The organism is Saccharothrix sp. 6-C (genome assembly GCF_016695385.1).
GTDB classification, from domain to species: Bacteria; Actinomycetota; Actinomycetes; order Mycobacteriales; family Pseudonocardiaceae; genus Actinosynnema; species Actinosynnema texasense.
Map to the genome: position 1 here is coordinate 4,009,596 of NZ_CP064192.1, position 115,343 is coordinate 4,124,938.

Consider the following 115,343-nt stretch of genomic DNA (forward strand, 5'->3'; position numbering starts at 1 on the left):
CGCGGTTGGCCGGCCCGGCGGTCGGCGAGGCGCTGCGGTTGTCGTTGGTGTGCGCGAGCCTGGCGACGGTGGTGTGCCTGGTGCTGGGCGTGCCGCTGGCGTGGCTGCTGGCGCGCGGCGACGTGCCGGGGCGGGGTGTGCTGCGGGCGTTGGTGACGGTGCCGCTGGTGCTGCCGCCGGTGGTGGGCGGGGTGGCGTTGCTGCTCGTGCTCGGCAGGCGCGGGCTCGTCGGGCAGTACCTCGACGCGTGGTTCGGCCTCTCGCTGCCGTTCACCACCGCCGGGGTGGTGCTGGCGGAGGCGTTCGTGGCGATGCCGTTCCTGGTCATCTCGGTGGAGGGGGCGTTGCGCGCGGCCGACCCGCGCTACGAGGAGGCCGCCGCGACGCTGGGCGCGTCGCGCTGGACGGCGTTCCGGCGGGTGACGTTGCCGTCGATCCTGCCGGGGGTGGTCGCGGGCACGGTGCTGTGCTGGGCGCGGGCGTTGGGCGAGTTCGGGGCCACCATCACGTTCGCGGGCAACTTCCCGGGCGAGACGACCACCATGCCGCTGGCCGTGTACCTGGCCCTGGAGACCGATCCGGACGCGGCGATCGTGCTGAGCGTGGTGCTGCTGCTGGTGTCCGTCGGTGTGCTGGCCGCCCTGCGCGACCGGTGGGTCAGCGGGCCGTCATGACGTTGCACGCCGACCTGAGGGTCGCTCGTGGCGCGTTCCGGCTGGACGCGCGGCTGGTGGTGGAGCCGGGCGAGGTGGTCGCGCTGCTCGGCCCGAACGGCGCGGGCAAGAGCACCGCGCTGCGCGCCCTGGCCGGGCTGCTGCCGTTGAGCGGCGGGCACATCCGGCTCGGCGGGCAGGCGTGGGACGTGCCGCCGGAGGTGTTCCGGCCCGCCGAGCGGCGTCCGATCGGCGTGGTGTTCCAGGACTACCTGCTCTTCGCGCACCTGTCCGCGGTGGAGAACGTCGCGTTCGGGCTGCGCGCCCGGGGCGTACGACGCGCGGCGGCGCGGGCGGAGGCGGCGCGGTGGCTGGACCGCGTCGGGCTGGCCGCGCACGCGAAGGCCAAGCCGCGCACGCTGTCCGGCGGGCAGGCGCAGCGCGTCGCGCTGGCCCGCGCCCTGGCCACCGGCCCGGACCTGCTGCTGCTGGACGAGCCGCTGGCCGCGCTGGACGCCGCCACGCGGCTGCACGTGCGCGCGGAGCTGGGCAGGCACCTGCGCGACTTCCCCGGTCACACGCTGCTCGTCACGCACGACCCGCTGGACGCGATGGTGCTGGCCGACCGGTTGGTGGTGCTGGAGCACGGCGAGGTCGTGCAGGAGGGCGCACCGGCCGAGGTGGCCCGCCGGCCGCGCACGGACTACGTCGCCGACCTGGTCGGCCTCAACCTGTACCGCGGCACGGCGCACGGCACGACCGTGTCGTTGGACGCCGGCGGCACGCTCACCGTGGCGGAGCCGGCGACCGGGCCGGTGCACGTGGTGTTCCCCCCGACCGCGGTCGGCCTGCACCCGGCGCGGCCGGCCGGCAGCCCGCGCAACGCGTGGCGCGTCACCGTGGCCGGGATCGAGCGGCACGCCCACACCACGCGCGTGCGGCTGGACGGCGAGCCGCCCGTGCTGGCCGACGTGACCACCGCGACCGTCGCCGACCTGCGCCTGCGGCCCGGTGACGAGCTGTGGGCCGCCGTGAAGGCCACCGAGACGCGCGTCTACCCCTCGTGACGAGTGTGAGTGACCAACCACTCTTCTATCGATTCCGCTTGACACAGGAGGCCACGACCGCGTTGACTCATTTGTGAGTGACTGACCACTAATACATTGGAGGAGCGATGAGCCAGCAGTCCGCCGAGCAGGTCCTGGAAGTCGTGCTGCCGGGCGCGGTCGAGCCCGACGGCCTGGAGCTGCGCCGCCGCGAGCGCCCGGTCCCCGGTCCGGGCCAGGCGTTGGTGCGGGTCGAGGCGTCCGGGGTCTCCTTCGCCGAGAAGCAGATGCGCAAGGGCAAGTACTTCGACCAGCCCCCGTTCCCGTTCGTGCCCGGCTACGACCTGGTCGGCACGGTCGCCGAGGTCGGCCCCGGGGTGGCCGTGACGCTGGTCGGCGGCCGGGTCGCGGCGCTGACCAAGACCGGCGGCTGGGCCAGCCACGCGCTGGTGGACGCGGCCGACCTGGTGCCGGTCCCGGCGGGCGTCGACGCGGCCGAGGCGGAGGCGCTGGTCGTCAACGGGATCACCGCGTGGCAGATGCTGCACGGCTTCGCCGAGGTCCGCGCCGGCCAGACGGTGCTCGTGCTGGGCGCCAACGGCGGTGTCGGGTCGCTGCTCGTGCAGCTGGCCGTGCTCGCCGGCGCACGGGTGATCGGCACCGCCTCGGCGCGGCACCACGACGCGGTGCGGGCGCTGGGCGCCGTCCCGGTCGACTACCGCGACGCCGACGTGCCGGGGAAGGTCCGGGACTTGGCGCCCGACGGCGTGGACGCGGTGTTCGACCACGTCGGCGGGCCCGGCCTGGTCGACTCCTACCGCCTGCTCGCCCGGCGCGGCCGGCTCGTCGCCTACGGCAGCGCGTCCACGAAGGACGAGCCCGGCTCGTCGCGGCTGCCGGTGCTGAAGCTGGTCGTGCGGCTGCTGTGGTGGAACGCCCTGCCCGACGGGCGCCGCGCCACGTTCTTCAACGTCTGGGCGGGCAAGCGCGACCCGGCCCGGTTCCGCGCCCGCCTGGCCCGTGACCTCGGCGCGGTGTTCGCCCTGCTCGCCGAGGGCTCCCTGACGCCCGCGATCGCCGCCCGCGTGCCGCTGGAGCGGGTGGCCGACGCGGTGCGCCTGGCGGAGTCCGGCACGGTCACCGGCAAGGTCGTCCTCCTCCCCTGACCTGGACGGAGCAACGGCTCCCGACAACGCCCACCACGGGTATCGCGCCCGTCACCGGTGCGGGTGAAGAATGTGGCGACGAGTGGAGGATTCCGCTCGACCCGATCGCCTTTCCGATAACCCTCCCGTCGCCACTCAAACGGGTGACTGAGGTTTTTTCAAGGGAAGTCAGTGCCCGGCGTTGTCGGGGACGAGGGCGGTTTTGGTGATCGTGCCGATGCGGCTGAGGCCGGTGGTGGTGTGCTGGAGTGCGTGCCACGGTTGCTTCGGGCTCAGCAGCAGCGTGTTCGCCCGGGACTCGGAGGTTGCGCAGCGGTGTGTTGTGGGCTCGGTTGTCCACGTGGACAGCGCCGGGACCGCGTGGGCGCGGGCCACGCGCAGGTTGTGAAACAGGTCAACCCCGACTTCCTCAGGATCCGGCCGATGTCGTGGGGGCAGGAGCGGGAGCGATGCAATGGGCGGGTGGCGGTGTTCCTGCCGAGGTCGGTGTTCTTGCGTGGTCGAGGGCGTCGAGCTGCCGCAGTACCTCTTCGGCGTCCGACTCGCGGCCTTGCTGCCGGCACATGACCAGGGCTTCGCGCCAGGCCGCGCGGGCATGGTCGTGCTCGCCGAGCGCGGCGTGCGGAGAGCCGAGGTGCCCGAGGGTGCTGGCGGCGTCGTAGTCGTTGCCGAGGCTGCGGCGCAGGGCGAGGGCTTGCCTGTAGTAGCGCACGGCTTGGTGGTGGTCGCCGGTGTTGTGTTCGACGTAGCCGAGGCCGTCGAGGGTGTTGGCTTCACCGGTGGGGTTGTGGTGTCGCCGGTGAAGGGTGAGGGCGGCGTGGAAGTGGCCGCGTGCGGTGTCGTGGTCGCCGAGTCGGGCGGTGTACCAGCCCACGGCGTTGTGTCCGTGGGCTTCGCACAATGGCCGGTCGAGTCCGCGGGACAGGTGCAGTGCCTGTTTGGCGTGATCAAGGGCTTTGTGATCGTCGTGCCTGCCCCACACCCGTGCGAGTGTCAGGAGGGCGTGCGCCTGTTCGTAGAGGGCTTCGTGGTCCTCGGCGAGACCGAGGACGTGGTGCAGGTGGCCGATCGCTTCCTCGTGCAACCCCACGGCGGCGCAGGCGCGCCCGAGGTGCCGGTGGGCTACGAGGCGGGTCACCTGGTCGGGCAGGTGCTCCGCGGCCTGCGCCGCGGCACGCCACGCGGCGAGGCGGTCGTGACGATGGCCTCGCCGGTGGTGGAACGTGTCCAGGGACATCGCCAACCACCACACGGTGTGGTGGCTGTGCCGGAGGGCCGCGACGTGCTGGGCGGCGAGCAGGGTGGCGCGCTCGGAGTCGAACCAGGCCAACGCCTCGGTCGCATCGGCCGGTGAATGGATGTGCGTGCCGGGTGAGGGTGCCGCGAGTCCGAGGGGTCCGCGGTGTACGTCCAGCATCAGATCGGCGTGGTGGGCGGTGTGGGTGTAGAAGTCGAGCACGCGTCCCAGTGCCGCTTGCCGTGCCTGTTCGGTCAGATCGCGGTGGGCGGTGGTGGCGGCGTAAGCGCGGACGAGGTCGTGCATCGCGTAGCGGCCGCCAGGCGCCTGGGTGATCAGGGATGCGTCCGTCAGTGCGCGGAGCACGGAGTGCGTCTCGCGTGCGGACAGTCCGGTGAGGTTGATGGCGGCGGGCAGACCGGAGTCGGATCCCGGGGCGATCGCGAGCAGCGCGAACGCTGCGCGGTGCCGTTCGGCGAGGTGGCGCAGGGACCAGGACAGCACGACGGCCAGGCAAGAGTCGGGGTCGCCTGAGCTCAGGGCGTCCAAGCCGAATTCACGCAGGTCGGCGACGATGTCATCGAGGAGGTGGGGGTGGGTGCGGATGCGTGCGGTGATCAGGCCGAGAGCGAGGGGCAATCCGCCGCACAGCGTGATCAGCTCGGTGACCGCTTGCTGGGAGGTGACAGGGGTCTGGGCGTCGGTGAGCGCGGTGGCGAGCAGGGTGCGAGCCTCGGCGTCGGTGAGCACGTCGACGCGGACAGGTCGGGCACTGTGGCGGGTGATCAGGGTGGGGAGCCGGTTGCGGCTGGTGATCAGGACGGTGCACGCGTCGCCGCCGGGTAGCAGAGGTACGACTTGGTCGGCGGTGGCTGCGTTGTCGAGCAGGATCAGCATCCGTTTGCCGGTGGTGTGGGTGCGGTAGAGCGCGGCACGGGCGTCGACGTCCTGAGGAAGGAGCCCGCGGTCGACGCCCAGGGCTGCGAGGAAATCGGCCAGCACGTCGGTTGCCTGCCGGGGATGGTCCGGGCTGAAGCCGCGGAGGTCGACCCACAGGTGTCCGTCGGGGAACCGGTCGGTGTGCTGGTGGGCCCAGTGCAGTGCCAGTGAGGTTTTTCCCATGCCTCCGGTGCCGATGATGGAGGCGATGGCGACTGGGCCGGTTGTGCCCGTCGCGTCCAGGTGGTTGTCCAGTTGTCGCAGTGCGTCCTCGCGGCCGACGAATGACGAGAGAGCGGCGGGCAGCTGACGAGGCACCACCGGTTGGGGCGCTGCGGCTGTGTGGGCTGTGCTCGTGGGTGCTGCGACGAGGCGGGGATCGGCGGCGAGGATCTGCCGATGCAGCTCCTGCAGGGCGGCGCCGGGGTCGGTGCCCAACTCTTCTACGAGTTGCGTGCGGACGTGTCTGTAGTGCTCCAAGGCGTCAGTGGTGCGCCCAGCACGATGCAGAGCCGTTAGGTACTGAGCTGCTACCCGCTCGTTCAACGGGTGCCGCGTGGCACGGGCGGACAGCTCTGCCAGCAGCTCGCCGCCGTCTCCGGCGCGCAGCCGGGCGTCGACCAGTTCGTGCTCGGCCGTCAGCCGTTCTTGTTCCAGGCGGTCGCGCTCGGCTCGCACCCACTCCCCGTCCACGCCGGTCAGTGGTTCCCCGCGCCACAATCCCAGTGCGTCGGTCAGCATTCGCACCGCCGGCTCGTCGTCGGCTTCCGCGTCGACAGCGGCGCACAGCTCGCGGAACCGGTGCAGGTCCGTCAGCGGCCCGGTCATGTCGGTGACCAGGGCGTAGCCGCCCGACCGGCGCACGATGGCCAGACCGCCCGCGCCGGCCAGCGCTCGTCGCAGCCGGGAGATGTAGTTGTGCAGTGTCGACCGAGCCCGCGGTGCGCCATCGGCACCCCAGACCCGCTCGATCAGCAGATCCACCGACACCACCCGCCCGGCGTCGACGGCCAAGGCGGCCAGCACGCACCGCTGCCTGGGTGTGCCCAGGTCTACCGGCCGGCCGCCGACCTCCGCGGCCACTTCCCCCAACAGACGCAACAGCACCGCCACGCCGGCCACCCCCGTTCCGGATATCCCCGGCCACCAGGCATAGCGGCTGGAGCAGCGCCGTACAGAAAACCTGTGAGAAGTTCACACGATCGGCCGTGCATCCTGACCCGGTCCACAGCCCGCACTGACTGATGCCGACTGATGTGGGGCGTTGCGAAGAAACTGCAGGAGCGGTCGTCATGGTGAAACTGAAGGACGGCTCGACGGCGAAGAGCCGTACGAGGAAGGTCGCCGCGGTTGCAGCCGCGGTTGCGGTGGTCGCCGGGGTGGTCACCGCGGCGGCACCGGCCACCGCCGCCGATTACCCCACCAGTTCGTTCGCGATCTCGTATGGAGCGAGTTACTACAACGGCACAGTCACCTGGTACGACCGGTCGGTCGGCGTGACCGGGACGTTGAAGGCCGTCGGTTGCCTCCGGGCGAACGCGGCCGTGTGGGCGGGCGGCACCAGGCTGGACCCCGAGAGGACCAGTCTCTGGTGCGACAGAACCGGGACGACGGGTCTTTCCCTTGAAGCCAACGTTGCCGGTGGGGCCGACAGGGTCGACATCTGGCTCGCCGACTCGTCCGGAGATCCCCTCGCCGGAGTCACCTGCTACCCCACCTCGAGCTTCTGCCTCTGACGCCCGTGGAAATTCCAGTGGTACGTGTAGCGGAATCCCGCTACACGCACAGAACACACCTTGGCAATGACCCGAAGATACAATCCAGGAGCCTGATGATGAAGAAGAAGACAACCAAGGCGAAAACGTCCTTCGCCACTGCCTTGATCGCCGCGATGCTTGCCGTGCTGGGAATGCTCACAACCCCTGCGGTTGGTTCAGCGAGTACGTCGGAAGCGGCTTATCCGGTCAGTTCGTTCCGCCTGCCCTATGGCGCAAGCCTTCTCGCCGGCGAGATCACCTGGTACGACCGCAGCGTTCACATCACGGGCTCCGTCAAAGCGGTCTCCACCGGAAAGACGGCCTGGTTCCGGGGCGAGTCCCCTAACTGCCTGGTGGGTCCGGAAACACGGACGGCGTCAGTCGGCGAGACTCGGGGATTCCTTGTCGACATTCCCTGCAACTATCCTGGCGGGATCACCATCGTCTACGTCAAGATGTATGACGTTCAGGGCAACTACTTGCGCGGCGACATCTGCACCAGGAACGGTTGCGTGCATCAAGATTAGCCTGGCCTGAGGGACGAGGCCCCTGGACGTCAAGGGAACGGTTGCGCGAAGCCGCGAAGCACGCGGATCCGGTCGGCCGGACCGCACTGGCGGTCCAACGAGGTCTCTCGCGATCTTGTCTGCTCAGTAACGCGTACGTGAACCTCGTGCCTCACGAGGTTCACGTACGCGTTACCGCCGGGCGGGCCGTCGATGCCGGGAGGTTGGCCGCGAACCGGCGGTGGCCGGGCTCTGGCCTGCGGGCGGACGTGAGGCCCTGGTGGGGACAGATCTGCCGGGATCATGTTCCGTCGACCAGAGGCTCACGATGGTCGCCTATTCCGCCACGCTCGACGTCCCCCGTCACCTGGTGGAGTTCCCGGCTCGACTGTCGACCGCCCACCGTCGGGTGATCGGCACTCCGTCCGGCAGTCGCGCGCCGGGGCCGTTCCGTCAGGCCGTGCCGGTCCTGCGCTGGTTCCGCGACTTCGAGGCGGGCCACCGGGAGCTGGAGGCGCTGCCGTCGCCGCCGGAGCTGCGGCGGTTCCTGCGCGGTGTCCGGGCGTGGCCGGGTGGCGGGTTCGAGTGGCACAGCACCAACCCGCGTTATCGGACCTGACGTCCCGGCGGAGGCGGGGGAACAGTCCGGTGCGGGCGCCGCCGCCCCTGGGCGGGTGGCGCGGGTGGAGCTGGAACAATCGCCTCCCTACCAAGGAGGCTGTGTCAGGTGAGTGTCCACCACCAGGAGGTGCCGTCGTTGCTGGAGCGGGTCGCCGCGACGATGTCGGGGGCGATCGGCCGGGTCCGCGAGGACCTGGCGGGCGCGGACCCGGTGGTGCGACGATCGGAGCGAGCCGACTTCCAGTGCAACGCGCCCCTGGCGTTGGCCAGGCGCGTCGGCGTCAGGCCGGCCGACCTCGCGGCGGACGTCGTGGCCCGGCTGGACGTCGAGGGCGACGCGGTGATCGCGTCCGTGGAGCCGTCCGGGCCGGGTTTCCTGAACGTGACCGTGACCGGTGGGGCGATCTGGGACCAGGTCGCCGCCCGCCTGGCGGACGCGCGTCTCGGTGTCGGCGCGACCGAGGAGGGCCGCCGGGTGGTGGTCGACTACTCCGCGCCCAACATCGCCAAGGAGATGCACGTCGGGCACCTGCGCACGACGATCATCGGGGACAGCCTGGCGCGGGTGGCCGGGTTCCTGGGCGCGGACGTGCTGCGGCAGAACCACCTGGGCGACTTCGGGACGCAGTTCGGGATGCTGATCCAGTACCTCGACGAGCACCCGGACGCCGCGTGGCACCAGGACGAGCTGGCCGGGGGCGCCTCGGCGGTGTCCGCTTTGGACGGCCTGTACCGGTCGGCGCGGGCGGAGTTCGACGCCGACCCGGGGTTCGCCGACCGGTCCCGTGCGCGGGTGGTCGCCCTTCAGTCCGGCGACCCGCGCACGGTCGCGGTCTGGCAGGACATCGTCGCCGAGTCCGAGCGGTCGTTCAGCGCGATCTACGACCGGTTGACCGTGCTGCTCACGCCCGAGGACTCGGTCGGCGAGTCGTTCTACAACCCGATGCTGGCCGACACCGTCGAGGAGCTGGTGGACGCGGGGCTGGCGGTGGAGAGCGACGGTGCGCTCGTCTTCTACTCGCGGGAGGTGACCGGGCCGGAGGGCAAACCGGTCACCCTGATGGTCCGCAAGCGCGACGGCGGGTACGGCTACGACACCACCGACCTGGCCACGATCCGCTACCGGCTGCGCGAGCTCAAGGCCAACCGGTTGATCTACGTGACCGACTCGCGGCAGGCGCTGCACTTCCAGCTGGTGTTCGAGGCGGCCCGGCGCGCCGGGTGGCTGACCGACGGCGTCACCGCCGAGCACGCCGCCTACGGCACGATCCTGGGTCCGGACGGGACGCCGTTCAAGACGCGGGCGGGTGGCACGGTGCGCCTGATGGACCTGCTCGACGACGCGGTGTCGCGGGCGCGGGCGGCCGTCACGGAGAAGAACCCCGGCCTCGATCCGGTCGAGCTCGACCGGATCGCGGAGTCGGCGGGCATCGCCGCGGTCAAGTACGCCGACCTGTCGACGTCGCGGGTGAAGGACTACTCCTTCGACGTCGACCGGATGGTGTCGTTGACCGGCAACACCGGGGTCTACCTGCAGTACGCCCACGCCCGGATCAGTTCGATCCTGCGCCACGCGGGCGATCCGGGGACGGCGGTCGACCGCACCGTCGCGCCGGAGCCCGCCGAACGGAAGCTGGGCCTGGCGCTGGACGCCTACGGCGCGGTGGTGACGGAGGTGGGCGCCACCCTCGAACCGCACCGGCTCTGCGGCTACCTCTACGACCTGGCCCGCGCGTTCACCTCCTTCTACGAGAACTGCCCGGTCCTCAAGGCGGAGGAGCCCGTGCGCGGCAACCGGCTGGCCCTGTGCCGCCTGACCGCCCGCACCCTGGGCCACGGCCTGGGCCTGCTGGGCATCACCGCGCCCGAACGGATGTAGTCCGCCCCGGGTGGTCCTCCGCCGGTGACCGCGGGGTCCTCGCGGTCACCGGCGGAGGTCCGGGTGCAGGTCGGTCCGGAGGCGGTCGAGCCACCGCGCGGCGAGGCGGTGGCCGTCGGGGAACTGGTCGTCGCGGTCCCAGCGCCACGCGGTGATCATCGCGAGCACGAGGGTCCGGCACTGGCGCAGCAGGTCGCGGTCGATGCCCGGGTAGTGGTCGGCGACCGCGTCGGGCGCGTGGGCGAGGTCGAACTCGACCGGTCCGCGGCAGCAGGTCTCCAGGTCCACGAACAGCGGGCCGTGCCCGGTGGCGACGAGGTTGCCGGGGTGCGGTTCGCCGTGCAGCACCTGGTCGGGCGCGGCGCGCTCGCCGATCGACCGGCGCAGGCCGGCCAAGGCGTCGGCGAGGAGTCGGCGGTCCTCCTCGACGAGCGCCGGGGTGCGCTCGCGGCTCGCTACGAGCCGTCGGGCCTGCTCGACCCGGTCGGTGAAGTGGGGTGTGGCGAGGTCGACGTCGCGCATGCCGGCGTGCAGCCGTGCGAGCGCGTCGGCGTAGTCGGCGGGTGGGACGGCGTCGCTCGTGGCGGGTTCGTAGTAGGTCCACAGGGTGATCGCGAAACCGTCGCGCTCGTGGACCCGCGGCGGCACCCTGGGGTCGAGGGCGGCGACCGGGCTGCCGGAGGCGGCGAGTCGTCGGGCGAGGTCGATCTCGAACCGGGCGACGTGCGGCTCCCCCGGCGCGACCCGGGCCAGCGCGTCGCACGGCAGCAGGCGCAGGGTGAGCTTGTTCGAGTCGTGCAGCACGGCCACGTCGTCGACCGCCAGGTCCAGCGCGGTGGCCGTGGCGACGGCCGCGGCCACCGCGCGCTGGGCGTCGGGTGCTCTCATCGTCCCTCTTCGCGGGTCAGGTCGTGCGGGTGAGGACCAGCGCCTCCCACGGCCGCAGGTCGACCCGGCCGGGCGAGAGCAGCGCCTGGTCGGGGTCGTTGGTCAGGACGATGTCGGCGGCGGTCCACTCGCGGTCCAGTTCGGCGGTCTGCGGTGTGCCGCCCAGGTTGGCCACGACGAGCAGGCGGGTGCCGTCCAGGGTGCGTTCGTAGGCGTAGACGTGCGGGTGGTCGGGCAGGAGCATGCGGAAGTCGCCGAGGGCGACGACGGGCAGGTCGTGGCGCAGCCCGATGAGCGCGCGGTAGTGGTTGAAGACGGAGTGCGGGTCGTCGTACTGGGCCTCGGCGTTGAGCCAGGTGTGGTTGGGGTTCACCGCGAGCCACGGTTCGCCGGTGGTGAAACCGGCGTGGGGGGTGGCGTCCCACTGCACGGGGGTGCGGGCGTTGTCGCGGCCCATGGCGCGCAGGCCGCGCAGCACCGACTCGGGGTCGGCGCCGGCGGCGACGGCCTGGCGGTAGTGGTTGAGCGATTCGACGTCGCGCATCTCGTGCACGCCGGCGAACGGCGCGTTGGTCATCCCCAGCTCTTCGCCCTGGTAGACGTACGGCGTGCCCCGGTGCAGGTGCAGCACGGTCGCCAGGGCCGTCGCCGAGGCGCGCCAGTGCTCGCCGTCGTCGCCGAAGCGCGACACCACGCGGGGTTGGTCGTGGTTGTTCCAGTAGAGGCTGTTCCAGCCCACCTCGGCCAGCGCGGTCTGCCAGCGGCCCAGCGACGCCTTCAGGTCGCGCAGGTCCAGCGGTTTCGGGTCGAACTTGCCGCCCGGTCCGTGGTCGAGCGAGACGTGCTCGAACTGGAACACCATGTCCAGCTCGCCGCGCGCCGGGTCGGTGAACAGCCGGGCCTGCTCCCACGTCACACCGGGCATCTCCCCCACGGTCAGGAACTCGCCGACCCGGCCCCCGAACACCTCGCGGTTCATCTCGCGCAGGAAGTCGTGCACGCCGGGGCGGGTCGCGACGTGCGGGAACCCGTCGCCGAGCCCGCCGACGCCGGTGGTGGAGCCGTCGGGCAGGTCGGGGTCCTTGGAGATGAGGTTGATCACGTCCATCCGGAAGCCGTCCACGCCCCGGTCCAGCCACCAGCGCATCATCGCGTGCACCGCCTGCCGCACCTGCGGGTTCTCCCAGTTCAGGTCGGGCTGCTTGCGGTCGAACAGGTGCAGGTAGTACTCCCCCGTCGTCTCGTCCAGGGTCCAGCTGGGGCCGGAGAAGAACGATCCCCAGTTGGTCGGCTCCGCGCCCGGCCGGCCCGCTTCGAAGCCGGCGCGCGGCGGACGCCACCAGTACCAGTCCCGCTTCGGGTTGTCGGTGGACGAGCGGGACTCCACGAACCACGGGTGCTCGTCGGAGGTGTGGTTGACCACCAGGTCCATCACCAGCTTCATCCCGCGCGCGTGGACCTGGGCCAGCAGCGCGTCGAAGTCCTCCAGGGTGCCGAAGGAGGGGTCGATCGCCTGGTAGTCGGAGATGTCGTAGCCGTTGTCGGCCTGCGGGGAGGCGTAGACCGGCGACAACCAGATCACGTCCACGCCGAGCCGTTGCAGGTGCTCCAGCCGGGAGGCGAGCCCCGCCAGGTCGCCGACGCCGTCACCGTCGGAGTCCGCGAAGCTGCGCGGGTACACCTGGTACACCACCGCCGAGGTCCACCACGGAGCCGCGGTCGGGGTCGTCGCCGCGGGCCGGTCCAGAGCCATTGTTCATCCTCACCTGGTTCGTCGGACGTGGTCCCAGTCCATCATCACCCGCGTCGCGCCGCACCCGACACCGCGGACGCCCTTCGGGTGCGCACGCGCCGGCCGCCGACCGGTCGGTCCTGCGTGGACGGTCCACGCGGGTGTCGGACCGCCGTCCTCCGGCGAGCCGGCGGATCCTGCTGGTGGAGGGCAACGCCGACCTGCGCGACTACCTGACCCGGCTGCTGACGGGGCAGCAGTAGCCGGGGTCGGCGACGCGGAGACGGCGCCGGCGCACGCCCGCGCGGTGCGGCCCGACCTGGTGCTCAGCGACGTGATGCCGCCCGGCCGCGACGGTCTGGCGCTGCTCGGCGACCTGCGCTCCGACCCGGTGCCGGACGACTACGTGGTCAAGCCGTTCCGCCCGGCCGAGCTGATCGCCCGCACCCGGGTCCACCTGGAGCTGTCGAGCTTCCGCGAGGCGCTGCCGGCCGCAGCACCACCGGCCAGGCCGTCGGCCTGCTGATCGCCGGTCAGGCGGGCAGGCCCGCGGAGCGGTGCGCGGGCACGCGGAGCAGCGTGATGACGGTGTGGGTGCGCACCCGGAACCCCAACGACTCGTACAGGCCGATCGCGGCGGTGTTGGTGGCGGCGGCGTGCATCAGCGCCTGCTCACCGCGGGCCCGGATCCCCGCCGCGACGGCGAGCACCAGCCGGGTCGCCAGGCCCTGGCCGCGGTGCGCGGGATCGGTGCACACGGCGCTGATCTCCGTCCAACCCGGCGGGCGCATGCGTTCGCCGGCCATCGCGACCAGCGCCCCGTCCCGCCGGATGCCCAGGTAGGCGCCCAGTTCCACGGTCCGCCGCCGGAAAGGCCCCGGCTGGGTGCGCTCCACCAGGTCCAGCATCTCCGGCACGTCCGACGGGCCGAGCCGGACCGCCTCGGCGTCCTCGGCGACCCGCACCCCGTCCTCGACCAGCTGCGCCACGTCGAACCGCTCGACCCGCACCCAGCCGGCGGGCGGCGCGAGCGGCGACATGACGGGCACGACGGCGTCCGGTCCGGCGAGCGCGGCCAGGTCGGCCCACACCCGCTCGTCCGGCCGGTCGGGCAGCGCCACGAACGGCGCCACGTCCTGCGGGTAGCGCAGCACCCGCCCGTGCCGTTCGGCGAAGCGGGCGTGCGGCCCGGTCAACGACGCCCAGGCCGGGTTGTCCAACGGCGAGGTCATGCGCGGTACCCCCGGTAGTTCGCGACCGGTCGGATCATCCGTTCCGACGGCCCCGCCTGTCCACCTCGTCGCCGCCCCGCCCGAGTGCGCCGGTCGTGCGTCACCAGCCGGGCCGGCTCGACGCGCCGCCGCTGCCCGCAGGACCGCTCCCCGACCGGCCTGCGCGGGTCACGCCGATCGGACAGGGCCAAGGCCGGCAACTCGTCCGGGTGACCGGGCAGCCCCTCGGCGAACGCCCGCAGCAACGCGATCACCGGACCGGTGATCACAGGAAGCACGACATCGCCGGCATCCTAGCCATTCGGACCAGCGAAGAGCAGGTGACCGTCGACACAGCGGCATTCCACTTCGCCCAGCGGTTTGAGTCGTATAGACTCAAACTATGTTCACCAGGGACGAAGCGCTCGAACGAGTCGAACGAGCCGGCTCCCCCGCCGACCTGTTCGGCCCCGCCGACCCCGACCCGACCCGCCGCAAAGAAGCACAACGCCTCCACCACGCCCTCGCCGCCGTCCTGCACCCCGACCGCGTCGGCCCGCACGACACCAGAGCACACGCCGCCACCACCGAACTCAACCGACTGCACCACCAATGGCTGCACGGAACACCGGTCGAACTCCACACCGACCACACCACCTACCGGCTCACCGCACGCCACGCCGTCGGCAGCGTCACCAACCTCTACCGCACCGACGGACCCCACGTGGTCAAAGTCGTCCGCAACCCCGCGCTCAACCCACTCCTCAACGCCGAATGGGACGCACTGCGCCGACTCGCCCGCTTCACCGACCACCACCACTGGCTCCGGCCCTACTACCCCCACCTCCTCGACACCTCCGGCCACGTGACCCGCGGATCACGCGCCTTCACCGTCCTCGCACCCCTGATCGACGGCTTCGTCACCCTCGCCGACATCCGCCGCGCCTTCCCCCACGGCCTCGACGGCCGCGACTACGCCTGGATGCACCGCCGACTCCTGCGAGCCATCGCCGGCGCCCACCGCACCGGCCTCGTCCACGGCGCCATCGTCGCCGAGAACGTCCTCATCCACCCCGAACAACACGGCCTCGTCCTCGCCGGCTGGACCTTCGCCGTCACCACCGGCGAACGACCCCTCGCCACCGACAAGACCATCCCCTACCCACCCGAAGTCCACAACGGACAACCCGTCACCACCGCCACCGACGTCCACCAAGCCCACACGCTGATGCTGGACCTCCTGGCACCCGACGAAACCGCCCAACGCCGCTTCGCCCGCGGCTGCACCCAGCACGACCCCACCCGACGACCGGACGCCACCGACCTCCTCACCGAGTACGACGACCTCCTCCAAGACCTCTACGGCGAACGGACCTTCCGCCCGTTCGCACTACCCCCGACAGGAGCCTGACATGGGACACGGCAAGTGGGACGACAACGCCTACGCGGCAGCCAAGACCTTCCGCGCCGCCAAGGGCATCGACGACTTCGGCTACACCGCCACCATGCGGTCACGCCCCGCCAAGGAGTGGAAGGCCGACCCGACCCTCGACCCCAAGAACGTCGACGCGCGCGAATGCCGCGACTCACCCGACCACGCCGACTCCACCCCCATCGCCGTCCTCTTCGACGTCACCGGCTCGATGGGCCGCGTGCCCCAGATCATGCAGCGCAAGCTCGGCAAGCTGCACGGCCTGCTGCAGCGCAAGGGCTACCTCACCGACCCCCAACTGATGTTCGGCGGCATCGGCGACGCCGACAGCGACCGCGTGCCACTGCAGATCGGCCAGTTCGAATCCGACAACCGGATGGACGAACAACTGCGCACCATTCTCCTCGAAGGCAACGGCGGCGGCCAGAAGAGCGAGTCCTACGAACTCGCCGCCTACTTCGTCGCCCGCCACGTCACCACCGACGCGTGGCAGAAGCGCGGCCGCAAGGGCTACCTCTTCCTCATCGGCGACGAGCTCAACAAGCCCCGCCTCGAAGCACGCCACATCCGCCGCATCATCGGCGACGACATCAAGGAGGACATCGACCCCGCCTCGGTCTACCGCGAACTCAGCCGCAAGTGGCACGTCTACTTCGTGCTCCCCAACCAGTCCTCCTACTACCACGACCAGGACATCGCCGACCACTGGCGCGACCTCCTCGGCCAGCGCTTCCTCAAGCTCGACGACCCCGGCGCCGTCTGCGAGCTCATCGCCGCCACCATCGGCATGGAAGAACGCGTCGTCGACCTCGACCAAGCCATGGTCGACCTCGCCGAGATCGGCTCGGTCGCCGAGAGCCAGGCCGTCGGCAAGGCCCTCGTCCACGTCGGCGGGCACACCGTCGCCACCACCGCCGCTCCCCCGCAACTGGACGGCCCCGACGACGTCACCCTCACCTGATGGACGGGCACGTCATCGTCGTCGGCCTCGGCTTCGGCGACGAGGGCAAGGGCGCCGTCGTCGACGCCCTCTGCCACCACACCCCGACCACCGCGGTCGTCCGCTTCAACGGCGGCGCGCAAGCCGCCCACAACGTCGTCCGCGGAAACCGGCACCACACCTTCAGCCAGTTCGGGTCCGGCACGCTCGCGGGCGTGCCGACCCACCTCTCCCGACACGTCCTCGTCGAACCCATCGCCCTCGCCGGCGAATCACGCGACCTGACCGCACTCGGCGTCACCGACCCGCTGAGACTGCTGTCCATCGACGCCGACGCCCTCCTCACCACCCCCTTCCACATCGCCGCCAACCGTGCCCGCGAGGACGCTCGCGGGCACGCCCGGCACGGCTCCTGCGGCAAGGGGATCGGCGAAACCACCTGGTACAGCCTGCTCACCGGCGCCACACCAGGCGACGTGGTCGAGAACCACCAGGTCATCGGCACCCCCGGCCCACCACCCACCGTCGGCGACTGCGCCCACCCCACCGTGCTGCGGACCAAGCTCGACACCCTGGCCCGCTTCTACGAACCGCTCATCGGCGACGGACCACCGGTGGACGACCTCGTCTCCCTCTACCGCGACTTCGCCGACGCGGTCCGCATCACCACCGGCGACGAAGTCGGCCGCCTCGCCGACCGCGGCCGCCTCGTGTTCGAAGGCGCCCAGGGCGTGCTCCTCGACCAGTGGCGCGGCTTCCACCCCCACACCACCTGGTCCACCGTCACCCCCGACAACGCGCGGACCCTGCTGGGACACCGCCACGCCACCGTCCTCGGCGTCACCCGCACCTACCAGACCCGGCACGGCGCCGGACCGCTCCCCACCGAGGACGACCACGTGCTCACCCGGTTCCCCGAACGCCACAACGGCACCGGCCACTACCAGGGCTCGTGGCGCGCCGGACACCTCGACGCCGTGCTGCTGCGCTACGCGGTGGACGCGTGCGGCGGCGTCGACGCCCTGGCCGTCACCCACCTCGACGCACGTGACCTCCACGTCGCCACCGCCTACGACGCCCCCCTGCCGACCAGCGACCTGACCACGTTCCTGCACCACCGCACACCCACGCTCACCCCCATGCCCGACCCCGTGACGTGGCTCGCCGACCACCTCGACGTGCCGGTGCTCGTCACCGGCGCCGGACCCGACCTGGCGGACTACACCGTGCGGGCGCCGGCGCTCCGCTGATGCGCGAGAATCACACCATGATCGAGTCGACCCCGGTGTCGGTGGACGTGCTGGCCCTGCGCTTCGACCCCACCGCCCGCACCGTGCTCCTCGGCATCGCGCCACGCGCGCTCGAACCGTTCGCCGGCGTCCTCGCCCTGCCCGGAGTGCTGCTGGGCAAGGGCGAACGGCTGCGCGACGCGGCGCGACGCGCGGTCACCGGCAAGCTCGGCGTGCCGGAGGCGGCCATCTCCGCCTCCGGCCAGCTGACCACCTTCGACGAACCGTCCCGCGACCCGCGCGGCCCGACGCTGTCCATCGCCCTGTGGGCCACCGTCGACCCCGCCGGGCTCACCGGCGACGGCCCGACCTGGACACCGCTGGCCGACGTGCCGCCGCTCGCGTTCGACCACGACCGCATCGTCCACGACTGCCGCCCGATCCTCGCCGGGCACCTCTGGCGGGACGCCGCCTTCACCGCCGGCCTCCTGGGCCGCGAGTTCACCACCGCCCAGGCGCTCGACGTCACCGAGTCCCTGACCGGCGACCGGCCCTACCCCGCCAACCTGGGCCGGATCATGGAACGCGTGCCCGGCCTGGAACGCACCACGCACCACGCCGCCGCGTTGCCCAAGGGCGGTCGACCTCCTTCCGTCTGGCGTTGGGTTTCGTAGCCGCACGGGTCGGGTTGCAACTTGTTTTGGTCAGCACTGAAGCTATCGTGATGAAAGAAGAGGTCTCGGCGGTCACCCGAACGGGTACTCCCCGGCCGTCCCATCCGATCAAGGAGGCCGAGATGCACCCGCTCCCCATCCCGTTCATGCCGTGGGCCTGGCGCAACGTCGGCGAACTGCTCCACGGGCGCGACACCTACTCCCCCGAGGCCGACGAGGCGACCGGGTCCGCCGACCGCCAGGACCGCCCGGACATCGGTCTGCTCGGGTACGAGGTGGAGGCGCTCGACGGCGGGATCGGCGAGGTCGACCAGTCCAACGCCCGCGTGCCCGCCGACTGCCTGCTGGTCGACGCGGGCACGTGGTCGTCCCACCTGAAGGTCGTGCTGCCGGTCGGCGCGGTGGCGAGGGTCGACCACGACGCCAAGAAGGTCTTCGTGGACCGCACCAAGGACCAGGTGCGGCAGGCGCCGGAGTACGACGCGGACACGTTCGACGCGGACGACTACCGGCAACGCCTCGACGACTACTACACCGAGAGCTACCGGACCACGCCCGCCTAGCGCGCTCCCCCACCCGATGACGTTGTGCCCGGCGGATCACCGCCGGGCACAACGCGTTCTACCGGTCGTCGCCGGAAGAGGTCAGGTGCCGCTCCCTCGTGGCCTCCTGCGAGCGCCTGATCCGCTCGCGCTGCCGTTGGCCCAACGGGAGGACCACGAACACCATCAACAGCGAGATCACCACCAGAGGCGACCCGCCGAGCAGCCCCGCCGCGCCCTCGTCGGCGAACCCGAGCACCATCACCACCAAGCCCAGCAAGCAGAGCAGCGCGAACACCACGCGCATCGTCTTCACCGGGAACGGCGTGGCCAGCACCGCGTCGACCTGGTCCACCAGCGGTCGGGCGAGCCGCGGGTCCTCGACCGGCTCGCCCCGGCGCATGGCGCGGGACACCGCGCGCCGCCGGCCGCGGTCCAAGCCGCGTAACGCCGTGGACCCCAGGCTCCGCCGCAACCCCGCGGCCAGCACGGTCCCGCCCAGCACACCCATGACCAGGCCGACCCACACGTTGTCGTGCAGCAAGCCCTGCGAGACACCGAGCACCGCGCCGGCCAACAACCCGCCCAAGACCACCTTGCCGTACGACATCCGCTGCGCCACCGCATCCTCCCCCGAGATCGACTGCCGTCCGCGTACCCGTTCGGGCCGGGCCTCGAACGTCCCGGAGGAGGACCGGCGGCGAGGCGCTAGGCGCCCAGCTCCATGATCCGGGCCGCCACCTCGGCCGGGGCTTCCAGCGGCAGCATGTGGCCCGCGTTCTCGACCACCACCGACTCCCCTCCGACCGCCGCGGCCAGTGCCTTGGCGTTCGACTCGGGCACCAGGCGGTCCTCGTCGCCGACGACCGCGATCACCGGGCGCTCACCCGCGACGGACAACGCGGCCTCCCGGTCGTAGCGGTCGACGGCCGGCCGGAACAAGGCGATGGTCTCCGGCCAGTGCGCCCACACCATGTCCGCGGTGAGGTCCACGTCCTCGTCGCGCGGTTCGTCGCCGAACAGCCACCACCGCAACCCGGCCGTCTTCGCGGGCTCGATCTTCTCCCGCACCGCCCGCACCAGCGGTCCGAACGCACGCTCCAGCTCACGCACCAGCTTGCCCAACGCCTTGGGCCAGGCCAGCGACGTCTCCGCCAACCCGGTGGCGGCGGTCGAGACGAACACCACGCCCGCCACCCGCTGCCGGTAGAGGCGGGGACGGCGCTCGGCCATCGCCATCGCCGCCATGCCGCCCATCGAGTGCCCCACCAGGACGACCCGCCCTTCGGGGACCAGCCGTTCGACCAGCTCGCCCAGGTCGTCGCCGAGCTGCTCGATCGTCGCGGTCTCCTTGTCGGCGGGCGAGGACGCGCCGTGGCCGCGGTGGTCGTAGGCGATCACCCCCGCGGACGCCGGCAGCGCCGCCACCACCCGGTGCCAGCTGCGGTGGTCCAACGCGTAGCCGTGGGCGAGCACCACGGTCAACTCGGCGTCGGGCGGGCCGCTGCGTGCCACGTTCAGCTCCGTGCCGTCCTCCAGCCGCAACCGTTCGGTCGCCATGGCCGCTGCCCCTTCCGTCGTCGGACGTCGACTTGACCAACGAGTAACAACGGCGGACGTCACGCGCGACGGACGTCACGACCAGCCGGGCTGCCGCAGCAGCGCCAACCGCCGGTCCAGCAGGGCGGCGAAGTCGTGCGGGCGGCCGACGACCAGTTCGACGGCGGGCCCGGCGGCGGCGCCGACCACGACCACCTCGCCGCCCGGGGCGTCCCGCGTGTCGGCCACCCGGACGTCGGTGATCTCGCGCAGCGGCAGCTCGCCACCGGACACGTCCGGGGTGGACGGTCCGGTGCCCACGTGCCAGCGCAACGAGTCGCCGTCGAAGTTCGCGTGGGCGGGCACGAGGTGCCCCGTGGCGTTGCGCACCTGCCGGGACGCGCTGCGCACGCCGAGCGTGGTGCCGGCGATCGCGCCGCCCGCCGAGTCCAGCAGCACCGCCTTCGCCCTGGTCACCAGCACGGCCGCGACCGCCGTCGCCGCCACCGCGGGCAGGGCGGGCAGCGCGTTCCGGGTGAGCGCCCCGATCCCGATCGCCTGCGCCGCGCCCGCGTACAGGACCAGCCCGGCCCACCACCCCGGCCGGTGCACGTAGACCCGGCGCGCCAGGAACAGCACCGGCGTCACGACGCCGATCACCAGCAGGGCGCAGCCCGGCACGACCAGCCCCGACCAGCGGGTCGCCAGTGCGACGACCAGGCTCACCGCCGGCGGGGCGAGGAAGCCGAGCAGCAACGACGGCCGGGCGCGCGACCACCGCCGCTCGAACTCCGCGCGCACCGAGTCGTGCACGCCGAACGGCACCCGCACCCCGCACCACCTCCCGAGATCAGCGTGGCGTCACCGATTCCCACGCTTTCCGGCACGCACGGTAACGATCGGCGGCCGGGCGCGCGAGATCAGCTCGACGTCTCGGGAGGCCCCGCCGACCCGCGCCGGGGTGAACCGGCGGTTATCGCCGGGTCGCGGCGGGCCGCAGGGAGTGCCGCAGCAGTGCCACCGCCGCCGGGATCTCGGTGTCGCCGATGTTGCCGTACCCGAGCACGAGGGCGCGGCCCGGCGACTCCCCCGCGCGGTAGTCGTCCAGGTCCGCCAGGCGCAGGCCGGCGGACGCCGCGGCCTGGACGGTGCGGCGCGTGTCGGTGTCCTCCGGCAGGTGCAGCAGGACGTGCAGGCCGGCCGCGGTGCCGGCGGGGCGGCCCTGCGGCACTTCGGCGGCCAAGGTGTCGAGCAGCAGGTCGCGGCGGGTGCGGAAGCGGCGGCGGGCGGCGCGGAGGTGGGCGTCGTACCAGCCGCGGTCGATGAAGGTGGACAGCGCGAGCTGGTCCAGGACCGGTGGGGCGACGGCGACCGGGTTCGCGGTGCGCAGCGCCGTGAGCGTCGCGGCGGGCGCGACGAGCCAGCCCAGGCCGAGGGCCGGTGAGAGGGTCTTGCTGACCGTGCCGAGGAGGAAGACCCGGCCGGGGTCCATGCCCTGCATGACGGCGACCGGGTGGTGGTCGTAGCGGAACTCGGCGTCGTAGTCGTCCTCGATGACGAAGCCGTCGACCTCGCGGGCCCAGCGCACCAGCTGTGCCCGGCGCGCCGGTGACAGCACCGTGCCGGTCGGGAACTGGTGCGCCGCGCCGACCACGACCGCCCGTGCCGGTGTGCGGGCCAGGTCGTCCACCTGGAGGCCGTCGTGGTCCACCGGCACGGGGTGCACGCGCAGGCCGGCGCTCGCCGCGGCGGCACGCAGCCGCGGCCAGCCCGGGTGTTCGACGGCCACGTCCCCGATGCCCTGGGCGTGCAGCGCGCGGCACGTGCGGACCAGGCCGTCGGTGACGCCGGCGCACACGAAGACGGACGTGGCGTCGGCGTCCGCGCCGCGTGAGCGCCGCAGGTACTCCCCGAGCGTGGTGCGCAGCGCCGGGTGCCCGGCCGGGTCGGGGATGTCGAGGTCGTAGTGGACGGCCGAGCCGATGACGGCCCGGACCGCGTCCGCCCACCGACGGCGCGGGAACGCGCGCAGGTCCGGCAGACCGGGCGCCAGGTCGTACCGGATCGGCGGCCGGGACGGGGCGCCCTGCGCGCTAGGGCGCGGGGGTTCCGTCACGGGCGACCACGAGACGCGCGTGGCCGAACCCACCCGCGCGGTCAGGTAGCCCTCCGCGACGAGCTGCCCGTACGCCTCCGTGACGACCCAGCGGGAGCAGCCGAGGTCTTCGGCCAGGGCCCGGCTCGGCGGCACGGCGGCGCCTTCCGCCAGCCGGCCGTCCCGGATCGCGGCGCGCAGCGCCTGCGCCAGGCGATCGTGCAGGCGTCCGCGCCCACCGACCTCCAGGAGCGTGGCCCACGCGAAATTGGTCTGGGAAACCGTCACGGGATTGGAGGGTAGTGCCGTGCCGCATCCGCCTACCGTGGCGGTCATGGTTGAGAAGTTGGCCCTTGGGGCCATGTTGTTCGGCACGGCCACCGACGAGCGGCGGTCGTTCGAGATCCTGGACCGCTTCGTGGACGCCGGCGGCGTCTGGATCGACACCGCGAACTGCTACGCGTTCTGGGAGGACGCGAGCGGGTTCGGCGGGCAGAGCGAGATGGTGCTCGGGCGGTGGCTGGCGAGCCGCCCCGGTGTCCGCGACCGCGTCCGGATCAGCACCAAGGTGGGGTGCGAGCCGACCGAGGCCGGCCGGTTCCCGGAGACGGCCGAGGGGCTGTCGGCCGCTGTCGTCAAGAGCGGGATCGAGGGCAGCCTGCGCCGGCTGGGCACGGACCACGTGGAGCTGTACTGGGCGCACAAGCCCGACCCGGTGACACCGCTGGAGGAGACGGTCGCGGCCTTCGACGAGCTGGTGTCCGCCGGCGTGGTCGGCCGTCTCGGCTGCTCGAACTACCCCGTCTGGCAGGTGGAACGGGCGCGGCGGATCGCGCGGGCCGACGGCCGGGTCGGCTACACGGCGGTGCAGCAGCACCACACGTACCTGCAACCGCGTCCCGGGACGCGGCCCACCGTGGTGCACCGGTTCGGCGCGGTGAGCGACGAGGTGATCCACTACCTGGAGCACCACCCGGACATGGCGTTGTGGTCCTACACGCCGCTGCTCAGCGGCCGGTACAGCCGTGCCGACAAACCGCTGCCCGCCGAGTACGACCACCCCGGCACCACCAACCGCCTGGCCGTGCTGGACGAGGTCGCCGCCGAGACCGGCACGAACCGCAACCAGGTCGTCCTCGCATGGCTGACCGGCGGCAGCACGGACGTCACGCCGATCGTCGGCGTCAGCCGGGTCGAACAGCTCGACGACGCGTTCGCCGGGGTGTCGCTCGACCTGACCGCCGACCAGCGCCGACGCCTGGACGAAGCGGCGTGAGGGCCGGGTTCGCCGGAGGGGGTCCGGCGAACCCGACCTTTCACCCGCCACCTGGACCGCGCTGCTGCGCGTGGTCGACGCCGGCCGGGTGCGGGGAAAAGCAGTTCACCGATCCGGCCCGGTGCTGCTAGCTTCGGGGTGAACCGCTGACTGTGGAGGAAGCCATGGCTGCCCGGGACCTCACACCGGGCGACCGCGCCGAGGTCGTGTGACGACCTGGGGCCGCCCGGTGACATCGCTCTCACCAGCCGATGCACCGCAAGGAGCTTTCGCATGTCCGCATCACCTCCGTCCACCTGGTACGTGGACTTCTTCACCGAACTGCCCAACGAGTTCTGGCGGCGTGCCGTGCCACCGGAGGTCACCGTCGACGAGATCGACTTCGTCGAGCGGCGCCTCGGGCTCGCGCCGGGCTCGCTGATCCTGGACGTGCCGTGCGGCAGCGGCCGGCACAGCGTGGAGCTCGCCCGGCGCGGGCACCGCGTGACCGGTGTCGACCTGTCCGCCGAAGCGATCGGGCACGCCAGGCGCGCCACCGCCGGCCTCGAGGTCGAACTCGTCCGCGCCGACATGCGGGACATCCCGCGGGACAACGGGTTCGACGCCGTGGTGTGCCTCGGCAACAGCTTCGGCTACCTCGAGCTCGACGGCCTGCGGGAGCTCGCCGCCGCGCTGGGCGGCGCCGTCCGACCCGGCGGCGGCCTGGTCGTCGACTTCGCCTCGGCGGCCGAGTCGATCCTGCCCGGCTACCGGGCCGAGCCGCGAACCATGCGGACCGGCGACATCACCGTCCTCGCGACCGGCGAGTACGACGTCGCCGGGAGCCGGCTGCTCAGCCACTACCGGTTCACCCGCGGCGAGGAGGAGCTCGACGTGACCGCGATCCACCACGTGTACACCGTGGCGCAGATCGTCGACCTGCTGTCCGGCAACGGTTTCACCGACGTCGAGCTGTTCGGCGGTCCGGACGGCGGGCCCTACGGGGTCGGGAGCGGTCGACTCCTGCTCACCGCCCGCCGAACGTCCTGAGCGGGCGCTCCGGCCGGGGCGCCGCCCCGGCCGGAGCACACCCGCTTCACCGCGCGCAGGCGGCCACCTCCGCGCGTCCACCCGTCACAGTCCTCTTCGGACAGCACGTCTGCTCGTCGCGCTGCGCGCGGCAGGGCAACAGTTCCCGGGCCGGGCGCGGGGTCAGCCGTCCAGGTCGGTCAGCCGTCCAGGTCGGTCAGTCCCGCGCGCGGCGCGCCGACCAGGGCGGCGAGGTTGCCCGACTCCTGGACGCCGTCCCGCATGTCCTGGTGCGCCGAGCCGATCTCCTCGAAGCCGTAGGTGTGCCCGAGGGCCGGGTCGACCAGGCCCGCGGCCACCAGGTCGACGACCGCGCGGCAGTCGCGGGGGTTGGCGAAGTGGCTGCCCTGGAAGCGCTTCTGCCTCATCCAGAGGATCCGCAGGTCGACGTCGCCCATGTAGCCGCTCGTGGCCCCGCACAGCACCACCATCCCGCCAGGGGCGCAGACGTAGAGCGACGTGGGCAGGGTGTCCCGGCCCGGGTGCTCGAAGACGATCCGGGGTGACGCCTTCTCCCCCAGCAGGTCCCAGATGCGACGGCCGAACGCGCGCACGCCGCGCTGCCACCGCTCCAGCTCGGGCCCGCCCTCGGGCGTCGGCCCCCAGTGGTCGAACTCGGTGCGGTTGATGACGCCGACCGCGCCCATGCGCATGCAGTGCTTCTCCCGCTCCGCCGAGGACACCACGGCGATGGCCCGGCCGCCGAACTGGCGCACCAGCTGGCAGGCCATCGACCCGAGGCCGCCGGAGCCACCCCAGACGAGCACGGGGTCGCCGGGCTGGACGGTGTGCGGCGGCCAGCCCGCCAGCTGCCGGTAGGCGGTCGCGCCCGACAGCATGAAGCACGACGCCTCCTCCCACGTCAGCCGCGCGGGCTTGGGGTGGCACTGGAACTCGGCGACCAGGGTGAACTGGGCGAAGGAACCCCAGTTCAGCTCGTAGCCCCAGACCCGCTGGGTCGCGGAGAGCATGGGGTCGCGGCCGAGCCGGATCTCGGGGTCGTCCTCGTCCCAGCGGCAGCTGGACAGCGTGACCCGCTCGCCGACGCGCACGTGCCGCACGCCGTCACCCACCGCCCAGACCACACCCGCGCCCTCGGAGCCGCCGATGTGGTGGCCGGTGTCGTCGCCCTTGGCCTCCCGCATCCCGATGACGTCGACGGGGGTGCCGAGGGCGGCCCACACGTTGTTGTAGTTGATCCCCGCCGCCATGACGGCGACGAGCACGAAACCGGGCGGCACCTCCGGGACGTCGACGACCTCGGTCCGGAACGCCTCGCTCGGCGGGCCGTAGCGCTCGGGCCGGATGACCGAGGCGTACATGCGCCTGGGCACCACTCCCAGCGGGGGCAGGCTCCCCGGCTCGTACAGCGTGTCCGTCCGGGTCAAGGTCGCCGGCTGCGTGGCCATGGTCCCCCTCCAGGTCGTCGGGGAAGTCGCCCTCGACCGATTTCCCCCGACCCGATGCTAGTGACGGGTCAAGGCGCCGGACCGCATTGACCGGCGGGGGTTCGGGTAGCCGAACAGCGCGGTCCGGGCCGGTCCGCGGACCGGCCGGTCGAGTTCCGGGTTTTCCACGATTAAAAGAGTGAACGATCACTCGGCGCGCCCCTCGGGCCGGTGCGGAAAATATTCCCCACTGCCTGGAATAGTTCTCCGGGTCGACCCGGCCGTGGTGTTGACAGCGTTCGTCGGACGCTTTTAGCATCGGGTGACATCGGGGAGCTATGCGACTCGCTGGGGGACTTTTCGCAATGGCGCGGAGAATGGATTTCTGGGGTAGGGCGCGCTGTTGTCCGAAGAGACGGCCGGACACCGGACGGGTGTCGTCCCACCGCCTCGCGAGGCGCCGCGCGGCGCTCGTCGTGAACGAGCGGCGCCTCCCCTAGCCGGCACACACCCGGTGGTGCCACCCGCCGGTGACCACCTCCGGGCCTCGACGTGCCCGAGCGGCAGCAGCAGCCCACCAAGACCCGGAGGCGGCATGTCACTGGACGAGTACGCGCTGTCGGTCCTCGGACCCACGACGAACAAGGCGGGGTTCACCACGGACAGCTTCATCGCGCTCGGAGGCGACTCCCTGCGGGCGATGAGGCTGGCCGCCCTGGCCCAGGAAGGACTCGGCCTGCGGCTGTCGGTGGCGGACCTGCTGTCGTCGACGCCGCTGGGCAAGGTCCTCGCGAACACGGTCGCCGCGGCACCCGCCCAGGCGTCCGCCGCCGTCGTCGAGCCCGCGACCCGGGCGTCCGCGCTGACGCCGACGCAGCGCGGCATGTGGCTGATCGAGAACGTGCTGGGCGGCTCGACCTACAACCTGGTCTTCACCTTCACCGTGGACACCGGGACGCTGGACCGGGAGGTCTTCGGGCGGGCGGTCGCGGCGGCCACCGCCCGGCACGCCTCCCTGCGCACGCTGCTGCGCGAGCGGGACGGCGAGGTCGTGCCGGTCGTGCTGGACGAGGTCGCGCCCGACGTCGTCGACATCGCGCACGACGGCCCGGACTTCGAGGAGTTCGTCCGCGCCACGGCCGCCGAGCACGGGCGCGTCCCCTTCGACCTCACCGCCGCGCCGCCGCTGCGCTACCTGTTCGTCGCCGGCGCGGCCGGGCGGCAGGCGGTCGTGCTGGTCGCGCACCACGTCCTGCTCGACGGGTGGGCCGTCGGCCTGCTGGCCGAGGAGGTCTTCGCCTCCTACCGGGCGCTGAAGGCGGGCGAGCCGCTGCCGTTCACCGAGGCCGCGCCGACCACGGAGTCGCTGCTGCGCCGCCACGAGCGCGACCGCGACAGCGGCGAGTGGGACCGCCTGGCCGACTTCTGGCTCGACCGGCTCGACGGCGCGCCCACCGTGCTGGAGGTGCCCACCGACCGGCCTCGCCCCGCCGTCCAGGACCCGGCGGGCGAACGCCTGCCGCTCGACCTGGGCGGCGAGCTGACGGCCCTGGTCGAGGACCGCGCCCGGGAGCTGGGCGTCACCCCGTTCGCCCTGCTGCTCGCCTCCTACGGCCTGGCGTTGAGCCGCTGGACGGGTGTCGGGCGGCTGCTGGTCGGCGTCTCCCTGTACGGGCGGGACACGGCCGAGCTGACGCGGCTCGTCGCCGTGGCGGGCAACCTGGTGCCGGTCCTGCTGGAGGTCGACGACGACGCGTCCGCGGTGGACTACCTGCGCTCGGTGCAGGAGTCCCTGGCGCTCAGCATCGAGGCGGGCGCGCTGCCGTTCGACGAGCTGGTCACCCGGCTCGGCCTGGAACGCGGGCTCGGCGCGCACCCGCTGGTGCAGGTCTCGTTCGGCATGCACGACCAGCTGGTGCCGCAGCGCATCGACGTCGGCGACGTCGGCCTCCGGGTGGAGGAGGGCCACGGCGGCGGCGCCCAGTTCGACCTGTCGCTGCTGTTCGGCCGGTCCCGGCCCGCGCTCGGCGCGCAGTTGGAGTTCGCGACGGCGCTGTGGGACGAAGCCGACGCGCGGGCGTTCCTCGCCGACTTCACCACCGCGGTGCGGGAGCTGGCCACGGCGGACGGCCGGTTGGAGGACCTGCGCTGCCTGTCCACCGAGCGGCGGGCCGCGCTCGACTCGCTCAACGGTCCCCGCCACGAGTTGCCCCTGGTCACCGCGGACGAGCTGGTCCGCCGGGCGGCCCGGCGCTCGCCGGACGCCGTGGCGGTGCGCGAGGACGACCTGGCGCTGACCTACGCGCAGCTCGTGGGAGCCGCGGCGGAGCAGGCGCGCCGGCTGCGCGAGCTGGGCGTCGGCCGCGGCGACCGGGTCCTGGTGGCGCTGGACCGGTCGATCGCGGAGGTCGTCGCCGTGCTCGGCGCGGCGTGGGCGGGCGCCGCGTACGTGGGTGTCGACCTGGCCCAACCCGAGTCGCAGGTCCGCCACATCGTGGCCAAGGCCGCGCCGAAAGCCGCCCTGGTCTCCTCCCCGGAGGCCGTCGCCCACCTCGGCGTGCCGACCTGCGCCACGTGGGAGCCGTCCTGGCGGCCCGCCACCGAGGAGCCCGCCGCGACCGGCCCCGACGACCTGGCCTACATCGCCTTCACGTCCGGGTCCACGGGTCTGCCCAAGGGCGTCGCGGTGCCGCACCGGGCGATCGTGCGGTTGGTGCACGAGCCCGACTTCGTCCGCTTCACCCCGGACGACCGGGTGCTGCGCCTGTCGCCCCTGGCGTTCGACGCCTCCACCCTGGAGCTGTGGGGTCCGCTGGCGGGCGGCGCGGCGCTGGAGGTCAACCCGCCGGGCCTGTCGTCCCCGACCGAGCTGGCCCAGTTCCTCCTCGACCGCGGCGTCACGGTGGCGTGGCTGACCGCCGGGTTGTTCCGGCTGGTCGAGGAGTTCGCGCCGGCCGGGTTCGGCGGCCTGCGGCAGCTGATCACCGGTGGTGACGTCGTGCCGCACGCCCACGTGGCGCGGGTGCTGGAGCGCCACCCGGGGATCGTCGTCACCAACGGCTACGGACCCACCGAGAACACCACGTTCACCGCCACCCACACGGTCACCTCGGCCGCGGAGGTGGACGGCCCCCTGCCCATCGGCACCCCGTTGCGGGGCACGCGCGTGCACGTGCTGGACCGGCGGCACCGGGTCGTGCCACCGGGCGCGGTCGGCGAGCTGTACGCGGCGGGCGACGGCCTGGCCGACGGCTACGTCGACGACGAGGCCGAGTCGGCGCGGGGCTTCGGCCACTTCTCCCCCGACGTCCCGGAGCGGCTCTACCGCACCGGCGACCTGGTCCGGATCGACCGCGCCGGGCGGCTGCGCTTCCTCGGGCGGCGTGACGACCAGGTCAAGCTGCGCGGGTACCGCATCGAGCTGTCGGCCATCGCCGACGTGCTGGCCGCCGACCCCCGGGTCCGCGACGCGGCCGTCGTGGTCACCGACGGCGACAGCGCGGACAAGCGGCTCGTCGCCGCGATCGTCCCGGCGGACCGCGCGGTCGGCACCGACGAGCTGCGCGACCTGGTCGCCGACCGGCTGCCCGCGTACATGGTGCCGAGCCTGTGGGCGGTGGTGGACCAGCTTCCGGTGACCAGGAACGGCAAGGTGGACCGCCGGGCGCTCACCGCCGTCGCGGCGCCCGCCGGGCAGCGGGTCGCGGCGCCCGAGCCGGACCCGCTCGGCGTGGCGCCCGACCTGTTCGCCCGCGTCCTCGACCGGCCCGTGGAGCTGACCGGGGACACCGACTTCTTCACCATCGGCGGCAACTCGATGGGCGCCGTGCGGCTGCTGCGGCTGGTCCGCGACGAGCTGGGGGTGTCCGTGCGGTTGCGGGACTTCCTCCTCGCGCCCACACCGGCGGGCCTGAACAGGCTCATCGCCGAGGCGGCGGGCTCGTGACCGGGTCGGTGCGCGACGACGTGCGCGGCCTGGCGTGGGACGACGGGCTGGAGTGCTGGGTGGTGTCGGACCCCGCGCTGGCCCGCGTGGTGCTCAACCACCAGGGGTTCTCCTCCCAGACCTCCCAGCGGCTCGGCGAGCTGTACATGACGGAGGAGTCCCGGCGGGAGCACCGCGACCTGACCGAGTTCCTGCGGCTGTGGTTCGTGCACACCGACGGCGCGGAGCACGCCGCCCTGCGCAAGCCGGTGCAGCGCCTGTTCTCCGCCTCGCACACGCGGTCCATCGGCCCGCTCGTCGAGGCCGTCGTGGACGCCTGCCTGGACGACCTGGCCGCCGACCCCCGGCACGACGCCGCCCCGACCCTGGCCGAAGGCGTGTCGGGGCGGGTGATGGGGCGCATCGCGGGCGTCCCGCAGGAACCCCCCGTGCTGCACACGTGGTCCAAGACCTTGTCGGGTTTCATCGCCGCGATGTACCGGCGCGACCACGCCGAGGCCGCGCACCGCGTGATGCTGGAGATGACCGAGGCGCTGGCGGGCTCCCCCGCCCTGGCGGACTTCCCCCGCGACACCGCCGAGGACCGCGCCCGCACCACCGCGACGTGGGCGATGGTCCTGTTCGGCGGGCTGGAGACCACGGCGTCGCTGATCGGGTCGTGCCTGCTGGCCGTGCTGGAGGACCCGGCGCTGCGGGCGAGGGTCGCCGCGGACCGGCCGGGCGAGGTCGAGGCGCTGGTCGAGTCGGTGCTGGAGAAGCGCCCGCCGCTGCGCAACGTGGGCCGCGTGGTCGCGGCGGACTTCGAGTTCGAGGGCGAACGCCTGCGCGAGGGCGACCTGGTGCTGGTGTCGCTGGCCGGCGGCGGCCTGTTCGACGCCGACCTGGCCGACCTCGCGCCGGTGGCCGAGCGCGGTGACCGGCACCTGGTGTTCGGCCACGGGGTCCACTACTGCGTCGGCGCGCCGCTGGCCCGGCTGGAGGCGGCGACCGTGCTGCGGCGCTTCACCCGGCGGTTCCCCGGCGCCGCGCTCGCCGAGAACGCGGTCGAGTGGGGCCCGAACCTCGCCTACGTGGGCCTGGACCACCTGTTCCTCGACATCGGACCGGACCGGGCACCATGATCGACCTCTGACCGACGACCAGCACCACGAGGGAGCAACACCCGGATGAAGTACCGCGAGATCGGCACCGACCCGCAGCACCGCCGGAAGGTGAGCGTGCTCTCGTTAGGGGCCATGCTGTTCGGCACCGTCGTCGAGGAGGAGCGGGCGTTCGCCGTCCTGGACCGCTTCGTGGCGGCCGGCGGCACGTTCATCGACACCGCGAACAACTACGCGTTCTGGATCAACGGCACGCAGGGCGGCGAGAGCGAGGCCCTGCTCGCGCGGTGGCGGCGCAGCCGGGGCATCACCGACGAGGTGGTGATCGCCACCAAGCTCGCCGGCCGGCCGAAGACGCCGGGCCGCGACTTCTACAACCTCGAAGGCCTGGCGCCCGAGGTGATCCGGGCGTCGTCGGCGCGCAGCCGCGAGACGCTCGGCGTGGAGCGGTTGGACTTGCTGTACGCGCACGGCGACGACATGACCGTGCCCCAACCGGACGTCGTGGAGGCGTTCGCCGGGCTGGTCCAGGACGGCACGGTCGGCATGATCGGCGTCAGCAACCACTGGTCGTGGCGGCTGGAGCGGTGGCGGGCCACCGCCGAGGCCCGCGGCCTGCCGAGCTTCGGGGTCATCCAGTACCACCACACCTACCTGCGGCCCCGCAACGACGTGCCGGGCCGGCGGTCGGCGGACGGCGACCAGGGGCTGTTCAGCGCCGAGCTGATCACCTACCTGCGCGACCACCCCGACCTCACGCTGGTGGCGTACACGCCGCTGCTGTCCGGCGCCTACGTGCGCGAGGACCGGCCGCTGGGCGAGCTGCACGACCACGCGGGCACCAAGGCCCGCCTTCAGGCGCTGCGCGAGGTCATCCGGGAGACCGGGGCGACCGCGAACCAGGTGGTGCTGTCCTGGATGATCGGCGGCGACCTGCCGGTGATCCCGCTGGTCGGCGCGTCCTCGGTGGCGCAGATCGACGAGAGCCTGGAAGCGGTCGACCTCGAGCTCACCGCCGATCAGCGCGCGCTGCTCGACGCCGCGCACTGACCCCGGCGCTCACCTCGGCCCGGCCAGGGTGGCGGCGATGACGTCGAGGACGCGCGCCACCCCGGCCTGGTCGAAGAAGTGGCCGCCGGGCACCACCTCCAGCTCGAAGGACCCGGTGGTCTCCTCGCGCCACGCCGCCATCCGCTCCCCCGAAGCCTCGCCGTCGTCGGCGCCCGCGAACGCGCGCAGCGGCACGTCCAGCGGGGGCCGCGCCGGGGCCCCGGACGTGGCCACCGCGGTCAGGTCGGCGCGCAGCGCGGGCAGGAACAGCTCCAGCAGGTCCGGCCGCTCGAACACGATCGGCGGCGTGCCGCCCAGGTCGCGCAGGTAGGCGATCAGGCCCTCGTCCGGCTCGTCCCACCCGCGCACTTCGGAGCGCAGCGCGGGCGCCGCGCTGGAGGCCACGAACAACGCGCGCGGACCGGGGCGGGCGCGGGCGCGCAACGCGTGCGCCAGCGCCAGCGCGACCCGCGCGCCCATGCTGTGGCCGTAGCAGGCGAACGGCTCGTCCAGCAGCGGGTCGAGCACGTCCAGCAGCTCCTCGACCAGCGGACCCATGCGGACGTGCGGCGGCTCGTCCAGACGGGTGTCGCGGCCGGGCAGCTGCACGGCCACCGTCGCCACGTCCGCCGGCAGCCGGTCCGGCCAGTCCCGGAACATCGCGGCGTTGCCGCCCGCGTAGTGGAAGCACAGCAGCCGCACGCGGGTGGTGGCCGGGGTCCCGTAGTGGCGCAGCGCCCGCTGCCGGCGGACCGCCAGGTCAGCCACGGCGCTTCGCGGTGATCGGGACGTGCTTGTAGCCGGACACGAAGTTGGACACCAGGCGCTCGGGCGTGCCGGCGGCCTCGAAGTCCTGGTAGCGGCCCAGCAGCTCATCGAACAGGATGCGCAGCGTGACGCGCGCCACGCTGTGCCCGACGCAGTAGTGGGGGCCGATGCCGAACGCGAGGTGCTTGTTCGGCTTGCGGCGGAGGTCGAACGTCTCGGAGTCCGGGAACTCGCTCTCGTCCCGGTTGGCCGCGCCCAGCCACACCACGACGGCGTCACCGGCCGCGATGCGCGTGTTGCGCACCTCGACGTCCTGGGTGGCGTAGCGCAGCATGTGGTTCACCGGCGAGGCCCAGCGCAGCGCCTCCTCGACGGCGGTGGCGCCCACCTCCGGGTCGGCGGCCCACTGCGGCAGCACGTCGGAGTCGATGAACTCGGCCATCACGAAGTTCGGCGCGTGCGGCGTGGTGACGTTCGCGCCGAGCAGCAGGCTGTAGCAGTTGGACACGATCTCGCTCGACGACATGTGCCTGCCCTCGAACCGGGTGTTGATCAGCACGCTGATCAGGTCGTCGCCCGTGCGGTCGCGGCGGAACCGCACCAGGTCCTGGAAGTAGGCGAACAGCTCGCGGTGCGCCATGTGCAGGGTCGCGGCCCGGCTGCCCTCGTCCTGGTACTCGGGGTCGTCGGCGGCGATGCAGATCGTGGTGAGCCTGCTCAGCCACGACCAGTCCTCGGGCGGCAGGCCCATCATGGTGCCGGTGACGGACATCGGCATCGCCAGCATCGCCTGTCCGAAGTCGAACACGCCCCCGTCGCCGATCGGCGAGATCAGGTCGCCGACCAGCGAGCGGATCATGTCGCGCTGCCGGTCCACGGCCTGCACGGCCAGCGCCTTCTTCAGCCGGGCCTGCATGATCGTGTGACGTGGCGGGTCGGTGACCGCGAGCTGCTGGCCGCCCGCCGGGTCGTCCATGCCGAGCAGTTCGAGCATGGTGCCGCGCTCGGAGGTGAACAACGACGTGTTGCGCAGGACGTGGTCGGTCTCGGTGAAGTGGACCACGGACCAGAACCCGCGCTCGTCGTCGACCTGCGACCAGCCCAGCGTGTCCTGGGCGCGCAGCTCGCGCCAGATCGCGTGCGCGTCGCCATCGCTGTACAGGTGGGGGTCGACCAGATCGGTGTCACCCACGTGCACCGGGCATCCGGGAACGGGTGCGTCATGGACGGTCATGGCCGGTGTCCTCATCGGGTCGGGGAGCGAGCCGTCCGGCAGACTCCTGGTCGGTGGGCAGACGGCACGCGGTGGTCGCGGACACGCCGCCGGCCGGGTTCCCGGCCGGCTGAGCCGCCGGTTCGGAATCCCGCTGGAATTAACTGTTGACGTCGGCGTGAATTACTCGGTCGAACTGCCGCACATCGGCCCGGCGCGGTCGACGAACGACCGACCGGACATTGCGGCAGGTACCGCACACCCGCGCTGGGCAGGCATCGGTCACATTGTCGGAGCCTTCGAGTGCTCCGGAACTCCCCAGTCCCCGTGCCGGGGTCCGACATGTGTCGAACCCATCGGTAAGGCAGTCAAGCACCATGTTCGCGAAATCGTCAACCACCTCCCGGCCGGTCCCACGATGCGAATGTCCAAATAGGACGAAAAATGTCGAAGACGACGTCTTGACGGAACCGGGGACCGGTCCTACGGTGCGAATAAGCCCACGAAAGCAAAGTGGCCGGCCGTCGAGCCCGAAGTCATTCGTCATCAGGTGGAATTAACAGGGGGAAGTCATGCGATCGGTGTCGAATGCGCGCGCCCCGTTCCGCACCGCGCGGACGTGGGCCGAGCGCGTCGATGCGTAGGCCCCGTCCCGGGCACGACGCCTGGCACCCGGCTACGCCCACCCAGCAGGGCATCTGGATCCTGGACCGGATCGAGCGCCTGCGTCCCACCTACCTGTTGCCCAGCGTCCTGGAGTTCACCGGGCCGGTGGACCACGCGGTCCTGACGACCGCGGTCCACCGGGCGTTGGGCCGCCATCCCGCGTTGCGCTCCCGGTTCCGGCTGGACGCCGCCGCGCGTCGCGTCGACTACCGCACGGACGGGTCCGCGCCCGAGGTCGGGTTCACCGACGCGGTCGCCGACGACTGGTCGCCCGAGGAGGTCGAGCGGCTGGTCGAGGCGCTCTGCTATACCCCGTTCGAGCTGGCCGAGGAGGCGCCGGCCCGGGCCGAGGTGATCCGCCTCGACGACGACCGCACCCTGCTCGTGCTGACCGTGCACCACATCGTGTTCGACGGGGTCTCCCGGCAGCTCCTGGTGGACGAGATCGGCGTCACCTACTCGGCGTTGGCCCGCGGCGTCGAGCCGGAGCTGCCCACCCCGCCGCACCCGGCCGAGTTCCTGGACCGCCCGGACGACGACGCCGGGTTCGCCGAACGGGTGGCGGGCGTGGTGGAGCGGCTGCGCGGCGCCCCGACCACGGTGGACCTGCCCTACGACGGCGACCCGGACGACCCCGAGCTGTCGATGGTCGGCGCCACCGCGTCGACCGTCCTGGACGCGGACGTGACCGAGTCCGTGCTGGCGGTCGCCGCGCAGGAGGGCTGCACCGCGTTCATGACCGGGGTGGCGCTGCTGGCCGGCACGTTCGCCCGCACCACCGGGCAGACCGACTTCCTGTTCTCGGTCGTCTGGCCCGGCCGCGACGACCCGGCCGCCGCCGACGTGATCGGCATGTTCATGACCACGTTGGTGCTGCGGGTCCGGCTCGACGGTGGCACCACGTGGCGCGAGCTGCTGCGCGCCGCGCGGATCGGCGGCATGGAGGCGTTCATCGACTCGGACGTGCCGCTGGACGCGATCGCCGCCGCGCTCGACGGCGACCGCGACATGGCCCGGCCGCCGCTGAGCCCGGTGCTGGTCAACCTGGCCGAGGCGCCGGCGCCGCTGGTGCTCGCCCCCGGCGTGGTGGGCCGCTTCCAGCCGCTGAGCCCGGAGTACAGCAAGTGGGACCTGGCGCTGTTCGTCCGCCTGGACGACGCCACCGGGCGCGACCGCCTCGAGCTGTCCCTCAACCACCCGGCCGCGCTGTTCACCGCGGCCACCACCACCGAACTCCTGGCCGCCCTGCGCAGCAGCGCGGCCGACCTCGCTCGCGACCCGGAGGACATCGTGCAGAACCAGCCGCCCGCGGACAAGATCGACCTCGACGACCCCGCCGCGCGCCTGGACCTGGTGCGGTCCATCTGGCGCGAGGTCCTCGACACCCCCGAGGTCGCCGACGACGTCAGCTTCTTCGACGCCGGCGGCGACTCGCTGCGGCTGGTGATCCTGGTCGAGCGGCTCAGCCAGGCGTCCGGACGGATGCTGCGGACCGTCGACCTGTTCCGCGCCGGGACCGTGCGCGGGCAGGCGGACCTGCTGGCCGGCCCCTCCGACACCACCACCGCGGCCCGCGGCACCAGCCGTGAGCGCCTGCTGGGCGCGGTCCGCGAACGCCGCACCGGCGACCAACGGCGCTGATCGCGCCGGACGGGAGGGGACGAGGTGACCGACAACCAGGTGATCGACAACCAGGTGACCGACACCGAGAACGCGGTCGCGGTCGTCGGGATGGCGTGCCGCTACCCCGGCGCCGGGAACGTCGAGGAGTTCTGGGAGCTGCTGCGCGACGGCGTCGAGGGCATCACGCGGTTCGACGTCGAGGACCTCGTGCGGAACAAGGGCGCCGACCCGGTCGAGGTGCGACAGCCGAACTTCGTGCCCGCCAAGGGCGTCATGGCCGACTCCGCGAAGTTCGACTGGTCCTTCTTCGGGTACAGCCGCTCCGAGGCCTCGGGCATCGACCCGCAGCAACGGGTGTTCCTGGAGACCGCGACGACCGCGCTGGACGACGCCGGCCTCGACCCGACCCGGTTCGACGGCTGGATCGGCGTGTACGCGGGCGCGGACCGCACCCACACCGACAGCGGCCGCGACCTCAGCCCGCTGGAGCGGTTGATCGGGCTGGAGAAGGACCACGTGGCCACCCGCGTCGCGTACAAGCTCGGGCTGCGCGGACCGGCGGTGACCGTGCAGACCTCGTGCTCCACGTCGCTGGTCGCCATCCACATGGCCGTGCAGAGCCTGCTGAACCGGGAGTGCGACGCGGCGCTGGCGGGCGGTGTCGCCGTGGCGCCCGAGGGCGAGTGGGGCTACTGGCACGAGCCGGGCGGCCCGCTGTCCTCCGACGGGCGCACCCGGCCGTTCGACGCGCACGCCACCGGCACCGTGCCCAGCGAGGGCGTCGGGGTGGTCGTGCTCAAGCGGCTGGCCGACGCGCTGCAGGACGGCGACCGGATCGCGGCGGTGGTGCTCGGCTCGGCGCTGAACAACGACGGCGCGGACAAGATGGGCTACACCACGCCGTCCATCCCCGGGCAGCGCGACGTCATCCTGTACGCGCAGAAGCTCGCCGGGGTCGACGCGGCCGACATCGACTACGTCGAGGCGCACGGCACGGCCACCCCCATCGGCGACCCGGTCGAGGTGCAAGCCCTGACCGAGGCCTTCCGGGCCTCCACCGACGAGAACGGCTACTGCCTGCTGGGCGGGGTGAAGGGCAACATCGGGCACACCAGCGCCGCGGCCGGCGTGGCCGCGTTCATCAAGACCACGTTGATGCTGGAGCACGGCGAGCTGGTGCCCAGCCTGCACTTCGACGCGCCGAACCCGTTGCTGGAGCTGGAGAGCACGCCGTTCCGGGTGTGCACCGAGCACGCGCCGTGGCCCGACCGCGGCACGCGGCTGGCGGCGGTCAGCTCGTTCGGCGTGGGCGGCACGAACGCTCACGTGGTGCTCCAAGGCCCGCCGGCGCGACAGCCCGAGGAGCCGAAGCCGGGCGGAACGGTGCTGGCGCTGTCCGCGGCCTCCCCGGAAGCCCTGGGGAAGCTGCGCGCCGACCTGGCCGGCGTGCTGCGCCGCGATCCCGCGCCGGACCTGGCGGCGGTGGCGCGCACCCTCGCCGAACGCCGGGTGCACCGGCACCGGCAGGCGTTCGCGGTGTCCGATCCCACGCACGCCGCCGAGCAGCTGGCCGCCGCGGGCGACCCGACCGGGTCGCGCCCCCTGGGCAAGGTGGCGTTCCTGTTCCCGGGTCACGGCACGCTGCGGTACAACGCGGGCGCGGGCGCCTACCGGTTGCTGCCCGGTTTCCGCGACCGGTTCGACGAGCTCCGCGAAGCGGTGCTGGAGCGGTGCGGCGTCGACCTGTCGCCGGTGGTGGCGCGAACCCACGGCGGTCCGGAGTGGTTCGACGACGGCGTGAACCAGCAACTCGGCCTGTTCGCCCTCGGCTACGCGCTGGGCAGGCAGCTGATGGACTGGGGCATCACCCCGGTCGGCATGTTCGGCAACAGCATCGGCGAGTTCGCCCCCGCCGCACTGGCCGGGGTGTGGTCGCCCGCCGACGCGGCCGTCCTGGTCCACGAGCGGGCGCGGGCGACGTGGGCGGTGGGGCCGCCCGGTCGCATGGTCGCGGTGAGCGGCACCGCGGAGGAGGTGCTCGGCAGGCTCGGCCCGGACAGCGCGGTCGAGGTGTCGATGATCAGCCGGGGCGGCGTGGTGCTGTCCGGGCCGCAGTCCGATGTGGACGCGGTGCTGGCCGGGGACGCGTTGGTGGGCTTGGACCTCCGGGTGCTGGCGGTGGACCGGCCGGGTCACTGCTCCGCGCTCGCGCCGGTCGCGGAGATCCTGCGCGGCGTCGTCGCGAACACCCCGGCGAAACCCGCGGCGCTGCCGCTGGTGTCCGACACCACCGGCACCTGGGCCGACCCCGCGGCGGTGACCGAACCGGAGTACTGGGCCGCGCAGCTGACCCGGCCCGTGCTGCTCGACGCCGGGGTGGCGACCCTGCTGGACGCGGGGGTCGACACGTTCCTGGAGCTGGGGCCCGGCTCCTCCATGCTGGGCACGGTGCGCTGGAACGGGCGCTGGGACGGCACCGGCACCGCGTTGCCGCTGCTCGGCCGAGCCGAGGACGGCGAGCTGGGTGTGCTGCGGGCGCTGGGCGCGCTGTGGGAGCGCGGGTTCGACGTGCTGGGCGGGACCGCCCTCGCGCCGCCCCCGGGCGCCGAGCCGCCGCTGCGCCTGTCGTTGCCTCCGCACCCGTTCCTGGGTGAGAACCCCGTGGGCGACCGGACCGCGCGGGTCGCGCACCGCAAGCGCGAGCACCGGGCGACGCCCGGCGACACCGGGTCCCTGCGGGCGGCGCTGGAACGGCTGTGGGCGACGGCGCTGGACCGCCCGCCCGCCTCGGACGCGGACCACTTCTACGCGCAGGGCGGCGAGTCGCTGATGGCGTTGTCCATGATGAGCCGACTGCGCGAGCAGACCGGGGTCGTGGTGTCGCTGGCGGAGTTCTCCCGCGAGCCCACGTTCGGCCGCCTGCTGGAGCTGGCCGAGCGCGACCGGCCGGCGGCGGCGGCGCCCCGGCTGCCGGTGAGCGCCGCGAGGTTGCGCGAAGGCTCGGGCCGTCCCCTGTTCCTGGCCGCCGACGCGGCCGGCACCGCGGTCAGCTACCAGGCCCTGGCCGACCGGCTCGACGTGGACCGCCCCGTGTACGGCCTGGAGGTCGACCCGGAGGACCGCACGCACCGGTCCCTGGCCCGGATCGCCGCGCAGCACGTCGACGCGGTGCTCGCCGTCCAGCCCGAGGGGCCGTACACCCTCGGCGGTTGGTCGTTCGGCGCGGTGGTCGCGCACGAGATGGCCCGCCTGCTCATCGCGCGCGGGGCGGAGGTGGACGTGCTGCTGTGCATCGACGCGTTCATCCCCGGCCGGCGCGGCCTGCCCGTCGGGCTCGACCCGGAGTTCCTGTACAGCCACGCGTTCTTCCAGGTGGCCGGGGCGTTCAACCTGGGCGAGGTCGGCAGGCGGATGCGCCACAACCCCGCGCTGCGCAGGATCTTCCTGGACAAGGCGCGGGTGCTGGCGCCCTACCGACCGCGTGCGGTGCACTGCCCGGCCGTCGTGTTCAAAGTGGACGTGGACGCGCGGGCCGCGGACCGGCTCACCGCCCGGCTGGCCCCGCTGTACGGCGGCGGGGTGCGCGTGCGGCCGGTGCCGGGCAACCACTGGTCGGTGTTGACCGAGCCGCACGTGCGGCGGCTCGCCGAGGAACTGATCACCACGTTGGCCGGCGTCGAGCCGGTGCGGAATGAGGTCGTCGATGTCCGCTGAACCGCGCGAGCGCGACACAGCCACGCAGGACCTGGTGCTCGACGCGGACCCGCCCGCGGTGTCGTCCGGTCCGGACCCGGGCTCGCCCGCCGCGGCGGGGTCCGCGGACGCCGCGGGCTCCGCGTCCGAGGAGCAGGCCCCGGAGCGGCCGCTGATCAAGAACCGGGACTTCCAGGCGCTGTGGAGCAGCGAGGCGTTCGCCGCGGTGGCCAAGGAGACCGCGGAGATCGCCTACCCGCTGCTGATCCTGGCCACCACCGGGTCCGCGCTGTACGCGGGCGTGGTCGGCTCGGCGCAGCTGATCACGGCGAGCGTGATGTCCATCCCGGGCGGCACGCTCGCGGACCGGGTCGACCGCCGGTTGCTGCTGGCCGGCTGCAACCTGGTCCGGGTCCTGCTGCTGGCGCTGTTCAGCGTGCTGATCTTCACCGAGAACACCAACATGCCGATCATCTTCGCCATCGCGGTGACGTCGGCGGTCTGCTTCGGGCTGTCGCAGCCCGCGGGGATGGCCGCGATCAAGGCGCTGGTGCCGCCGTCCCAGCTGACCCAGGCCACGGCGCAGAACCAGATCCGGTACTTCGGCGCGACCGTGGCCGGACCACCGATCGGCGGCGCGCTGTTCGCGGTGGCGCGGGCCTTCCCGTACCTGGCGGCGGCGCTGTCGTTCCTGATCTCCACCGCGCTCCTGCTGCTGGTGCGCAAGCCGATGCAGAGCGAGGAGAGCCGGGCCGCCAAGGAGAAGGGCGGCACGGCCGAGGGCTTCCGGTTCCTGTTCAAGCAGCCGATCCTGCGCCCGCTGATCATCTGGATCATGGGCTCGAACATGGCGTTCACCCACTCCGGCGTGTTCCTCGCGCTGATCGCGACCGCGCAGGGCCGCGGCGCGTCGGAGTCGTTCATCGGCGCCACCCTCGCCGTGGCGGGTCTCGGCGGGCTGTTCGGCTCGCTGATCGCCGGGTGGGTGTTCAGGAAGTTCAAGCCGTCGACGATCGTGCTCTACGGCGCGTGGATCGGCCCGGTGGTGGCGATCCTGCTGGCGATCACCCCCGGGGTGGTCCCGCTGGGGATCATCGTGACCCTCGTGTTCATCCGCGGCCCGATCATCAGCACCCTGTTCCTGTCCTACCTCGCCGCCGTCGCCCCGGACAAGGTCCAGGGACGCGTGCTGGGGGCGGTGTTCTTCATGTCCATGAGCGCGGCGCCGATCGGTGTCTTCCTGGTCGGCCTGGTGTTCGACCTGGCCGGCTCGACGTGGGTGTTCATCACGATGTGCGTGATCTCGGGCGTGGCCGCGCTGCCCACCCTGACCAAGCGCATCCGCACCCTGCCCGCACCGGAAACCGTCGCCGTCTGACCGTCGGAGGAGAAGCAATGAGCACCGAAGCGCAGCCGGGCGTGGACTACGAATCGCTCCCTCCGGAGTTCTTCACCGAGCCGACCTACCCCAACGACCACGCCGACAACGCGCGGCTGCGGTCGAAGTGCCCGGTGCACCGGGTCGACCACCCGATCGGCGCCGAGGCGTACGTCGTCATGGACTACGAGACGGTGGCCGCCTCGTTCAGCGACCCGCGGCTGTCCAAGAGCGTGGACAACGCGCCGGCGTGGTGGCAGGAGCTGCTGAAGGACTCCAGCCCGACCCTCATCCGCAACATGCTCACCGCGGACGCCCCTAGGCACACCCGGCTGCGCAAGCTCGTGGCGCAGGCGTTCACGCCCCGCAAGATGAGGGCGCTGCGGCCGAAGATCCAGGAGACCGCCGACGACCTGATCGACGCCTTCGCCGACGGCCGGGCCGACCTGTTCGACGAGTTCGCGATCGCCCTGCCGCTCAAGGTGATCTGCGAGTTCCTCGGCGTCCCGTTCGAGGACCGGGACAAGCTGCACGAGTGGGGTCTGCTGCTCAGCGGCGCGCCGTACGCGACCGAGGAGGAGAACCGCAGGCTGAAGTGGGCCAGCGACAGCATCGAGGAGTACCTGAAGGACCTGCTGGCCGCGCGGCGCGCCGAGGAGCTGGGCGACGACCTGGTCAGCACGCTCATCCGGGCCGCCGACGAGGACGACCGGTTCACCAACGACGAGCTGGTGTCCACGCTCATCCTGCTGATCAACGCCGGGCACAAGACGACCGCCTACACCATCAGCAACGGCATGGAGGCGCTGTTCGCCAACCCCGACCAGCTCGAGCTGCTGCGCGGGGACCCGGGCCTCGCGCCCGGCGCGGTCGAGGAGTTCCTGCGCTACCAGCCGCCCGTCTACCGCGGCACGCTGCGCGTGGCGCTCGAGGACATGGAGCTGGCCGGCGTGCCGATCGGCAAGGAGTCGTTCGTGCACCTGATGATCAGCTCCGCGAACCGCGACCCGGAGGTGTTCGAGGACCCGGACCGGCTGGACATCACCCGCACCGGCAGCCGGCACTTCGCCTTCGGCCACGGCGCGCACTTCTGCCCGGGCTCGCCGCTGTCCCGCCTGGAGGGCGAGATCGCGTTCAACACCCTGCTGCGCCGGCTGCCGGACATCACGCTCGCGGTGCCGCGCGAGGAGCTGCCCTGGCTCTACGACAACTCGGTCGGGCGCGGCGTCACCAGCCTCCCGATCACCTACACCACTAAGCTGCCCCGCTAGTCCAGCAGCGCACAACCCTTGGAGCACCACATGACCCACACCCCCGTCACCCTGATCACCGGCGGCGGCAGCGGCATCGGCGCGGCGACCGCGCGGCAGCTGCTCGGCAAGGGGCAGCGGGTGGCCGTCCTCGGACGCGGTCGCGACCGGCTCGACCGGTTCGCGAAGGAGCTCGGCGAGCCCGCCGAGCTGCTGACGATCCAGGGCGACACCGGGGACTGGGACGCCGTCCAGTCGGCGGTGGCCACCACGCTGGAGCGGTTCGGCCGGCTGGACGCGGCGGTCGCCAACGCGGGCTGGGCCACCCACGACGACATCGCGGAGGGCGACCCGGCCGGCTGGCGGGAGATGGTCCTGACCAACGTGCTGGGCCCCGCCCTGCTCATCCGCGCCGCGCTGGCGGCGTTGAAGGAGAGCAAGGGGCGGATCGTGCTGGTCGGCAGCGTCGCCGGGCACGTGCACTCGGCGGGCAACATCTACGGCATCACGAAGTGGGCGGTGACCGGTCTCGCGGAGAACACCCGCCGGCAGGTCACCGCCGACGGCGTCGGCGTCACGCTGGTGTCGCCCGGCCGCACCGAGACGCCGTTCTGGGACGAGTTCGGCTCGCTGCCCGACGGCAACCTCCTGTCCGCGGACCAGGTGGCCGACTCGATCGTGTTCGCGCTGACCCAGCCCGCGACCGTGGACGTCAACACCATCATCGTCAGGCCCATCGGCCAACCCGTCTGATCAAGGGAGCCAGCAGTGAAGACCGGACTGGTGTGCCTGCCGTTCGCCGGGGCGGGAGCCTCGTTCTTCCACCCGTGGTCCGCCCACGCGGGCGACCGGCTGGTCGTCGTGCCGCTGCAGCTGCCCGGTCGGGAGCGGCGCATCGACGCCGAGCCCTACCGGGACGCCCTGGTCGCCGCGGACGAGCTGCTGCCCGACCTGGAGCGGCAGCTCGACGGCCTGACCGACGTGGTCCTGTTCGGGCACAGCCTGGGCGCGGTCCTCGCCTACGAGCTGGCGCACCGGGTGCTCGCGCACCCGGAGCTGGTGCTGCGCCACCTGTTCGTCAGCGGGTCGCCCGAGCCGCACACGCAGCGGCCCCGGCGCGCCACCGGTCTGCCGGACGACGAGTTCCTGGGCCGGGTGTCGGAGTTCGCCGGGTTCGAGCACGAGGCGCTGCAGGACCCGGAGATGCGCGAGCTGATCCTGCCGACGCTGCGCGCCGACGTGGAGATGCACGAGAACTACCGGCCGAGCACGAACGACCGGCTGGCGGCCCCGATCACGTCGCTGCGCGGGTCGGACGACGCGCTGGTCACCGCGGCCGAGGCGGCCCGCTGGTCGGAGGTCGCCGGGGCCGGGTTCGAGTACGTGGAGGTGCCCGGCGGCCACATGTACCTGACCGGGTCGGCGCCCGAGCTGCTCAAGCTGATCGACGCCGCGGTCTAGGGGGCCACGATGCGGTTGACCGGGAAGGTCGTCATGATCACCGGGGCGGCCCGCGGCATCGGCCGGGCGGCCTCGGTCGCCTGCGCCGCCGAGGGCGCGGACCTGGTGCTGCTGGACGTGTGCGCGGACCTGCCGGGCGTGCCGTACCCACTGGGGTCGGCCAGCCAGCTCGAGCACACCGCGGCGCTGTGCCGGGACCGGGGCGCGTCGGCGCTCACCGTGAAGGCGGACGTGCGCGACCGCACCTCGGTGCGGGACGCCGTGGCCCTGGCCGGCGACCGCTACGGGCGGATCGACGTGGTGGTGAACAACGCGGGCATCGCCGCGCCCTCGGGCAAGGCGGTGCACGAGATCACCGAGGACGAGTGGTCGCTGATGCTGGACGTCGACCTGTCCGGGGCTTGGCGGGTGATCCGCGAGGTCGGCCGGGCCATGAGCGACCAGCGCTCGGGCAGCATCGTGAACATCGCCTCCACCGCCGGGCTGGTCGGCTACCGGCACTTCGCCGGGTACGTGGCCGCGAAGCACGGGCTGATCGGGCTGACCAAGGCCGCCGCGCTGGACCTCGCGCCGATGAAGGTGCGGGTGAACGCGGTGTGCCCGGGCAACGTGCGGGACGACCCCGAGGCCGAGGGCCGGATGCTGCGGGAGATCGCCCGCGCGCTGGACGTCCCGGCGGAGGAGCACGTGGCGGCCTTCACCGAGTCCCAGCCGATGAACCGGCTGGTCGAACCGGCCGACGTGGCGGGCGCCGTGGTGTTCCTCGCGTCGGACGACTCGGCGCAGGTGACCGGCTCGGTGCTCACCGTCGACGGCGGCTTCACCGCGCACTGACCACCACCGACCAGGAGGACACGTGTTGCCAGGCGCCCGATGCCACTCGCTGCGGGTCCGGCTCACCGCCGGGGTGTCGACGTCACCCGCGCAGCCCCGGCTGTGGGTGGAGGACGTGCCGGCCCGGTCGACCGAGCCGATCGCGCGACGGCGGCTCACGACCGAGCTGAACCGGGCGGTGACCGACCTGCGGTGCACCCTGCTGCGCTACCGGGACGGGCTCGCCGACCTGGTCCTGGTGGCGGACCGGGGGTTCCTGGACGCGGCCGGGCTGCGTGCCGCGGCGGCCGGGTTCACCGGGGCGGACCCGGTCGAGCCCGCCTGGGCCGAGGTGGCGGCGGCCGAGGTGGCAGCGGCCGGGGTGCCGGACTGGGCCGCGGCGCCCGACGTGGCGGGGCCCGGCTCGGCCGAGCTCGTCCTGCCGCTCGGCGAAGGAGGGGACGAGGACAGCTGGCGCACCGCGCTGGCGACCGCGCTGGTGCGCTACGCCTCGGTCGACTCCCCCGGCTGGGCGGTCGTCGGCACCGGGCGGGGCGCGGTGCGGGTGACCCCGGGCGGCGCCGCGGAACCGGTCGCCGACCCGGCCGCGGCCGGGTTGTTCGTGTCGCGCGAGGACTTCGGCGCGGACGAGTACCTGCCGTTCCTGGCCGCGCCGCTGCCGTTGACGTTCTCGGTGTGGCGGCAGGGCGGCGCGACGCGGCTGCGCTGCGACCACCAGGGCGGACGGATCTCGCCGGCGCAGGTCGAGCAGTTCACCCGTCACCTGGCGCACGTGCACCGCCAGGTGACGGCGGGCGTCGCCCCGGGCGCGGTGGAGCTGCTGGACGCCGGGGAACGCGACCGGGTGGCCGCGCTCGGCCTCCCGGAGCTCGCGCTCGACACCACGCCGACGACGATCGACGCGGCGTTCCGCGCGGTGGCGGCCCGCACGCCCGACCGGGTGGCGCTGACCGACGGCGACGTGCGGCTGACCTACCGCGAGCTGGACGAGCGCTCCCGGGCCGTGGCCGGCGGGCTGCGCGCGCTGGGCGTGGCCGACGGCGACCGGGTCGGGGTGTGCCTGGAGCGCACCGCCGAGCTGGTGGTCGTCCTCCTGGGCGTGCTCAAGGCGGGCGCCACCTACGTGCCCACCGACCCGGCCTACCCCGCCGAACGACTGGCCTACACGGCGCGGGACGCCGACCTCCGGCTGGTCGTCACCCGGCTGCCCGGGTTCACCGGCGCGGCGGGCACCGTGCCCGTGACGCCGGACGAGGTGGTCGCGGCCGGGTCCGGGCCCTTCGCCACGACCGCGACGCCCGACGACGCCGCGTACGTCATCTACACCTCCGGGTCGACCGGCCGGCCCAAGGGCGTGGTGGTGCCGCACCGCAACGTGATCGCGCTCGTGGACGCGACCCGTCCGGAGTTCCGGCTCGGCACCTCGGACGTGTGGACGCTGTTCCACTCCAGCGCGTTCGACTTCTCGGTGTGGGAGATCTGGGGCTGCCTGCTCACCGGCGGCCGGCTCGTGGTGGTGCCCTACTCCGTCTCCCGCGACCCGGTCGCGTTCCGCGACCTGCTCGCCGCCGAGCAGGTCACCGTGCTCAGCCAGACGCCGTCGGCGCTCGCGCAGCTGCTGGACGTGCGGCACCACGACCTGGTCGTGCGGTTGGTCGTGCTCGGCGGCGAGCCGCTGGACGCGGGGGTGCTGCTGCCGTGGTTCGACGCGCACCCCGAGTCGGCGTGCCGGGTGGTGAACATGTTCGGCATCACCGAGACCACCGTGCACGTCACGCACCGGACGGTCACCCGGCGGGACGCCCTGACCGGGTCGCGGTCCGTGGGGCCTCCCCTGCCCGGCTGGCACCTGTACGTGGTGGACCCGGACGGTCGGCTGCTGCCGCCGGGCGTGGCCGGGGAGATCCTGGTCGGCGGGGTCGGGGTGGCGGCCGGCTACCTCGCCCAGGACGACCTGACCGCGCAGCGGTTCACCCCCGACCCCGTGCGGCCGGGCGGCCCGGTCTACCACTCCGGGGACCTGGGCCGGCTGCGGCCCGACGGCGCGCTGGAGCACCTGGGGCGCATCGACAGCCAGGTGAAGGTGCGCGGGTTCCGGATCGAGCTGGACGAGATCCGCGCCGTGCTGGTGGAGGACCCGACCGTGCGGGCGGCGGCCGTGGTGGTCCGCCGGGACGACCCGAACGACGCGGCCACCGCCCGGATCGACGCGTACGTGGTGCTGACCGAGGACGCGGGCGGGACCTCGGGCGTGCGCAAGCGGGCCGCCGGGATCCTGCCCGACTACATGGTGCCGAGCACCGTGACCGCCCTCGGGTCGCTGCCGCTGACCACCAACGGCAAGTTGGACGCGGCGAAGCTGCCGCCACCGGTGGCCGCGGTGGCGAAGCCGGTCGAGGCGCCCACCGGGAACGACGACCTCGCCACCAGGCTGCGCGAGCTGTGGGGCGCGGTGCTGGGCGTGCCGGTGGGGCTGGACGACGACTTCTTCGAGCTGGGCGGCAACTCGCTGTTCGCGGTGCGCATCGGGGCGCGGATGAGGGAAGGCGGTCTGCCGCCGCTGCAACTGCGCGAGCTGTACCGCCACCCGACGATCCGCTCGGTGGTCACCGCCCTCGGCGACCAGGGCCGCTGAGCCGCCGCCACCGCACGAGGCTCACCACCGGCGCACATCCCGTCGATCGCGACGACCGGCCGGAAAGGCGTTCACCACTGCCGTCGGGGTGCGCGTCGACGCCCCGGCAGGTAAGCGCTTTCCTTGGTTGACACTCGATCGATTCACCCATCTGTTAACGCTAACTCCGCCCTGGGTCACCTGCCGACCGGACGGGGTCCGTTCCTCCCGGATGGCAACCCTAGCAGAGAAGCGTGACCTACGTCACTTTCTGTTAGCGCTCTCAACCAGGGCGCTACGAACGCCGTCCACAGTGGACCAGACAACCGCTCCGCCGGCGCGCCGACGTATTATGATCCACCGATGGTCACCATCGCCGACGTCGCCCGAGCGGCGGGAGTCTCGCCCAGCACCGTCTCGTACGTGCTGTCCGGCAAGCGCTCGATCTCGGAGACGACCCGGCGCCGCGTGCACCACAGCATCCGCGCGCTCGGCTACCGGCCGAACGCGGGGGCGCGGGCCCTGGCGAGCAGCCGCACGAACGTGCTCGCCCTGGTCGTGCCGCTGCGCGCCGACCTGAACGTCCCCGTGGTCATGCAGTTCGTCGCGGCCACGGTCGCCGCGGCCCGCTCCCACGACCACGACGTGCTGCTGCTGACCGCGGACGAGGGCGCGGAGGGGCTGCACCGGGTGGTGGCCTCCTCCCTCGCCGACGCGATCATCGTGATGGACGTCGAGGCGGCCGAACCCCGCGTGCCGGTGCTGCGCGAGCTGAGCCGGCCCGCGGTGCTGATCGGCGTGCCGGACGACCCCCACGCGCTCACCTGCGTCGACCTCGACTTCACCGCCGCCGGGTCGGACTGCGTGCACCACCTCGCCGACCTCGGTCACCGCGACGTCGCCCTCATCGGCCCCTCCCCCGCCGTCTACCAGCGCGGCACGAGCTACGCGGGCCGGTTCCTCAGCGGCTTCCGGCGGACCGCCGCGAGCCGCGGCGTCGAGGCCGCCGCGCTGGCCTGCGTGCCGACCTACGACGGCCTCCGGGAGTGCCTGGACGGCCTGCTGGCCGGTCACCGCCCCGTCACCGGCCTGGTGGTGCACAACGAGGCCATCCTCGGCCCGCTGCTGTCGGAGCTGGCCCGGCGGGGCCTGGCCGTCCCGCGCGACCTCTCGGTGCTGGCGGTCTGCCCGCCGGACGTGGCGCAGGCGCAGGCCGTGCCGCTGTCCTCGATCGACCTGCCGGCCGTCGAGCTCGGGCGGCTGGCCGTCGAGCTGGCGATGCGCCGGCTCGACGGCCCCGCCGAACCCGAGGTCCGGTTGCTGCCACCCCGGCTAACGGCCCGCGGCAGCACCGGTCCGGTGGTTGCCTAGGGTCACCAGGCGCACCTTCCCGGGGTCACCCGGCGCCGCCTCGGTCGCGATCACGGCGAAGGTGAGCGTGTTGCGGTCGCGCAGCACCCCGTTCGGGAGCACGAACTCCCGCTGCGGGCCGACGCCGTTGAGGTACTGGCCCATGTTCCAGCCGTTGACGAAGAGCAGCACCCGGTAGCCCCGCGCGGTGGTGTCCTCGAACCTCAGGCCGAGCGACACGTCGTGCCCGCGCGGCAGGGGAGACCACGTGCCGCTGCTCGGCCGACGCGGGGGCCGCGACCACCGGGGTGGTCGCGGCCGGCGAGCCCAACAGGACGAGCACGACCGCTGAGAACCTCACCGGACCCCTCGCAGCGTCAGCGCACCGCCTTCAGCGCTGACGAGCACGCCGTCGGAGTGCGAGCCGAGCGTGCCGCCGTCGACCGCGTCGACGGCGGCGGCGCCGACCAGCAGCAGCGCCCAGCTCGACGGCGCGCCCTCGGCCTCGACCCGGATCTCGTCGCCCTGGCGGCGGGTGCGGAACGTGGCGTCGCCGACCACCGTCACGTGGTCGCCGTCGGCGAGCCGGTAGGCCCGCAGCGTGACGCCCTCGGCGTAGTCGTAGTCCGGCCGGTCGTCGACCGCGCCCACCGGCAGGATCGTGTCCGGGCGCACGAGCACCGGCGCGGTGAGGAAGTCGCAGCGCTCGCGCGCCCAGCGCGGGCCCTGCACGGTCTCGCCGGTCAGCAGGTGGGTCCACACACCCTCGGGGACGTAGTAGGACACGTCGCCCTCGTCCGAGAACACCGGGGCGACCAGCAGGTCGTCGCCGAGCATGTACTGGCGTTCGAGGTGGGCGCAGCCGGGGTCGTCCGGGAACTCCACCACCATCGCCCGCATCATCGGCGCGCCCTCGGCGGCGGCCTGCCGCGCGGCGCCGTGCAGGTACGGCATCAGCCGCAGCTTCAGCTTCGTGAAGTGCCGCAGCACGTCGACGGACTCCTCGTCGAACAGCCACGGCACCCGGTAGGACGAGCTGCCGTGCAGCCGGCTGTGCGAGGACAGCAGGCCGAACGCGATCCACCGCTTGAACAACGCCGCCGACGGCGTGCCCTCGAACCCGCCGATGTCGTGGCTCCAGTAGCCGAACCCGGACAGGCCCAGCGACAGCCCGCCGCGCAGGCTCTCCGCCATCGACTCGTAGGTGGCCTCGCAGTCGCCGCCCCAGTGCACCGGGAACTGCTGCGAGCCGGCCGTGGCGGACCGGGCGAACACCACCGCGTCGCCGTCGCCGCGCCGCTCGCGCAGCACCTCGAACACCGTCTGGTTGTAGAGGTGGGTGTAGTGGTTGTGCATCCGCTCCGGGTCGGAGCCGTCGTGGTAGACGACGTCGGTCGGCACGCGCTCGCCGAAGTCGGTCTTGAAGCAGTCCACGCCCTGGGCCAGCAGCGCGTCCAGCTTGGCCGCGTACCACGCGCGGGCGGCCGGGTTGGTGAAGTCGACCAGCGCCATGCCCGGCTGCCACAGGTCCCACTGCCACACGTCGCCGTTCGGCCTGCGCAGCAGGTAGCCGTTCGCCTTGCCCTCGGCGAACAGCGGCGACCGCTGCGCGATGTAGGGGTTGATCCACACCGAGATCCGCAGGCCCCGGGCGCGCAGGCGCTCGAGCATCCCGACCGGGTCCGGGAAGGTGCGCGGGTCCCACTCGAAGTCGCACCAGTGGAACTCGCGCATCCAGAAGCAGTCGAAGTGGAACACGCTCAGCGGCAGGTCGCGCTGCAGCATCCCGTCGATGAACCCCGACACCGTCTCCTCGTCGTACGACGTGGTGAACGACGTCGACAGCCACAGGCCGAACGACCACGCGGGCGGCAGCGCGGGCCGACCGGTGAGCGCGGTGTACTTGCGCAGGATCTCGCGCGGCGTCGGACCGTAGATCAGGAAGTACTCCAGCGACTGGCCCTCGACGCTGAACTGGACCTTCGACACCGCCTCCGAGCCGACCTCGAACGACACCAGCCCGGGGTGGTTGACGAAGATCCCGTAGCCCGCGTTCGTGAGGTAGAACGGGACGTTCTTGTACGCCTGCTCGCTGCTCGTGCCGCCGTCGGCGTTCCAGATGTCGACGGTCTGGCCGTTCTTGACCAGCGGGCCGAACCGCTCGCCCAGCCCGTAGACGGTGTCGCCGACGCCCAGGGTGAGCTGCTCGCGGACGTGGTGCGTGCCGTCCACGGTCATGAAGCCGATGCCCTTGGCGCCGCTGCTGGTCAGCGGACGGCCGTCGGCGGTGAACTCGACCCGCCACTCCTCGCCGCGGCGCACCCGCACCGACAACGCGCCGGCGGTCATCACCACCCCGGCGTCGTCCTCCACCACCTTGGCCTCGTGGGCGCCGTCGGCGGCCACGGAGAACACCGGCTCCGCGGGCGTCCCACCGTCGAAGTGCGTGATCGTCACGCCGATCACGTCGGCCATCGGCGAGGTGAGCCCCAGCGTGACCGCCGGGCCCTTGAGCGTGTCGCCGCGGTGCCGGATCGGACGGGTCGACGCGTGCACGACGACCTCCCCGTTCCCCGCGGCGACGTCGCGCACCTCGACCGGGTGCGCGGCCTCGACCCCCGGTCGCAGCAGCCAGTACCCGTCGCTGAACTTCACCCGAACTCCAATCGGCGAAAACCTGACCGCGTGCGGTCAGGGGAAGCGGCTCGATGTGTCTCTTGCCGGTCGACCGGCGCGCGGCGCCGCGCGACCCGGCGGGGCGCCGGGGGAACCGGAGCCGGCCCCACCGGTAACCGCTCCCGCCGGTGCGGGCCCGTCACTTGACCGCCCCCGCCGTGATGCCGCGGGTCAACGCGCGCTGGAAGATCAGGAAGAAGACGATGGCCGGGACAACCCCGAGCAGCGCCGAGGCGCTGGTCATCGTGGCGTCCATCATCCGCTGGCCCTGGAGCACCCCCAGCGCCACCGGCACGGTCTGGTTCTCGTTGGAGATCAGCAGCACCAGCGGCAGGAAGAACTCGTTCCAGGTCCAGATGAAGAAGAACACGAACAGCACGCCCAGGGTCGGCCTGCTGATCGGCACCACGATCCGCACCAGCGCCTGCCACTTGGTCGCGCCGTCGATGCGGGCGGCCTCCAGCAGCTCGCGCGGGAAGCCGCCGAGCGTGGAGGTGAGCAGGTAGGTGCCGAACGCGGCCTGGACCACCGTGAAGACGATGATCACGGCGAGCTTGGTGTCGTACAGCCCGACCTCGTTGGCCAGGAAGTACAGCGGGTAGGCCAGCGCTTCCTGCGGCAGCGTGTTCGCGATGAGGAACACCACCAGGATCCACAGCCGGCCCTTCACGCGGCCGATGCCCAGCGCGTAGGCGTTGAACACCGACACGACCACCGCGAGCACGGCCACCGACCCGCTGATCACCACGCTGTTGACCAGCTTCTCGCCGAAGTCCACCCGTTCCCAGAAGGCGACGATGCCGTCCAGCGAGATGCCCGAGGGCAGGTCGAGCGGTCCGCCGGTGGAGTACTCGGCCGGTGTCTTGACCGCGTTGAGCGCGACGAGGACGAACGGCGCCAGCATCACCGCGGCGAGCACGATCATCGACCACAGCACCGCGTGCCGCCTCATCAGCGCCCACCCCGGTTCTGCACGCGCAGGAACACCGCCGTGAGGACCAGGATCAGCGCGGTGAGCACGGTGGCGATGGCCGCGCCGTAGCCGACCTGGGTCTTCTCGAAGAAGTTCTGGAACGAGTAGTAGGACGGCACGTTGGTCGACCCGCCCGGCCCGCCCCTGGTCAGCACGTAGATCGGCGCGAACACCTTCAACGCGGCGATCGTGCAGGTCAGCAGCACGACGAAGATCTCCGGCCGGATCTGCGGCACGGTGACGTGGAAGAACCGGCCCCACCACGACGCGCCGTCCAGCTCCGCGGCCTCGTGCAGCGACGGGTCCACGCGCTGCATCCCGGCCATGAAGATCACCACCGGGTAGCCGACCTGGATCCACAGCATCACCGCCATCACCGACCACAGCGCGAAGTCGGGGTCGCCGAGCCAGTTCCGGGCCAGCGAGTCCAACCCGACCGCGCGCAGCACCTCGTTGAGCGCGCCGTCCCGCGGCGCCAGGATCCAGCTCCACACGATCCCGGCCACCGCGATCGGCAGCACCTGGGGCAGGTAGACGCAGGCCCGCAGCACGGCGGCGTGCCGGGCGCCGAAGTGCTTGCCGATGAAGTCGAACAGGGCGGCGGCGATGACGAGCCCGGCCAGCGTGGGCAGGATCGCCATCGCCACCACGAGCCCGACGTTGTGCCGGAACGACGCCCAGAACGTGCCGTCGCCCATCAGCCGGGTGTAGTTGTCCAGCCCGACCCACTCCGGGGTGCCCGCGCCGGACCACTCGGTGAAGCTGATGCCGATGTTCATCCCGAACGGCACCAGGATCACCGCGAGCAGCAGCAGGCCACCGGGGATGAGGAAGAGCAGGTACGACCCGCGGTCGCGGATGGAGGCGGGTACCGAGCTCATTTGCCTACGCTCGCCGTGTTCTCCTTGTAGTAGTCCGCCATCTCGGTCAGCGCCTCGTGCGCGCCGATCTGCCCGGTGATCACCTTCTGCACGGACGACACCTGCGCGTCGTAGAAGCCGGGTGCGGGCCAGTCCGGGTAGAACGCCAGCCGGTCGCCGTCCACGAGCGCCTTGAAGTCGTCGTTGAGCTGCTTGGTCTTCGGGTCGGTCACGGGGGTCTCGCCCGGCGCGACCGCGATGCCGCCCGCGTCGCGCAGCTTGTCCTGGATCGCCGGCGACATGGTGATCTCGATGAAGTCGTAGGCGAGCTGCTTGTTCTTCGAGCCCTCGGGCACGACCCACAGGTTGCCGCTGGACCCGGCGGTCATGCCCGGCCACGGCACCGAGGCCCACTCGAAGTCCTTGACCTGCGCCTGCACCCGGCCGTACCACCAGCTGCCGCTGATCATGATCGGGCTCTTGCCCTGCATGAACGACAGGCCCATGTCCTCGGCCTTCACACCGGCCGAGTCCTTGGAGATGTAGCCCTCGCGCAGCCACTCGGCGAACCGCTCCGCGCCGAACACCCACGGCTTGTCGTGGAAGTCCACGTCACCGGTGTAGCGCTGGAACCGGTCCACCCAGTCCCGGTCGGCCCGGGTCAGCGCCAGTTGGTACAGCAGTTGCGCGGCCGGGTACTCGGCGCCGCCGAGCGCGAGCGGCGTGACGCCGGCGGCGACGAACTTCTTCATCGCGGCGGTCAGCTCGTCCAGCGTCCGCGGCGCGGCCAGCCCCTGCTGGTCGAACAGGGTCTTGTTGTAGTAGACCATCACGTACTCGGCGTAGTTCGGGACGCCGTACCACTTCCCGGACCCCATCACGCCGCGGTCGTCGTACTTCGCCGTGGTGTCGATGCCCGGCCCGAGCTTCTTGTCCCACCCGCGCTTGGCGACCTCGTCGCTGATGTCGGTCAGCAGGCCCTGCTTGGACAGCAGGCCGGTGGTCGCGTTGCCCTTGTTGTACTCCAGGATGTCCGGCGCGTCCTTGGAGTTGAGCACCATCGAGGCCGTCTTCTGGATCTGCTCGAAGCCCTTCTCCTCGAACTTCACCGTCACGCCCGGGTGCGAGGCCTCGAACTGCTTGATCGCCTCCGCCCACGCCACGCCCATGGCGCTGTCCGGACCCTCGTAGTGCCACAGCTTGAGGGTGTTGGGGTCGGAAGCTCCGTCGGAGCCGCCGCAGCCGGCCAGGGCCAGCACGGCCGCGACCGCGGCTGCCAGGAGACGCTTGGACATCAGGGTGATCCCTCCACGGTGAGGTTGTCGATCCGGGCCTTCCCCGTGAAGACCAGGTAGACGTCCTGCCGGCCGGTCGCGCCGAGCAACGGCGCCGTGACCGCGGTCCAGGAGTGCCCGTCGGCGGTGGTCGGCACGGCGAGCGTGCCCGCCAACCGGCCGCCGGGGCCGCCGAGGCGCACCTCGACGGTCGTCGGCGCGTCCGGGTTCGCCACCCGGGCCGTCAGCGACCGGGACGACCGGCCCAGGTCGACGTCCTCGAACGAGACCCACTGGCCGGGCGCGGTCGAGGCGACGGCGGTGCCGCGTTCCTTGGTGGTGTCCACCAGGGTGACGCCGGAGTAGTCGTCGAAGTTCTGCGCCTGCGTGACCCGGCGCAGGTCGCGCGGCGGGATGGTCTCGCCGCGCACGCTGATCACGCGGGTCAGCGGACCGACCGCCAGCTCGTGCGGCGCGCTCTCCACCACCGGCTTCTCCCGGGTCACGTCCCAGAACGCCAGGTCGGCGGCGCGCACGGTCAGCTGGACGGTCTTCGTCTCGCCGGGCCGCAGCTCCACCCGGTCGAACGCGCGCAGCCGCTTGAGCGGCTGCCGGGCCCGTGACGCCGGCTGGCGCGAGTACAGCCGCACCACCTCGGCCCCCGCCCGGTCGCCCCGGTTGGTCACGTCCACGCGCACGCGCACCTCGCCGGAGGCGTCCACCGCGGTCCGGTCCACCCGCAGCCGCGAGTAGCCGAACGACGTGTAGCTCAACCCGTGCCCGAACGGGTACAGCGGCTCGCCGGTGAAGTACTGGTAGGTGTGCCCGGACTTCGAGATGTCGTACCGGAGCTTGTCCGGCAGGTCCGCGTCGGACCGGTACCAGGTCTGGGTCAGCCTGGCGCTCGGGTTGTGGTCGCCGAACAGCACGTCGGCGATCGCGTGGCCGGTCTCCTGGCCCGCGTGCGTGGTCCACAGCACGGCGGGCAGGTCCGCGGTGTCCCAGTCGCCCGCGTACGGGTAGCCGCTCTCCAGCACGACGACCGTGCGCGGGTTCGCCTCGCGCACCGCGTCGATCACGGCGCGCTGGCCGGCGGGCAGCACGGTGGTCTCGCGGTCGTCGTCCTCGCGGCCGTTGATGAACGGCATGCTGCCGACCACCACCACGGCCGCGTCCGCGCCCTTCGCCGCTTGCACCGCGCTGTCCACACCGCTGCGCACGACCTCGCGCCCGAATTTCGCCGCCGCCGCCGGCGTCTCGGCGGTCACGGTCAGCCTGCCGTCCGCGCCGACGACCGCGTACCGGCCCCGGCCGAACCACGACTGCGTGACGTCGTTGCCCGCGTACTCCAGCACGAAGGAGCCGTCGGGCAGCGCCACGAGCTCGAACTGCTGCTGGACGAACCAGCCGTTGGGTTGCCTCGCGTTGTTGACGAGGCTGCGACCGTCGCCCAGGGACACCGTCCTGCCGTTCGCGGCCGCCCGCAGCGTGACCGTGCCCTCGCCCCAGTCGAACACGTCGAACCCGCTTGCGTCGCCCGGCGTCACCTCGGTGGCGGTGAGCGGCGCGCCGGAGTCCGAAGTGGACGCGGTGACGTACTTCCCGGTGGCCAGATCACGCAACCGGATGTGGTCGACGCCTTCGCTGGAGGTGACCGCGGCCCGTTCGGCGAGGCCCTGCAGGGGCGTGACGCGGTAGGGCATCGTGCCGGAGTACCAGTCCTCGTACAGCGTGTCCGCGAGCTGACCGACGACCGCGACCTCCTTGGTGTCCGCGGTGGACAGCGGCAGGGTGTTCCGGTCGTTGCGCAGCAGCACGACCTGCTCGGCGGCCACCTGTCGGGCGAGCTGCCGGTGTTCCGGCGCGTCGATCACGTCCGGTGTGGTGCTCGCGTGCGGGTTGCGGCCGGGCGGGTCGAACTCGCCGAGCCGGAACCTGATCGACAGCACGTGCCGCGCCGCGTCCTCGACGTCGGCCGCGGTGATCAGACCCCGGTCGATCGCGGCCTTGACCGACGCGGTGGTGGGGGCGGAGTTCCGGTCGTCCTCGGTGAAGCTGTCCAGGCCCGCGCGGATCGCGGCGGCGTTGCCCTCGACCCGGTTCGGGTGGTACCGCTGGGCGCCGGCGACGTTCGACGCGCCGCCCGCGTCGCCGACGATCATCAGGTCCTCGTCGGTCCAGGAGCGCACGACCTCGTCCAGCTCGGGGCCGACGTGCGTCGGGCGGCCGTTGACCAGGTTGTACGACGCCATGACGCCGGTCGCGGCGTCCGCCGAGATCGCCGGGCGGAAGGCGGCCTCGTCGTAGTCCTTCAGGATGCGCGGCGGGACGATCGAGTCGACGGTGACGCGGTCGTCCTCGACGTTGTAGGCCAGGTAGTGCTTCAGCGTCGGCGCGGCCTGGAGGTAGTCGGGGTGGTCGCCCTGGACGCCGTGACCGAACGCGGTGGAGATCCGGCCCGTCAGGTACGGGTCCTCCGAGTAGCCCTCCTCGTTGCGGCCCCACCTCGGGTCGCGCAGCGGGTTCACCACCGGCGCCCACAGGTTGAGGCCGTTGTGCGCGGGGTCCTTCGCGTGGAAGCCGCGGGCCTCGCGGCCGGTGACCGCGCCCACCCGCTCGACCAGGTCGGGGTTCCAGGTGTTCGCCAGGCCCAAGGCCTGCGGGAACACCGTCGCCCCGCCGAGCCAGGCCACGCCGTGCAGCGCCTCCGTGCCGGTCTTGAACGCGCCGATCCCGAGCCTCGGGATCGCCGGTTGGTACTGGTGCAGCAGCGACACCTCCTCGTCGACCGTCAACCTGGCGAGCAGGTCGGCGATCCGGGTGGCGCGCGGCAGGTCCGGGTCGCGGAACGGGAGCTCGTCGGCGTGGGCGGGCAGCGGCGCGACGAGCAGCGACGCGACCAGCGGAAGCACCAGCGAACGGCGGGCTCTCGACACGGGCCGCCCCCTTCGTCTCCGGGGAAGCGTGGAGCTCCCTCGCCATCGAAGCGCTTCGACTGGCGACCCTAGAGGGCCGGCCGCGACGGGCGCAACAGGCCGCCGGAGTGAAAGTTGTTAACGCTAATTCACTTGACCGGAACGTCTTGACACCCGCGCGTCCCGGGAGATACGACTAGTACCTCGCCGCCATGGACCGCCACTTTTCCGGCCCGTGGATGTTAACGCTCACATTCGCCGCCGGACCCTACGGACCTGGGGGCCGCGCATGCGCACCCGCACCCTGCTCGCCGCCGTGACCAGCGTGGTGGTCGCCGCGTTCGGCCTCGCCGGTCCCGCGCCGGCCGCCCTCGCCGCCGGTCCGGTGCCGCACACCTGATGACCGCGTTCACCAACAGCAGCGAGTCGAACATGCACGTCTACGACTCGGCGAACGCGACCAGCTTCGCCCTCGTCCGGTCCAACGCCTACACCCCGCCGTCCGGCCTCATCCGCGACCCCAGCGTCATCCGGCACACCGACGGCTACTACTACATCGTCTACACCACCAACTGGACCGGCGACACCATCGGCTTCGCCCGCAGCGCCGACTACACGACGTGGACGTTCCTGCGGAACGTGGTGGTGGGCTTGAACGGCTCCACCGGCAGCACCTGGGCGCCGGAGTGGTTCAAGGACTCCGACGGCAGCGTGCACGTGGTCTTCTCCGCCTCCACCACCGGCACCGCCGGTCAGTTCCGGCCCTACCGGATCACCGCGACCAACAGCGCGCTGTCCACGTGGACCTCGCCGACACCGCTGGGCATCCCGGCCAACTACATCGACAGCCACCTCGTCAAGGTCGGCGGGACCTACCACAACTTCCTCAAGAACGAGACCACGAAGTACATCGAGCACGCCACCGCGACGTCGCTGAACGGACCGTGGCAGTTCGTCGGCACCGGCAACTGGGCGGGCTGGGGCTCGGGGCTCGAAGGCCCGGCGCTCGTGCGGCTGCCGGACGGCCGCTGGCGGATCTACTTCGACCAGTACGGCGCCAAGCGCTACTACTACGCGGACAGCTCGAACCTGAGCTCGTTCGGCGCCAAGGTGGAGCTGACCGGGCTGTCCGGCACCGCCCGGCACTTCACCGTGCTGCGCGAGGACGTCGGCGACGGCACCGCGGTGGCCACCGGCAGGCGCTCGCTGCGCTCGGCCAACTTCGCCGACCGCTACCTGCGGCACCGCGACAACCTGGCCTACGTGGACCCGATCAGCACGGCGACCGACCGCGCCGACGCCACGTTCGACGTCGTCGCCGGGCTGGCCAACGCCGGCTGCTACTCGTTCCAGTCGGTCAACCACCCCGGTCGCTACCTGCGGCACCACACCATGCGCCTGGTGCTGAACGCCGACGACGGTTCGGCGGTGTTCCGCGCGGACGCCACGTTCTGCGGACGGGCCGGGCTCGCGGGCGGCGGCACGACGTCGTTCGAGTCGTTCAACTTCCCCGGCCGCTACCTGCGGCACTACGACTACGCGATGCGGCTGGACCCGCGCACGTCCGACGCCGCGTTCACCGGTGACGCCTCCTTCACCGTGACCGCGCCGTTGGGCTGACGGTCGCGGACCCGCCCCCGGCGGGGCGGGTCCGCGGTCGCGGTCAGGCGGTGAGCAGCGTCAAGCCGTAGGTGGACAGGATCTCGTTGATCGGCTGGAACCAGGTCCGGCCGCCGGACGAGCAGTTGCCGTAGCCGCCGGACGTGACGCCCTGCGCCTGGTCGCCGGTGATGAACGAGCCGCCGGAGTCGCCGCCCTCGGCGCACACGCTGGTGCCCGCCATCTGGTGCACGTCACCCTGCGCGTAGTGGATCGTCTCGTTGCGGGACTGGATCACGCCGCAGTGCCAGTGGGTCGTGGAGCCCGAACGGCAGACGGACGTGCCGACCGGCGCCTCCCACGAGCCGCGCACCAGGGCGTCGCTGACCGTGCCCCAGCCGAGCACGACGGGCGCGTTCCACCAGCCGCCGCCGGTGCGGACCCACGCGTAGTCGTTGCCGGGGAACGAGGACCCGGCGAACTGGCCCTGCCAGGACCGGTCCCAGCCGTACACCTGGGCGCCCGTGCCGCCGCAGTGGCCGGCCGTGACGTAGCCGCCGTGCACCGAGAAGCCGATGGAGCAGCGGACGTTGCCGGTGTAGTACGGGTCGCCGCCGACGGTCCCGGCAGCGAACGGCACGGGCGCGGTGACGCCCTCGGTGTTCACCTCGACGGGACCGTGCTTGCGCGCCTCGGCCAGGAACCGCGCGACCTCCGCGGTCTGCACGCCGGGCTGGACGTCGACCACCACCGCGCCGCTGCGCGGGTCCGGGTGCCAGCTGGTCACGGCCGCGGGCACCGCGCCGGACGCCGACAACGCGTCCACGCGGTCCTTGACCCGGTCGAGCTCGGCCGCGCTGCGGCCGACCAGCCGCGCCTCGGCGCCGGTGGCGCGGACCCGGTCGGCCGCCGCGGTGTCGGTCACGCCGACCACGAGCACGCCCTTGTCCTGGTCGAACCAGCTGCCGCCGAAGGACGACCCGGCCGCGGTGCGCGCCGAGGGAGCGCGCCGGGTGGCCATCGCCTCCAGGTCGAGCCTGGTCCGGACCTGCTGCTCGGTCAGCCCGAACGCGGTCCGCATCGCGGACACCAGGCCCGGCGAGAGCTGGTCGGCCGCCGGCGCGGCCTGGGCCGCCGGGGCGACCACCAGCCCGCTCACCGCCAGCGCGGCGGCCACACCGATCTTCGTCAACGTTGTCATCCGCATGCAGTTCTCCTTGTCCACAGGGAGGCGCGAGGCCGATGCAGGTCGACCGCGCACCCGAGGCAAGTCAGTGAGAGAGCGCTCTCACAGTCTGCTGGTTCAGACCATGCAACACCCGCTGCCCGTCGTCAATCCCCTGCGGCGGACCGGTCCTCCGCCGCGTCGGGCGCCCCGGTGCGGCGACCGGTCGCCGGGCGCGGCGAAACTCCGCCCGTGACGGCGCGACCGCCGCTTACCCTTGCCGGGCTCGAACCCGAGCGCACGCACCGACAGAGGGGGAAGAACCCGTGCACCTGAACCGAAGACTCGGCGCCGTGCTGACGGCGACCGCAGCGGCGACCGCGGTCCTGACCGGTTCCGCGCAGGCCGCCGGCACGATGACCGAGCTGCCCGCGCTGCCCGGCTCCTACGAGGCCATCGCCACGGGGGTGAACAACGCCGGCGTCATCGTGGGCCGCTCGATCCGCGACGGGTGGGGACGCGCGACCCGGTGGACCGCGGCCGGCGGGGCGACCGACCTGGGCGCGCTGCCCGGCGGCCAGTACAGCATCGCGACCGGGATCAACGGCTCCGGGGTGATCGCGGGCCACTCGGAGGTGGCCGGCGGGACCAGCCGCGCGGTGCGGTTCGGCCCGGGCGGCGGCATTACCGACCTGGGCCTGGTCCCCGGTTACAGCGACAGCTTCGGCCTGGGCGTCGACGAGGCCGGCGTGGTGGTCGGCGAGGGTTGGGACCGGTCGACGGCCGGCCGCCGCGCGGTGAAGTGGGACGCCTCCGGTGCGCTGACGCAGTTCGCGCTCCCCAACGGGACCCGCAAGAGCCTGTTGGGCGGGGTCGCGGCCAACGGCATCGCGGCCGGCAGCGTGTTCGTCACCGAGCAGGTCGAGAAGGCCGTGCGGTGGGACCAGGACGGCACCTTCACCCTGCTGGCCTCGCTGCCCGGCGGCGGCAACACCAGGGCGATCGCGGTCAACCGGTACGGGCAGGCGGCCGGCTACGCGTACACCGCGAACGGCTACCAGCACGCGGTGCGCTGGTCCCGTGAGGGCAGGGTCATCGACCTCGGCGCCGCCACCCCGCACCACAGCATCGCGCGGGGCATCAACGAGAACGGCACCGTGGTCGGCGACGCGCAGGACAGCACGGGCCGGTACCAGCCGACGCGCTGGAGCTCGGGCGGCGAGGCCCTCGCCCTGGGGCTGCCCGCGAACACCTACGCCGGCAGCGCGTGGGCCGTCAACCGGGCGGGCGTGATCGTCGGCTTCACCGACGAAGGCGGCCGGAGCCGCGCCGTCCGCTGGTACGCGGGCTGATCCGCGCGGGGTGCCGTCCGGTGTGGACGGCACCCCGCCGGCTCAGGAGTTGCGCAGGAAGCGGTCCAGGACGCGGACGCCGAACTGCAGGGCGTCGACCGGCACGCGCTCGTCCACGCCGTGGAACAGGCCGGAGAAGTCCAGGTCGGCGGGCAGCTTCAGCGGGGCGAAGCCGAAGTTGCGGATGCCCAGCTCCTGGAACGACTTGGCGTCCGTGCCGCCCGACAGCATGTACGGCAGCACCTTCGCGCCCGGGTCCTCGGCGGTGATCGAGGCCGTCATCGCGTCGACCAGCGCGCCGTCGAACGTGGTCTCCACCGGCGGCAGCCCGAGCCACTCGCGCTCCACGTCCGGGCCGAGCAGCTCGGCCAGCTCGCGGTCGAACGCCTCCTCGCGGCCCGGCAGGATGCGGCAGTCCACGGTGGCCTCCGCGACCGACGGGATCACGTTCGCCTTGTACCCGGCGGACAGCATGGTGGGGTTGGCCGTGTCGCGCAGCGTCGCCCCGATCATCCGCGACAACGCGCCCAGCTTGCCGATCGAGCCTTCGAGGTCGTCCTCGGGGAACTCCAGCCCGGTGATCTCCGACACCCCGGCCAGGAACTCGCGCACGGACGGCGTGAGGATCACCGGGAACCGGTGCTGTCCCAGCTTGGTGACCGCCGCCGCCAGCTTCGCCACCGCGTTGTCGTGGTGGATCATCGAACCGTGGCCCGCGGTGCCGCGCACGCGCAGCTTGAGCCACCGGATGCCCTTCTCGGCGGTCTCCACCAGGTAGGCCCGGACGTCGTCCTTGAGGGTGATGGAGAAGCCGCCGACCTCGCTGATCGCCTCGGTGACGCCCTCGAACAGCTCCGGGCGGTTGTCCACCAGCCACTTGGCGCCGAACTGGCCGCCGGCTTCCTCGTCGGCCAGGAAGGCGAACACGAGGTCGCGCGGCGGCACGACGCCGTCCCGCTTGAACCGCCGCGCGACGGCGAGCGTCATCGCGACCATGTCCTTCATGTCGACCGCGCCGCGGCCCCACACGTACCCGTCCTGGACCGCGCCGGAGAACGGGTGCACCGACCACTCGGAGGCGTCGGCGGGCACCACGTCCAGGTGACCGTGCACCAGCAGCGCGCCCCGTGACGGGTCGGCGCCGGCCAGGCGCGCGACCACGTTGCCGCGCCCCTTGGCGCCCGACTCCACGTAGGTGGTCTCGTAGCCGACCTCGCCGAGCTTCTCCGCGACCCACTCGGCCGCCGCGCGCTCCCCGACGACCGTGGCCGGGTCTCCCGTGTTGGTCGTGTCGATCCTGATCAGCTCGCTGGCCAGCGACACGACCTCGTCCTGCGCGAGCCGCAGCCCGGCACCGTCATCCAAGTTGCTCACCGGGTCTTCCTACCACCCGCGGCCCGGCGCGGTTCGTCAGCGCTCGGAGCCGTCACCTCGGACGACGGCCACCGGGCAGGGCGCGTGGTGCAGCATCGCGTGGCTGACCGAGCCGAGCAGCGCGCGCCGCACCGCGCCGCGCCCGTGGCTGCCCACGACGAGCAACGCCGCGCCCTCGGCCGCCTCGACCAGTGCCTGGGCGGGCCGCGCCGGCGACACCACCCGTTCCACCCGCAGTTCCGGGTGGCGGGCCAGCGGCGCCTCGAACGACCTGGCGATCAGCGTCTCGGCGGCCCCTTCCAGCTGCTCGACGTCCAGTTCGAGCCCCATGCCCTGGCCCCAGGCGCCGCCCGGCGTCAACGCGTCCACCGGCAGCCCGGTGGTGGCGTGCACGCCGACCAGGGAGCCGCCGTGGCGCGCCGCGTGGTCGACCGCGAAGGCGATCGCCCGGTCGCCGGGCTCCGAACCGTCCACGCCGACCACCACCCGCCCGTCGTCGGTGCGGTCGTCGGTCCCCTCGCCGGAGTCGCGGACCACCACGAGCGGCCCGGTGAAGTGGTGCGCCAGGTCCACCGTGACCGAGCCGGCGAACACCCTGGCCAGCCCGGTCGCGCCGGAGGAGCCCACGACCAGCAGCGCCGCTTCCCGCCCGGTCTCGGCCAGCACGGCGGCCGGGTGCCCGTCGAACGCGCGGGTGTCCACCTCGAGCCCCGGCGCGATCTCCGCGCACTCCGCGGCGAGCTCGGCGAGGTGGTCCCTGGTGTACGCGCGCACCGCCTTCTCGCCGACGAGCTGCGGCATCGGCATGGACACGGGCGTGACCACCACCTCGGGGAACGGCCCGCGGATGACGTTGACGACGAGCAGGCGCAGCCCGCGGCTCGCCGCCTCGCGCGCCGCCCACCGCGCGGCCTGCCGCGACCGCCCGGAGCCGTCGAAGCCGACCACCACCGCACCCCGGCCGACCGCGCTCTCCGGGCTCCTCAGGACGTCGGGGCTGGTCATCGCCCACCTCCGGCTCTCGGCGTGATCCCTTCGGCACCGGGGTAGCCGAGGAGGACGGACCCGACACGTGATCGGCGGGTTTTCCGGGGTGACGGCACGCCGTGACCGGTGGCGCCGGGTTCGCGCGGGCAGCAGACGACGAGATCCCCGGCCCTGCGCACCCCTCAGCGCGTGCCGCCGTGGCGGAGGCGGCGGCACTACCGCAGGGCCTGGTGACGACCGGCGTGGTCACCGGGATCTCGCCGCACCGCGCAGCCGGCCCTCCTGCCATTCCACTCGTGGGAAGCCTGTGTTCCGTGCTCCCAACAGCAGTGGAACCGCCGCGGCCAGGCTACTGGGGTGGCCGGCCTGGAATCAACTGTTGTGGTGGAGTAGCTTGACGCCTGCCACTCGCAGTGGAAGTGCTTGCGGCGTGAAGCAGTCGTGCGTACGAGGGGTGACCATGACCGCGGGCGGGCAGCGACCATTCGCCCACGTCCTCGACGAGCTGTGCCTGCGACCCGGCGACCGGCCGCGGTACACGAACGTGGAGCTGGCCGAGCGGATCCGCCTCGACGGCGGCGAGATCACCCACACCTACATCTCGCAGTTGCGCCGGGGCGACAAGGACAACCCCACGTGCCGCACGATCGAGGGCCTGGCCACCGCGCTCGGCGTGCACCCCGCGTGCTTCGTCGGCGGTCGCGCGGGACTGCGCGAGGGCGAACGGCCGGGCTGGCGGCGAGGCGCGGTGAAACACCTCTTCGGCGCCGTGTACCCGGCCGACCGCGGGCCCTTCTCGCCGGAGGAGGTCGCGGCCCGGATCAGCGCCGGCCCGCACGGCTCGATCTCCGCGAACTACCTCCGCGAGCTGCTGGCCGGCACCAGCGCCAACCCGAGGCTCAAGCACATCCTCGGGCTGGCGGAGGCGTTCGGCGCCGCGCCCGCCTACTTCTTCGACGACGAGCTGGCCGCCAGGGTGGACGAGCAGCTGGAGACCCGGCTGGCCATGGACGAGCTCGGGGTCAACACCGTCATCCTGCGCACCGCGCAACAACCACCGCCACCCGGCGTCCGCGACAAGATCCTCCTCGCGCTCGTGCGCGCGCTGCACCCCGGCGTCGCGGCCGAGGACGCCATCAGGCGTGCCCTCGAACCGGACGGCGCGCCGGTGGCGGCCGAGGACGAGACCCGCTGACCCGGAACGCCCGGGTGGTGTGCGCGGCTGCGCGAGGTCATGGCCCGGCGTCATCGTCACCAAGGCCCGCAGCTGGGCGCACCGGTCGCTCATCCCGCCGCACGAGGTCGCGGTGGTGCTTCGGACGACGTGCCGAAGAGCCGCGGATGACCGAGGATGAGGTCTGGGCGGTCACGGAGGCCTCGCAGGTCAAAGCCGCGTCGGTGGCCCGTGCGCGGGACACGGCGGCGGACGGCGGTCCGGGCGCCCTGGCCGACGCCACGACTCGGCGGTGAGCCGGGAGAGGAGGCCCGCGTGCCGGGTGCACACGCCCTGGTCCTCGGCGGCGGCCTGGCCGGGATGCTCGCCGCCTCCGCCCTCTCCGCGCACGTCGACCGCGTGACGGTCCTCGACCGGGACCGCTTCGCCGACGACGGCGACCGCAAGGGCGTGCCCCACGCCCGGCACGCCCACGTGCTGATGGCCGGCGGGAGCCGGGCGCTGGACGAGTTGCTGCCCGGCCTCACCGCGAGCCTGCTCGACGCCGGCGCGCAGCACCTCGGGCTGCCGAACCGGCTGCTCGTGTTCACCCAGGCGGGATGGCTGCCCCGGCTGGACGAGGCGCAGTTCGTGATCGGGTGCAGCCGCGCCCTGCTCGACGCCGTGGTGCGGCAACGGGTGCTCGGCCGGGTCGACCTGGTGGAGGCCACCGACGTGGTCGGGCTGCTCGGCGACCACGCGCGGGTCACCGGCGCACGCCTGCGCGACCGCGCCACCGGGGTGGAACGCGCGGTCGACGCCGACTTCGTGGTGGACGCGACCGGTCGGGGCGCCAGGACCGACTCCTGGCTCACCGCCCTCGGCCTGCCGCCCGTCCGCGAGGAACGCGTCGACTCCGGCATGGTCTACGCGACGTGCCTGTACCGCGTGCCCCCCGGCGCGGGGGAAGGCTTCCCGGGCATCAGCATCCAAGGCGACCCGCGGTCGTCGCCGTGCAGCCGGGGCGGTGCGCTGGTGCCGATCGAGGACCGCCGGTGGATCGTCAGCCTCGGCGGCGGGCGCGGTGGCGAGCCGGAGATCAGCCCGGAGGGGTTCCGCGCCTTCGCGCGCGGCCTGCGGCACCCCGCCATCGCCGACTTCATCGACGCGGCGGAACCGCTCACCCGGCCGTTCGGGTTCCACGGCACGGTCAACCGCCGTCGCCGCTACGAGCGCCTCTCCCCCTGGCCGAGCGGGTTCGTCGTGCTCGGCGACGCCGCGTGCACGTTCAACCCGGTCTACGGGCACGGGATGACGGTGGTGGCGCGGCAGGCGGTGGCGCTGCGCGACGGGCTCGCCCGCCACGGGGCGCGGGGCGCGGCGGCCGAGCGGCTGCAACGGGAGTTCGCGCGCGTGACGGACGACGCGTGGGCCTTGGCGGTCTCCCAGGACCTGCGCTACCCCGCCACGATCGGGCCCGCGCGCGGCCGGCTCACGCGGCTGCGGGAGCGCTACCTCGACCGGCTCGTGCTGGCGTCCACCGGTCGGCCGACCGTCACCAGGGCGCAGCTCGACGCCTACACCCTGTCCAGCCCGCTGTGGAAGCTCATGCTGTCACCGCGCGTGGTCCTGGGCGCGCTGCGCGGGCCGGGCCGGCCGCCGACGACCGACGCGCCGCTCACCGAGGACGAGTGGCGGGTGCTCGCCCGCGTCGAGCACCCGCGCTGAGGACGGCCCGCCCGTCACCCGCAGTCGGGAGCGGGCCGGAGCAGCCGGTCGGCCATCTGCCGGTAGGACACCAGCCCGGCGACGGCCGCGAGCGCGCCCGCGCCGAGCAGCACGGGCCGGGTGGCGTCGATGTCGAACGAGCGGTGGAAGACGGTCACGACGGTCGGGCCGACCACGGTCACCAGCAGCGGGCCGAGGACGGTCGACAGGCCGAGGACGAGCTTCATCAGCGACTGGACCAGCGCCACCATCCGGCCGCGCAGGGCGTCCTCGACCCGGGTGCCGATGATGGTGAGCCCGGTGAGGAACGCGGTGCCCGCGCACGCCCCGACCACGGCCACCGCGATCAGCGCGAACCACAGGTGCGGGGCGAGCGACACGACGACCAGGCTCGCGCCCGCGCCCACGATCGTGACGCCGAACAGCCGGTTGTAGGTCAGCCGGCGGGACAGCTTCGGCGCGGTCGCCATGCCCGCCGCCAGGCCGACGAAGACCGCGATGAACAACGTGCCGTACGCGCTCTCCCCGCCGCCCAGGCTCGCCGCGTAGAGCCGAGCGCTGCCGATCACCCCGCCGGCCGCGGCGAACGCGCCGGTCATGCCGATCACCAGGCCGCGCAGCAGCGGTGTCCCCCACGCGTACCGCAGGCCGTCGCGCATCATCACCAGGAAACCCGGTCCGCCCTGCCCGCTCCGCTTGGCGGCCCGGCCGGACAGCTCCGGGATCCGCACCGCGATCAGCACCGCGGAGGACAGGTAGAGCAGGCCGTTGACGACGACCGCGATGGTCGCGATCCGGAACTCCAGGTCGCCGTCGCGGACGCCGAGGTAGCCGGGGATGCCCGCGATCAGCGAGTACAGGCTGAACCCGCTGACGGTGGCGATGCCGTAGGTCATCACCAGGCCGAGCTGGTTGGCCGTGTCGACCTGGTCGGGTCGGCGCAGCAGGTTCGGCACGGCCGAGTCCTTGGCCGGGATCCACAGCATCGCGCAGCAGCCGACCAGGAAGTTCGCCACGAACAGCCACCACGCCGTGCCGACGAACGCGATCGACAGGAACAGGCCGCCACGGGCCAGGTCGCAGGCGACCATCACCTTGCGCCGGTCGAACCGGTCGGCCAGCACGCCGCCCAGCGGCGCGAACAGCACGCCCGGCAGGAGCTGCGTCAGCACCACCGCGCTGAGCGCGAACCCCTCCCACCCGTACCCCTGGGCCAGTTTCGTGACCAGGCCGGTCAACGCCAGCAGCGACAGCCAGTCGCCCACGCTGCACAGGAACGTGACGCCCCAGAGCCGCCGGAACGGCCCGATGGACAGCACCTCCCGGATGCGGCGGGCCGTCGACCTCCCGGCGCCACCCGAACCGTCCCCGTCGGCCACCACACCGACACCGTCGCCTTGAATGCCGCCACCCCCGCCGTAGTCGCAGATGATCAGACTAACGACGGCGGTTCGACGCCTCCCACGCGTTACGCGATCACGGCTGCCTTCCGTGCAGTCCGCTCCTGCCCGCGGGCAGGGCCGGGCTCACCCGCGACCGGTCGAGGCGCGGAGGAAAGCGCACGTCACCACGTTTTCCCGGCGTCACTGCGCGACGGGCGCCGCGGTGGCGAACAGGTCGTCGAACACCCGGGCCCGGTCGAACGAGAGGGCGTGCGCCCTGGCCCGGTCCTCCATGGACCGCCGCTCCTGCGCCGACAGGTCCAGCACCGCCCGGTCGATCGCGGCGGCGAGGTCCGCGACGTCACCGGCCCGCACGACGATCGCCGTGGCGCCGACCGCCTCCCCGGTGCCGCCGGTGATCGTGGTGATCACCGGCCCGCCGCCGGCGAGCATCTTCTCGGTCAACGCGATGCCGAACGTCTCCACGAAGTCCGGCTCCGCCTTCGTCGGCAACGCGTAGGCGGCGCACCCGCGCATCAGCGAAGGCTTCTCGTCGTCGTCCACGTCGGACAGCAGCACCACCCGGTCGTCGTCCCGGGTGAGCGCCCGGACCTCCTCCAGCGCCGGGCCGTTCCCGGCGATCACCAGCTTCACCCGGTCCCGCGCCCTCGACCGGGCGAACGCCGCCACCAGGTCGTGGACGCCCTTGGCCCGCGCCACCCGCGACAGGAACAGCACGTAGCCGTCGCGGTCGAGGCCGCGACGCGCGAGGGCGGCGTCCACCCGCGCCGGGTCGAGGTCGAGGTACGCGGACGTGTCGATCGGCGGGTAGCTGACCTCGACCCGGGCGCGGCACTCCTCGGCGAGGCGGGTGCCGCAGTGCGCGTCGACGGCCTCGGCGGCGGCGACGATCTCCCGCCGCGTGTACTCCGACACCGCGATCACCTGGTCGTTGGCCAGGAACGTGGTGAACAGGGCCACCGCCGCGCCGAACCGGCCCTCGCGCAGGCACGAGCGGATCACGTTGGTGACGTCCGAGCCGACCGCCTTGGCGATGGTGCGGACGTCGGGCGAGAACCCGGCCGCGCGCGCCGCCGCCACGGCCTCGCCCACGACCGCCGTGTGCGGCATCAGGTACATCGACAGGCACGTGGTCGGCACCGGTTCGGCGAGCAGCTCGACCAGGCGGCCGGTGAGCCCGGCCAGGTACCGGCCGTCGGGCACGCGGTAGTCGCCGACCGGCTCCGGCCGCTCGACCGTGATGCCCGCGCTGTACGGCGTGATGCGGTCGAGCGGCTTGAGCGGCAACCCGGCCGCCTGGAGCGCCGGCAGCGGCCAGGTCAGCAGCCTCACGTCGTCGAAGCCGCGGGTGAGGGCGACCTCGGCGAGGTTGCGGGCCTCGCCGGAGTGGCCGCAGATCACCGGGTCGGCCCGGACCACGATGACGAGGCGGCGGTTGGGGTTGTTCATGTGCGCGCTCCCGGCTCGGGCGGGTCGGACGGTGACGGCGGCCGGACCCGACGGCCCCAGGCCGCGGGTTCCGGGCCGAGTTCGAGTTGCAGCCGCCCGCCCGCGTGCACGGTGGCGGCGCTGAGGTGCGCCACGTCCAGCGGCTCGCCGTTGAGGCGGGCGGACTGCACGTACTGCGGCGGCGGCACGCGTTTCAGCCCGTCGGAGCTGATCGGCGTCTCCCGGTGGCCCCTGGTCTCCACGACGAAGTCGCGGTCGCCGAGGTGGACGGTGGCGCGCGCGAACGCGGGCGCGTTGACCAGGAACAGGTTCTGCCCGGCGACCGGGAACAGGCCGAGCGAGGCCCACACGTACCAGGAGCTGAGCCCGCCGGAGTCGTCGTTGCCGGGCAGCCCGCCGGGACCGGTGCCGAACTGCCACGTCAGCGCCGCGTGCACGACCTCGGCCGTGCGGTCGGGCCGGCCCGCGTAGTGGTAGGACCACGGCGCTTCCATGTCCGGCTCGTTGTTGAGGCCCTCGAACCGGTTCAGCGCGTAGCCGACCGCCATCTCGGCCGGGTCGGGCCGCCTGCCGGGTTGCGCCACCGGCGGCGCGCCGAAGCCGAAGAAGGCGTCCAGCATGCCGACGAACGCGTCGTCGCCGCCCGCCATCGCGATCCGCCCGGCCATGTCGTGCATGAGCCGGAAGGAGTAGTTCCACTTGCCGCCCTCGTAGAACGACGAGTCGCGCAGCAGCCCCGTGGCCGGGTCGAACGCGTTGGTCCACAGGAGGCTGCGGGCGGCGAGGTCGTCGGCGAGGCGGCCGTCGTTCAAGGCCCGCGCGACACCCGCGGTGCAGTGGTAGGCGTAGGCCAGGTCGAGGGTGTGCGAGATCGGGTGCACGACGCCGTGCTCGTAGAAGTCCTCGCCGTACAGCCGGCGCAGGTCGGCTTCCATGTGCGCCAGCGCCCAGTTCCAGTCCAGGTCGCCGAGGCCCAGCGCGTGCGCGTCCGCCAGCGCGGTGTGCACCAGCGCGCTGGCCTGCCGGAAGAACCGGTCCGCGCCGCGGGCCATCCGGTAGCCGATCGGGAAGTTGCCCTCCTCCTCGCACACCCGGATGAGCGACTCCAGCAGGTCGACCGCCCGGTCCGGGACGATCGCGGCGAGCAGCGGCAGCTGGGTCTTGTAGATGTCCCACATGGTGCAGACGTCGAACGCGAACGGCCCGGACGTGGGCCAGAACGGGCTCTCGTCGTCGGCGAAGCACGGCTTGACCAGCGAGTGGTACAGGGCGGTGGCGAACACCTGCCGCCTGGCCGGGGACCCGCCCTCCACCTCGACCCGGTCCACGTGGTCGCGCCAGCGCTCGCTGGTGCGCTCCCGGGTGGCGTCGAACGCGGGCGGTTGCCCGCCGCACTCCCGGTGCAGGTTGTCCCTGGCCTGGTCGCAGCCGCGCAGGGAGAAGCCGATGCGCACCTCGACGCTCTGCCCGGCGCCGGTCGGCCCGAGGAACAGCAGCCCGAAGGGGCGCAGGGTGGTCTGCCGGATGCGGTCGAAGTCCAGCCGGGTGCCGCCCTCGATCAGCCTGCGGTCGTGCCACAGCATCTGCCGCCAGCCCGGCGAGTCGACCTCGATGTGGACCGACAGCGGCACGCCTTCCACCACGACGGTGCCTTGAGCGCGGCCGTGGCCGAGGCTCTCCACGTACGCGCGCAACGGCACCGTGCGGCCGTGGTCGATGGCGAGGCCGCCGCACGAGAGGTCCACCACGATGCGCGCGGCGCGGTGCTCCGGGAACGTGTACCGGTGCACCGCGACCTTCTCGCCGACGGTGATCTCGCACCGGACGCCGGTGTCGAGCGTGGCCGCGTAGTACCCGGCTTCGGCGACCTCGTCGTGCAGCGGCCACGCCTGGCCGAGCGCGTCCAGCTGCTGCACCATCGGGGTGACGCGGACGTAGTTGTAGTACTTGCGGATCGCGCCGGTGCCGGACTGCTGGAAGTGGGTGAACCCGGAGGCGAGCGACCGGTCGAACATCTCCTCCGGCAGCCCCTCGGTGTTCTTCGTGTACCTGCCGTAGCCGGTCGGGTAGGCGCCGGAGTAGGCGCAGGCGGACACCATGCCCAGCGGCGACGTCGCGCCCGGGTGGGTGTTGCCGATCTGCGCTTTCGGCCACCACCAAGTGGCCGCGAGACCCTGCGCCCGGGGCAGGGAGGTCGCGGCCGTGCCGATGAAGGGATCGATCTCGTTCAGGATGGCGAGACTGTAGGTCGCCGCCGGGCCGCCGGTGGTTTCCGCGACGTGAACTCGGTGGGAACGCCTCCCCCCGTTCACCGGTCCGGGTGAGGGAGCGGAGTGGCGGTGCAGTGCGGCTCGGCAGGGCACGGCAAGACCGGCGGGGGCGGGTAAGGCCGCAGCAGGTGGGTCGGCGGGGACGGGCGGGCGGCCGGGTAGAGGAGCGGTGACGAGGCGCGAGGCGGGCGGCAAGGGCGGCGGAAGCAGGACGCCGCATCCGGGTGCGGCGAGGGGCAGCGGCGTGGGGCAGCGCACGGCGAGACGGGACTGGGTGCGGCAGCGTGCGGGTGCGGGTGCGGTGTTGTCGACTTGGCGACGAAGTGACCTACCCGCGTTCGGCGTACTCCGGCAGTCGGCGGGCGACCTCGTCCGGGCCGGGCATCCGGGCGATCTCCTCGGCGAGCACGCGGGCCGCGTCGGAGTGCCCGCCGGGCCGTGACAGGGTCCGGACGGCCGAGGCGACGGCTTCCGCGCTCACCTCGTCCGGCAGCAGGCGCACGCCCGCCCCCGAGGCGGTGACGGCGTCGGCGTTGGCGAACTGGTCGGCGCCCTGCGGCAGGATCAGCTGCGGCGCGCCGACGGTGAGCGCGCCGAGGGTGGTGCCGCTACCCCCGTGGTGCACGACGACGTCCACGTGCGGCAGCAGGTCTGCTTGCGACACCCACTTGTGGACGGTGACGTCGGCGGGCAGGTCGCCGAGCTCCTCCGGGCGCACCCGGCCGGTCGCGACGACCACGCGCGCGTCCAGCGCGGCCAGGCCCTCGATGGCCGCGGTCAACAGCTCCGCGGTGCCGAACGCGGTGCCGAGCGTCAGGTAGACCAACGGCCGCGACCCGCGATGCCCGTCCCAGGCCGGCAGCGCGGCGGGTTCGGAGTACGCGACCGGGCGCAGTTCGATCCGGTCCTCGTTCGCCAGGAAGCCCTCGTCCTGCAAGGACGGCGGGCAGATGTCGAGGTGCGGCAGGCCGGGCACGGTCTTCGTCGGCAGCTCCAGGCCGATGCCGTCGGGGAACAGGCGGCCGAAACCGTGCCACAGACCCGGGATGCCGGCCCGGTGCGCGGCGACCGCGGCGCCGGGCACACCCCACCCGTGCACCACCAGGTCGGGCCGCAGGCGCGCCAGTTCCGGCTCCAGGTCCTCGGCGTACACCTCGTAGAACGCGTCCGCCGGGCGGAACGGCCGCAGCCCGTTCGCGGCCAACGGCCGGTGCACCTCCTCGCCGGCGGCGAAGTGCACGTCGTGCCCGGCTTCCCGGGCGGCGATCGCCAGGGGGATCAGCGGATAGGTGTGCCCCACGGACGCGAGGCCGGCGAACAGTACGCGCATGGGCGAGAACCTACGCCTGTCCCGCGGCACGACGTCACGGTGTCGCCCACGGGTCGACGGGCACCACGTCGGTGATCCGTCCCGCCTCGTCCAGCAGGCACCCCATGCGCTTCACGGCCCGCAACGTCACGGCGCGGTCGGTGAGGGTGAGCGCGGGCAGCCGCCTGGCGAGCTCGGCCTCCAGGCGTTGGACGTCGCCGAGGGACCGCAGCCACAACGTCATCACCAGGTTGTCCGCCCCGGTGACGGCCGCGCACAGCCGGACCTCCGGCAGCTCGGTCAGCGCGGTCGCGGTCCGGTCCAGCTCGTCCGGTGGCACCCTGGCCCAGAACGTGGCGGCGATCGGCCACCCCGTGATGGGCTGCGCGACCTCGCACCTGAGCGACAGCAGCCTGCCGTGGACCATCTCGTTGAGCCACCGGCGCACGGTCGACCCGCTCCTGCCGGTGCGGGCCGCGATCTCGGCCGCCGGCCTGCGCCCGTCGTCCAGCGCCCGCAGCACCTCCCGGTGGTGGGGCTTCCAGACGGCCCGGCTCCCGGTCGACCCGCCCGGCGTCGCGCGCCGCCGGGGTTCGAGCGCGCCGAGCCGCCAGTGGTTGCCCTCGCCGTAGACGGTGGTGACGGTGTGCGTGCGCGTCCGCCGCAACCCGGGCAGGCCGTGCAGCCGGTGCAGCACCACGTGCGACAGGGTGGCGAGGTCGGGCGTCAGCAGGGTCAGGAACAGGTCCCGCCCGCTGCTGATGATCGAGATCGAGACGACCTGCGGGATGCGGGACAGCACCTCGACGGCGTGCGCGCGGGACGTCGGCTCGATGTCGACCTCGATGAACGCGTTGCAGTGGTCCTTGGCCCACATCCGCACCTCGGGGTAGGCGGTGACGCGCGCGAGACCCGCGTCGGCGAGCACCTGCCACCGCCGTGCCGCGGTGACCGGGTCGATGCCGAGCGAGCGCCCGACCTCGTGCCACGTCGCCCGCGGCGCGGCTTGCAGGGCGTGGACAAGCCGGAGGTCGGTCTCGTCGGGCGTGAACGAATCCTGCACAGCGGACCACCTCGGTGAGCGATCTTGACGATTCAAGCGCCGAGAGTGGCACCCGCCGCGATTCTCGGCAAGTGCCCGGCCACCGACCCGAGGAGAGACCACCCATGTCGAAGAGCGAGAACGCGGCCCTGATGGACCACCTGGTGCGGTTGCGGCGACGGCTGCACGCGGACCCCGAGGTCGGCCTCCGCTTACCGCGCACGCAGGAGAAGGTGCTGGCCGCGCTGGACGGCCTCCCGCTGGAGTTGGCCTCGGGCCGGTCGCTGACGTCGGTGACCGGCGTGCTGCGCGGCGCGCGCCCGGGACCGGTGGTGCTGCTGCGCGCCGACATGGACGCGCTGCCCGTCCAGGAGCGCACCGGGCTCGACTACGCGTCACGGGTGGACGGTGTGATGCACGCGTGCGGCCACGACCTGCACACCTCGATGCTGGTCGGCGCCGCCCACCTGCTCGCCGCCCGCCGGGACGAGCTGGCCGGCGACGTGGTGTTCATGTGGCAGCCCGGCGAGGAGGGGTGGGACGGGTCGGCGGCGATGATCGCCGAGGGCGTGCTGGACGCCGCGGGCCGGCGGGCGGACGCCGCCTACGCGTTGCACGTGTTCGGCGCGGGCGTGCCGCACGGGGTGTTCTCGGCCCGGCCGGGCACCACGATGGCGGCTTCCGACGGGGTGGAGGTGACCGTCGTCGGCGCCGGCGGGCACGGCGCCCGGCCGCACCGGGCGCGGGACCCGATCCCGGTGGCGTGCGAGATCGTCACCGCGTTGCAGGCCGTGGTCACCCGCCAGTCCGACATCTTCGACCCGGTGGTGGTGACCGTGGGGTCGTTCCACGCCGGGAGCAAGCGCAACGTCATCCCCGACACCGCGCGGTTCGAGGCGACCGTGCGCACGTTCTCCGCGCCGGCCAAGGCCCGGATCAAGGACGCGGTGGTCACGCTGGCGCGGTCGATCGCGCGGGCGCACGGCCTGCGCGCCGAGGTGGACTACCTCGACGGCTACCCGATGACCGTCAACGACCCGGAGGAGACCGCGTTCGTCGCCGACACCGTCACCGACCTGTTCGACGGCCGCTTCCGGCCGCTGGCCGACCCGATGCCGGGCGGCGAGGACTTCTCCCGCGTCCTGCGGGAGGTCCCCGGCGCGTTCATCCCGTTCGGCGCGGGCAACGGCGTCGACAACCACTCCCCTCTCGTCCGGTTCGACGACGCGCTGCTGCTCGACGGCGCCACCGTCCTGGCCGAGCTGGCGCTGCGCCGGGGCGCCCGCTGAGGCCCGCCGGGCGGGCGGGAGCGAAGCCCAGGGCCGGGAGGAGTGCCCCGGCCATGATCGCGGTCACCTGACCGGGTCGGCCGCGGTCCCCTTCGCCGACGCCTTGCGCCGCGCGGACCGCGGCGGTCCGGCCGAATGGTGGCGTCGCCGGCTCCCCCTCGGCCGCAGGGGTTTCGAAAATGTTCGATAACCATTGCCCGGCGCGGAGGGTCGCACCCATCGTTGATCGCCACCGCGCCGGAAGGGGCCGTCGAAGTGCCGAAACTCCTGTCAACCTCGCTGATCGCCGCGTCGTTGGCCGCGGCGGTCGTGCTGCCGGTCGGCCCGGCCGTCGCCGCGACCGCGGCCACGCCCGCCACGACCCTCGCCTCGGCCGCCGAGCGCAGCGGCCGGCACTTCGGGGTGGCCGTCCAGGGCCACAAGCTGTCCGACCCGACCTACGCGGGCATCCTGGACCGCGAGTTCGCCGTGGTCACGCCCGAGAACGAGATGAAGCTCGACGCGACCGAGCCGCTGCAGGGCCGGTTCAGCTTCGGCCCGGCCGACCGGGTCGTGGACCACGCCGCGCGGCTGGGCAAGCGGGTGCGCGGCCACACGCTGCTCTGGCACTCGGGGCAGCCGTCCTGGCTGGCGGGCCTGCGGGGCCCGGCGTTGCGCCAGGCGATGCTCAACCACGTCACCCAGGTCGTCGCCTACTACCGGGGCCGGGTCCACGCGTGGGACGTGGTGAACGAGGCGTTCGCCGACGGCACGTCCGGCGCCCGGCGCGACTCCAACTTCCAGCGCACCGGCGACGACTGGATCGAGGCGGCGTTCCACGCGGCCCGGGCGGCCGACCCCGCCGCGAAGCTCTGCTACAACGACTACAACGTCGAGAACCGGGCGCACGCCAAGACCCAGGCCGTGTACCGGATGGTGCGCGACTTCCGGGCGCGTGGCGTGCCGATCGACTGCGTCGGCCTCCAGTCGCACTTCACCGCCAACCACCCGGTGCCCGCCGACTTCGCCACCACGCTGCGCGACTTCGCCGCCCTCGGCGTGGACGTGCACCTGAGCGAGCTGGACGTCGAGGGGTCCGGCGCCACCCAGGCGGACAGCTACCGGCGCGCCGTGACGGCCTGCCTCGCGGTGAGCCGGTGCACCGGCATCACCGTGTGGGGCATCCGCGACAGCGACTCGTGGCGAGCCTCGGGCACGCCGCTGCTGTTCGACTCCACCGGTACCGGGAAGCTCGCGTACACCGCCGTGCTGGACAGCCTCAACGGCGCGTGCCCCTGGGCGGTCGTGCCGCCGGCGGCTACGCGTTCAAGTGGCTGAGGTGCGGCGGGGTGCCCAGGACGTGCACCCGCTGCAAGTGCCTGGGCAACCCCCGCCGGTACGGCTCACGGGTGTGCAGCAGGGTGTAGTTGTCGGTGATGAGGATGTCGCCCGGCTCCCACGAGTGCGCGTACAGGTGGCGCGGGTCGTACAGCGCGCCGCGGACCTCGGCGACGACCGCTCGCGCTTCCTCCGGGCTGTGGTCGGCCACGGTCACGTCCGGGGGGTTGAGGATCTCGACGCCCTCGGGCACCGGTTCGAGGAACCGCAGGGTCGGCGCGCCCGTCACCGGGTGCGGCTCGACCAGGGGTGAGATCACCAGGCCGCCGTAGTGGCTCACCTTCGGGTTGCGGTAGTGCAGCACCACCGAGCGCCAGCGCCGCACGGTCGCCGGGTCGGTGTCGGCGAGGACCTTGGTCGTGTCGGTGAACAGGGTGCGCCCGCCCTCCGTGGTGTCCGGGGCGGTGAGGCAGTGGAAGATTTGGAACTCCGGGACGTGCCTGGCGTACATGCCGTCCCAGTGCATCGGCATGAACCCGGTGTCGAACGCGTGGTCCTCGGGCTCTTCGTGCGCCAGCACGTCGAAGACCGTGCCGAAGGACCACTCCAGGACCTCGCCCCACGAGCGGCCGTACGCCTCCAGCGCGGCGCCGTCGGCGGGCGGGGTGAAGCCGCGCAGCACGACCAGGTGCTCCGCGCGCACCAGTGCCCGCACGTCCTCGACCGGGGGCGCGGTGAACGGCAGGCCGGGCGACGGGGCGGTCAGGAGCGCGCCGAACGGGGTCAGGGGCTCGGTGCCCCAGGCGGTGTCGGCAGCGGTGGTGGCGGACGGCATCGGTTCAGCCCTTCGACGAGGTGGTGGTGTGGTCGGCGGCCAGGACGTAGTGCGACGGGCGGCCGTCGCGCAGCACCAGCCGGCCGCCCGCTTCCTTCGCGGCCCGGTGCTTCATCAGCCGGAAGCGGCCCCGGTCCTCGACCGCGACGGCGTGCCACGGGGTGAGCCAGCGGTCTTCGTCGCCGGCGTCCTGGAGGAAGATGCCGAACTTCTCGTGGCCGCACGGCTGGGGGTGGATGGACAGCCGGACCGCGTCCGGGTGGATCGCCGCGAGCAGGTTGCCCCACGCCTGGCTGCGCCCGATCACCTCGTAGGCGCGCCGGCGGCTCTCCCGTTGCAGCGTCGCGTTGCTGCCCCGGAAGCCGGGGATCTTCGCGTCCTCGTACAGGAAGCGCGTGATGCCGCGGTACAGGCCGAGCATCGGGCCGCCGCCGCGGACCTCGTCCCGCAGGGCCTCCAGGTCGGGCGCGTGGTCGGCCCACAGCTTGCGGCGCATCCCGACCGGCTCGGCGCCGGGGAAGACGTCGTCGAGGCTGTAGAGGCTGATGTGCGCCGTGCCGAGGCGGCCCAGGACGTCGGACATCCCCCGCTGGTAGGCGGAGACGTGCTCGTCCGGTATCCGCACGAGGTCGTTGAACACGCGGCCGTCGGAGCAGATGATCAGGTGCGCGCCGGGCGGGTGGACCTCGCCGACGCGGACGCACAGGGCTTCGAGGAACGCGACGGACAGTTCCTCCGCCAGGTCCGGCAGGTGGCCGAGCACCTTGTCCGGGTTGGGCGACTTCGCCGGGAAGGCGGGTAGCAGCATGGGGATGGCGCGACCGGCGCGGACGTGGCCGTCGATCTTGTCGCGCTGGGCGGCGCGGCAGTGCCCGCACGAGTCGCCGTGAGTGCCGCCCGGGTCGAGCAGGAGCCTTTGGTGACCCATTATCAAATCCAGCACGGCGTCCGTGCGCGCCATTTCGTGGGCGGACATGGACTCCCCTTTCCCGAACCGGTGACGACGACCGGCGGAAAGCCACTATGCGACACGACAATGCGGCCGTCAACCAAGTGCTAAGTCGGGAAGAATATTCGAATCAGCGACGTGACCCCGTTCACAGTTCGGCAACCACCATTGACAGCGAATTATTACCGCACCGACGGTTCGGTCATTCCCGGCGAACCGGCCGATCAGCGGTATGGCAACTCGGACGACCGTGGTTCGGTGACGAATGATAATCACCGTCCGTGGGAGTGGAGCGGCATGCTGACGTTGGGCATCAGCGGTCATTTCGACCTGCTGCCGGGGCTGTACCGGACCTACATGCACGACGCCACCGCGTGCCTGGTCGCCGACGGCGAACTCGTCGCGGCGGTCGAGGAGGAACGGTTCAACCGGATCAAGAAGACGAACAAGTTCCCGGCCGGCGCCATTCGCGCGTGCCTGGACCTGGCGGGCGTCGGACCGGGTGACGTCGACGCCCTCGGCTACTACTTCGGCCGCGACCTGGTCGACCTCGGGTTGGGCAACTTCCACGTGGCCACGCCGGTCCAGCCGGTCCGCTGGGGCGTCGACCTCCTCCAGGACCGGCTGCGCGAGCACTTCGGCTGGGAACTGCCCGCCGACCGGATCATGTTCACCCGGCACCACCTCGCGCACGCGTGGTCGTCGTTCGCCCGCTCGGGCATGGCGGACGCGCTGGTGGTCGTCATGGACGGCCGCGGCGAGCACACGTCGACCACGATCTACCTGGCCGGCTCGGGTGAGATGCGCGAGCTGCGGTCCTACTCGGTGGCGCACTCGCTCGGCCAGCTCTACCAGGACGCGATCGGGCACGTCGGCTACGGCTTCGGCGACGAGTACAAGGTCATGGGGCTCGCGCCGTACGGCGACCCGGCGACCTACCGCGAGCAGTTCCGCAGCCTCTACACCCTGTTGCCCGACGGCGACTACGCGATGACCCCGCCGATGCCGGACATCAACCCGACCGTGGCCGCGTTCTACGAGAAGGGGTTCGTCGCGCGCCGCGCCGGCGAGCCGGTGACGCAGGAGCACCGGGACTTCGCGGCCGGGCTCCAGGAAACGCTGGAAATCCTGGCCATGCACGTGCTGACGCACTGGGCGCGGCAGACCGGCGCGACCAGGTTGTGCTTCACCGGCGGTGTCGCGCACAACAGCAGCCTCAACGGGGTCATCCTGCGGTCGGGCCTGTTCGACGAGGTGTTCGTGCACCCCTCCTCGCACGACGCGGGCGCGGCGGAAGGCGCGGCGATCGTCGCCGCCGCCCGCCTCGGCGCACCGCACACCCGGGTCGGACGGTTGACCAGCGCGAGCCTCGGCCCCGACCTCGGCACACCGGACGACGTGGAGCGGCAGTTGTCGGAGTGGCGCGGCATCGTGGACGTCGAGCGGCCCGAGGACGTCGTCGACGCGACGGCGCGGCTGCTCGCCGACGGCGCGGTGGTCGGCTGGGCGCACGGACGGTCGGAGTTCGGGCCGCGCGCGCTGGGCAACCGGAGCATCCTGGCCGACGCGCGCCCGGTGGAGAACCGGGACCGCATCAACGCCATGGTGAAGAAGCGGGAAGGTTTCCGGCCGTTCGCACCCGCCGTCACGGCCGAAGCGGCGGCCACCTACTTCGACCTCACCGGCACCGAGGCCGACCACGCCTTCATGTCGTTCGTGGTGCACGTCCAGGAAGACCGGCGGGCCGAACTGGGCGCCGTCACGCACGTCGACGGCACCGCCCGCGTCCAGGTCGTCACACCCGGCGCCAACGCGCGCTTCCACCACCTGATCACCCGGTTCGGCGAGCTCACCGGCACCCCCGTGCTGCTCAACACCTCGTTCAACAACAACGCCGAACCCATCGTGCAAACCGTCCACGACGCCCTCACCACCTACCTGACCACCGAGATCGACGTCCTCGTGGTCGAGGACTTCCTGGTCCGGCGGCGGGGGCCGGCGGCGCGGGCGCTGGACGACCTGGTGCTGACGCTGCGCCCGGTGACCCGGCTGCGGCAGGACTGGCGGCCCGGTGACGAGGTGAGCGGCGAGGTGTACCTCGACTACTCGTTCGGCCCGTCGGCGAAGGTGTCGCCCGCGGTGTTCGACCTGCTGGCGGCGGCGGACGGGGAGAGCACCGTGGCCGCGTTGGCGGGCGCCCTGACCGACGAGGTGCGCGACGAACTGGTGTCGTTGTGGCAGCGGCGGTTCTTCTCGCTCGCGCCCAAGGCCTGAGGGTGGCGCCGGTGGTCCCGGGAGGGGCCACCGGCGCTTCCGTCACCGGTCCAGCAGCTTCTCCAAGGCGTCCGCCGCGGCGGGCGCCCCGCCGCTGGACCGGACCACCTGGCTCATCTCCGCCACGGCCGCCCGGTTGGCGGAGGCCGCCGAGACCGCCGCGCGCAGCCCGGCGGGCGTCTGGTCCTCCAGCGTGACGCCCAGGCCCAGCTCCGCGGCCCGGGCCGCGATGGCCCGCTGCTCGGGGATCTGCGGCACGGTCACGAACGGCACGCCGTGGTACAGCGACTCCATGATCGAGTTCATGCCCGCGTGGCTGAGGAACACCGACGCGTGCCGCAGCACGGCCACCTGCGGCACGCGGGGGTGGGCCGAGATGTTCGCGGGCAGCGGCCCGAGGCCGGCGGGGTCCAGGTCGCCGATCGACATGACGACCTCCCACGGCTCGTCGGCGAACGCCTCGACGCACGCCCGGTAGAACTCGGGCCGCGAGTTGAACACCGTGCCCAGCGAGATCAGCAGCACCGGCGAGTCGGTCCTCGGCGACCACCTCTCGGCTTCTTGCCGGCTGCCCAGCGAGGGCCCCACGAAGTGGAACCGGTCGTCGAACGTCTCGGCCGACAGCTGGAACGAGCGCGGCACGAACACCACGCTCATCGGGGCGACGTGGCCGAACATCAGGTTCGGGTCGTCGAGGAAGCTGAAGCCGGAGGCGAACTTCGCCATCCGCCCGATCGCCGCGACCAGCTCGGGGTGCTGGTGGTCGAACGACGGCGGCAGGTAGACCTGGGTCGCGGAGAACCGCTCGTTCTCCGCGAACGTGGGCACCAGCGCCACCTCGGGCACGCCCAGCAGGTTGGCCAGCATCCGGCCGGTGAACGTCACCGAGTCGTAGCACACCGCGTCCGGCCGGTCGGCCTCGAAGTGCGCGGCCAGCACCGGGAACGACACCTCGGCGTCGTCCAGGAAGTAGTTCAGGGTGACCGCCAGCTGCTCGGCGGTGAACTCGCCGCGCGCGTCCAGGTCCGGCGGCAGCTCGGAGGGCAGCACGACCGGTGTGGCGCCCGCCTCGGCCGGACCGGCGGCGGTGGCCGGCCCGGTGGCGTAGCTGACCCGGTGCCCGCGCCGGACCAGCTCCTCCACCAGCGGCACGGTGGGGTTGACGTGCCCGGCGGCGGGCGCGCTGACAAAGGCGAAGTGCCCCATTCTCAGTCCTCCTCCAGCACCACGGGCAGCGACTTGTGCCCGTTGGTGAAGAACGAGCCCAACGGTTCCAGGTCCGCCGGCGGCACGGCGAGCCGAAGGTTCGGGAACCGCTCGAACAGCGCCCGCAACGCGACCGTGGCCTCCATCCGCGCCAGCGGGGAGCCGAGGCAGAAGTGCACGCCGTGGCCGAACGACAGGTGGTCGCGCCGGGACGGGCGGGTGATGTCGAACGCCTCGGCGTTCTCGCCGTGGCGCGCCGGGTCGCGGCCGGCCGCGCCGAACGACACCAGGATCGCGTCGCCCTTGGCGATCGGCACGCCGTCGACCTCCACGTCCCGCACCGCGTAGCGCAGCGGCAGGTTCGGCACCGGCGCCTGCCAGCGCAGCGTCTCGTCCACCACGTCGTCCCACGTGCTCGTGCCCGCCGTGACGAGATCGAGCTGCGCCGGGTGCGCGGCCAGCGCGTGCACCGCGCTGTCGAGCAGGTTGACCGTGGTCTCGAAGCCGGCGCTGATGGTCAGCAGCAACGTGTCCAGCAGCTCCTGCTCGCCGAGCCGGCTGCCGTCCTCCTCCTGGGCGGCGATCAGGTCGGTGGTCATGTCGTCGCCGGGGTTGGCTCGTTTCTCCGTCACGAGGCCCTTGAGCAGCATGTACAGCTCGGCGGACGCGTCCTGCACGCCGTCGGGGTCGGCGTCGAGGCTGAACACCGCCTCCACGAGCCGGCGCAGGTCGGCGCCGGTGCGCGCGGACAGCCCGAACAGGCCGCTGATCACCCGGATGGGCAGCTGGAAGGCGAACTCCGCGCGCAGGTCGACCACCTCGCCGCGTGGCACGGCGGCCAGCCGGTCGATCAGGTCGGCGGTGATCTCCTCGACGCGCGGGCGCATGGCGTCGATGCGGCGCGCGGTGAACGCCTTGGCCACCAGCTTGCGCAGCCGGGTGTGGTCCTCGCCGTAGGCGGTGAACATGTTCTTCATCGCCACCCACATGATCAGCGGCCAGTCGGGCGGGATCTCGCCGTTGCGCCAGGCGGGCCAGTGCCGGTTGGCGTCCTTGGAGACGTCCGGGTCCAGCAGCACGGCCTTGACGGCTTCGTGGCCGGTCACCGCCCACGCGCCGATGCCGCCGGGCAGCTCGACGGGCGTGGTGTGGCCGCGTTCGCGCAGGGCGGCGGCCTCGCCGAAGATGTCGCTGCCGGAGGGGTCGATGGTGTACCGCTCGACCGGGGGGATCTCGACGGACTCCGTCACGAACGTGGCGCCGCGCTTGGGCGGCTCGGTGACCTCCAGCAGCGCGGCGGTGAACCGGGAGCCCATGCCGAGCCCGATCACCATGATCGTGTCGCCCGGTTCCAGGCCGCCGTCGTTGAGCAGGTGGTCGACGCCGAGCAGCTGGTCGCACGGCCCGACGTGACCGAGTTCGCGCAGGAACGGCCAGGTGGTGCGGTCCAGGTCGATGCCGAGCGGTTCCAGCACGACCACCTGGAGCTGGGCCAGCCCGAGCCCGGTGACGACGAACCGGGTGATGTCGGCGATCGCGACGCCCGCTTCCTTGGCGGCCTGCTCGACCGCGTTGACCAGCGCCTCGCTCATCAGGGTGAGGTAGGGCGCGAGGCCGGTGACCTCGATGGGCGTGCGGTTGCGGTGGCCGAGCGGGTCGGGGATGGACGGGGTGGCGAGCACTTCCATCTGGGTGGCGGAGCTGTTGGCGGTGGCGACCAGGCGCGCCCGGCCGCCGTCGCGGGTGAGCACGGCCGCCGCGGCGCCGTCGGCCAGGAAGATGCCGACGGTGGGCTGCCAGCGCTCCCAGCGGGGCGGCAGGAACCGGGCGGTCGCGGTGACCAGGGTGGCGGTGGCGGACCGGTCGGCCACCAGGTGGGCGGCGGCGGCCTGGAGCGCGGCCGAGCCGCCGTTGCTGGTCGCCTCCACCTCGTAGACCAGGGCGTGGCCGAGGCCGAGGACGCGCTGGAGGTGGCACGAGGACGCCATGTGGTCCTGGTGGTCCATCTGCGCGTAGGCGGCCATCGAGATGTCGGCGCCGGTCAGCCCGGACTGGCGCAGCGCGCCGATCGCCGCCCGGACCGCCATGGCGTGCTCGGTCAGGTCGTCGGACTGGGTGAACGAGGTGAAGTCGGACAGCGCGAGCAGCCGCCGCATGGTGTCGGTGTCCGGCACGGCGTCCGTCGCCCGCGTGCGCGGCGGCAGGTGGTGCCCGGTGCCGCCGATGAACACGTCATCCCAGATCATGGACGTCCCTTTCCCTGAGTTCGGACAACCCGGCGCCGTACCCGCGGAAGTCCGTGAGCCAGCTGCTGATCGCCAGCGCGGTGGAGGCGGAGTGCTGTTCCAGCACGGAGAAGTGGTCGCCGGCGACCACGACCGACTCCTGCCCGGACGGTGGGCGCTCGTGCGCGGTGCCGACGTGCAGCACCGGCGCGCGGGTCGGGACCGGTTCCCACTGCCCGGCCAGGTCGAGGTAACGGCCCATCGCGACCAGCCGGTCGTCGTCGACGGGGTGGACCTGGTGCTCGGGGTCGAGCACGCCGTCGAGCACCGCGCGCGGGTCGTCGGCCGGCGTGATCAGCACCAGCGCGGCCGGCGCCACCCCCCTGGCTTCGAGGCGGGCCGCGACGGCGCGGGCCAACCACGCCCCGACCGACCGGCCGACCAGCGCGAACTCGCCGACGCCCGCTTCGGCGACGGCGTCCGCCACCGCGTCCACCAGTGCTTCGGCGGTGGCGGGCAGCGGGCCGCCGGCGAAACCGGGCAGCGGCACGGCGGTCACGTCCCGCATCGCCTCCAACGCGGCGGCGAACCGGGCGTACTCCTCCACGCCGGTGAACGCCAGCGCGGACGGCAGGCAGATCAGCGCGGGCGGCACGAACCCGGTGGTGAGCTTGACCGGCGTGGCGTCGAGCCGGTCGGCGAGCGGGGCGAGCCGGGCCGCGGTGGCCAGCAGTTCGACGCCGTCGCGCGCCCGGTCGACGTCGATCGCCTTGCGCAGCAGCGCTTCCAGCGGTCCGACGTCCCGGTTGGCGGTGCCGCGCAGCTGCCCGTAGAGGTGGTTGGCCAGCTGGGCGGGGGTCGGGAAGTCGAAGACGGCGGTCGCGGCCAGGTCCAGGCCGGTGGCCGCGTTGAGCCGGTTGCGCAGCTCGATCGCGGTCAGCGAGTCGACGCCGTGGTCGCGGAACGCCTGCTGCGGGTCGGCGGTGAGCCGCGTGGTGTGGCCCAGGACGGCCGCGCTGTGCGTGTTGATCACGTCCAGCAGCAGGGCGCGCTGCTCGGGCTCGGCCAGGGCGGCGAGCCGGCCGAGCAGGTCGGCGGGGGTGACCGCGGGCGTCTTCGGCTGCCGTGACCGCGCCTGGTCGCGCAGCAACGCAGTCTTCGCCGTGGCCGGGTCGAGGTGGGCGGGCACCAGCACCGGTTCGCCGGCGGCCAGGCCGATGTCGAGCAGCGCGAGCGCCCGGTCCGTCGACAGCGCGAGCAGGCCCGCGCGGCTCAGGCGGAGCCGGTCGGCTTCGCCGAGGTGGCCGGTGATGCCGCTCTCCTGCGCCCAATAGCCCCAGGCCAGCGACACGGCGGGCAGGCCGAGGGCGTGCCGGTGGCGGGCCAGCGCGTCGAGGAACGAGTTGGCCGCCGCGTAGTTGGCCTGGCCGGGGCTGCCCAGCACGCCCGCCGCGGACGAGAACAGCACGAACGCGTCCAGGTCGTGGGTCAGCTCGTGCAGGTGCCAGGCCGCGTCGACCTTGGGCCGCAGCACGGCGTCCACCTGCTCGGGGGTGAGGGAGTCGACCACGGCGTCGTCCACGATCCCGGCGGTGTGCACGACGACGCGCAGGTCGTCGATCGTGGCGAGGAGCTCGGCGACGGCGTCCCGGTCGGCGACGTCGCACGCGGCCGCGGTGACGGTCGCGCCGAGGTCGGCCAGCTCGGCTCGGAGCTGCGCCGCGCCGGGGGTGGCGGAACCGCGTCGTCCGGCCAGGACCACGTGCCGCACGCCGTGGTCGGTGACGAGGTGGCGTGCGGTCAGACCTCCGAGGACGCCGAACCCGCCGGTGATCAGCGCGGTGCCGCGCAGCGGGCGTGGCGCGGCTTCCTTGGCGGACCTGGTGAGCCTGGGGGCGAGCACTTCGCCGTCGCGGAGCCGCAGTTGCGGTTCCGCCTGGGCGAACGCGGAGCGCACGGCGGCCGGGAGCGCCCGGCGGGACGCCTCCGCGTCGTCGTGGTCGACCAGCAGGAACCGGCCGGGGTGCTCGGTCTGCGCGCTGCGCACCAGCCCCCGGGCCGCCGCGTGGGCCAGGTCGTCGGCACGGGTGACGATCACCAGGCGGGTGTCGTCGGCGAGGGCTCGTCGCACGTCGTGCAGCACCTGCCGGGTGAGGGCGTGGGTCTGCTCGACCGGGTCTCCCCCGGTGGTCGCGAGTTCGAGGAACTCCACCGGCACGTCCGGCGCGTCGGCGCCCGGCAGCGGCGTCCAGTCGAGGGTGAACAGCGAGTTGGGGTGGCGGGCGACGGCGAGACCGCCCAGCTCGACGGGACGCAGCACGAGGGAGTCGACGGTGGCCACCGGGGTGCCGGCGGTGTCGGTGACGCGCACCGAGTAGGTGTCCGGCGCGGTGGGCGACAGCACGACCCGCAGGGTGGCGGCCGTGCCGGTGATCGACGCGCCCGCGAACGAGAACGGCAGCCGGGCCAGGCCCTGGCCGGGGCCGTCGACCTCGGCGGTGATGCCGGTGAGCAGGGTGAGCGGCTGGATCGCCGCGTCCAGCAGCGCCGGGTGGATGCCGTAGCCGGTCAGCTGCGCGTGGTCGGCGGGGAACGCGACCTCGGCGTGCAGGTCGTCGCCGTGCCGCCAGATGGCGCGCAGTCCTTGGAACGTGGGCCCGTAGTCGTAGCCCGCGGCGGCGAGCGTGTCGTAGAGGGTGGCGATGTCGACCGGGGTCGCGTCGACCGGTGGCCACGTGGCGGGCCCGGCCGGCGGGGTGGCCGGTTCGGGGCGCAGGACACCGGTCGCGTGGCGCGTCCAGTCGTCCGGTTCGGCGGTGGTGCGCGAGTGCAGGGTGACGGGTCGCCGCCCGGCGTCGTCCGGCGCGCCGACGGTGACCTGGACGTGCACGGTGTCGTGCAGCGGCAACGGGGCTTCGAGCACGAGTTCGGCCAGCACCGGGCAGCCGACGTGCCCGCCTGCCTGCAACGCCAGTTCCACGAACCCGGTGGCGGGCAGCAGGGCCGTGTCGAGGACGGTGTGCTCGGCCAACCACGGGTGGGCGGACCGGGCGAGCACGCCGGTCAGCACCACACCCTGGCCGTCGGGCAGGGTCACCGACGCCCGCAGCAGCGGGTGGTCCAGCGCGTCGAGGCCCGCGCCGGCCACGTCCGCCGGCACGCTCGGCACCAACCAGAACCGCTCCCGCTGGAACGGGTAGGCGGGCAGGTCGCGGTGGACGCGGGGTGCCGGCGGACGCCAGTCCGCGCCCTGCTCCCAAAGCCGGCCGAGGGCCGCGAGGAGCCGTTGGGGCGAGTCGTCCTCCCGACGCATCACACCGATCGGCACCAGAGTCGGATGAGGACCGATCTCCAGGAATGACGTCACACCACGGGCACGCAACCACTCCATGCCATCCTCGAACCGCACCGCCCCACGCGCCTGACGCACCCAATACCCGGCGTCGAAAACCGCGCCAGCGGAAAGGTCCCCGCCCAGGGGATCCCTGATCTCAACGCTACCCGACAGATCCGGCACCAGCGTCGACACGATCGGGATCTGTGGATAACCGAACGACAACCCCTCCACCACCCGCGCGAACTCCCCCAACATCGGCTCCATCCGCGCCGAGTGGAACGCGTGGCTCACCGCCAGCCGCCGGGTTTCCCGTCCGCGTTCGCGCCACAGTTCGGCGAGCCGCAGCACCGCGTCCTCGTCACCGGAGATCACCACGGACTCGGGCCCGTTGACGGCCGCGATCTCGACTCCCGAGGTGAGGTCGATCTCCGCTTCGGCCGCCCGGATCGACACCATCGCGCCACCCGGCGGCAGCTCCTGCATCAACCGGCCACGCGCCGACACCAGAACGCACGCGTCATCCAGGCTCAGCACACCCGAAACGTGCGCGGCAGCGATCTCACCCACCGAATGCCCGATCAGATAATCAGGCCGCACACCCAACGACTCCACCAACCGGAACAACGCCACTTCCACCGCGAACAACGCCGGCTGCGTGAACCGGGTCTGATCGAGATCGACCTCCGACAAGGACAAGCCGAGCCGGTCGCACACGTCCGCCAAGGTCTCCGCGAACACCGGGTACTCCTCGGCCAACCGCTCACCCATGCCGCGCCACTGCGAACCCTGGCCCGAGAACACGAACGCGGTCTTCCCCGCGCGGGCCGCCGCGATCGGGGCGTCGGCCAAGGCGTCGAGGTCGGCCGGGAGCGTGGTCGGGTCGGTGAACGCGGCGCGGTAGGGGAACCGCGTCCGTGCCGCCAGGACCGGGCCCACCGCCGGGTCGCCGGCGTGGTCGCGCAGCCGTCGTGCCTGCGCCCGCAGCGCCTCCGGCGACTTCGCCGACACCAGCCACGGCACCGGGTCGGCCACCTCGACCGGCTCGGCCGGGGGCGCCTGTTCGAGGATCAGGTGGGCGTTGGTGCCGCTGATGCCGAAGGCGGAAACGCCGGCCCGGCGGGGGCGGTCGGCCCCCGGCCACGGCCGGGTCTCGGTGAGCAGCCGGATCTCGCCGCGCTCCCACTCCACGTGCGGGGTCGGTTCGTCCACGTGCAGCGTCCGCGGCAACTGCCCGTGCCGCATGGCCATGACCATCTTGATCACGCCCGCGACGCCCGCGGCGGCCTGGGTGTGGCCGATGTTCGACTTCACCGATCCCAACCACAACGGCTCCGCACGGTCCTGGCCGTAAGTGGCCAACAGCGCCTGCGCCTCGATCGGGTCACCCAACGTGGTGCCGGTCCCGTGCGCCTCCACCGCGTCCACATCAGACGGCTCCAGCCCCGCGTTCGCCAGGGCCTGCCGGATCACCCGCTCCTGCGACGGACCGTTCGGCGCGGTCAACCCGTTCGACGCGCCGTCCTGGTTCACCGCCGAACCCGCCAGCACCGCCAACACCTGATGACCGTTGCGGCGGGCGTCCGACAACCGCTCCAACAACACCAGACCCGCGCCCTCACCCCAGCTCGTGCCGTCGGCCGAGGACGAGAAGGACTTCGAGCGGCCGTCGGCGGACAGGCCGTGCTGCCGGGAGAACTCCACGAAGCTCGCGGGTGTGGCCATGACCGTCACACCACCGGCCAGCGCCAGTTCGCACTCACCGGACCGCAGCGCCTGCGCCGCGAGGTGCATCGCCACCAGCGACGACGAGCACGCCGTGTCCACCGACACCGCCGGGCCTTCCAGCCCGAGCAGGTACGACACCCGCCCGGACGTCACGCTCGGCGCGGTGCCGGTGGCCAGGTAACCCTCGACGTCCCGGGAGACCTGGTCCACACCGCCCGCGTACCCGGACGCCCAGCTGCCCGTGAACACGCCGGTCCGGCTGCCCGACAACGAGGTCGGGTCGATCCCGGCGTGCTCGAACGCCTCCCAGGCCGTCTCCAGCACCAACCGCTGCTGCGGGTCCATCGCCAACGCCTCACGCGGCGAGATCCCGAAGAACGACGCGTCGAACCCACCCACGTCCGCCAGGAACCCGCCGGACCTGGTGTAGCTGGTGCCGGGCCCGCCGTCCGGGTCGAACAGCCTCGCCACGTCCCAGCCGCGGTCCTCGGGGAAGTCGCTGATCGCGTCCACGCCCTCGGACACGAGCCGCCACAGGTCCGCCGCCGACCCGACACCGCCCGGGTACCGGCACGCCATGCCGACCACCACGATCGGGTCGTCGGTGACGGTCACGGCGACCGGCGCGGCGACCGGCCGGGCCGCGCCGAGCAGCACTTCCCGCAGGTGGTCGGCCAGTTTCCCGGGGGTGGGGTGGTCGAACGTCATGGTCGCCGACAACCGGACGCCCACCGCGGCGGCCAGCCGGTTGCGCAGCTCCACCGCGGTCAACGAGTCGAACCCGAGGTCCTTGAACGCCCGGTCGGCGTCGACGCCGTCCGTGCGCCCCAGCACGGCCGCGCTGTGCGTGGTGATCAGCTCCACCAGCGCCGCGCGCTGCTCGGCTTCGGGCAACGCGCCGAGATCCCGGGCCACCCCCGAGGTCCGGGTGGGCCGACGACGGGTCAGCGCGCGCGTCACCGGCCGGTCGCCCAGCGCCGACACCCGGAGCCCGGCCGCCACCAGGGTCGGCGCGGGCACGGTGAGGGCCGCGTCGAACAGGGCCAGGCCGTGCTCGGTGGACAGCGGCACGACGCCGGATCGCGCCAGGCGCTGTCGGTCGGCGTCGGTCAGCCGCCCGGTCAGGCCGCTGGTCTGCTCCCACTGCCCCCACGCCACCGACACCGCGGCCAGGCCCTGCCCGCGGCGGTGCTCGGCCAGGGCGTCCAGGTAGGCGTTGGCGGCGGCGTAGTTGCCCTGGCCGGCGCTGCCGAGCACGCCGGCGGCCGACGAGAACAGCACGAACGCGCTGAGGTCCAGGTGTCGGGTCAGCTCGTGCAGGTGCCGGGCCGCATCGGCCTTGCCCGCACGCACCCCGGCGAGCCGTTCGGGGGTCAGCGACTCGATCACGCCGTCGTCCAGCGCCCCGGCCGCGTGCACCACGGCGGTCAGGTCGGGGATCTCGGCCAGCAGTGCGGCCACCGCCTCCCGGTCGCCCACGTCGCAGGCGGTCACGGTGACGTCCGCGCCGTCGATGGCGACCGAAGGGCCACCGGACCGGCTTGCCAGCACGAGCTTCCGCACGCCGTGCGCGGTGACGAGGTGGCGGGCCACCAGCAGGCCGAGCGTGCCGGTGCCGCCGGTGACGAGCACCGTGCCGTCCGGGTCGAGCGGCGCCGGGACGGTCAGCACGATCTTGCCGACGTGCCCGGCCTGGCTCATGTGCCGGAACGCCTCCCGGGCCCGCCGGAGGTCCCACGCGGTGATCGGCGGCACCTCCAGCTCGTCCGCCACGAGCAGCCGCACGACCTCCGCCAGCACCTCGCCGAGCCGTTCGGGGCCTGCTTCGGCCAGGTCGAACGCCCGGTAGCCGGGCACGTCGCGGACGTCGGCCTTGCCCATGTCGACGAACCGTCCGCCGTCGGCCAGCAGCCGCAGCGACGCGTCGGTGAACTCACCGGTCAACGAGTTGAGCACCACGTCCACCTGCGGGAAGCGCTGCTCGAACTCCAGCGTCCTCGACGACGCGATGTGGTCGTCGTCCAACCCCAGACCGCGCAACACATCCCACTTGCCTGGGCTCGCGGTGGCGAACACCTCCGCGCCCAGGTGCCGCGCGAGCTGGATGGCCGCCATGCCGACACCGCCCGCGCCGGCGTGGATCAGCACCCGGTCGCCCTCGCCGAGCCGACCGAGGTCGACCAGGCCGTACCAGGCGGTCAGGAACGCCACCGGGACGGCGGCGGCCCGGCTGAACGTCCAGTCGACGGGCATCGGGGCGAGCACCCGGTGGTCGGCGACCGCGCTCGGCCCGAACGCGCCGGGCAGCAGGCCGAGCACCCGGTCATTGACCCGCAGCCCCGTGACGGCCGAGCCGACCTCGGTCACCACGCCCGCGCCTTCGCTGCCGAGCGTCGCCGCGGCCGGGTAGACGCCCAGCGCGATCAGCACGTCGCGGAAGTTCATCCCCGCCGCCCGCACCCCGACCCGCACCTCGTGCGGCCGCAACGGGACGTCGGGGGCCTCGGTGAACACCAGGTCGTCGAGGTTGCCGGTGCCCGGCTCCACCAGCGAGCCCGTGACGGGCGCGTGCGCGGCGGCCCGGACGAGCCGGGGCACGTGGACCACGCCGCGGCGGACGGCGAGCTGGTCCTCGTCGTCGAGGACGACCGGCGGCGAGTCGTCGGTGTCCACGAGGACGAAGCGGCCGGGGTGTTCGGCCTGCGCGGCGCGGACCAGGCCCCAGACGGCCGCGCCGTCGAGGTCGTCCACGTGGTCGCCGGACGCCGCCGCCACCGCGTTGCGGGTGTGCACGACCAACCGCCCGTCGCCGTCCTCGGTGAGGAAGGCCTGGAGCAGTGCCAGCGCGTCCTCGGCCGAAGCCGGCGCCACGACGCGGTCCGGGGTGGCCGCGTCGCCGTCCCGGCGGACCCAGTCCAGCCCGAACAGGGCGTCGTCGGCCTGACGCGCCATCGGGCGGGTGGTGACCGAGCCGATCGTGACGACGGGCGCGCCGGTGTCGTCGGCGAGCGCGACGGTGTAGCCGGTGGCCGCCGTGCCCGACAGCCTGACCCGGGCGGTCGACGCGCCGGCGCGGTGGACGGTGATCCCGGTGAGGGAGAACGGCAACCGCACCTCGCCGGTCGCGTCGGCGAGCAGCGCCAGCGGTTGCAGGGCCGCGTCGAGCAGGGCGGGGTGCGTGCCGTACCGGGCGGCGTCGTCCACCGACACCTCGGCGAACACCTCGCCGTCCGCGCGCCACACCGCGCGCACGCCCTGGAACGCCGGACCGTGCTCGTACCCCGCGCCCGCCAGCGCGTCGTAGAGGTCTCGCACGTCGACGGGCCGCGCGCCGGCCGGTGGCCAGCTCGACGGGAACGCCGGCGCGGTGACCGGTTCCGGCACGAGGACGCCGGTGGCGTGCCGCACCCAGTCGTCCTGCCCCTGGGAACGCACCTCCACCGGGTGGCGGCCCGTGTCGTCCGCGACGCCCACGACGACCTGCACCCGGACGGCGCCGTCGAGCACCAGGGGCGATTCGAGGACGAGCTCCTCGACCGCCGCGCAGCCGACCACGACCGCCGCGTGCGCGACGAGTTCCACGAACGCCGTCGCGGGCAGCAGCACGGTCCCCAGCACCGCGTGGTCGGTCAGCCACGGGTGCGTGGTCGTGGACAGCGTGCCGGTCAGCACCACGGCCCGGTCGCCGGGCAGCTCGACGGACGCGCCGAGCAGCGGGTGGTCGACCGGGTCGAGGCCCGCCCCGGAGACGTCGCCGGAGCCGCGCGGCGCCAGCCAGAAGCGCTCCCGCTGGAACGGGTACGTCGGCAGGCCGACCGCGGGCGACGGCGCGCCCCAGTCGACGTCCAGCCCGAGCACGAACAGCCGTGCCGCGGCGGCCAGGAAGTCCTCACGTCCGCCCTGGTCGCGGCGCAACGTGCCGCTCGTCGTCGCGTCCTGCTCCTCCAGCGCGGGCACCAGCACCGGGTGCGGGCTGATCTCCACGAACACCGGGGAACCCTCGGCCAGCAACGCGCGGGCGGCCTGCTCGAACAGCACCGGCGCGCGCAGGTTCCGGTACCAGTAGGCGGCGTCGAGTCCGGCGGTGTCGATCACCTCGCCGGTCACCGTGGAGTGGAACGGGATGCGCGCGGACGACGGCGTGATGTCCGCGAGGTCGGTCAGCAGCCGGTCGCGGATGGCCTCGACCTGCGCGGAGTGGGCGGCGTAGTCCACCGGCAGGCGGCGGGCGCGGACCTCGTCGGAGGCCGCGAGGAGTTCCTCCAGCGCGTCCGTGTCACCGGACACCACCACCGAACCGGGCGCGTTGACCACCGCGACGGTCAGCCGCTCACCCCACCGGGCCAGGTAGGTGGCGGCCCGGTCGGCGGACAGGCCGAGCGACACCATCCCGCCCCGGCCCGAGATCGCGACCAGGGCCTTGCTCCGCAGCGCGACCACGCGGGCGGCGTCCTCCAGCGACAACGCGCCCGCGACGTGCGCGGCGGCGATCTCGCCCTGCGAGTGGCCGACCACCACGTCCGGCTCGACGCCGACGGACTGCCACAGCCGCGCCAACGCCACCATCACCGCGAACAGCGCGGGCTGCACCACGTCCACCCGGTCCAGCGCGCCACCGTTCAACACCTCGACCAACGACCAGTCGACGTGCGGGGCCAACGCCCGCTCGCACGCGTCGACCGCGTCCCGGAACACCGGCTCCGCCGCGTACAGGTCGCGGCCCATGCCGATCCACTGCGCGCCCTGGCCCGGGAACACGAACACCGTCCGGTCCGGCGAGCCCGCCACCCCGGACACCACGTCCGACCCGATGACCGCCGCCCGGTGCGGGAACCTCGTCCGACCGGCCAGCGCGCGGCCGACGCGCACGTCCGGGTTCCGGGCGGCGAACTCCCGGACCCGCCGGACCTGCTCCCGCAGCGCGGGTTCGCTCTTCGCCGACACCAGCCAGGGCAGCTCGACGTCGGCGGTCGGCTCGGCCGGGTCCGGCGCCTGCTCCAGCACGACGTGCGCGTTGGTCCCGCTGATGCCGAACGACGACACGGCGGCGCGCCGGGGACGCCCGGTCTCCGGCCACGCGACCGGTTCGGTCAGCAGCCGGATGTCCCCGGCCGTCCAGTCCACGTGCGGGGTCGGCTCGTCCACGTGCAACGTGCGCGGCAACCGCCCGTGCCGCAACGCCATCACCATCTTGATCACACCCGCGACACCCGCAGCCGCCTGCGTGTGACCGATGTTCGACTTGACGGAGCCCAGCCACAACGGCTCGGACCGCTCCGCACCGTAGGTCGCCAGCAACGCCTGAGCCTCGATCGGGTCGCCCAGCGACGTGCCGGTGCCGTGCGCCTCGACCGCGTCCACATCGGACGGCTCCAGCCCGGCGTTCGCCAGGGCCTGGCGGATCACCCGCTCCTGCGACGGGCCGTTCGGCGCGGTCAACCCGTTGGACGCGCCGTCCTGGTTCACCGCCGTGCCGGCCAGCACCGCCAACACCTGGTGACCGTTGCGGCGGGCGTCCGACAGGCGTTCCAGCAGCACCAGACCCGCGCCCTCGCCCCAGCTCGTGCCGTCGGCGGCGGCGGAGAACGGCTTGCACCGACCGTCGACCGAGAGCCCGCGCTGCCGGGAGAACTCCGTGAAGCCGACCGGCGTCGCGATCACCGTGACCCCGCCCGCCAACGCCAGGTCGCACTCACCGGTGCGCAGCGCCTGCGCGGCCAGGTGCATCGCGACCAGCGACGACGAGCACGCCGTGTCGAGGGAGACCGCGACACCTTCCAGCCCCAGCAGGTAGGCGATCCGGCCGGACACCACGCTGGTCGCCGCGCCGGTGCCGAGGTAGCCCTCCACGTCCGACGGCGCGCCCGCGCCGTACCCGGAGGCCCAGATGCCGGTGAACACCCCGGTCCGGCTGCCGTGCAACGAGGTCGGGTCGATCCCGCCGTGCTCGAACGCCTCCCACGCCGTCTCCAGCAGCACGCGTTGCTGCGGGTCCATCGCCAAGGCCTCGCGCGGCGAGATGCCGAAGAAGTCCGCGTCGAACCCGGCCACGTCGGCCAGGAAGCCGCCGGAACGGGTGTAGCTGGTCCCCGCGTGGTCGGGGTCCGGGTGGTAGAGGCGGGCCAGGTCCCAGCCGCGGTCGTCGGGGAAGTCCGTGATGGCGTCCACCCCGTCGGACACCAGCCGCCACAGGTCGTCCGGCGACCCGACACCACCCGGCAACCGACAACCCATGCCGACGATCACGATCGGGTCGTCGTCCACCGCGCGCACGACCGGTGCGGCGACCTCGCGGCGCGTGCCGACGATCTCGCCGCGCAGGTAGTCGGCCAGGCGTGCGGGGGTGGGGTGGTCGAACGTCACCGTGGCGGGCAGTCGCAGGCCGGTGGCCGTGCCGAGGCGGTTGCGCAGCTCCACGGCGGTCAGCGAGTCGAACCCGAGGTCCTTGAACGGCTGCCGCGTGTCGATGGCGTCCGGTGAGGCGTGCCCGAGCACGGTGGCGGTGTTGGCCGTGACGACGTCGAGCACGGCGGCCGCCTGCTCGGCGGTCGGCAGCGACCGCAGCCGGTCGGCCAGGGCACCGCGGTGGACCGGCCGCTTGACCGGTTTGCGGCCCACCAGCCCGCGCAGGGCCGAGGGCGGCACGGGCGTGCGGGCCAGGGCCGGCAGGTTCAGGGCGACGGGCGCGACGGCGGCCCGGTCGGCGGCCAGCGCGGCGTCGAACAGGGCCAGCGCGTGCTCGGTGGCCAGCGGCACGACGCCGGCGCGGGTCAGGCGCTGCCGGTCGGCGTCGGAGAGGTGCCCGGTCATGCCGCTGGCCTCGGCCCAGTACCCCCACGCCAGCGAGACGGCGGGCAGGCCGAGGGCGCGCCGGTGCACGGCCAGGGCGTCGAGGAACGCGTTCGCGGCGGCGTAGTTGGCCTGGCCGGGGCTGCCCAGCACGCCGGCGGCGGAGGAGAACAGCACGAACGCGGCCAGGTCGAGGTGCCGGGTGAGCTCGTGCAGGTGCCAGGCCGCCCGCGCCTTGGGCGCGAACACGGAGGCCACCTGCTGCGGTGTCAGCTCGGTGACCACGGCGTCGTCGAGCACACCGGCGGCGTGCACCACGGCGGTCAGGTCCGGGATCGAGGCCACCAGGTCCGCGACCTGGTCGCGGTCCGAGACGTCACACGCGACCACCCGCACGTCGGCGTCCAGCCGCGGCGCCTCCCCGCCGCCGCGACCGACCAGCACCAGCCGCCGCACGCCGTGCTGCGCGACCAGGTGCGCGGCGATCGCCCGGCCGAGCGTGCCCAGGCCGCCGGTGACCAGCACCGTGCCGTCGAGGACGGCGGGCAGGGCGAGCACGATCTTGCCGATGTGCTGGGCCTGGCTCATGTGCCGGAACACGTCCACCGCGTCGCGCACGCCCCGGACGTCGATCGGCAGCGGCGCCAGGACGCCGTCGGCGAAGTGCCGCAGCACCTCGGCCAGGACGTCCCCGAGCCGCTGGGGGCCGGCGTCGGCGATCTCGAACGCGGTGTAGTCCACGCCGGTGTCCGCGCGGATGTCGGTCTTGCCCATCTCCACGAACCGGCCGCCGGGCGCGAGCAGGCGCAACGACGCGTCGGTGAACTCGTCGGCCAGCGAGTTGAGCACCACGTCCACCCGCGGGAAGCGCTGCTCGAACTCCAGCGTCCTCGACGACGCGATGTGGTCCTCGTCCAACCCCAGACCGCGCAACACGTCCCACTTGCCAGGGCTCGCGGTGGCGAACACCTCCGCGCCCAAACGGCGGGCGAGCTGGATCGCCGCCATGCCGACGCCGCCCGTGCCGGCGTGGACGAGCACGCGGTCGCCGGGTCCGGTGCGGCCCAGGTCCACCAGGCCGTACCAGGCGGTCAGGAACACCACCGGCACGGAGGCCGCCCGCGCGAACGACCAGTCGTCCGGCATCGGGGCGAGCACCCGGTGGTCGGCGACCGCGATCGGCCCGAACGCGCCCGGCACCAGGCCGAACACCCGGTCACCCGGCCGGAACCGGTCGACGTCCGGCCCGACGTCGAGCACCACGCCCGCGCCCTCGCCGCCCATCAGCGCCTCGCCGGGGTAGACGTCCAGCGCGATGAGCACGTCTCGGAAGTTCAGCCCGGCGGCCCGCAGGGCGAGCCGGACCTGGCCCGACGCCAACGGTCCGGTCAGCTCCGGCCTCGGCACGAGCGCCAGGTCGTCGATGCTGCCGGTGCCGACGTCCTCCAGCCGCCACGGGCCGTCCGGCGGGGTGAGCGCGCGGTCCACCCGCACGAGCCGGGGCGCGAGCAGCGTTCCTCGGCGCACCGCCAGCTCCGACTCGTCGGCCAGCGCGCCGTCCCACGAGTCGTCCGCGTCGACCAGCGCGAACCGGCCGGGGTGCTCGGCCTGCGCCGCCCGCACCAGGCCCCACACGGTCGCGTGGGCCAGGTCGACCGCGTCACCGGGCACGGCGGCGACCGCGTTGCGCGTGACGACCACCAGCCGGTCCTGGTGGTCCTGGATCGCGGCCAGGGCCTCCTGGGCTGCCGCCAGTGCCGCGTCGGGCGTGTCGCCGAGGTGGTCGGACACGTGGTGGCGGTTCTCGGCGGTGTCGTGACCGGTCACCGGTGACCACTTGAGCTGGAACAGGTCGTCCGGGGCGTCGGCGAAGGCCCGGACCGACAACGACGCCACGGACGCGACCGCGGTGCCGTCCGGGTCGGCGAGCGTGACCGAGTAGGTGTCGGGGCCGCCGGACAGCCGGACGCGCAGCACGGTCGCGTCGGTGGGGCGCAGCACGACCCCGGAGAACGCGAACGGCAGCTTGGCCGGTCCGTCCGGGTTCAGCAGGGCGATCGGGTGCAGGGCCGCGTCGAGCAGCGCCGGGTGCAGGGCGAAGTGCTCCTCGGCGGGCACCTCGACCTCGGCGTGCACCTCGTCGCCCACCCGCCACGCCGCCGTGACGCCTTGGAACGCCGGGCCGTAGTCGTAGCCGAGGGCCGCGAACGCGTCGTAGAGGTGGGTGACGTCGAGCGGTTCGCCGTCCGGTGGCGGCCACGGGGTCGTCCACGTCGGTTCCGGGGCGTCGCCGAGGGTGCCGGTGGCGTGGCGGACCCAGTCGTCCGCGTGGGAGTGGACGGTGACGTGGCGGGCGCCGGAGTCGTCCGGCGGGCCGACGACGACTTGGAGCCGGACCGCGTCCTGGGTGAGGACGAGCGGCGTTTCCAGCACCAGCTCCCGCACGGCGGGCGCCCCGACCTTCGCCGCGGCGTGCGCGGCGAGCTCCAGGAACGCCGTGCCGGGCAGCAGCGCGGAGCCGCGCACGGCGTGGTCGGCCAGCCACGGGTGGGTGGACAGCGACACCTTGCCGGTGAGCGCCGCGCCGCCGTCGGGCAGGTCCACCACCGTGGTCAGCAGCGGGTGGTCGCCGGTCTCGGCGGTGGTGGTCGGCCGCAGCCAGAACCGCTGCCGCTGGAACGGGTAGGCGGGCAGGGGCGCGGGGGTGACGCCGGGCGGGAACAGCCAGTCGACCTCGACGCCCCGCACGTGCAGGCGGGCCAGCGCGGCGCGGAACTCGTGCGGCTGGTCGCGGCGCAGCGTCCCGGTGACCAGGACGTCGCGCCCGTCGGCCGTCTCCTCGATCGCCGAGGTCACCACCGGGTGCGGGCTGACCTCGACGAACACGCCGTGGCCGTGGTCGAGCAGCGCGCGCGTGGCGTGGTCGAACCGGACCGGCTCGCGCAGGTTGCGGTACCAGTAGTCGGTGTCCAGGTCGGTCGCCGGCGCGCCGGTGACCGTCGAGTACAGCGGAACGTCGCCGGGTCGCGGGGTGATGCCGGCCAGGTCGTGCCGCAGCCGGTCGCGGATGGCCTCGACCTCGACCGAGTGGGCGGCGTAGTCGACGGGGAGCGCGCGGGCGCGGATGTCGTCGCGGGCGCAGGCGGCCAGCAGGTCGGTCAGGTCGCGGGTGTTGCCGGAGACGACGACGGCGCCGGGGGCGTTGACCACGGCGACGGTGAGCCGGCCCGCCCACCGCTCCAGGTAGGCGGCGGCGCGGTCCGGGGACAGCGCCACGGACACCATGCCGCCCTGCCCGGCCAGCGACGCCAAAGCCCTGGCGCGCAGGGCGACGATCTTCGCGGCGTCCTCCAGCGAGAGGATGCCCGCGACGTGCGCGGCGGCGATCTCGCCCTGGGAGTGGCCGACGACCGCGTCCGGGACCACGCCGTGGGCGCGCCAGAGCCCGGCCAGCGCCACCATCATGGCGAACAGGGCGGGCTGGACCACGTCCACGCGGTCGAGCCCGCCGGCCCGCAGGACGTCGACGAGCGACCAGTCGACGTGCGGCGCGAGGGCTTCGGCGCAGGCGTCGACGTGGGCGCGGAACACGGCGGACGTCTCGTACAGCTCGCGGCCCATGCCGGACCACTGCGCGCCCTGGCCGGGGAAGACGAACACGGTCCTGCCCGGGACGCCCGCCTCGCCGGTGACCAGACCGGGTGCGCTGCCGCCGGCGGCCAGCGCGTCCAGCCCCGCGCGGTCCAGGACGACGGCGCGGTGCTCGAAGCGGGTGCGGTCCGCCAGGGCCCGGGCCACGTTGGCGGCGGGGGCGTCGACCGCTTTGAGGCGTTCGGCCTGGGCGGCCAGGGCTTGCGCCGTGCGCGCGGACACCAGCCACGGCAGGTCCTCGTCCACTGTGGACTCGGATTCGGCCGGCACGTGCTCGAGGATGACGTGGGCGTTGGTGCCGCTGATGCCGAACGACGACACGGCGGCGCGACGCGGGCGGTCGGTCGCCGGCCACGGCGTCGGCTCGGTGAGGAGGGTGACGTTGCCCGCCGTCCAGTCGACGTGGTCGGTGGGCCGGTCGACGTGGAGCGTGCGCGGGAGGGAGCCGTGCCGCATCGCCATGATCATCTTGATCACGCCCGCGATGCCGGCCGCGGCCTGCGTGTGGCCGATGTTCGACTTGATCGAGCCGAGGCGCAGCGGTTCCGCGCGGTCCTGGCCGTAGGTGGCCAGCAGGGCTTGCGCCTCGATCGGGTCGCCGAGCGTGGTGCCGGTGCCGTGCGCCTCGACGGCGTCCACGTCCGACGGTTCCAGCAGGGCGCTCGCCAGGGCCTGGCGGATGACGCGTTCCTGCGACGGGCCGTTCGGCGCGGCCAGGCCGTTGGACGCGCCGTCCTGGTTCACCGCGCTGCCGCGCACCACGGCGAGCACGCGGTGGCCGTTGCGGCGCGCGTCGGACAGGCGTTCCAGCAGCACCAGGCCGGCGCCCTCGGCCCAGCTGGTGCCGTCGGCGGCGTCGGCGAACGACTTGATCCGCCCGTCGGGCGCGAGGCCGCGTTGCCGGGCGAACTCCACGAACCCGGCCGGTGTCGCCATCACCGTGACGCCGCCGGCCAGCGCCATCGTGCACTCGCCCGCGCGCAGCGCCTGCGCGGCCAGGTGGATCGCGACCAGCGACGACGAGCAGGCCGTGTCGACCGACACCGCCGCGCCCTCCAGGCCGAGCAGGTAGGACACGCGGCCGGAGGTGGTGCTGGTGGCGATGCCGGTGGCGAGGAAGCCCTCCAGGTCCGGCGGCGGTTGGGCGGCGTAGCCCGAGGACCACACGCCGGTGAACACGGCGGTCCGGCTGCCGCGCAACGAGGTCGGGTCGATGCCCGCGTGGTCGAACGTCTCCCAGGCCGTCTCCAGCAGCACGCGCTGCTGCGGGTCCATCGCCAACGCCTCGCGCGGCGAGATCCCGAAGAAGGCGGCGTCGAACCCGGCGCCGTCGGCGAGGAAGCCGCCCGAACGCGCGTAGGTCGCGCCGGGCGCGTCCGGGTCGGGGTCGTAGGGGACGTCCCAGCCCCGGTCGGCGGGGAAGTCGCCGATCGCGTCGACCCCGTCGGCGACCAGCCGCCACAGGTCGTCCGGCGACTCGACGCCGCCCGGGTAGCGGCAGCCGATGCCGATGACGGCGATCGGCTCGCGGGCGGCTTCCTCGACCTCGGCCAGGCGCTTGCCCATCACCCGCAGGTCGGCCGTGGCGCGCTTGAGGTAACTGCGGAGCTTGTCTTCGTCAGCCATGAACAGCTACTCCCCCGCGGTGCGGTGCTCGCCCGATCGGATGACCTGGGTCCTGCGGTGTTCGTCGTCGAGGATGCTGAACAGCTCGCTGTCGGTGGCGTCGTCCAGGTCGTCCTCGGGTTGGGCGCGTTTGGCGGTCCACGACGCCAGCAGCGCTTCCAGTCGTGCGGCGACGGCGTCGTGGTCGGTTGCCTCCGCGCGGTCCAGGGCGGACTTGAGCTGGTCCAGCTCGGCCAGCAGCGGGTCGGGCGCGGTCGCGGACAACCGCTCCCGCAGGTGGTCGGCCAGCCGGGCCGGGGTCGGGTGGTCGAAGGTGAGGGTGGCGGGCAGCCGCAGCCCGGTGTCCGCGTCGAGCTGGTTGCGCAGCTCCACGGCGGTCAACGAGTCGAACCCGAGGTCCTTGAACGCCCGGTGCGGGCCGACGGCGTCGGTGGTGGCGTGCCCGAGCACCCGGGCCACCGCGCGCCGGACCAGGACCAGCACGTCGTGCGTCGGCTCGGCCTGGTCCGGGTCGCCCGTGCGGCGCGGCCGGCCCAGCGGTCGGTCCGCCGTGCGGCGGTCGAGCCGGACCGGCGCGAGCACGGGTTCGCCCGCGGTGAGGGCGGCGTCGAACAGGGCCAGGGCCTCGTCGGTCGCCAGCGGCAGCACACCCGCCTCGGCCATCCGGCGCCGGTCGGCGTCGGTGAGCTTGCCCGTCATGCCGCTGGTCTGCGCCCACGGGCCCCAGGCCAGGGACACGGCGGGCAGGCCGTTGGCGTGCCGGTGCGTGGCGAGGGCGTCGAGGAACGTGTTCGCGGCGGCGTAGTTGGCCTGGCCCGGTCCGCCCAGCACACCGGCGGCGGAGGAGAACAGGACGAACGCCTCCAGGTTGTCGGTCAGCTCGTGCAGGTGCAGCGCGGCGGCGGCCTTGGGCCCCCAGACCTCGGCGAGCCGTTCGGCGTCCAGCGCCTGCACCACGGCGTCGTCCAGCACACCGGCCGTGTGGACGACGGAGGTGACGGGGTGCTCGGCCAGCAGTCGCGCCACCGCGTCGCGGTCGGCCACGTCGCAGGCGACCACCGTGACGTCGGCCCCGGCCAGGTCCGCGACCAGCTCGGCGACGCCCGGCGCGTCCGGTCCGCGCCGGCCGGCCAGGACCAGCCGCGTGACGCCGTGCGCGGCGACCAGGTGGCGGGCGACCGCGCCGCCGAGCACGCCGGTGCCGCCGGTGACGAGCACCGTGCCGTCCGGGCTGAGGGTCGACGGCAGCGGCGCGTGCTCGGCGCGTTCCAGGCCGGGCAGGTAGGCGTGGCCGGCCCGGATCGCCAGCTGCGGCTCGTCGCCGACCACCAGGACCGGCCCGTCGGTGTCGACCAGCGCGAACCGCCCGGGGTGCTCGGAGGCGGCGGAGCGGACCAGGCCCCACACGGCGGCGGCCCGGAGGTCGGTCACGTCCTCGCCGCGCACCGACACCGCGCCGCGCGTCACCACGACCAGCCGGGCCGCGTCGTCGCTGCCGGCGAGGAACTCCTGCACCACGCCCAGGGTCTCGGCGGGATCGGTGGCGTGGTGGACCTGGTCGGCCGGCCCGGCCGGTTCGGCGACCGCGTCGGTTCCGTGCCAGGCGAGCCGGTACAGGGACTGCCGGCGGGGAGTCTCCCGCGGCGCGCGCAGCGTCAGCGACTCGATGGCCGCGACGGGCTCGCCGTCGGGGTCGACCAGGCTGACCCGGTAGGTCTCGGGTCCGGTCGCGGTGAGCTTCGCGCGTGCCGCGGTGCGACCGGTCGACCAGACGGTGACGCCGGTGAACGAGAACGGCAGCTTGGCGCGGTCGTCGGCGATCGTGACGGCTTGGAGCACGGCGTCCAGCAGCGCGGGGTGCAGGGTGAACCGGTCGCCGTCGGCGGGTAGCCGGACGTCGGCGTAGAGGTCGTCGCCGTGCCGCCGGACGGCCCGCAGGCCCTGGAACGTCGGGCCGTACTCGAACCCGGCGTCCGCCAGGGACTCGTAGAACCCGGTCAGGTCGACCGGTTCGGTGGCCGGCTCGGTCCACGGCGCCGGCGCCGCGGCCGCGCCCAGCAGACCGGTGGCGTGCCGCTGCCAGTCGCCGTCCGACCTGGAGTGGATCGCGACGGCACGGCGCCCGGCCTGGTCGGGCGCGCCGACCGTGACCCGCACGTCGACCGGGCCGGCCAGCACCAGCGGCGCTTCCAGCGCCAACTCCTCCACCGCCGCGCGGCCCACCTGCCTGCCGGCCCGCAGCGCCAGCTCCACGAACGCCGCGCCCGGCAGCAACGCGGACCCGAGCACGGTGTGCTCGGCGAGCCACGGCTGGGTGGCCGCGGACAGCTGCCCGGTCAGCACCACGCCCTGCTCGTCCGCCAACTCCACCACCGCGCCCAGCAACGGGTGGTCGACCGCGGCGAGCCCCGCGCCGGTGACGTCCGTCGACGTGGCCGGCATCAACCAGAAGCGCTCACGCTGGAAGGCGTAGGTCGGCAGTTCGGCGTGGGCGGTGGGCAACGTCCACTCGGCACCGCCGACCCACAGCCGGCCGAGGGCCGCGAGGAGCCGTTGGGGCGAGTCGTCCTCCCGCCGCATCACACCGATCGGCACGAGAGTGGGATGAGGACCGATCTCCAGGAACGTCGTCACACCACGGGCACGCAACCACTCCATGCCATCCTCGAACCGCACCGCCCCACGCGCCTGACGCACCCAATACCCGGCGTCGAAAACCACACCTGCGGAAAGGTCCCCGCCCAGGGGATCCCTGATCTCAACGCTACCCGACAAGTCCGACACCAGCGTCGACACGATCGGGATCTGGGGATGACCGAACGACAACCCCTCCACCACCCGCGCGAACTCCCCCAACATCGGCTCCATCCGCGCCGAGTGGAACGCATGGCTCACCGCCAGCCGCCGGGTTTTGTGCCCCAAGGTCTCCCACAGGTCCGCGACTTCCAGCACGGCGGCTTCGTCGCCGGAGATCACCACTGCCTCGGGCCCGTTGACGGCCGCGATCTCGACGCCCTCGGGCAACGTCTCCGCCACCTCCGCCGAGGCGGCCCGGATCGACACCATCGCGCCACCCGGCGGCAACTCCTGCATCAACCGACCACGCGCCGACACCAGAACGCACGCGTCATCCAGGCTCAGCACACCCGAAACGTGCGCGGCAGCGATCTCACCCACCGAATGCCCGATCAGATAATCAGGCCGCACACCCAACGACTCCACCAACCGGAACAACGCCACCTCCACCGCGAACAACGCCGGCTGCGTGAACCGGGTCTGATCGAGATCCACCTCCCACAACGACAAGCCGAGTCGGTCGCACACCTCGTCCAGAGCCGCCGCGAACACCGGGTACGCCTCGTGAAGACGACGCCCCATGCCGCGCCACTGCGAACCCTGACCCGAGAACACGAACGCCGTCTTGCCGGGCCGGGCCTCACCGATCGGCACGTCACCTCGGGCCAGCGCGTCGAGGTCCGCGACGAGCGTCGCCGGATCGGTGAGCGCGGCACGGTGAGGGAGCCGCGCCCGCGTCGCCAGAGCGGCGCCGACGGCCGGGTCACCCGCGAACTCACGAAGCCGCCGCGCCTGCGCCCGCAACGCCTCCGGCGACTTCGCCGACACCAACCACGGCGCCGGGCCGGCCACCTCGACCGGCTCGGCCGGAGGCACGTGCTCGAGGATCAGGTGCGCGTTCGTCCCGCTGATCCCGAAGGACGACACACCCGCCCGGCGCGGCCGGTCGACGTCGGGCCAGGGCGTGGGCTCGGTGAGGAGCCGGACGCCGCCGGTCTCCCAGTCCACGTGGGTGGTCGGCCGGTCGACGTGGAGCGTGCGGGGCAGCACGCCGTGCCGCATCGCCATGATCATCTTGATCACGCCCGCGATACCCGCCGCCGCCTGGGTGTGGCCGATGTTCGACTTCACCGACCCCAACCACAACGGCTCCGCGCGATCCTGGCCGTAAGTGGCCAACAACGCCTGTGCCTCGATCGGATCACCCAACGTGGTGCCGGTGCCGTGCGCCTCCACGGCGTCCACATCGGACGGACGAATGCCGGCATTCGCCAACGCCTGCCGGATCACCCTCTCCTGCGACGGACCGTTCGGCGCGGTCAACCCATTGGACGCGCCGTCCTGGTTCACCGCTGAACCCTTGACGACCGCCAGCACCCGGTGCCCGAGCCGACGCGCCTGCGACAACCGCTCCAGCAGCACCAGACCCGCGCCCTCGGACCAGCTCGTGCCGTCGGCCGCGTCGGCGAACGACTTGATCCGCCCGTCCGCCGCCAGACCCCGCTGCCGGGAGAACTCCACGTACCCGGACGGCGTCGCCATCACCGTCACGCCACCGGCCAACGCCAGCGTGCACTCCCCCGACCGCAGGGCCTGCGCGGCCAGGTGGATCGCCACCAGCGACGAGGAGCACGCCGTGTCCACCGACACCGCCGGGCCTTCCAGCCCGAGCAGGTAGGACACCCGCCCGGACGTCACGCTCGTGGCCGTGCCGGTCGACAGGTAGCCCTCCAGGTCGGGTGGCTGGGCGCCGGAGCCGTACCCGGACGACCAGATGCCGGTGAACACGCCCGTCTGGCTGCCCTGCAACGACGTCGGGTCGATCCCGGCGTGCTCGAACGCCTCCCACGCCGTCTCCAGCAGCACCCGCTGCTGCGGGTCCATCGCCAACGCCTCACGCGGCGAGATCCCGAAGAACGCCGCGTCGAACCCGGCCGCCTCGCGGAGGAAGCCGCCCGAACGCGTGTAGCTGGTGCCGGGTCCGCCCGCCGGGTCGTAGAGCCTGTCCAGGTCCCAGCCGCGATCGGCCGGGAAGTCGCCGATCGCGTCCACGCCCTCGGACACGAGCCGCCACAGGTCCGCCGCCGACCCGACACCGCCCGGGTACCGGCACGCCATGCCGACCACCACGACCGGGTCGTCGGTGACGGCCGCGGCGACCGGCGCGGCGGTCTCGCGCCGCCGACCGAGCAGGAGCCCCCGCAGGTGGGTCGCGAGGGCGGTCGGCGTCGGGTGGTCGAACGTCAGCGTGGCGGGCAGCTTCACGCCCAGCGCCGAGGCCAGCCGGTTGCGCAGCTCCACCGCGGTCAACGAGTCGAACCCGAGGTCCTTGAACGCCCGGTTCGCGGCCACCCCGTCGGTGCGTCCCAGCACCACGGCGGTGTGCGCGCCGACCAGGTCGAGCACGACGGTCTGCTGTTCGGCCTCGGTCAGCGACGCGAGCCGCCGCGCCAGGTCCGTGTCCACGACCCGACGCGCCCGCCGGGTCAGCCCGCGCAGCGACGGCGCGGTGAGGTCGAGCCGGGCGGGCACGACGGCGGGCGCGCCGCCGGCCAGTGCCGCGTCGAACAACGCCAGGGCGTGCTCGGTCGACATCGGCACGACCCCGGACCGCTCCAGGCGGCGCTGGTCGGCCTCGGTCAGGTGCCCGGTCAAGCCGCTGGCCTGCTCCCACTGCCCCCACGCCAGCGACACGGCCGGCAGGCCCAGGGCGTGCCGGTGGGCGGCGAGGGCGTCGAGGAAGGCGTTGGCGGCGGCGTAGTTGCCCTGACCCGCGCCGCCGAGGACCCCGGCCGCCGACGAGAACAGCACGAACGCCGCCAGGTCACGGGTCAGCTCGTGCAGGTGCCACGCGGCGTCGACCTTGGGCCGCAGCACGTCGTGCAGGCTCTGCGGGGTCATCGCGGTCACCACGGCGTCGTCCAGCACGCCTGCCGCGTGCACGACGGCGCACAGGTCGGGGATCGTGGCGAGCACGTCGGCGAGCGCCGCCCGGTCGGTCACGTCGCACGCGACCACCGACACGTCCGCGCCGTCGATCTCCACCTCGCCGCCGCGGCGGCTCAGCAGCACCAGTCGCCGCACGCCGTGCCGGGCCACCAGGTGCCGGGCCACCAGGACGCCCAGCGTGCCGGTGCCGCCGGTGATCAGCACGGTGCCGTCCAGGTCGAGCGCGCGGTGCGAGCCCGAAGCCCGGGTCAGCCGGGGGGCGAGCACCGCGTCGCCGCGGACCGCCACCTGGAACTCGTCGGCGGGCGCCCGGACCTCGCCGTCGTGGTCCGCGTCGACCAGGGCGAACCGGCCGGGGTGCTCGGCCTCGGCCGCCCGCACCAGCCCCCAGACCGCGGCGGCGGCCGGATCGGTCACCTCACCCGGCCCGGTCGCGCCGTGCGTGACGACCGTGAGCCTGCCGTCGTCGGAGGTGCGCAGGAAGTCCTGGAGGACGGCCAACGTCTCGGCGGTCAGGGTGTGCGCGGCCCGCGCCGGGTCGGCTCCCGGCTCGCTGACCACGTGGTGCACGGCCGTGTCCTCGAACGACGGGGTGACCGGCATCCAGTCGAGGCGGAACACGCGCGTGTCGCGGGTCTGGAAGTCCGCCGTCATCGGGCGCACGGTCAGCGCGTCCACGACGGCCACGGGCTCGCCCGCGCCGGTGGCGAGCAGGACCCGGTAGGTGTCGGGACCGGTGGGCGTCAACCGGACGCGTGCCGCCGTCACGTCCGTCCTCAGCACGGCCACGCCGGCGAACGAGAACGGCAACCGACCTGCCGCGACCAGCGTGAGCGGCTGCAACGCGGCGTCCAGCAACGCGGGGTGCAGGCCGAACCCGTCACGGGCGTCCAGGGCGACCTCGGCGTACAGCTCGTCGCCGTGCCGCCACACCGCCCGCACGCCCTCGAACGCCGGGCCGTACTCGTAGCCGCGGGCCGCGAGGTCGTCGTAGAAGCCGGTGAGGTCGACGGGTTCGGCGTCGGACGGCCACTGGAGCGGTCGTGACGCGGGCACGTCGACGCCGAGCGTGCCGGTGGCGTGCCGGACCCAGTCGCCGTCGGCGCGGGAGTGGACGGTGACCGCCGTGCCGTCGACCACGACCTGCACCAGCACGGGGTCCTGCGCGGGCAGCGCCATCGGGGTTTCCAGGAGCAGCTCGTCCAGCACGTGCCGGCCGACCTGGGCGCCGGCCCGCAGGGCGAGTTCGACGAAGCCGGTGCCCGGCAGGAGCACCGTGCCGTGGATGGCGTGATCGGCCAGCCACGGCTGGGTGGTCGTCGACAGCCGGCCGGTGAGCACCACGCCGCGCCCCGCCGCGAGTTCCACGGCCGCGCCGAGCAGCGGGTGGTCGGTCGGGTCGAGCCCGACCGCGGTCACGTCGGCGGTTCCCGGCACGGGTGCCAGCCAGTAGCGGTCGTGCTGGAACGGGTACGTGGGCAGGTCCACGTGACCGGCGGCGGGCACGGGCCAGTCGACGTCCACGCCGGTCACGAACAGGCGTGCCGCCGCTGCGGCGAAGTCGCCCTGGTCACGGCGCAGGGTGCCGGCCGCGAGCTCGACGTCCAGTGTGGGCACCAGCACCGGGTGAGGGCTGACCTCGATGAACACCTCGTGCCCGGCGCCGGTCAACGCCTCGACCGCTCGGTCGAACCGCACGGTCTCACGCAGGTTCCGATACCAGTAAGCCGCGTCCACGGTGTCCACCAAGCCATCGGTCACCGTGGAGTGGAACGGGATCCGCGCCGACCGCGGACTGAGGTCCGCCAAGTCGGCCAGCAGCCGTTCCCGGACCGCCTCCACCTGCGCCGAGTGCGCCGCGTAGTCCACCGGCAGGACGCGGGCCCGGATGCCGTCGGCCTCGCAGACCGCCACGAGTTCGGCGAGCGCGGCCGGTTCGCCGGACACGACCACCGTGGACGCCGAGTTGACGGCCGCGATCGACAGCCGCTCACCCCACCGGGACAACAGCTCCGAGTCCGGCGGCAGGGTCACCGACACCATGCCACCCTGGCCGGAGATCGCCATCAAAGCCTTGCTGCGCAACGCGACCACCCGCGCGGCGTCCTCCAAGGAGAGTGCCCCGGCCACGTAGGCCGCCGCGATCTCACCCTGCGAATGCCCCACCACCGCGTCCGGCTCGACACCACGCGAACGCCACAACGCCGCCAACGACACCATCATCGCGAACAACGCCGGCTGCACCACGTCCACCCGGTCCAGCGCACCGCCGTCCAACACCTCGACCAACGACCAGTCGACGTGCGGGGCCAACGCCCGCTCGCACGCGTCGACCGCGTCCCGGAACACCGGCTCGGCGGCGTACAGGTCGCGGCCCATGCCGACCCACTGCGCGCCCTGACCCGGGAACACGAACACCGACTTCCCGAGCGCCGACGCCGTCCCCGTCACCAGACCCGGATGCTCACGCCCCTCCGCCAACGCACCCAAAGCCGCCGGGTCCAACACCACCGCGCGGTGGTCGAAACGCGCCCGACCGGCCAGGACGCGGGCCACGGCGGACGCGTCGGCCTCGTCGACGGCCCGGGCCAGCCTGCGGGCCTGGTCGCGCACCGCCCGCTCCGACTTGCCCGTGACCACCCACGGCACCCGGCCGACGTCCGCACCGGGCTCCGCGACGGTCTCGGGTGCCTGCTCGATGATGACGTGCGCGTTCGTGCCGCTCACCCCGAACGACGACACACCCGCCCGACGCGGACGGTCGACCTCCGGCCACGGCACAGCGTCGGTGAGCAGCCGGATGTCCCCTGCCGTCCAGTCCACGTGCGGCGTCGGCTCGTCCACGTGCAACGTCCGCGGCAACCGACCGTGCCGCAACGCCATCACCATCTTGATCACACCCGCGACACCCGCAGCCGCCTGCGTGTGACCGATGTTCGACTTCACCGACCCCAACCACAACGGCTCCGACCGCTCCGCCCCGTAGGTCGCCAACAACGCCTGCGCTTCGATCGGGTCACCCAACGTGGTGCCGGTCCCATGGGCCTCGACGGCGTCCACTTCGGACGGATGGACGCCGGCGTTCGCCAGGGCCTGCCGGATCACCCGCTCCTGCGACGGGCCGTTCGGCGCGGTCAACCCGTTCGACGCGCCGTCCTGGTTCACCGCCGAACCCGCCAGCACCGCCAACACCTGATGACCGTTGCGGCGGGCATCCGACAACCGCTCCAACAACACCAGACCCGCACCCTCACCCCAGCTCGTGCCGTCGGCGGCGGCGGAGAACGGCTTGCACCGACCGTCCGCCGCGAGCCCGCGCTGCCGGGAGAACTCGGTGAACCCCAGCGGGTTCACGATCACCGTCACGCCGCCGGCCAGCGCCAGGTCGCACTCCCCCGACCGCAGCGCCTGCGCCGCCAGGTGCATCGCCACCAGCGACGACGAGCACGCCGAGTCCACCGACACGGCCTGCCCGCGCAGCCCGAGCAGGTATGCGACGCGGCCGGACGTGACGCTCGGCGAGATGCCGGTCGCCAGGTAGCCTTCGGCGTCCCGCGGGGCCTGGTCGACCACACCCCCGTACCCGGAGGACCACAGGCCGGTGAACACGCCCGTCTGGCTGCCCCGCAACGAGGTCGGGTCGATGCCGGCGTGCTCGATGGTCTCCCACGCGGTCTCCAGCAGCACGCGTTGCTGCGGGTCCATCGCCAAGGCCTCGCGCGGCGAGATGCCGAAGAAGTCCGCGTCGAACCCGGCCGCGTCGGTCAGGAAGCCGCCGGAGCGGGTGTAGCTGGTGCCCGCGTGGTCGGGGTCGGGGTGGTAGAGCCGGTCGAGGTCCCAGCCGCGGTCGGTCGGGAAGTCGCCGATGGCGTCCACCCCGTCGGACACCAGCCGCCACAGGTCGTCCGGCGACCCGACACCACCCGGCAGCCGACAACCCATGCCGACGATCACGATCGGGTCGTCGTCCTCCACCGCCCGCGCGACCGGTTCGACGACCTCCGGACGCGTGCCCGACAGCTCCTGCCGCAGGTGCTCGGCCAGTTCCTCGGGCGTCGGGTGGTCGAAGACGAGGGTCGCGGGCAGGCGGAGACCGGTCGCCGTGGTGAGCCGGTTGCGCAGCTCCACGGCGGTCAACGAGTCGAACCCGAGGTCGCGGAAGGCCAGCCGGGGTTTGACCGCCGACGCGTCGGTGTGCCCGAGCACGGCCGTGGTGTGGGCCGTGACGAGGGACAGCAGGTCGGTCCGGGGCTCGGCGGGCGGCGGGAGCGCGCGGGGCGCGCGGGTGGCCAGGTGCGCGGTCGTCACCGCGGGTTCGCCACTGGCGAGGGCCGCGTCGAACAGGGCCAGCGCCTGTTCGGTCGTCATCGGGGAGATGCCGGCGCGGGCGAAGCGCTCCTTGTCCGTCGCGGTGAGGTGCGCGGTCATGCCGGACGCCTCGGCCCAGTACCCCCACGCCATCGAGACGGCCGGCAGGCCGAGGTCGTGCCGGTGCCGGGCGAGGGCGTCGAGGTAGGAGTTGGCGGCGGCGTAGTTGGCCTGCCCGGCGGTGCCCAGGACCCCGGCGGCGGCGGAGAACAGCACGAACGCGTCCAGGTCGGCGGTCAGCTCGTGCAGGTGCCAGGCGCCGTCCACCTTGGGTCGCAGCACCCGGTCCAGCTGCTCGGGGGTGAGGCCCTGCACCACGCCGTCGTCCAGCACACCGGCGGCGTGCACCACGGCGGTCAGGTCGGGGATCGACGCCAGCAGCTCCTCGACCTGGGCGCGATCGGACACGTCGCACGCGACGACGCGCACGTCAGCGGCCAGCTCCGGAGCCTCGCCACCGCGGCGACCGGCCAGCACCAGCCGCCGCACGCCGTGCCGGGAGACCAGGTGCCGCGCCAGCGCCAGCCCGAGCGTCCCGGTGCCGCCGGTGATCAGCACCGTGCCGTCGGCGAGCCGGGGCACGGTGAGCACCAGCTTGCCGACGTGCCCGGCCTGGCTCATCAGCCGGAACGCGTCCACCGCGCGCCGGATGTCGTGGGTGGCGACGGGCGGCAGCCGGAGCACGCCGTCGCCGAACAGCCGCAGCACCTCCGTCAGCACGTCGCCCAGGTGGGAGGGGTCGGCGTCGTTGAGGTCGAACGCCCGGTAGTCGACGTCGTCGAGGACCCTGATGTCCGTCTTGCCCATCTCCACGAACCGGCCGCCGGGCGCGAGCAGGCGCAACGACGCGTCGGTGAACTCACCCGCCAACGAGTTCAGCACCACGTCCACCCGCGGGAAGCGCTGCTCGAACTCCAGCGTTCGCGACGACGCGATGTGGTCGTCGTCCAACCCCAGGTCACGCAACACGTCCCACTTGCCGGGGCTCGCGGTGGCGAACACCTCCGCGCCCAAGTGCCGCGCGAGCTGGATCGCCGCCATGCCCACACCACCCGCGCCGGAGTGGATCAGCACCCGGTCGCCCTCGCCGAGCCGACCGAGGTCGACCAGCCCGTGCCAGGCGGTCAGGAACGCCACCGGGACCGCGGCGGCCTGAGCGAACGACCAGCCGTCCGGCAACGGCGCGAGCAACCGCTCGTCGGTGACGGCACGCGGCCCGAACGCGCCGGACGCGAGGCCGAGCACCCGGTCACCCACCTGCCACCGCGTGACGCCGGGCCCGACTTCGACGACCGTCCCGGCCGCTTCACCGCCCAACGCCGCCGCGTCCGGGTACATGCCCAGCGCGATGAGCACGTCCCGGAAGTTCACCCCCGCCGCGCGCACCGCGAGCCGCACCTGGCCGGCCTCCAGCGGCGGCTCGGCCACCTCCGCGAACGCCAGGTCGTCCAGGCTGCCGGTGCCCGACTCGACCAGCCGCCACGGACCGTCGAGCGACGTCGGCCGCGACCGGAACGGCGCCTGCCGGGGCGCCAGGACGGCGTCGCCGCTGATCGCCAGCTCCACCTCGTCGCCCGCCACGGCCGCCGCGTCCGACGCTTGCGCCACCGTGGCGTCGCCGGCCAGCCCGACCGCCACGAACCGGCCCGGGTGCTCGGCCGCCGCACTGCGGATCAGCCCTCGCACCGCCGCCCCGGCCGGCTCGTCCGCCCGGGTCGGCACGACCAGGCGCGCCCGGTCGTCGGACGCCAGGAACTCCTGGACCAGGTCGAGCGCCCGCCGGGTGAGGTCGTGCACGGACCCGGCGTCGGCCGCGCCGCTCAGCAGCGGCGCGAGGCGGACGGGCACCGGTGCGGACTCCGACGGCGGCACCCACTCGGTGCGCAGCAGCGTGGTCGTCGGCTCGGCGGCGGGTCGCACGGTCAGCGCTTCGATCGCCGCCACCGGCGCGCCCGCGGCGTCGGTCACCGTGACCGCGTAGGCGTCCGGGGCGGTGCGGGTCAGGTGGACCCGGACCGCCGAGAGGCCCGTCACGTGCACGGCGACGCCGGTGAAGGAGAAGGGCAGGCGCAGGCGGGTGTCCGGGTGCAGCAGGATCACCGGTTGCAGCGCGGCGTCCAGCAGCGCCGGGTGCAGGCCGAACTTCGCCCCGTCCGGGACCTCGACCTCGGCGAACAGCTCGTCGTCGTCGCGCCACAGCGCCCGCACACCCCGGAACGCCGGGCCGTACTCGTAGCCGAGGTCGGCGAGGTGGTCGTAGAACCCGTCGGGGTCGATCCGGTCACCCGCGGGTTCCCACGCGGAGGTGGTCGGGGTATGGGCGTGGTCGAGCGTGCCGGAGGCGTGGCGGACCCACTCGCCGTCGACCTTCGAGTGCACGACGACCGGTCGGCGGCCCTCGTGGTCCGGCGCGCCCGCGGCCACCTGGAGGTGCGCCGGGCGTTCGGTCACGGTCAGCGGCACGTGCAGCACGAGGTCCGCGACGACCGGGCAGCCCAGGGCTCGGCCCGCCTCGGCGGCCAGTTCCACGAGCGCCGTGCCGGGCAGCAGCACCGTGCCGTCGACCGCGTGGTCGGCCAGCCACGGGTGCGTGCGGGTGGAGAGACGGCCGGTCAGCACCGCGCCCTGGCCGTCCGGCAGCTCCACGGACGCGTCCAGCAGCGGGTGGCCGGGGGTGGACCCCGCCGCGCTCGGCAGGAGCCAGTAGCGCGTCCGCTGGAACGGGTAGGTCGGCAGGGCGATCCGGCCCGAGGCCGGCCGGGGCAGCGGGAAACCGCGCACGAGCAGGGTGGCCAGTGCGGCGCGGAAGTCGCCCTGGTCACGGCGCAGCGTGCCGGTGGCGACCTCGACGTCCAGCGCGGGCACCAGCACCGGGTGGGGGCTGACCTCGATGAACACGTCGTGCCCGGCGGCCAGCAGGGCCTCGGTGGCCCGGTCGAACCGCACCGGCTCACGCAGGTTCCGGTACCAGTAAGCGGCGTCGACGGTCTCCACCAAGCTATCGGTCACCGTCGAGTAGAACGGCACGTGGCCACGCCGCGGCGTGATGTCCGCCAGATCGGCGAGCAACCGTTCCCGGATCGCCTCGACCTGCGCCGAGTGGGCGGCGTAGTCCACCGGGATCCGCCGGGCGTTGACGCCCTCGCGCTCGCACAGCGCCAACAGCTCGTCCAACGCGCCGGGTTCACCGGACACCACGACCGTGGACGCCGAATTGACCACCGCGACCGTCAGCCGCTCACCCCACCGGGACAACAGCTCCGAGTCCGGCGGCAGGGTCACCGACACCATGCCACCCTGGCCGGAGATCGACACCAAAGCCTTGCTGCGCAACGCGACCACCCGCGCGGCGTCCTCCAAGGAGAGTGCCCCGGCCACATAGGCCGCCGCGATCTCACCCTGCGAATGCCCCACCACCGCGTCCGGCTCGACACCACGCGAGCGCCACAACGCCGCCAACGACACCATCATCGCGAACAACGCCGGCTGCACCACGTCCACCCGGTCCAGCGCACCACCGTCCAACACCTCGACCAACGACCAGTCGACGTACGGAGCCAACGCCCGCCCACACGCATCGACCGCATCCCGGAACACCGGCTCGGCGGCGTACAAGTCACGGCCCATCCCGACCCACTGCGCGCCCTGACCCGGGAACACGAACACCGACTTCCCGAGCACCGACGCCGTCCCCGTCACCAGACCCGGATGCCC

67 protein-coding genes (2 of these 67 cut by a window edge) are annotated in these 115,343 nt (G+C 73.3%); 35 read left to right on the plus strand and 32 right to left on the minus strand.

Annotated features, from left to right (window positions below; translation table 11 throughout):
- From modB to IOD16_RS17205, 3 genes are all read left to right on the plus strand, one after another.
- On the plus strand, positions 1-674 hold the 3' portion of the coding sequence (gene modB, locus IOD16_RS17195) for a molybdate ABC transporter permease subunit (protein WP_123741681.1). 148 nt of this gene lie to the left of the window's left edge; only the last 674 of its 822 coding nucleotides appear in the window; its start codon lies beyond the left edge, outside the window; its stop codon occupies positions 672-674.
- Positions 671-1,720 carry an ABC transporter ATP-binding protein gene (locus IOD16_RS17200; RefSeq protein ID WP_123747733.1) on the plus strand — a complete coding sequence of 350 codons (1,050 nt, stop codon included), beginning with the start codon at positions 671-673 and terminating at the stop codon, positions 1,718-1,720. Before modB ends, IOD16_RS17200 begins: the two co-directional genes overlap by 4 nt.
- A 107-nt stretch (positions 1,721-1,827) precedes the next feature.
- A complete protein-coding gene (locus IOD16_RS17205) occupies positions 1,828-2,865 on the plus strand; it encodes a medium chain dehydrogenase/reductase family protein (RefSeq protein WP_201440862.1) in 1,038 nt (345 codons plus the stop codon).
- A 409-nt stretch (positions 2,866-3,274) separates the two neighbouring features.
- Here IOD16_RS17205 and IOD16_RS17210 read toward each other — a convergent pair whose 3' ends face one another.
- Positions 3,275-6,154 carry an AfsR/SARP family transcriptional regulator gene (locus tag IOD16_RS17210; protein ID WP_201440863.1) on the minus strand — a complete coding sequence of 960 codons (2,880 nt, stop codon included), beginning with the start codon at positions 6,152-6,154 and terminating at the stop codon, positions 3,275-3,277.
- A gap of 179 nt (positions 6,155-6,333) precedes the next feature.
- Between IOD16_RS17210 and IOD16_RS17215 the strand changes: the two genes are divergently transcribed.
- The 4 genes from IOD16_RS17215 (at position 6,334) to argS (ending at position 9,804) form a co-directional block, all read left to right on the plus strand.
- Positions 6,334-6,777, plus strand: coding sequence for a hypothetical protein (locus IOD16_RS17215; protein ID WP_201440864.1), 444 nt, complete (start codon positions 6,334-6,336; stop codon positions 6,775-6,777).
- A 95-nt stretch (positions 6,778-6,872) separates the two neighbouring features.
- On the plus strand, positions 6,873-7,325 hold the full coding sequence (locus IOD16_RS17220) for a hypothetical protein (protein ID WP_236595047.1): 453 nt from the start codon (positions 6,873-6,875) through the stop codon (positions 7,323-7,325).
- Between the two features lie 439 nt (positions 7,326-7,764).
- Positions 7,765-7,923, plus strand: coding sequence for a hypothetical protein (locus IOD16_RS17225; protein ID WP_425471124.1), 159 nt, complete (start codon positions 7,765-7,767; stop codon positions 7,921-7,923).
- Between the two features lie 108 nt (positions 7,924-8,031).
- Positions 8,032-9,804, plus strand: a complete 1,773-nt coding sequence (gene argS / locus IOD16_RS17230; protein WP_236595048.1) for an arginine--tRNA ligase — start codon at positions 8,032-8,034, stop codon at positions 9,802-9,804.
- Positions 9,805-9,849: 45 nt separating this feature from the next.
- Here the strand turns inward: argS and IOD16_RS17235 are convergent, their stop codons facing one another.
- Both IOD16_RS17235 and IOD16_RS17240 read right to left on the minus strand, forming a co-directional pair.
- Positions 9,850-10,692, minus strand: a complete 843-nt coding sequence (locus tag IOD16_RS17235) for a phosphotransferase (protein ID WP_201440865.1) — start codon at positions 10,690-10,692, stop codon at positions 9,850-9,852.
- 16 nt (positions 10,693-10,708) lie between these two features.
- Complete coding sequence (locus IOD16_RS17240) at positions 10,709-12,445, minus strand: glycoside hydrolase family 13 protein (RefSeq protein WP_201440866.1); 1,737 nt, start codon at positions 12,443-12,445, stop codon at positions 10,709-10,711.
- A gap of 286 nt (positions 12,446-12,731) precedes the next feature.
- Between IOD16_RS17240 and IOD16_RS17245 the strand changes: the two genes are divergently transcribed.
- Positions 12,732-12,950 (plus strand): response regulator transcription factor, encoded by a 219-nt coding sequence (locus IOD16_RS17245; protein ID WP_201440867.1) that lies wholly within the window; start codon positions 12,732-12,734, stop codon positions 12,948-12,950.
- A 7-nt stretch (positions 12,951-12,957) separates the two neighbouring features.
- Here the strand turns inward: IOD16_RS17245 and IOD16_RS17250 are convergent, their stop codons facing one another.
- A complete protein-coding gene (locus IOD16_RS17250; protein WP_201440868.1) occupies positions 12,958-13,656 on the minus strand; it encodes a GNAT family N-acetyltransferase in 699 nt (232 codons plus the stop codon).
- On the minus strand, positions 13,653-13,925 hold the full coding sequence (locus tag IOD16_RS17255; protein ID WP_201440869.1) for a hypothetical protein: 273 nt from the start codon (positions 13,923-13,925) through the stop codon (positions 13,653-13,655). The genes IOD16_RS17250 and IOD16_RS17255 overlap by 4 nt, the downstream gene beginning before the upstream one ends.
- A gap of 113 nt (positions 13,926-14,038) precedes the next feature.
- Here IOD16_RS17255 and IOD16_RS17260 point away from each other — a divergent pair, with 113 nt between their 5' ends.
- The 5 genes from IOD16_RS17260 to IOD16_RS17280 all read left to right on the plus strand — a co-directional run bounded on the left by IOD16_RS17260 (position 14,039) and on the right by IOD16_RS17280 (position 18,473).
- Positions 14,039-15,046: a protein kinase family protein gene (locus IOD16_RS17260; RefSeq protein WP_201440871.1), complete on the plus strand. Its 1,008-nt coding sequence runs from the start codon at positions 14,039-14,041 to the stop codon at positions 15,044-15,046.
- Position 15,047: 1 nt separating this feature from the next.
- Positions 15,048-16,028 carry a hypothetical protein gene (locus IOD16_RS17265; RefSeq protein WP_201440872.1) on the plus strand — a complete coding sequence of 327 codons (981 nt, stop codon included), beginning with the start codon at positions 15,048-15,050 and terminating at the stop codon, positions 16,026-16,028.
- Positions 16,028-17,257 (plus strand): adenylosuccinate synthetase, encoded by a 1,230-nt coding sequence (locus IOD16_RS17270; protein WP_201440873.1) that lies wholly within the window; start codon positions 16,028-16,030, stop codon positions 17,255-17,257. The genes IOD16_RS17265 and IOD16_RS17270 overlap by 1 nt, the downstream gene beginning before the upstream one ends.
- Positions 17,258-17,274: 17 nt before the next feature.
- On the plus strand, positions 17,275-17,910 hold the full coding sequence (locus IOD16_RS17275; protein ID WP_123747737.1) for an NUDIX domain-containing protein: 636 nt from the start codon (positions 17,275-17,277) through the stop codon (positions 17,908-17,910).
- A 122-nt stretch (positions 17,911-18,032) separates the two neighbouring features.
- Complete coding sequence (locus tag IOD16_RS17280; RefSeq protein WP_201440874.1) at positions 18,033-18,473, plus strand: PRC-barrel domain containing protein; 441 nt, start codon at positions 18,033-18,035, stop codon at positions 18,471-18,473.
- A 58-nt stretch (positions 18,474-18,531) separates the two neighbouring features.
- On the opposite strand, the gene IOD16_RS17285 is transcribed toward IOD16_RS17280, so the two are convergent.
- The 4 genes from IOD16_RS17285 to pdxR form a co-directional block, all read right to left on the minus strand.
- The gene (locus IOD16_RS17285; protein WP_201440875.1) at positions 18,532-19,074 is read right to left on the minus strand and encodes a hypothetical protein; all 543 of its coding nucleotides are present in this window, start codon (positions 19,072-19,074) and stop codon (positions 18,532-18,534) included.
- Positions 19,075-19,160: 86 nt separating this feature from the next.
- A complete protein-coding gene (locus IOD16_RS17290; RefSeq protein WP_201440876.1) occupies positions 19,161-20,012 on the minus strand; it encodes an alpha/beta fold hydrolase in 852 nt (283 codons plus the stop codon).
- Between the two features lie 75 nt (positions 20,013-20,087).
- Positions 20,088-20,822, minus strand: coding sequence for a hypothetical protein (locus tag IOD16_RS17295; RefSeq protein WP_201440877.1), 735 nt, complete (start codon positions 20,820-20,822; stop codon positions 20,088-20,090).
- A 142-nt stretch (positions 20,823-20,964) separates the two neighbouring features.
- Positions 20,965-22,374: a MocR-like pyridoxine biosynthesis transcription factor PdxR gene (pdxR, locus tag IOD16_RS17300; RefSeq protein WP_236595049.1), complete on the minus strand. Its 1,410-nt coding sequence runs from the start codon at positions 22,372-22,374 to the stop codon at positions 20,965-20,967.
- Between the two features lie 46 nt (positions 22,375-22,420).
- Here pdxR and IOD16_RS17305 point away from each other — a divergent pair, with 46 nt between their 5' ends.
- Together IOD16_RS17305 and IOD16_RS17310 are read left to right on the plus strand one after the other, a co-directional pair.
- Positions 22,421-23,362, plus strand: coding sequence for an aldo/keto reductase (locus IOD16_RS17305; RefSeq protein ID WP_201440879.1), 942 nt, complete (start codon positions 22,421-22,423; stop codon positions 23,360-23,362).
- A gap of 273 nt (positions 23,363-23,635) precedes the next feature.
- The gene (locus IOD16_RS17310) at positions 23,636-24,391 is read left to right on the plus strand and encodes an SAM-dependent methyltransferase (RefSeq protein WP_201440880.1); all 756 of its coding nucleotides are present in this window, start codon (positions 23,636-23,638) and stop codon (positions 24,389-24,391) included.
- Positions 24,392-24,570: 179 nt separating this feature from the next.
- Here the strand turns inward: IOD16_RS17310 and ccrA are convergent, their stop codons facing one another.
- A complete protein-coding gene (gene ccrA, locus IOD16_RS17315; RefSeq protein ID WP_201440881.1) occupies positions 24,571-25,839 on the minus strand; it encodes a crotonyl-CoA carboxylase/reductase in 1,269 nt (422 codons plus the stop codon).
- A 574-nt stretch (positions 25,840-26,413) separates the two neighbouring features.
- Here ccrA and IOD16_RS17320 point away from each other — a divergent pair.
- From IOD16_RS17320 to IOD16_RS17330, 3 genes are read left to right on the plus strand one after another with little or no spacing between them, the layout of a single operon-like run.
- Positions 26,414-29,764, plus strand: a complete 3,351-nt coding sequence (locus tag IOD16_RS17320) for a non-ribosomal peptide synthetase (protein WP_123741698.1) — start codon at positions 26,414-26,416, stop codon at positions 29,762-29,764.
- Positions 29,761-30,885 (plus strand): cytochrome P450, encoded by a 1,125-nt coding sequence (locus IOD16_RS17325; protein WP_201440882.1) that lies wholly within the window; start codon positions 29,761-29,763, stop codon positions 30,883-30,885. Before IOD16_RS17320 ends, IOD16_RS17325 begins: the two co-directional genes overlap by 4 nt.
- Positions 30,886-30,930: 45 nt before the next feature.
- Positions 30,931-31,914, plus strand: a complete 984-nt coding sequence (locus IOD16_RS17330) for an aldo/keto reductase (protein ID WP_201440883.1) — start codon at positions 30,931-30,933, stop codon at positions 31,912-31,914.
- Between the two features lie 9 nt (positions 31,915-31,923).
- Here IOD16_RS17330 and IOD16_RS17335 read toward each other — a convergent pair whose 3' ends face one another.
- Positions 31,924-32,682, minus strand: a complete 759-nt coding sequence (locus IOD16_RS17335) for a thioesterase II family protein (protein WP_236595050.1) — start codon at positions 32,680-32,682, stop codon at positions 31,924-31,926.
- Complete coding sequence (locus tag IOD16_RS17340; protein WP_236595051.1) at positions 32,675-33,874, minus strand: cytochrome P450; 1,200 nt, start codon at positions 33,872-33,874, stop codon at positions 32,675-32,677. Before IOD16_RS17340 ends, IOD16_RS17335 begins: the two co-directional genes overlap by 8 nt.
- Before the next feature lie 657 nt (positions 33,875-34,531).
- Here IOD16_RS17340 and IOD16_RS17345 point away from each other — a divergent pair.
- From IOD16_RS17345 to IOD16_RS17385, 9 genes are all read left to right on the plus strand, one after another.
- On the plus strand, positions 34,532-36,202 hold the full coding sequence (locus tag IOD16_RS17345; RefSeq protein WP_201440886.1) for a condensation domain-containing protein: 1,671 nt from the start codon (positions 34,532-34,534) through the stop codon (positions 36,200-36,202).
- Positions 36,203-36,226: 24 nt separating this feature from the next.
- On the plus strand, positions 36,227-39,898 hold the full coding sequence (locus IOD16_RS17350) for a type I polyketide synthase (RefSeq protein WP_236595052.1): 3,672 nt from the start codon (positions 36,227-36,229) through the stop codon (positions 39,896-39,898).
- Positions 39,888-41,255: an MFS transporter gene (locus tag IOD16_RS17355; RefSeq protein ID WP_201440887.1), complete on the plus strand. Its 1,368-nt coding sequence runs from the start codon at positions 39,888-39,890 to the stop codon at positions 41,253-41,255. The genes IOD16_RS17350 and IOD16_RS17355 overlap by 11 nt, the downstream gene beginning before the upstream one ends.
- A 17-nt stretch (positions 41,256-41,272) precedes the next feature.
- Entirely contained in the window at positions 41,273-42,526 is a 1,254-nt protein-coding gene (locus tag IOD16_RS17360) for a cytochrome P450 family protein (protein WP_201440888.1), read from the plus strand.
- A gap of 30 nt (positions 42,527-42,556) precedes the next feature.
- Positions 42,557-43,258, plus strand: coding sequence for an SDR family oxidoreductase (locus tag IOD16_RS17365; RefSeq protein WP_123741705.1), 702 nt, complete (start codon positions 42,557-42,559; stop codon positions 43,256-43,258).
- A 15-nt stretch (positions 43,259-43,273) separates the two neighbouring features.
- Positions 43,274-43,966 (plus strand): thioesterase II family protein, encoded by a 693-nt coding sequence (locus IOD16_RS17370; RefSeq protein ID WP_201440889.1) that lies wholly within the window; start codon positions 43,274-43,276, stop codon positions 43,964-43,966.
- Between the two features lie 9 nt (positions 43,967-43,975).
- Positions 43,976-44,800, plus strand: coding sequence for an SDR family oxidoreductase (locus IOD16_RS17375; RefSeq protein WP_201440890.1), 825 nt, complete (start codon positions 43,976-43,978; stop codon positions 44,798-44,800).
- 25 nt (positions 44,801-44,825) lie between these two features.
- A complete protein-coding gene (locus IOD16_RS17380) occupies positions 44,826-47,435 on the plus strand; it encodes a non-ribosomal peptide synthetase (protein ID WP_201440891.1) in 2,610 nt (869 codons plus the stop codon).
- Between the two features lie 342 nt (positions 47,436-47,777).
- Entirely contained in the window at positions 47,778-48,785 is a 1,008-nt protein-coding gene (locus IOD16_RS17385) for a LacI family DNA-binding transcriptional regulator (RefSeq protein ID WP_201440892.1), read from the plus strand.
- On the opposite strand, the gene IOD16_RS17390 is transcribed toward IOD16_RS17385, so the two are convergent.
- From IOD16_RS17390 to IOD16_RS17415, 6 genes are all read right to left on the minus strand, one after another.
- The gene (locus IOD16_RS17390) at positions 48,747-49,022 is read right to left on the minus strand and encodes a beta galactosidase jelly roll domain-containing protein (protein WP_201441419.1); all 276 of its coding nucleotides are present in this window, start codon (positions 49,020-49,022) and stop codon (positions 48,747-48,749) included. The two genes, IOD16_RS17385 and IOD16_RS17390, sit on opposite strands and share 39 nt — an antisense overlap.
- Positions 49,023-49,121: 99 nt before the next feature.
- Positions 49,122-51,419, minus strand: coding sequence for an alpha-xylosidase (gene yicI, locus IOD16_RS17395; protein ID WP_201440893.1), 2,298 nt, complete (start codon positions 51,417-51,419; stop codon positions 49,122-49,124).
- A 160-nt stretch (positions 51,420-51,579) separates the two neighbouring features.
- Positions 51,580-52,392 (minus strand): carbohydrate ABC transporter permease, encoded by an 813-nt coding sequence (locus tag IOD16_RS17400; protein ID WP_201440894.1) that lies wholly within the window; start codon positions 52,390-52,392, stop codon positions 51,580-51,582.
- Entirely contained in the window at positions 52,392-53,294 is a 903-nt protein-coding gene (locus tag IOD16_RS17405; RefSeq protein ID WP_201440895.1) for a carbohydrate ABC transporter permease, read from the minus strand. Before IOD16_RS17405 ends, IOD16_RS17400 begins: the two co-directional genes overlap by 1 nt.
- Positions 53,291-54,568 (minus strand): ABC transporter substrate-binding protein, encoded by a 1,278-nt coding sequence (locus IOD16_RS17410; RefSeq protein WP_236595054.1) that lies wholly within the window; start codon positions 54,566-54,568, stop codon positions 53,291-53,293. The genes IOD16_RS17405 and IOD16_RS17410 overlap by 4 nt, the downstream gene beginning before the upstream one ends.
- Positions 54,568-57,459: a glycoside hydrolase family 3 protein gene (locus IOD16_RS17415; RefSeq protein WP_236595055.1), complete on the minus strand. Its 2,892-nt coding sequence runs from the start codon at positions 57,457-57,459 to the stop codon at positions 54,568-54,570. Before IOD16_RS17415 ends, IOD16_RS17410 begins: the two co-directional genes overlap by 1 nt.
- Before the next feature lie 402 nt (positions 57,460-57,861).
- Between IOD16_RS17415 and IOD16_RS17420 the strand changes: the two genes are divergently transcribed.
- Positions 57,862-59,082, plus strand: a complete 1,221-nt coding sequence (locus tag IOD16_RS17420) for a glycoside hydrolase family 43 protein (RefSeq protein ID WP_201440897.1) — start codon at positions 57,862-57,864, stop codon at positions 59,080-59,082.
- Between the two features lie 43 nt (positions 59,083-59,125).
- On the opposite strand, the gene IOD16_RS17425 is transcribed toward IOD16_RS17420, so the two are convergent.
- The gene (locus tag IOD16_RS17425) at positions 59,126-60,268 is read right to left on the minus strand and encodes a S1 family peptidase (RefSeq protein ID WP_236595056.1); all 1,143 of its coding nucleotides are present in this window, start codon (positions 60,266-60,268) and stop codon (positions 59,126-59,128) included.
- 284 nt (positions 60,269-60,552) lie between these two features.
- Here IOD16_RS17425 and IOD16_RS17430 point away from each other — a divergent pair, with 284 nt between their 5' ends.
- The gene (locus IOD16_RS17430; RefSeq protein ID WP_201440898.1) at positions 60,553-61,578 is read left to right on the plus strand and encodes a hypothetical protein; all 1,026 of its coding nucleotides are present in this window, start codon (positions 60,553-60,555) and stop codon (positions 61,576-61,578) included.
- Positions 61,579-61,620: 42 nt separating this feature from the next.
- Here the strand turns inward: IOD16_RS17430 and IOD16_RS17435 are convergent, their stop codons facing one another.
- Both IOD16_RS17435 and IOD16_RS17440 read right to left on the minus strand, forming a co-directional pair.
- Entirely contained in the window at positions 61,621-62,943 is a 1,323-nt protein-coding gene (locus tag IOD16_RS17435; protein WP_123747746.1) for a M20/M25/M40 family metallo-hydrolase, read from the minus strand.
- A gap of 45 nt (positions 62,944-62,988) precedes the next feature.
- The gene (locus IOD16_RS17440) at positions 62,989-63,957 is read right to left on the minus strand and encodes a universal stress protein (RefSeq protein WP_201440899.1); all 969 of its coding nucleotides are present in this window, start codon (positions 63,955-63,957) and stop codon (positions 62,989-62,991) included.
- A gap of 442 nt (positions 63,958-64,399) precedes the next feature.
- Between IOD16_RS17440 and IOD16_RS17445 the strand changes: the two genes are divergently transcribed.
- The 3 genes from IOD16_RS17445 to IOD16_RS17450 all read left to right on the plus strand — a co-directional run bounded on the left by IOD16_RS17445 (position 64,400) and on the right by IOD16_RS17450 (position 66,820).
- Positions 64,400-65,134 carry a hypothetical protein gene (locus IOD16_RS17445; protein ID WP_201440900.1) on the plus strand — a complete coding sequence of 245 codons (735 nt, stop codon included), beginning with the start codon at positions 64,400-64,402 and terminating at the stop codon, positions 65,132-65,134.
- Positions 65,135-65,280: 146 nt separating this feature from the next.
- Positions 65,281-65,409 carry a hypothetical protein gene (locus IOD16_RS41010; protein WP_268957722.1) on the plus strand — a complete coding sequence of 43 codons (129 nt, stop codon included), beginning with the start codon at positions 65,281-65,283 and terminating at the stop codon, positions 65,407-65,409.
- Positions 65,410-65,428: 19 nt separating this feature from the next.
- On the plus strand, positions 65,429-66,820 hold the full coding sequence (locus IOD16_RS17450; protein ID WP_201440901.1) for an FAD-dependent oxidoreductase: 1,392 nt from the start codon (positions 65,429-65,431) through the stop codon (positions 66,818-66,820).
- Positions 66,821-66,834: 14 nt separating this feature from the next.
- Here IOD16_RS17450 and IOD16_RS17455 read toward each other — a convergent pair whose 3' ends face one another.
- The 5 genes from IOD16_RS17455 to IOD16_RS17475 form a co-directional block, all read right to left on the minus strand.
- Complete coding sequence (locus IOD16_RS17455; protein ID WP_328809475.1) at positions 66,835-68,199, minus strand: MFS transporter; 1,365 nt, start codon at positions 68,197-68,199, stop codon at positions 66,835-66,837.
- A gap of 204 nt (positions 68,200-68,403) precedes the next feature.
- Complete coding sequence (locus tag IOD16_RS17460) at positions 68,404-69,672, minus strand: glycosyltransferase (RefSeq protein WP_201440902.1); 1,269 nt, start codon at positions 69,670-69,672, stop codon at positions 68,404-68,406.
- Positions 69,669-71,984, minus strand: coding sequence for a glycoside hydrolase domain-containing protein (locus tag IOD16_RS17465; RefSeq protein WP_201440903.1), 2,316 nt, complete (start codon positions 71,982-71,984; stop codon positions 69,669-69,671). Before IOD16_RS17465 ends, IOD16_RS17460 begins: the two co-directional genes overlap by 4 nt.
- Before the next feature lie 286 nt (positions 71,985-72,270).
- On the minus strand, positions 72,271-73,272 hold the full coding sequence (locus IOD16_RS17470; RefSeq protein ID WP_201440904.1) for a glycosyltransferase: 1,002 nt from the start codon (positions 73,270-73,272) through the stop codon (positions 72,271-72,273).
- A 34-nt stretch (positions 73,273-73,306) separates the two neighbouring features.
- On the minus strand, positions 73,307-74,314 hold the full coding sequence (locus tag IOD16_RS17475; protein ID WP_201440905.1) for an Lrp/AsnC family transcriptional regulator: 1,008 nt from the start codon (positions 74,312-74,314) through the stop codon (positions 73,307-73,309).
- 104 nt (positions 74,315-74,418) lie between these two features.
- Between IOD16_RS17475 and IOD16_RS17480 the strand changes: the two genes are divergently transcribed.
- Together IOD16_RS17480 and IOD16_RS17485 are read left to right on the plus strand one after the other, a co-directional pair.
- Positions 74,419-75,582, plus strand: a complete 1,164-nt coding sequence (locus IOD16_RS17480) for a M20 metallopeptidase family protein (RefSeq protein ID WP_201440906.1) — start codon at positions 74,419-74,421, stop codon at positions 75,580-75,582.
- Between the two features lie 255 nt (positions 75,583-75,837).
- Positions 75,838-76,899: an endo-1,4-beta-xylanase gene (locus tag IOD16_RS17485; RefSeq protein WP_236595057.1), complete on the plus strand. Its 1,062-nt coding sequence runs from the start codon at positions 75,838-75,840 to the stop codon at positions 76,897-76,899.
- Here IOD16_RS17485 and IOD16_RS17490 read toward each other — a convergent pair.
- The gene (locus tag IOD16_RS17490; protein WP_201440908.1) at positions 76,880-77,734 is read right to left on the minus strand and encodes a TauD/TfdA dioxygenase family protein; all 855 of its coding nucleotides are present in this window, start codon (positions 77,732-77,734) and stop codon (positions 76,880-76,882) included. The genes IOD16_RS17485 and IOD16_RS17490 overlap by 20 nt on opposite strands.
- Positions 77,735-77,738: 4 nt before the next feature.
- On the minus strand, positions 77,739-78,710 hold the full coding sequence (locus tag IOD16_RS17495) for an L-tyrosine/L-tryptophan isonitrile synthase family protein (protein ID WP_201440909.1): 972 nt from the start codon (positions 78,708-78,710) through the stop codon (positions 77,739-77,741).
- 270 nt (positions 78,711-78,980) lie between these two features.
- Between IOD16_RS17495 and IOD16_RS17500 the strand changes: the two genes are divergently transcribed.
- On the plus strand, positions 78,981-80,957 hold the full coding sequence (locus IOD16_RS17500; RefSeq protein WP_201440910.1) for a carbamoyltransferase family protein: 1,977 nt from the start codon (positions 78,981-78,983) through the stop codon (positions 80,955-80,957).
- 42 nt (positions 80,958-80,999) lie between these two features.
- Here IOD16_RS17500 and IOD16_RS17505 read toward each other — a convergent pair whose 3' ends face one another.
- The 4 genes in view from IOD16_RS17505 to IOD16_RS41015 are tightly spaced (at most 6 nt apart) and all read right to left on the minus strand, a layout consistent with a single transcriptional unit that may run on beyond the window.
- Positions 81,000-82,163 (minus strand): macrolide family glycosyltransferase, encoded by a 1,164-nt coding sequence (locus IOD16_RS17505; RefSeq protein ID WP_201440911.1) that lies wholly within the window; start codon positions 82,161-82,163, stop codon positions 81,000-81,002.
- 2 nt (positions 82,164-82,165) lie between these two features.
- The gene (locus tag IOD16_RS41275; protein WP_201440912.1) at positions 82,166-84,409 is read right to left on the minus strand and encodes a cytochrome P450; all 2,244 of its coding nucleotides are present in this window, start codon (positions 84,407-84,409) and stop codon (positions 82,166-82,168) included.
- Positions 84,396-101,516: a type I polyketide synthase gene (locus IOD16_RS40370; RefSeq protein WP_236595058.1), complete on the minus strand. Its 17,121-nt coding sequence runs from the start codon at positions 101,514-101,516 to the stop codon at positions 84,396-84,398. Before IOD16_RS40370 ends, IOD16_RS41275 begins: the two co-directional genes overlap by 14 nt.
- A gap of 6 nt (positions 101,517-101,522) precedes the next feature.
- A protein-coding gene (locus IOD16_RS41015) for a type I polyketide synthase (RefSeq protein ID WP_268957723.1) crosses the window boundary here: on the minus strand, positions 101,523-115,343 show its 3' portion. The gene runs 8,478 nt beyond the window's last position; only the last 13,821 of its 22,299 coding nucleotides appear in the window; the start codon falls outside the window, past its right edge; it ends in the stop codon at positions 101,523-101,525.

What these genes read in the sequence shown, in the direction of transcription:
- IOD16_RS17200 (WP_123747733.1), top strand. Translation starts at nt 671, where the DNA reads ATGACGTTGCACGCCGACCTGAGGGTCGCTCGTGGCGCGTTCCGGCTG.
- IOD16_RS17205 (WP_201440862.1), top strand. Translation starts at nt 1,828, where the DNA reads ATGAGCCAGCAGTCCGCCGAGCAGGTCCTGGAAGTCGTGCTGCCGGGC.
- IOD16_RS17215 (WP_201440864.1), top strand. Translation starts at nt 6,334, where the DNA reads ATGGTGAAACTGAAGGACGGCTCGACGGCGAAGAGCCGTACGAGGAAG.
- IOD16_RS17220 (WP_236595047.1), top strand. Translation starts at nt 6,873, where the DNA reads ATGATGAAGAAGAAGACAACCAAGGCGAAAACGTCCTTCGCCACTGCC.
- IOD16_RS17235 (WP_201440865.1), bottom strand. Translation starts at nt 10,692, where the DNA reads ATGAGAGCACCCGACGCCCAGCGCGCGGTGGCCGCGGCCGTCGCCACG.
- IOD16_RS17240 (WP_201440866.1), bottom strand. Translation starts at nt 12,445, where the DNA reads ATGGCTCTGGACCGGCCCGCGGCGACGACCCCGACCGCGGCTCCGTGG.
- IOD16_RS17250 (WP_201440868.1), bottom strand. Translation starts at nt 13,656, where the DNA reads ATGACCTCGCCGTTGGACAACCCGGCCTGGGCGTCGTTGACCGGGCCG.
- IOD16_RS17260 (WP_201440871.1), top strand. Translation starts at nt 14,039, where the DNA reads ATGTTCACCAGGGACGAAGCGCTCGAACGAGTCGAACGAGCCGGCTCC.
- IOD16_RS17265 (WP_201440872.1), top strand. Translation starts at nt 15,048, where the DNA reads ATGGGACACGGCAAGTGGGACGACAACGCCTACGCGGCAGCCAAGACC.
- IOD16_RS17270 (WP_201440873.1), top strand. Translation starts at nt 16,028, where the DNA reads ATGGACGGGCACGTCATCGTCGTCGGCCTCGGCTTCGGCGACGAGGGC.
- IOD16_RS17275 (WP_123747737.1), top strand. Translation starts at nt 17,275, where the DNA reads ATGATCGAGTCGACCCCGGTGTCGGTGGACGTGCTGGCCCTGCGCTTC.
- IOD16_RS17280 (WP_201440874.1), top strand. Translation starts at nt 18,033, where the DNA reads ATGCACCCGCTCCCCATCCCGTTCATGCCGTGGGCCTGGCGCAACGTC.
- IOD16_RS17290 (WP_201440876.1), bottom strand. Translation starts at nt 20,012, where the DNA reads ATGGCGACCGAACGGTTGCGGCTGGAGGACGGCACGGAGCTGAACGTG.
- IOD16_RS17305 (WP_201440879.1), top strand. Translation starts at nt 22,421, where the DNA reads ATGGTTGAGAAGTTGGCCCTTGGGGCCATGTTGTTCGGCACGGCCACC.
- IOD16_RS17310 (WP_201440880.1), top strand. Translation starts at nt 23,636, where the DNA reads ATGTCCGCATCACCTCCGTCCACCTGGTACGTGGACTTCTTCACCGAA.
- ccrA (WP_201440881.1), bottom strand. Translation starts at nt 25,839, where the DNA reads ATGGCCACGCAGCCGGCGACCTTGACCCGGACGGACACGCTGTACGAG.
- IOD16_RS17320 (WP_123741698.1), top strand. Translation starts at nt 26,414, where the DNA reads ATGTCACTGGACGAGTACGCGCTGTCGGTCCTCGGACCCACGACGAAC.
- IOD16_RS17330 (WP_201440883.1), top strand. Translation starts at nt 30,931, where the DNA reads ATGAAGTACCGCGAGATCGGCACCGACCCGCAGCACCGCCGGAAGGTG.
- IOD16_RS17345 (WP_201440886.1), top strand. Translation starts at nt 34,532, where the DNA reads ATGCGTAGGCCCCGTCCCGGGCACGACGCCTGGCACCCGGCTACGCCC.
- IOD16_RS17355 (WP_201440887.1), top strand. Translation starts at nt 39,888, where the DNA reads ATGTCCGCTGAACCGCGCGAGCGCGACACAGCCACGCAGGACCTGGTG.
- IOD16_RS17360 (WP_201440888.1), top strand. Translation starts at nt 41,273, where the DNA reads ATGAGCACCGAAGCGCAGCCGGGCGTGGACTACGAATCGCTCCCTCCG.
- IOD16_RS17365 (WP_123741705.1), top strand. Translation starts at nt 42,557, where the DNA reads ATGACCCACACCCCCGTCACCCTGATCACCGGCGGCGGCAGCGGCATC.
- IOD16_RS17375 (WP_201440890.1), top strand. Translation starts at nt 43,976, where the DNA reads ATGCGGTTGACCGGGAAGGTCGTCATGATCACCGGGGCGGCCCGCGGC.
- IOD16_RS17385 (WP_201440892.1), top strand. Translation starts at nt 47,778, where the DNA reads ATGGTCACCATCGCCGACGTCGCCCGAGCGGCGGGAGTCTCGCCCAGC.
- IOD16_RS17400 (WP_201440894.1), bottom strand. Translation starts at nt 52,392, where the DNA reads ATGAGGCGGCACGCGGTGCTGTGGTCGATGATCGTGCTCGCCGCGGTG.
- IOD16_RS17405 (WP_201440895.1), bottom strand. Translation starts at nt 53,294, where the DNA reads ATGAGCTCGGTACCCGCCTCCATCCGCGACCGCGGGTCGTACCTGCTC.
- IOD16_RS17410 (WP_236595054.1), bottom strand. Translation starts at nt 54,568, where the DNA reads ATGTCCAAGCGTCTCCTGGCAGCCGCGGTCGCGGCCGTGCTGGCCCTG.
- IOD16_RS17420 (WP_201440897.1), top strand. Translation starts at nt 57,862, where the DNA reads ATGACCGCGTTCACCAACAGCAGCGAGTCGAACATGCACGTCTACGAC.
- IOD16_RS17425 (WP_236595056.1), bottom strand. Translation starts at nt 60,268, where the DNA reads ATGCGGATGACAACGTTGACGAAGATCGGTGTGGCCGCCGCGCTGGCG.
- IOD16_RS17440 (WP_201440899.1), bottom strand. Translation starts at nt 63,957, where the DNA reads ATGACCAGCCCCGACGTCCTGAGGAGCCCGGAGAGCGCGGTCGGCCGG.
- IOD16_RS17445 (WP_201440900.1), top strand. Translation starts at nt 64,400, where the DNA reads ATGACCGCGGGCGGGCAGCGACCATTCGCCCACGTCCTCGACGAGCTG.
- IOD16_RS41010 (WP_268957722.1), top strand. Translation starts at nt 65,281, where the DNA reads ATGACCGAGGATGAGGTCTGGGCGGTCACGGAGGCCTCGCAGGTCAAA.
- IOD16_RS17460 (WP_201440902.1), bottom strand. Translation starts at nt 69,672, where the DNA reads ATGAACAACCCCAACCGCCGCCTCGTCATCGTGGTCCGGGCCGACCCG.
- IOD16_RS17470 (WP_201440904.1), bottom strand. Translation starts at nt 73,272, where the DNA reads ATGCGCGTACTGTTCGCCGGCCTCGCGTCCGTGGGGCACACCTATCCG.
- IOD16_RS17480 (WP_201440906.1), top strand. Translation starts at nt 74,419, where the DNA reads ATGTCGAAGAGCGAGAACGCGGCCCTGATGGACCACCTGGTGCGGTTG.
- IOD16_RS17490 (WP_201440908.1), bottom strand. Translation starts at nt 77,734, where the DNA reads ATGCCGTCCGCCACCACCGCTGCCGACACCGCCTGGGGCACCGAGCCC.
- IOD16_RS17495 (WP_201440909.1), bottom strand. Translation starts at nt 78,710, where the DNA reads ATGTCCGCCCACGAAATGGCGCGCACGGACGCCGTGCTGGATTTGATA.
- IOD16_RS17500 (WP_201440910.1), top strand. Translation starts at nt 78,981, where the DNA reads ATGCTGACGTTGGGCATCAGCGGTCATTTCGACCTGCTGCCGGGGCTG.
- IOD16_RS17505 (WP_201440911.1), bottom strand. Translation starts at nt 82,163, where the DNA reads ATGGGGCACTTCGCCTTTGTCAGCGCGCCCGCCGCCGGGCACGTCAAC.
- IOD16_RS41275 (WP_201440912.1), bottom strand. Translation starts at nt 84,409, where the DNA reads ATGATCTGGGATGACGTGTTCATCGGCGGCACCGGGCACCACCTGCCG.
- IOD16_RS40370 (WP_236595058.1), bottom strand. Translation starts at nt 101,516, where the DNA reads ATGGCTGACGAAGACAAGCTCCGCAGTTACCTCAAGCGCGCCACGGCC.